Source organism: Serratia sp. MF1(2023) (assembly GCF_030954545.1).
GTDB lineage: Bacteria > Pseudomonadota > Gammaproteobacteria > Enterobacterales > Enterobacteriaceae > Serratia > Serratia sarumanii.
Window position 1 is genome coordinate 1 of record NZ_JAVHUX010000021.1, and the last position, 91,872, is coordinate 91,872.

Below are 91,872 nucleotides of genomic sequence, written 5' to 3' on the forward strand. Positions count from 1 at the left end.
CGAGCACGCTCGGGTGTGGTGAAATTGATAATGCCAAGAGCCTGGGAAAGTTCCATTTTAAGGGTCCATGATGATGCCATGGACCCTTTTTACAGCAACTACCGGATCGGTCAATTGATCCTTAAACGATCGGCATTACCCAAACGGGTGGCTTTTGTGTTTTCGCGCCGATCAATCCAGCTTGGGATGCTGGTCGATCAGGATCTGCTTTTTCTTTTCCAATTCGGCGATCTGCGCGTTGATGTCCTCGACTTTCTGTTCGATGTTGTCGTAGGTCTCCTGCAGCAGCTCTTTCGCTTCTGAGCGATCCGAAGCGGCCGGCGTCGCGCCGCGCAGCGGCTTGTTGGCGGTTTCTTTCATGTACAGACCGGTGATAAGACCGATCACCGCCACCACCATCAGGTAGTAGGCCGGCATGTACAGGTTGCCGGTCGCTTCGACCAGCCAGGCGGCGGCGGTCGGCGTCGCACCGGCGATCAGCACCGAAATGTTGAACGAAATTGCCAGCGCGCTGTAACGGATGTGCGTCGGGAACATCGCCGGCAGAATCGAGGCCATCACCCCGGTGAAGGAGTTGAGCAGCACCGCCAGCACCAGCAGACCGACGAAGATCAGGCCAATCACGTTGCTGTTGATCAGAATGAAGCACGGGATCGCCAGCGCCAACAGGCCGATGCTGCCGCCGATAATGAACGGCTTACGGCCGATGCGGTCGCTGGTCAGGCCGATCACCGGCTGTACGAACAGCATGCCGATCATGATGGCGATGATGATCAGAACGCCGTGATCTTCCGAGTAGTGCAGGTTATGCGACAGGTAGCTCGGCATGTAGGTCAGCAGCATGTAATAGGTCACGTTGGTGGAGATGACGATACCGACGCACACCAGCAAACTTTTCCAGTGTTTGGCCGCGATCTCTTTGAACGAGGTTTTCGGCGGATTTTCGATGGCGTTGCGGTCATCTTTTTCCATCTTGTCCACGTGCTGCTGGAACGCCGGGGTTTCTTCCAGCGCATGGCGCAGATAGAGACCGATCAGGCCCAGCGGTGCGGCGATGAAGAACGGGATACGCCAGCCCCAGTCGAGGAAGTTGGCTTCGCCGACGATGCTGGAGATCAGCACCACCACGCCTGCACCCATCACAAAGCCGGCGATGGAGCCGAAGTCTAACCAGCTACCCATAAAACCGCGTTTGCGATCCGGCGAGTATTCGGCGACGAAGATCGCCGCACCGGAATATTCACCGCCGACGGAGAAGCCCTGCGCCAGTTTGGCCAGCAGCAGCAGGATCGGCGCCCAGATGCCGATCGACGCATAGGACGGGATCAGGCCGATACAGAAGGTGCTGACCGCCATAATGATAATGGTGATCGAGAGCACTTTCTGGCGACCGAACTTGTCGCCCATGGCGCCGAAGAACAGGCCGCCGAGCGGACGCACCAGGAAGGGCACGGAGAAGGTCGCCAGCGCGGCGATCATTTGCACGCCGGGAGAGGCGCCTGGGAAGAAGACCTGGCCAAGCGCATAGGCGACAAAGCCGTATACGCCGAAGTCGAACCACTCCATCGCGTTGCCCAGGGCCGCCGCGGTGATCGCCTTCTTGAGTTTGCTGTCATCGATGATGGTGATGTCGTTAATGTGCATCGGTTTATGTCGTTTTTTTCTTAACTTCATATAATCATCCCTTAATGAATTATTCGTTGTTCGTGAAAGCGTAATCTCCGTTCACTGTTGTTTTCGAGTTATCAAATCGGCTAATCGAATCGCGGTTCAAGACGATTCATTATCCACATTTAAGTTGGGATGTGGATCACAAAATATCGTCGTTTATGCCAAGGTTATGTCATTTAGGTGACTAATTATTTTGCATCTATATCTTGCGCCGATCAAATCCAGCAGTTTAACTTAAGTGTTTGCACCGATTTGGTGCGAGAATGGTCTAATAATTGTGCGATTTGACGGTTTTTCGTCTGATTAGGAATGTTTGAAGTATAGAGAGTACGGGAGATAAAACAGGAAAAATTGATGTGTTCACCGCTAAAAAATCACCTGGCCGGAGGATGGCCAGGCTGTTTGGTTTAGGGTACCGACGAACCGCCGAATTCCAGATAGATTTTCGCCAGGTTCTGGTACTGCGCGAAGCGGTTCTCGTCCACCGCCAGTTCCGCCTGACGGCGCTGCTCCTGAGCATTTAGCCAGTCGGTAATGGTGACGGCACCCTGCCGGTAACGCACCTCGTTCAGCCGCTCCGATTTGCGCGCCAATGCCAGCGAGGCCTGCAGCTGCGTCTCTTGCGCCCGCAGCTGTGCGCGCAGCGACAGGGCGTTGTTCACATCGCCCATCGCCTTGTACAGCGCCTGCCTGAATTCCAGCACCTGCTGTTCGTAGTCGTTACGGGCGATCTTGATATCCACCCCCATTTGCCGCCATTGCAGGAACGGCAGCGTCAGGCTGGCACCGAGGCTGCCCGTCGGGTTGCGCAGGAACTCCAGCAGCGCGCTGCTGCTGGCGCCCAGCGAACCGGTCAGGCTGAACGCGGGATAGTACTGCAGACGTTTCTCGTCGACGTTGGCCAGGGCGGCGCGCAACCGCAGCTCTTTGGCGCTGAGATCCGGGCGCCGGCTCAAGACGCTGGCGGGAATGCCGGTGCTGATCTGCGGCATCGCCGTCGTCGGCAGGCGTGCGGGCGCGATGGTGGCCTGGCCTGAAGGCGCGCCCAGCAGCACCGCCTGTTCGTTCAACGCCTGTTGACGCTCGTGTTGCAGCGTCAGCAGCCGGCTTTCCTGCGTCAGCACGTTCTGTTCCGCGTTCACCACGTCCAGCGCCGAGATGCTGCCGGCCCGGTAGCGGGCGTTGGCCAGCCGCAGCGTCTGTTTGGCGTAGGCGATGCTCGCCTGGCTGACGCCGATCTGCTGATTGAGGAAGCCGATGCGCCAGTAATTCGTGGCGGCGTTGGCCAGCAGCGTCAGGCGCGCCGTCTGCAGATCCTGCGCGGAAGCCTGGCTGGCCCACTCGGCGGCATCGCGCTGGCGCGCCAATTTGCCCCAAAGGTCGACTTCATAGCTCGTAGAGAGCGTCGCGCCGCTGGTTTTATTCCAGGCGGAGGACTCCGACAGCGGGCGATTGATGCCGCTGTTCAACGAGGCGTTGACGTCGGGGGCGGTGCTGATGCCGACGCGTTCCGCCTCGAGCCGCGCACGGTAGACGCGCAGCACGGCGACGGCCAGATCGTTGTTGCTGGCCATCACCTGTTGCAGCCAGCGATCGAGCTCGGGATCGTGGAAATCGCGCCAGTCGAACGGCGTCGGCGCGGCATTGTCGGCGGCGTGCTGCCAGCTCGTCGGATAGTTGACCTGCGGCGCCCGGTAGTCGCTTTTCAGGGCATTGCCGCAGCCGGCGGTGAGCAGGGCGGCGAGGCTTAACGCCAGGGGAGATAAAATTTTCATGGGTTACTCGCTGGCCAATGAAACGACCGGATCCATCCTTGCCGCTTTGCGGGCGGGGAGATAACCGAAGATCATGCCGATTAAGGTTGAACAGAAAAACGCCGTCGCGGCGGCTTGCCAGGAATAGATGGCGGTGAACATGCCGCCCGCCAGCGAGGTGAACAGCGACCCGGCGGCGAACGACAGTGCGATGCCCAATGCGCCGCCGATCAAACAGACCAGCACCGCCTCGATCATGAACTGTTGCATGATGTCGCCGCGCCTTGCGCCGACCGCCATGCGCACGCCGATCTCATGGGTGCGCTCGGTCACCGACACCAGCATGATGTTCATCACGCCCAGGCTGCCGATCACCAGCGAGATCGAGGCCACCATCAGGATCAGCAAACTGAGCGTCATCGAGGTGCGCTCGATCGATTTACGGAACTGATCGCGGTTGAACGTCATGAAATCTTTTACGCCATGGCGCTGAGTCAGCAACTGCGTGATGGCGCTGACGGCGGCTTCGCTGGCGACGTCATCCTTCAAGCGCACGGTGATGCCGCTGAGCGTGGTTTTGCCGACCATACGGTACATCACCGTGCTGTAGGGCATCCAGACGCTGATGCGGTTGGGCGCGTAGCTGTGTTCGCTTTTGGCGACGCCGACCACCCGCGCCGGCACCGAGCCGAGAAACACGATCTGGCCGAGCGGCTCGACGCCGAAATCGCCGAACAGCGCCTGGCGCGCATTGTCGTCGATGATCACTTCCTGCAGCGCGTTGCGATCGTCGCGGAAGGTGGCGCCTTGCACCAGCGTGATGCCGTTGACGCGGAAATAGTCGCGGCCGACGCCGGTGATTGACGCGGTGGCGGATTTGCTGCGAAAACGGATGCTGTCGGACGCGCTGACTTCCGGGCTGACGCTGTCGACGAAGCTTTGCTGCGCCAGTGCGTCGGCATCGGCCGGCACCAGGGTGCGGATGCTGTCGATGGCGTCGTCGAAGAAGTCACGCCCCGGATAGATGCTCACCACGTTGGTGCCGAGCCCCTTGATATTCTCCAGCGTGCGCTGTTTGGCGCCTTCGCCCAGCGCCACCACCGTGACCACGGCGGCGATGCCGAAGATAATGCCGGTCATGGTCAACGCGGTGCGCAGGCGGTGGGCGTTCATCGCCTTCAGCGCCATGTGCAGCGACTCGCGGGTGCGGTCGATAAGACTTTGCCAGCCGCTTTGCCGGCTGCGGTTCGGCGGCGGTAGCGCGACGGCGGGTGCCGATTGGCGGCCGCTGTCAGCGATGATTTTGCCGTCTTGCAGTTCGATGACGCGCTGCGCATGTTGCGCCACTTTCATATCGTGGGTGACGATCACCACGGTGTGGCCGCGTTGGTTCAGCTCGCTGAGGATCGCCAGCACTTCCTGGCCGGATTGGGTGTCCAGCGCGCCGGTCGGTTCGTCCGCCAGGATAATTTCGCCGCCGTTGATCAGCGAGCGCGCGATGCTGACGCGCTGCTGCTGGCCGCCGGAAAGCTGGCCGGGCTTGTGGTCTTCGCGCCCCTCCAGGCCCAACCGCGCCAGCAGTTGCGCCGCTCGCTGCCGCCGCTGATCGCGCCGGGCATTGGCGTAGATGGCCGGAATTTCAACGTTGCCCAGCGCGCTGAGATCGGGCATCAGGTGGTAACGCTGGAAAATAAAGCCGATATGCTCGCGGCGCAAGCGGGCCAGTTCGTCCGGCGACAGGTGGGCGGCGTTCTGGCCGCTGATGTAGTAGTCGCCGCGATCCGGCACGTCGAGGCAGCCCATGATGTTCATCAGCGTCGATTTGCCGGAACCGGAGGCGCCGATGATCGCCACCAGTTCGCCGGCGGCGATGGTCAAATCGATGTCTTTCAACACCGTCAGCGCCTGGCCGCCGTTGGTGTAGGTTCGGCTGATGCCTTTTAGCTCGATGATCGCGTTCACAGGAAGATGCCATCCTCAGCCGGCTTGGCGGCGGGCTGCGACAGCACCACGGTTTCACCGGCTTTCAGGCCGCTGAGGATCTGAATGTCGACGTTGTTGGTGATGCCGGTGGTCACTTTGCGCGTTTCCAGCCGCTGGTCTTGGGTCAGCACCTGCACCTGCTGCTCTTTGCCATCGATTTTATGCACTGCCTGGATCGGCACCAGCAGGGTGTGCTTCGCTTCGCCGAGCAGCAAGGACACCTGCGCGGTCATGGCGATGCGCAGGCGGTTTTCCGGGTTGGGCACGTCCAGCAGCGCGTTGTAATAGACCGACGCGTTCGAGGTGCCGGAACCGGAGGCGGAGCTGGTGCCGGCGAGCGAGTCGTCTTTCATTACCGATTCCGGTGCCAGTTCGATGGTGCGCAGCGTGGCGTCGTAGCGTTTATCCGGATCGGAGAAAATGGTGAAGTACGCCTTTTGCCCCGGTGAAATGCGGGTGATGTCGGCTTCGGAGATCTGCGCCTTGATGGTCATCATATCCAGCCGCGCCAGCTTGACGATGGTCGGCGCGCTTTGGCTGGAGTTGACCGTTTGCCCCTGCTGCGTAACCACGGCGATGACGATGCCGTCCATCGGCGCGACCACGCGGGTATAGCCCAGATCGATTTTTTTCTTGTCGACTTCAATCTGCGCCTGCACCAGGCGGGCATTGAGCGAAAGCTGCTCGGCGCGGGTGGTGGCGAGCGTGGCTTCGGCGGTTTCGAAGTCCTCCCGCGAGCTGGCTTCGTCGTTCAGCATGCGGCGCTGGCGTTTGAAACGCGATTCGGCCTGTTTCAGCTGCGCCTGTTTGGCCTGCAGTTCGGCCTTGATGACGTTCAGCGCCGCCTCGGCGTTGCGCAGATCGTTGCGCTGTTGCAGATCGTCGATGTCGGCGATCGGTTGCCCTTTGGTGACGCGATCGCCCAGTTTGACCTTCAGCGATTTCACTTCACCGGAGACCCGCGCCCCGACGTTAACGCGTTCGACGGCATCCAGTCGCCCGGTGGCCAGCACGGCGTTCTCGATATCGCCCAGGCGGGCCGTTGCGGTAACGTAATCCTGCTGCGGCGGGCGTTGCCAATAGAGAGCCAGCGCGATGGCGACGCAGATGAAAATGATGACGGCGATCAGCGTCAGACGACGGGGTGTGAGTTTCAGTGAAGTCATGCCCAGGTTTTCCATAACGATAAAAGCGGCGGTTCCAGTCTGCCATCATGGCAGCGCCAGCTTGAACTGGCGCTAAACGTGAGGCGCTTTCCCGCTGGAAAGGGGATAGTAAAGGCTTTCCCGCTAAAGATCACGGCGAGTTATTATCCTTCGGGGTGCAACCGGCTGTGTGGCGCGTTATACTGGCTAAAAAACCAGTATTCATTCATCAGCAGGATAACGCCGCCGCCATGATGCCAAACCGCCTCGAGCCGGAACTCGACATTTACCAATACCCGGAGCACCTGCGCGCCTGTCTGGCGCCGTTGCCCAAGGGGCCGGGCGTCTATCTGTTCCACGGCGAGAGCGAAAGCCTGCCGCTTTACATCGGTAAAAGCGTCAACGTACGCAGCCGCGTAATGGCGCATTTTCGCGCGCAGGACGAGGCGAAAATGCTGCGCCAAACCCGGCGCATCAGCTTTATCGAGACCGCCGGCGAGTTGGGCGCATTGCTGCTGGAGGCGCAGTTGATCAAGCAGCAACAACCGTTGTTCAACAAACGCCTGCGGCGCTCGAAACAGCTGTGTGCGCTGCGTCTGCAGGCGGACACGGTGACGATTGCCCACGCCAAAGAGATCGATTTCGCCGTCACGCCCCACCTCTACGGGCTGTTTGCCAATCGCCATGCCGCGCTGGAAAAATTGCGCGCCATCGCCGACGAGCATCGTTTATGTTATGGCAAGCTGGGGATCGACAAGCTGCCCGCGGGGCGAGCCTGCTTCCGCTACAGCCTGCGCAAGTGCGCCGGCGCCTGCTGCGGCGTGGAGTCGGCGCAGGAACATGCGCGGCGGCTCAGCGCGGCGCTTGAACAGCTGCGCATCGCCTGTTGGCCATTCGCCGGGCGCGTGGCGTTGGAAGAACAGGGCGAGACGCTGCGTCAGTACCATGTGATTCACAATTGGTTTTATCTGGGCTCGGTCAGCAGCCTGGCGCAGGCGCAGCGGCTGCAGAGTGCGGCCAGCCATTTTGACAGCGATGGCTATAAGATTTTGTGCAAGCCGCTCATGGCCGGCGATTATCGGATTATTGAGCTGCCGTAATGCCATAACGCTGTCGATAGCCTAAGACTTATCTGTAAATTCAGCGCATTATGCTAAAAAAGCTTGAGTCCATAATGTTGTTATGGATAATGGCGCCCCGAAGCGAAGGAACGCGCTATTAACTCAGTTGGCAGAGTGATTGGTTTTATAATGGCTTGTTTTGGCTTGAAAATTGATAGACGCGGGTTCGAGTCCTGCATAGCGCGCCAGCTTTCTTCCCTTCATCTCACCGCGCTTACCGTAAAGCGCACCCGGGTTGATTTGCACTATCGGCTCCTCGTTGGGATTTTCGGGTGTGCTTTACCGTAACCGCTGGCTTTCCTTCCTCTTTCTCTTTCGATCCTTTGCTAAACTGTAATCAGGCAGGCTTGCTGCCCGGCAACAGGAGGTCGATATGTCTCACTCCGAGCAACTGCAGGAACTCTTGCACCGCGTCGCCGCCCTCGAGGCGAGAGAGAAAGCGCTGAGCGCCGCGTCCAACGCTTATCAGGCGATTATCACCACCATGTTGGGCAATATGGAAAAGACCGAACGCGATCGGATCATCGCGATGATCGATCAGGCTCATGAAATCGCCTACGCCCGCGCCATTCAACGCAGCAACGAACCGCAAAAGCAGAAAATCAAACAGGCCGACGATGTGGCCCAGCGCATGTTCATGTTTGCGCAAGGCAAGGCCGCCCAGCCGCGCTGAAGCCGAACTATAACAGTTGCAGTCATTAAGTTGGCTAACTGATCTACCTGGCGAAACTGTACTTGTGTTACTTTTAGCGGTGAGATTTGATGGCAATGCTGTTTCCAGCATAAGGTTGTAACGATGGACGCGATTAAAAGCATCTTGGTTAAAGAGATTGAACAGATCAATCGGCGCGAAGGGCGTGACGGCAAGCCGCGCTTCAACAGCGAATTCGCTCGCACTCACCGCTATCTGTGCCTTGCCATGTTCGCCGGTTATTTCGCGGTGATCGCCGTGATGTACCAGGTGCCGTACATGGGGATATATGCTTTCCTGGGCTTCACCGCTTTTGTGCTGTTCATGTTCGCCATGCTGCTGATCGAGATCCGGCCGGTATACCGCTTCGAGGACATCGGGGTGCTCGATCTGCGGGTTTGCTACAACGGCGAGTGGTACTTTACCCGCGCGCTGTCGCCCTATGCGGTGCAGCAACTGCTGGAGGAGCCGTCCATCGGCGCCGCGCTGAAACAGAAGATGCGCGTGATCATCGGCAACAAGGGCGAAATCGACTTCTACGACGTGTACGACATGGCGTACGGAAAAAAGCCGCAGGATGAGCAGCCGCAGCTGGCGGCGGCAAACTGAAAGGTTTCCGGCCGGCGGCTTGTCGATTATACTCAGCGTTTGAACGCGAGCAGAATGAGGACCAAGCGATGAGTGATGATATTTTCGATTTTGATATCGATGCCGAACTGGCGAAAGCCGAAGAAAAAGCGGCGCAGAAGGTAAAAGAGGTCCCTGAGTTCCTCGAAGACGAAGCGGACTGCGAAGGTTGCAAGATCTGATCGCCTGCCCCATAAAAAAACCGCCGCGGCGGTTTTTTTTATGTCTGAGCGTCGTGGGGTGTCAATCCAGCACGAATCCCCAGATTAGCAACGTCGCCACCAGAATCAGGCAAAGCGCGGACACCGTCACCAGTATTTTCCCCAGAATGTCTTTTTCTTGTTCCTGCTGCGTCACGTTGAAATTATCCAATTAAAAGTCTATGGACCAAACCGGCGATGCTGAGATCGAGCGCCGCTATGCCCAGCGCCATAAGCATCATTACCGAAAGAAATCGAGTCTTGCCGTTCACGTCCTTAATCCCTGTGGACGCCGCTGTTAAGTTTTTATATCAAAGGGATATAATTCAGCGACGCCCTATTTCATGCATCATGATAGTGATTAAGAACGTTCTTAAGGCCAGAAGTTCCCTCGTCTGATAACGCAGCCGGTGCGGCAGCGTCAGTCGGTTACGATCCGCACGCCTATCTTGCTGACTTGATTGCCGTCCATTTCGGCGATGGTCCAGGTCAGGCCGTCCCATTCCACCTGGTCGCCGATCACCGGTTCGCCGCCGATCAGCTGAATGACGAACTGGCCCAGCGTCTGCTGCTCGTCCACGTCGTCTTGCAGATTGAGGCCATAAAGCTGCGAGATGTCGCTTAAACGGGCATCGGACTGCAGGATAAAGTCGCCGAAGAAGCGCTCGTCGAGCGTCACGGCCGGCGCCTGGCTAAACAGTTTGCCGAGGATGGGCAGGTCGTGCTCATGGCCGATAACGCACAGAATATCGTTCTCCCGCAGGCGGGTACTGCCGCTTGGATGCAGCAGTTCTTTGCCGCGGAACAGGGCGGCGATGCGGGTATTGGGTGGCATCTTCAGCTCTCGCAGCGCCGCGCCGACGCACCAGTTTTCCGCCGAAAGCTGATACACGAACTGTTCCCACTGGTTTTCCGGATGCACGTCCAGCCCAACGCGAGAGATCGGCGTCAGCGCCGGCGGCACGATCACCTTGGCTTTTTTGGCGGCAAACGACAGCGTGGTGCCTTGCAGCAGCAGGGAGACCAGCACCACGAAGAACGCCACGTTGAAAAACAGCTGGGCGTTGGGCAGCCCGGCCATCATCGGGAACACCGCCAGGATCACCGGCACCGCGCCGCGCAGGCCGACCCAGGAAATAAAGCCGCGCTCGCGCAGGGTAAAGCTGCGAAACGGCAGCAGGCCGATAAACACCGACAGCGGACGGGCGAACAGGATCATCCACAGCGACAGCAGCAGGGCAGGGATGGCGATCGGCAGCAGCTCGTGCGGGTTGAGCAGCAGGCCAAGCACCAGGAACATGCCGATCTGGCTGAGCCAGGCCAGGCCGTCGAAGGTTTGTACGATGCCGTGCCGGTTGCGGATCGGCCGGTTGCCCAGCAGCAGGCCGCACAGATATACCGCCAGAATGCCGCTGCCGTCCAGCGCGGTGGTCAGCGCAAAAATAAGAATGCCGCCGCTCACCGCCAGCAGCGGATAGAGGCCGTCCGCCAGTTTGATGTGGTTGATCAGCGTCAGCAGCAGCCAGCCGCCGCCCAGACCGAAGACGATGCCCATACCGAACTGCTGCATCAGATGCAGCGGGAAGGCCCAGCTCAGCGCGGTTTCCCCGGCGGCGATCATCGCAATCAGCGTGATGGTGAGAAACACCGCCATCGGATCGTTGCTGCCGGATTCGATCTCCAGCGTGGCGCTGACGCGTTCGTTCAAACCTTTGCCCCCCAAGAGGGAGAATACCGCGGCGGCGTCGGTGGAACCGATAATGGCGCCGATCAGCAGCCCCTGCAGCAGATCGAGATTGAACAGCCAGGCGGCGGCCATGCCGGTCAGACCGGCGGTGATCACCACGCCGATGGTGGCGAGAGACAGCGCCGGCCACAGGGCGACGCGGAAAGAGCTGACCCGGGTACGCATGCCGCCGTCGAGCAGGATCACCGCCAACGCGAGGTTGCTGACCAGATAAGCGACGGGGTAATTGCTGAAGACGATGCCGCCGGGGCCATCGACGCCGGCCAACATGCCGATCGCCAGGAAGATCACCAGGATCGGAATGCCGAGCCGGGAAGAAAATGAGCTGAGCAGAATGCTTGCCCCCACCAGCACGGCACCGATGACGAACAAACTGTTAATGGTGCTGGCATCCAAAATATCGCTCTCCTGAGGCTGGGGGATAGGCGGCACTGCGAGTGTGTCGATGATAACGTGTTTAGTGGGTAAAACGCCAAGGCTGATTGCGAAAACAACCAATCAATTATTGCCATTTGGTGTGATTAAACGAAGAAAGTGAGGAGAAGAGGGAGATTCCTGCCTTTTATCCAACATTATCAGGCTGCTGTATTTCTGCTTCGGCAACAATGTTCGATCGTGGCTGAGGGAAAAACCATTAAGCCCGCGCAGGCAGGCTTAATGGTTTGCAGGCGCGGTAGGATTAATGATCGAGCGATTCCAGCGCCCGTTTGATCAGCTCGGAGGCCAGCTTGCTTTCCGCTTCGGAAATGCCGTCGAGATTGAAGTTGGAGAGCTCAGCGACCAGAATGCTGCGTTCTTTGCCGCTGATCGAAGCGTCCAGCGCGGACAGCAACCTGCCGAGGATCTTCAGCAGGGTGGCGTTTTCCGCTATGGCTTCCTGAGCCGGGGTGTTCTTGTCGGTCATTCAAAATCCTCTCTGTCGTGACGGAAGGGAGATGCAGCTAACGCCATCGAATGAATTAAACGATCGCGCAGCCCTTCGGGGGTGTTGAGCCCAATCACTACCGTAAGGCAGGGATCCGGATTTCTACTTATGCATTGCAGTTATAACGGCTAGGTTATCTATGCAGCCGTATCACTTTGCCCTAACGGGCGACGTCAGGCTGAGCAATGTGTGCTCTGCATGCAAACGACCAGTATAGGCTTTTTGCGCGGCGGTAATATGACAGAAAGCCCCTGCAAATGTTCTGGGTTACAGGGGCCAAGGTTATTGCGGCTTGCCGGAGAACAGGAAGCGCAGCAGCGGAACGCGTTTGTGCAGTTCATATAACGCGAAGGCCAGCGAGAACACAAACAGCAGGCCCAGCAAGAATCCCAACAGGTTGTTGCCGATATAAGGCGTCACGAAAGCGCCATATATCAGGGTCAACGGATGGTGCACCAGATATATAAACAGCGAGGCGTTGACCAGATAGGTGATGCGCGGCGAGTGATAATTCAGCAGGTTATGCCCGAAAGAGAACGCCACGTTGGTCATCAGGATCCCCATTAGGGTTTTGATCACCACTTCCAGCTCGAACATATAGCTGCTGTGCGCCAGCAGCTTTTGGTTCAGCATATATGCGATAAACAGCAGCAGCGAACCGAGCAGCGCCAGCGGTGAGCGGCGCAGAAAAATCTCTTTAAGCCACACATACTTAAACGCATAAGCGCCGAGGATGAAGAACGGCAGGTAGAACATCGTCTCCATCACCACGAAATTGAACAGGCCGTTGGATAATAGCTGCGGTGCAAAAATTAAAATAATGCGGTGCGCGGCCGAATAGCATATCGCATAAATAAAGAAATACAGTGAGATGTTTCCTAATCCACGCATTCTGTTTATTAACGCAGGAATATGTTCACGGGGTTGACGCTTGATGTTGCGGAACAGATAAAAGCAGGCGAAGGTTAACAATGACAGGGTCAATAAGAACCAAAGATGAGACACCAATTCCCAAACTGTTACATTTATTTTCTGATAGAGAGAAAACTCATCCCAGCCGTTTAATTTATCGGTGAAATATTTCAGCATGAAAAACTGCGGCACCGTGATTAGCGGGATGGAACTCAACAGCGGGATCGCCACCCGCTCCAGCCTGACCTTCAGCCACTGGTGGCGCTCGTAGCGCTCGTAAAGCATGTAGGAGAAGTAGCCGGAGATCACGAAGAACACCTGCATGCGGAAGGCGTGGATGAAGTCGTTCAGCACCGTGAGCGAGAAAGAGGGCGACGGGCTGTTCACCGCCCAGGCGTGGCTGGAATAGATCAGGGAGAGGTGAAACGGGATGCCGAGCAACATCAAATAGGCTCTGATGGAGTCGAGAAAAAACTCGCGCTGTTTGCTGCCTTTAGTCATAGATTACCGCTGGTGATTTAATCGAGTGTTCATTAACACGCTTAATAAGTCGTCAAACGTTAAATTGTTATCCGGAACCCTACTATAGCCCCCCGCATTTTTCCATAGCGTCTTGTTGCGCGGCTTGCTACGCTGGTGTTCCATCAGCTGCTTAAACAATGAGCCGTAAACATGAACCATCCATTTATCATGTTGTCGGAAAGCTGAGTAATCCATTAATATGGATTTAAATGATTTGAGCACACGAATAGGGGGGGATGTGCTAGTTAATATATTATCCGGACAACCACGCGCCGCGAGCGTTCGTTGGTTAGGTGCTACCGTATTGTTCACGCTGTTCAGTTCGCCGGCATGGGCCTTTTCTATTGATGATGTGGCCAAGCAGGCGCAGGATCTGGCGGCGAAAGGTTTCGAAGCCCCGAAGAGCAACCTTCCTTCTCAGTTCCGCGAGATGAAGTTCGCAGACTATCAGCAGATTCAGTTCAATCACGATAAAGCCTATTGGAGCAAGCTGAAAACCCCTTTCAAGCTTGAGTTTTATCATCAGGGGATGTATTTCGACACGCCGGTGAAAATCAACGAAGTCACCTCCACCAGCGTAAAACAGATCAAGTACAGCCCGGATTACTTCAACTTCGGTTCGGTCAAACACGACCCTGAATCGGTGAAAAATCTCGGTTTTGCCGGCTTTAAGGTGCTCTACCCGGTCAACAGCGCCGACAAAAACGATGAGATCATGAGCCTGCTTGGCGCGAGCTATTTCCGCGTGGTGGGTAAAGGGCAGGTTTACGGGCTTTCCGCTCGCGGCCTGGCCATCGATACCGCTTTGCCGTCCGGTGAAGAGTTCCCGCGTTTCCGCGAATTCTGGGTTGAGCGTCCGAAGCAGGGCGACAAGCACCTGGTGATCTATGCGCTGCTGGATTCCCCGCGCGCCACCGGCGCTTACCGTTTCACGGTGATCCCGGGCCGCGACACCACCGTGGACGTCGAGTCCAAAGTGTTCCTGCGCGACAAGGTGGGCAAACTGGGCCTGGCGCCGCTGACCAGCATGTTCCTGTTCGGGCCGAACCAGCCGTCGCCGACGTTGAACTATCGTCCGGCGTTGCACGACTCCAACGGCCTGTCTATCCATGCCGGCAACGGCGAGTGGATCTGGCGCCCGCTGAACAATCCTAAACACCTGTCCGTCAGCACCTATACCGTCGAGAATCCGAAAGGCTTCGGTCTGCTGCAGCGCGGCCGCAACTTCAAAGAATATGAAGATCTGGACGATCGTTACGATCTGCGCCCGAGCGCCTGGATCGAACCGAAGGGCGACTGGGGCAAAGGCAAGGTTGAGCTGGTGGAGATCCCGACGGCGGATGAAACCAACGACAACATCGTCGCGTTCTGGACGCCGGATACGCTGCCGGAAGCCAAAAAGCCGCTGACGCTGAGCTACCGCCTGAACTTCACCCGCGATGAAGACAAACTGCATTCGCAGGACATCGCCTATGTGGCCCGCACCATGCGTTCTACCGGTGACGTGAAGCAGTCCAACCTGATTCGCGAGCCAGACGGCAGCGTGGCTTTCCTGGTCGACTTCGTCGGCCCGGTGCTGAAAGGGCTGGACGCCAATACCCCGGTCGCCTCTCAGATCAGCATCGGCGACAACGGTGAAATGGTGGAAAACAACGTCCGCTATAACCCAGTGACCAAAGGCTGGCGCCTGACGGTGCGTCTGAAAGTGAAAGACGACAAGAAGCCGGTAGAAATGCGCGCGGCGCTGGTCAATGGCGATAAGACTCTGTCGGAAACCTGGAGCTATCAGCTACCTGCCAATGAATAAGCCTACTCAACCCGCCCAGGATTATCTTGCGGCGCTGCCTCTGACCGCCGAGCGGTCGGAGGCGCTCAACCCTCAAACGGCGGATGACGCTCAGGCACTGGAGGCGCTCCATCGGCAGATGGGCGCCGCCGACGCCAACGTCAATAGCCTGTCGGCGGATGACGTGGCGCTGGCCTCGGTCAAACCGCGTATCGAAAACGCCTGGCCGGATGCGGTCAGCGATGACGACTTCGATACCGACGCAGAAGGGCGCGCCATTCTGAAGGCGACGCCGCCGATCAAACGAACCACCATGTTCCCGGAAGCCTGGCGCACCAACCCGGTGGCGCGCTTCTGGGATTCTCTCCTGGGGCGTTCGCCGCACAACCGGCACGCCACCAAAGAGGAGGCCGAGGCCGAGAACCGCTGGCGTACCGTCGGCTCCATGCGCCGTTATGTGCTGCTGGTGCTGATGCTGGTGCAAACCGGCATCGCCACCTGGTACATGAAAACCATCTTGCCTTATCAGGGCTGGGCGCTGATCGATCCTATCGCCATGCTGGATCAGGATCTGATGCAGTCGGTGCTGCAGCTGCTGCCATATGTGCTGCAAACCGGCATTCTGATCCTGTTCGCCGTACTATTCTGCTGGGTCTCGGCCGGTTTCTGGACCGCGCTGATGGGCTTCCTGCAGCTGCTGATCGGCAAGGACAAATACAGCATTTCCTCCACCATCAAGGGCGATGAGCCGATCAATCCGGCGCACCGCACCGCGCTGATCATGCCGATCTGCAACGAAGACGTCGAACGCGTGTTCGCCGGCCTGCGTGCGACCTATGAGTCCGTCGCCGCGACCGGTCAGCTGGAACACTTCGATATCTACGTCTTGAGCGACAGCTACGATCCGGACATCTGCGTGGCCGAGCAAAAGGCGTGGATGGAGCTGTGCCGCGATGTCGACGGCCACGGCCGCATCTTCTATCGCCGTCGCCGCCGCCGCGTCAAACGCAAGAGCGGCAACATCGACGACTTCTGCCGTCGTTGGGGTGGTGAGTACAGCTACATGGTGATCCTGGACGCCGACAGCGTGATGAGCGGCGAATGCCTCACCGGGCTGGTGCGTCTGATGGAAGCCAACCCGAACGCCGGCATCATCCAGTCCGCGCCGAAGGCGTCCGGCATGGATACCCTGTATGCGCGCGTGCAGCAGTTCGCTACCCGCGTTTACGGGCCGCTGTTTACCGCTGGCCTGCATTTCTGGCAGCTGGGCGAGTCGCACTACTGGGGCCATAACGCCATCATCCGCGTGAAGCCGTTTATCGAGCACTGTGCGCTGGCGCCACTGCCGGGCGAGGGCTCCTTCGCCGGTTCAATCTTGTCGCACGACTTCGTTGAAGCGGCGCTGATGCGCCGCGCCGGTTGGGGCGTGTGGATCGCTTACGATCTGCCGGGCAGTTACGAAGAGCTGCCGCCAAACCTGCTGGACGAGCTGAAACGCGACCGTCGCTGGTGCCACGGCAACCTGATGAACTTCCGCCTGTTCCTGGTGAAGGGCATGCACCCGGTGCACCGCGCGGTGTTCCTCACCGGCGTGATGTCCTACCTGTCGGCGCCGCTGTGGTTTATGTTCCTGGCGCTCTCCACCGCGTTGCAGGTGGTGCACACCCTGATGGAACCGCAATACTTCCTGCAGCCGCGGCAGCTGTTCCCGGTCTGGCCGCAGTGGCGGCCCGAGCTGGCGATAGCGCTGTTCTCCACCACGCTGGTGCTGTTGTTCCTGCCGAAGCTGCTCAGCATCGTGCTGATCTGGGCCAAGGGCGCGAAAGAGTACGGCGGGGCGTTCCGTCTGTTCATTTCGATGCTGATGGAAATGCTGTTCTCGGTGCTGCTGGCACCGGTGCGCATGCTGTTCCATACCGTGTTCGTGGTGAGCGCCTTCCTCGGTTGGGAAGTGGTGTGGAATTCGCCGCAGCGTGACGACGACGATACGCCGTGGGGCGAAGCCTTCCGCCGCCATGGCTCGCAGATGTTGCTGGGCCTGGTGTGGGCCGGCGGCATGGCGTGGCTGGATCTGCGCTTCCTGTGGTGGTTGGCGCCGATCGTGTTCTCGCTGATCCTGTCGCCGTTCGTGTCGGTGCTGTCAAGCCGCGCGACGCTGGGCATGAAGAGCAAACGCGCCAAGCTGTTCCTGATCCCGGAAGAGTACAACCCGCCGCGTGAGCTGTTGGCGACGGAAGAATACCTGCATCTCAACCGCAATCGCGCGCTGACCAACGGCTTTATGCATGCGGTGGTCAACCCGTCCTTCAACGCGCTGGCGACGGCGTTGGCGACGGCGCGTCACCATCTGCGCGCGACGCTCGATCGCAACCGCGAGGAGCGGGTGAACGAAGCGCTGCAGCTGGGGCCGGAGAAGCTGGCGAAGGGCAAACGTCTGGAGCTGCTGAGCGATCCGGTCACGCTGGCTCGTTTGCACCAGCGCGTCTGGCTGTTGCCGGAAGGCGCCGCCTGGCGTGAGCACTATCAGCAGTTGCCGCACAACCCGCTGGCGCACCCAACGGGCCGGCGTTAATCGCTGAACGGCAACGCCCAGACGGGGAATGCGCATGGCGCATTCCCCGTTTTTTTTACCTTTTGCTTACGTGCGCCGGTGCCGGCGGAGAAAGGGAACTGTGGTAGACTGCGGCCGATGCGTTGTTCACTCGCGAAACAACCCCCTTGCTCAGAGTCAATGTCGTGAATCTCTCTTCCTACCTTCGGCTGGCCTGCGTGGCGGCCGGCGTGATGGCCCTGACCGGCTGCGGCAGCATTATCAGCCGCACCGTGCCCGGCGCGGGGCATGGCCACCAGTACTATCCCGGCGTGCAGTGGGATCTGCGCGATACGCCCTGGCGCTACGTCACGGTGATAGACGTGCCGCTGTCGATGGTGGTGGACACCTTTATGCTGCCGTTCGATGCGCAGCACGGCCCCTATGAATAAACCCGCTCAGCGGGTGGCGAACACCACCAGCTGATAGCCTTTCTGCCCGCAATAGAAAGGCGCCAGCGCCGTCATGCTCAGCCCTTGCACGTGAGCGGCCAACGAATGCGGATTGTCGTCGTCGATAAACAGCGCGCCCACGTCGTAGTCATGGCTGGTATGCGCTTTGACCGCGGCGTAAAGGCGCTTCAGCACGCCTTTGCCGCGCCAGGCGGCGGCGAGGCAGACCGGGCCGTAGAGAAACACCCGCAGTTCATTCAGCGCGCGTCCGGCGAAGGATTGCGTGGCGAGCGTCGCCAGCATCGCGTCCACCACCGGCGGGCGCGGTTGCACGTCGGCGGGCATCAGGCAAACAAAGCCCGCCAGTTGGTTTTCCTGTTCAGCCACTAGTATGCCGATGCCGCGGTTGATCGCCGCCAGCTGCGCCTCATTCATGCGCGATACGATAAATCCCTGCCGTTTTTGGCGCTCGTCGAGCGCTTCCGGCACGTTTTCCCCCTGCAGCTGCAAAATGGCGGGGTAGTCGGTGGGGCGAGCCCGGCGAATATTCATGCTGCCTCCTTGGCGATGAGTGTGTAGTGCGGGTTAACGTTCATCCCATTCATCGGCCGCGGCCTGGCCTTCTTCGGTATCCAGCGGCGGCTCGAGCTGGAAGTCGCCTTCTTCCCATTCGTACAGGGTGTTTTCATCTATCCACTCGGCGGTGATCTCCACCTCGTCGTAGTCACCGTCGAAGATCGCCTGCGCCGCCGCACCGCTGCGCAGCGGCAGGCATTCCACCGCTTCGCCTTCTTCCTCGAAGAACTCGGCCTGCCACATCGTGTCGCCATCCTGCATCACGTACTTTTGCAGATTGAACTGCTGCGGCACCGGCGGTTCGTCATCGCCGCCGCCTTCGGCGGTGTCGATAAACTCTTCGCGTGCGGCCTCGATGGCTTCTTCCAGGGTTGCATACAGGCTCATGTTCGCCTCCGTTGACAATGAGAGTAGAGCGCCCGGCGGCACTGCCGGTGCGGTGGGGGAAACGTCAAACCTAATTGTTGTCTCACTGGCGCAGGATGCAAATTTTTTTGTTGTCCGCATTGCGACGATGGTTGTCCGCAAAGCGGGAGAAGAGGCGGCGAGGGCGGGAAATAATGGCGTCATCGTTCATTCAGGCGTCAGGAGAAGCCCATGTTAATCGACCCTTCAAGCAAATATCGACCGTTCCCGCCGGTGGCTTTGCCGGACCGCCAATGGCCTGCGCGTACGCTGCGGCAGGCGCCGCGCTGGTGCTCCAGCGATCTGCGCGACGGCAACCAGGCGCTGGCGGAACCGATGGATAACGCGCGCAAGCGCGAGTTCTATCAATTGCTGTTGCAGTGTGGTTTTAAAGAAATTGAAGTGGCTTTTCCTTCGGCGTCGCAAACGGATTTCGATTTTGTGCGCACGCTGATTGACGAGCAGCTGATCCCGGACGACGTCACGATTCAGGTGCTGACGCAGTCGCGCGACGATCTGATCGACCGCACCTTCGAGGCGCTGCAGGGGGCGCCACGGGCTATCGTGCATCTGTACAACGCCACGGCGCCGATGTTTCGCGACATCGTGTTCCGCCAGAATAAGGCCGCCACCGTGGCGCTGGCGGTGAACGGCGCGCGGCGCATTCGCCGGCAGTGCGAGGCACAGCCCGATACCGCCTGGTGCTTCGAGTATTCGCCGGAAACCTTCTGTTTTACTGAATTGGCGTTCGCGCTGGAGATCTGCGAAGCGGTGGCGGCGGTGTGGCAACCGGGGCCGCAGCGGCCGATGATCATCAATCTGCCGGCGACGGTGGAAGTGAGCACGCCCAACGTGTATGCCGATCAGATTGAATGGTTCTGTCGCCACTTCAGCCGCCGCGCCGATGTAACGATCAGCGTGCATCCGCATAACGATCGCGGCACCGGCGTGGCCTGCGCGGAGCTGGCGCTGTTGGCCGGCGCCGATCGGGTCGAAGGCTGCCTGTTCGGCAACGGAGAGCGCACCGGCAATGTCGATCTGGTTACGCTGGCGTTGAATCTCTATACCCAGGGCGTGGCGCCGGGCCTGGACTTTAGCCGCCTGAAGCAGGTGGTGGAGGTGGTGGAGCTGTGCAATCAGCTGCCGGTGCACCCTCGCCATCCTTATGCCGGCGAGTTGGTGTTTACCGCCTTCTCCGGTTCGCATCAGGATGCGATTAAAAAAGGCTTCGCCGCCCAGCGCCAGCGCCAGGATGGCTGGTGGCAGGTGCCTTACCTGCCGCTCGACCCCGCCGATGTCGGCTGCAGCTATGAGGCGGTGATCCGGGTCAACAGCCAGTCCGGCAAAAGCGGGGCCGCCTGGCTGTTGGAACAAAATCACGGGCTGGCGTTGCCGCGCGGTTTGCAGATTGATTTCAGCCAGGTGGTGCAGCGCGCGACCGACGGCAGCGGCAAGGAAATGAGCGGCGCGCAGCTGTGGCGCTTATTCCGCGACACCTATGGGCTGGTGGAGCAACCGCGCTTGCAGCTGCTGAGCTACCAGACGGAAAGCCACGGCATAGAGGCCTACAGCTTCAATGCGCGGGTTGCCTGTGAGGGAGAGCCGCTGCGGCTGCAGGGCGCCGGCAATGGCCTGCTTTCCAGCGCGGTGGATGCGCTGCGCCAGCGCTTCGGCTTGCCGCTGGCGATCGAGGACTACCACGAGCATACGCTGGGGCACCAGAGCGACAGCCGGGCGGTGGCCTATATTCGCTGCTCGTTGCCGCAGGGTGAGGCGACCTACGGCGTTGGCATCGACGTCGACTCCGCCAGCGCCTCGCTGCAGGCGCTGCTCAACGTCGCCGGACGCTATCTGGCGTCAACGTCGGCGCGGCCGGGCTGAAATAGTCGCTGGGCGCGACCCCCAGCACCCGGCGAAACATGGCGCTGAACGCGCTGGGGCTGTCATAGCCGAGATCCAGCGCCACTTCCAACACCGAGCGGCCGGTCGCCAGCGCGTTCAGCGCCGCCAGCAAACGGGCGCGTCGCACCCAATCGCTAAAATGCAGCCCGGTTTCGCGCTGGAAGCGCCGCGACAGGGTGCGTCCGCTGACGCTGAGATGAGCGGCCGCCTGTTCCAGCGTCCAGGGCTGCGCCAGCGTAGCCTGGATATGGCGGCACAGGGCGAGCAGCGAGGCCTCACGCGGTTCAGGCAGGTGCAGCGGCAGGATCGGCAGCATCCGCAACTCATCCAGAATCAGTTCCATGACGCGCTCATCGCGTCCGCCGCTCGGGTAATCGGGCGCAATCTCCATCGCACAGATAATCAACTCGCGCAGCAGCGGAGAAACCTGCACCACCTGGCATTGGGCCGGCAGATCGGCGCGCGCCAGCGGATCGACGAACAGCGTCCTGGCCGCCACCTGGCCGGTAATGCGCAGACTGTGCACCACCTTAGCCGGCACCCAGACGCCGCGGCCGGGCGGCACCACCCAACTGCCGAGCCGGGTCGTGACCTGCACCACGCCGCTCAGGCTGTGAATCAGCTGCGCGCAGTGATGGTAGTGATCCGGCTCGCTGTCGCCGTGGCGATAATCCTTGGCCAACGGCCGGACAGGCTGGTCGGGCGGCAGAACGTCGTGAAACAACAGCATCGTAAGCAGGCTCCGCGCGGCAAAAGGGGGAAGACAGCATGCCATGCGGCGCTGTTTCACACCAGTCTGTGGCGCGGTACGGCGGAATGGTTTATAAAATAATATTATATAATTTTATAAATTGATGGAGGGGCAATGGATATTGACGCGATGCGCAAGGCGGCGGCGCAAGCTGGCGCGATGCTGCGCACCTTGGGCAACGAAGATCGGCTGCTGCTGCTGTGCCGGCTCAGCCAGGGCGAGATGGCGGTGAGCGAGCTGGCGCAGGCGCTGGATATCCGCCAGCCGACGCTGTCCCAGCAGCTTGGCGTGCTGCGCGAGGAGGGATTGGTCTCCACCCGACGTGCCGGCAAGCAGATTTACTATGCGGTGGCCGACGCCAAAGCGCTGGCGCTGCTCCATACCCTGTATCAACTCTATTGCCCACAGCCGGAGAACCGCGATGACCATTGACTGGCAACACTTCACGCCGTATTCCGCGCTGGCGGGCGGAGCCATTATCGGCGCAGCGGTGGCGCTGCTGCTGCTGTTCAACGGCCGGATCGCCGGCATCAGCGGCATTACCGGCGGTTTATTGAGCGCGGGTGGCCGCGAGCGGGGCTGGCGCGCCGCATTTCTTGGCGGGTTGCTGATTTCCCCCCGGCTGTATGCTGCCGCAGCGGCTTTGCCGTCTGCTGAGATCGCGGCCGGCAGCGGCGGGCTGGCGGTAGCAGGGCTGTTGGTGGGGGTGGGGACTCGATTGGGCAGCGGTTGCACCAGCGGGCACGGCGTGTGCGGCGTCGCGCGGCTGGCACCGCGTTCGCTGGCCGCCACGGCGGTGTTTATGCTGCTGGGTTTTATGACCGTGTGGCTGATGCGCCACCTGTTGGGAGGGTGAGATGTTTAAATCCCTGTTGGCGCTGCTGAGCGGCGTGATTTTCGGTCTGGGGCTGATCGTCGCCGGCATGGCCAATCCGGCCAAAGTGTTGGCGTTTCTAGACGTTACCGGCCAGTGGGATCCTTCGCTGGCGCTGGTGATGGTTGGGGCGATCGCGGTGGCGGCGCCGGCCTTCTTGTGGGCGCGGCGACGCGAGCGGAGCCTGTTGGGCGAACCGCTGCAGATCCCGGCCGCCGGGCGTGTGGATCGCCGTTTGCTGGCGGGCAGCGCGCTGTTCGGCGTCGGTTGGGGCATCGCGGGCATTTGCCCTGGCCCCGCCTGGGTGTTGGCGGGGGCGGAGATACAGCGGGTATGGCCGTTCCTGCTGGCGATGCTGGCGGGCATGGCGCTGTATGAGATTATCATGAGGCGGAGGCGTACATGTCGATAGCCAAGGCGGTGTTGCGCATCGCGCGCCCGACCGATCGGTTGCAAGAGATTGCCGCGCTGTATTGTCGCGGGCTGGGGTTCGAAAAGCTAGGCGAGTTTGTCGATCATCAGGGCTTTGACGGCATAATGATCGGCCATCCGCAGCATGCCTACCATCTGGAGTTCACGCAGCATCGCGGGGTGCGGGTCGGGCAGGCGCCGACGCAGGATCATCTGCTGGTGTTTTATCTGCCGGATGAGAACGCATGGCGAGCCGCGTGCGAGCGGATGCGGGCGGCGGGATTCCTGGCTGTCACCGCCTATAACCCCTATTGGGATAGGGCGGGGCAAACCTTTGAAGATCCTGACGGCTACCGGGTGGTCCTGCAACATCAGGCCTGGCAAGGATAAAAAAAACCGGCGCCTTGAGCGCCGGTTTGCGAGATAAAAAAGGGGTATCCGTCAGGCGCTGGTCGCCGGTTTCTGCGCGCTCTTGGTCTGGGTATTTTCCAGCATGCGGCGAATCGGCACGATCAGCACGATAAGCACGGCGGCGCAGATCAGCAGCGCGACTGAGCAGCGAGCGAACAGATCCGGCAGCATATCCAGTTGGTCGGCCTTGACGTGACCGCCGATCAGACCGGCCGCCAGGTTGCCCAGCGCGCTGGCGCAGAACCACAGCCCCATCATTTGCCCGCGCATTCTCTCCGGCGCCAGCAGCGTCATGGTGGCCAGGCCGATCGGGCTCAGGCACAGCTCACCCAGCGTCAGCATCAGGATACTGCCCACCAGCCACATCGGCGATACGCCGGCGCCGCCGTTGCTCAGCACATTCTGCGCGGCCAGCATCATCAGGCCGAAACCGCCGGCGGCGCACAGGATACCGATCACGAACTTGGTAATGCTGCTCGGCCGCACGTTATTGCGCGCCAGTGCAGGCCAGGCCCAGCTGAACACCGGCGCCAGCAGGATGATGAACAGGGCGTTGATCGACTGGAACCACACCGCCGGGATCTCGAAGCCGCCGACCATGCGATTGGTGTAATCGTTGGCGAACAGGTTGAACGAGGTCGGTTTCTGTTCAAACGCCGACCAGAAGAACGCGGCGGAGATCAGCAGGATAAAGCACACCAGCAGGCGAGCGCGCTCTTTGCGGCTCAGGCCGGCAAAGGCGAACAGATAGATGAAATACAGGGTGACCGACGCGGCGATCACGTACACCAGCACGCTGGCTACTTCGACCGGGTTGATGACGATGGTGCCCTGAGCGATCAGCACGATGACCGCAGCCAGGCCTACCGCCAATGCCAGCAGCCAGGCGCCGACGCCTTTTTTCTTCGCGACCGGACTGTTCCAGGTGGAATCCAGGCCCACTTCGCGGTCATAACGTTTCATCGCCGGGACGGCGAACACGCGGAAGATCACCAGCGCCACCAGCATCCCGATACCGCCGATGCCGAAGCCCCAGTGCCAGCCGTGTGACTTGATCAGCCAGCCGGAGATCAACGGGGCGATGAACGAACCGATGTTGATGCCCATGTAGAACAGCGAGAAACCGCCGTCGCGGCGCGCATCGCCTTTCTTGTACAGCGTGCCGACCATCACCGAGATACAGGTCTTGAACAGGCCGGAACCGAGCACGATGAACATCAGGCCGATGAAGAACAGGTTGGTGCCCATCACCGCGGACAGGGCGATCGACAGGTGGCCGAGGGCGATCAGAATCGAACCGTACCAAACGGCCTTGCGTTGGCCGAGCCAGTTGTCCGCCAGCCAGCCGCCCGGCAGCGCCGCCAGGTACATGCTGCCGGCGAAGATGCCGACGATCGCCGACGCGTTCTCGCGCGCCAGACCCAGACCGCCGTCGTATACGGTGGCGGCCATAAACAGGATCAGCAGCGGACGGATGCCGTAGAACGAAAAGCGCTCCCACATTTCGGTGAAGAACAGAGAACCCAGCGGATAGGGATGGCCGAAGAAGGTCCGGCTTTCTGACTTATTGACAGAGGATTGCATAACGATTTCCCAATAAAAAGGCGCTGCATGGCTGCAGCCCGTACTGTGGTTGTATGTGTATTTAATGAAGGCGATCCGCCCAATGCGGATTACCCGACAAAACCGCGGCTGCAACGCTGATAAACCGTGGAAAGCGTGCTGACCTTTTCTTCACTTGGCCGATGGTTCACATCTGGCATGATATTATTTAACCATTTGATAACTGGTCGTTGGTTTTGTCTAGTACCTGTATCCCATTTTTTAGACGAAAAGTCGACAAGCATCTCCTTTTCTGGTTTTTCTGTTGGTTGTGGCAGGAATATGATTGACAGCGGGTTTTATGCGCTGAAGGTTAATTAATTGTTGATAAACAAGATGTTGTAGTAAGAATATTCCGATTGGGGCGAAAATTCGCCGGCCCGCAGGAAGCATTATTAAAAGTAGGGGAAACGCGCCGTTGATCCGGCCAATCGCGGAAATTGGCGATAAATGCAGCTATTGTTCTTCCTGCAGCGTGTCTTCCCGCATATAGCCCGGCCGCCGCCGCAGACACCACCAGGAATAACCGGCGTTGAACAGCACCACCAAAGCGGTGACGGCGAAGACCGCGCGAAAACCGTAGCCGGCGGAGACCGCGGCGCCGAGCAGCGGGCCGCTGACGTTGCCGACGTCGCGGAACGACTGGTTGTAGCTGAAAATTCGGCCGGCGACCTGATTGGTGCAGTTATAAATCAACAGCGTCTGTACCGCCGGCAGCAGCGCGCCGTCGGCCGCCCCCAGCAGAAAGCGCAGTACGCCGAGCTGCCACGGCGTTTGCACGAACGCCATCGGGATCAGCAGCAGCACCGAGACGATCAGCATAAAGACCAGAATGCGTTCCGGGCCGATGCGATCGCCCAGCTTGCCCAGCCGTGGGGCGCTCATCAATGCCGCGACGCCGGGCACCGAGGCGATCAGCCCGCTGATAAACGCCAGATTATGGGTCGCGCCGGCCAGATCGCGCACATACAGCGTCAGGATCGGGGCAATTGAGCCGGTGGCGATCTGGATAATCATGGTGGTGACGAACAGGCTGAGCACCAGCTTCGGGTTCTTCAGCGAGGCGAACACCTGCCGTGCGTGCAACATGTCGCGCTTTTGCACCGGGGTAAATTGCTCTTTGACATACAGCAGCGTCAGCACGAAGCAGACGAACAGCACCGCGGCGGTGATATAAAACACCGGGCGCAGGCCGTACAGATCGGCCAGCAGGCCGCCGATCAACGGGCCGATCAGCGCGCCGCCGACGCCGCCGGTTGACAGGGTGCCGAGCGCCCAGCCGCTGCGGTTGCGCGGCACCTGGGTGGCGATCAGCGCGTTGGCGTTGGGAATGAACCCGCCGAGCAACCCCAGCACCGCACGCAGCGCGAGAAACTGCCAGACCGTTTGCGCCATGCCCATCAGCACCATGACGATCGCCATGCCCAGGGCGGAGCGCAGCAGCATCAGTTTACGGCCGCGTCGGTCGGCCAGGGCGCCCCAGAACGGCGCGGCGATAGCGGAAAACAGGAAGGTAATGCTGAACAGCAGACCGGACCACATGTTGAGCGCCTGATGGCCGGTTACGCCCAGGGTCTCGACGTACAGCGGCAGAAACGGCATCACCAGGCTGAAGGCGGCGCCGGTGAGAAAGCACCCTACCCAGGCGACGAAAAGGTTGCGTTTCCAGTTAACGGGTTCTGCTGCCGAAGCCATAAATGTCCATTGCCGAAAGGTGACGCGTTTTGCCGGCGGCAAAAAGATGAGGGGCAAAACGTGAAAGTTAGCCTGATAAGTATGCGCCGCCAGCGCGGCTACGGCAAACCAGAGGACGGGAATAGGGCGAAAAATGAAATAAAGTTTTAAAAATGACGCTTAAACCTTATTCCGCGCTTGGCGCGCGGAATTTTCAGCGTTTTATAGGCCGGCCAGCGCCTCGAAACCGGCGGCGGCGGTGGTGGCGCTAAAGTCAGTGACCTCGTAGTGAGCCACGGCGTTGAACGGATCTTCGGCCAGGATGGCGTCCAGCCGCGCGCGCTCAATGCCCTTGGCCAGGATCACGCCGCCGGTGCGGGGATTCTTGCGGCCGGAGGCGATGAAGGTGCCGTCCTGAAAATATTTCTTAAGCCAGGCGATGTGCCCGTCAAGGTGGCTGTCGACGTCGGCGATCGGGCGATGGTAGGTCAGGCTGACAATGTACATGGCGGCTCCGGGGTTGGTGGCAAAGGCTTTACCATCCCACCCTCGCCGTCGATTCTCAAGAGGCGCGCAATAAAAAACCCGCCGGCGGCGGGTCTGCTTTATCAGTAGAGCGAAGGCTCGCCTTCCGGGCGGGTCTTGAAGCGGCGATGCAGCCACATGTATTGATCCGGCGCCATCAGGATCTCTTTTTCCACCACTTTATTCATAAAGGCGGCGGCATCGAGTTCGTTATCCAGCGGGAAGTTTTCCACCGCCGGCTGCATGATCAGCTCATAGCCTTTGCCGTCCGGCAGGCGGCGCGGGGTGAACGGAATGATCGCCGGTTTGCCCATCCGCACCAGCACGTAACTGCCGGTGGTGGTGGCGGCTTTGTCTACCGCGAACAGCGGCACGAATACGCTGCTGCGCGGGCCGTAGTCGTGATCCGGCGCATACCAGATGATATCGCCCTGTTTCAGGGCGCGGATCATGCCTTTGATGTCTTTGCGATCCAGCATCGATTTGTTGGAACGCATGCGGCCCCAGGTTTGCAGCCAGTCCATCAGCTTGTTGTCGTGCGGGCGGTAAACGCCGATGCCCGGGTTGTGAATGCCGAAGATGCGCGCGCCCAGCTCCAGCGTCAAAAAGTGCAGGCCAATCAGCAACACGCCCTGCTGGTTGTCGCGCGCCTTTTGGATGTGCTCCAGGCCGCTGACCTTGAACCAGCGCTCGATGCGCCAGTTGGGCCAGAACCACGCCATGCCGGTTTCAAACAGCCCCATGCCGACCGATTCGAAATTCTTTACCACCAGCGCATCGCGTTCGGCCTGCGGCATGTCGGGAAAACAGAGCTCGAGGTTACGCTGGGCGATAGCGACGCGTCGCTTGAGAAAGCGCATGGAAAATCGCCCAATCGAGGTGCCGAGCCAGTAGATGACGGGATAAGGCAGCAACACCAGCAGATACAGCAAGCCGATGCCGACCCAGGTCAGCCAGTAGCGCGGGTGCAATAAGGAACGATTGAAAGTAGGAACTTGAGTCATGGGTTCTCTGTTTGAATACGGTTGTTTAAGTGTAATGACAGAGTCATAGCATGGTCTGGCAGCCGGGTGAGCTCGGCGGCAAGGTTCGTTTCTGCCGTTTGTTTGCGACTATTGTGGCATTTTTCTGGCGATCCGGGAAAACACAACGCATTAAAATCCCTTTTTGGGCGTTAAATATGCATCGAATGCCGAATTTTTCCACAATCTTTCCTGCCAAAGATAATGGCGATATTATTGCTGGTAATTATTCAGAGGGTAAATATGTTGGCACCATGGATCAGTGCGGGGCTGCTGGTTTTGGGCGCGGCGGTCGGCAGCGTCGGCGCGCATCTGCAGGTGAACGCGATATTGGCGCTCGCCGGCGTGATGATGGCGCTCGGTATACTGGCTTCCGCGTTTACCGAAGGCGGCGGACGCTGAACGGGGCGTTTGCGCCAGGGCTGCGCGGCGGCGGTTTTTCGGGTATGATGTGCGCCGCGCGCGGGCCGGCAGGCTGCGCGCGATGATCAGTCACCTCCCGAAAGACAGGAAAGTACACCATGCCAGTGTTACATAACCGAATTTCTAATGAGGAACTGAAGGCGCGCATGCTGGCGGAAACCGAGCCGCGCACCACAGTTTCTTTTTACAAATATTTCTCCATCGACGATCCCAAAGCGTTTCGCGACAGCCTGTACGTTCAGTTCGAAAAATTGAAGGTGTTCGGCCGCATCTACGTGGCGAAAGAGGGCATCAACGCGCAGATCAGCGTGCCGCAGCATAACTTCGACGCGTTCAAAGCCGCGCTGTTCGCCTCGCACCCGGCGCTGGATCAGGTTCGCCTGAATATCGCGCTCGAAGACGACGGCAAATCCTTCTGGGTGCTGCGCCTCAAGGTGCGCGAGCGCATCGTGGCCGACGGCATCGATGACGAGAGCTTTGACCCAAGCAACGTCGGCGAATATCTGCAGGCCGATCGCGTCAATCAGATGATCGACGATCCGAATACGGTGTTCGTCGACATGCGCAACCACTATGAGTACGAAGTCGGTCACTTCGAAAACGCCATCGAGGTGCCGTCGGATACCTTCCGCGATCAGCTGCCGATGGCGGTGGAGATGCTGCAGGACAGCAAAGACAAAAACATCGTCATGTACTGCACCGGCGGCATTCGCTGTGAAAAAGCCAGCGCCTATATGCTGCACAACGGCTTTAAAAACATCTACCACGTGGAAGGCGGGATCATCGAGTACGCCCGCAAAGCGAAAGAACAAGGGCTGCCGCTGAAGTTTATCGGCAAAAACTTCGTGTTCGATGAGCGCATGGGCGAGCGCATTTCCGACGATGTGATCGCCAACTGCCACCAGTGCGGGGCGCCGTGCGACACCCACACCAACTGCAAAAACGACGGCTGCCACCTGCTGTTCATTCAGTGCCCGAGCTGCGCCGCCAAGTTTGAAGGGTGCTGCAGCGAGATTTGCCGCGAAGAGCTGAAGCTGCCGCGCGAAGAGCAGCGCGCGCGCCGTGCCGGCCGTGAAAACGGCGTCAAGATCTTCAATAAGTCGAAAGGCCTGTTGCAGACTACGATGCACATTCCGGCACCGGAAGAAGAAGGCCCAGCCCGCTGAGCCTGAGGAAATGAGAAGCCCGGCCGCCAAGCCGGGCTTTTTTACTTATTTCTCGCGCACGCCTTCTACGGAGATGATCAGCTCAACGTCTTGCGACGCCGGGCCCAGATCGGTGGTGATGCCGAAATCTTTCAGCTTGATTTTGCCGTTGGCTTCAAAGCCGGCGCGGTAGCCGCCCCACGGATCGTTGCCCTGGCCAATCAGTTTGGCGTCCAGCGTAACCGGTTTGGTCACGCCGTTCAGCGTCAGGTTGCCGACCACAGCATAACCCTCGCCGCTTTTCTTCACTTCGGTGGATTCAAACTTGGCCTGCTTGTTCTTCTCCACGTTGAGGAACTCGGCGCTGCGCAGGTGCTTGTCGCGCTCGGCGTGGTTGGTGTCGACGCTGGCGGTATTGATGGTCACGTTGACTTTGTCCTTGGACGGATCTTTTTCGTCGAAGGTGAAGCCGCCGTCGAAGTCTTTAAAGCTGCCGTACAGCCAGCTGTAACCCAGGTGCTGGATGCGGAACTCGATAAAGGCGTGCTGGCCCTGTTTGTCGATCTTGTAGTCCGCCGCCAGTGCGGAACCGGCGCTCAGCAGCAGGGCGCCTGCGGTCAGGCCCAATACGGTCTTTTTCAACATAGCAATCTCCATAAATCCAAAGGTTAATCGGCGCTGCTACCCAGCATCCGTTTCAAAGTGACATCACGATCGATAAAGTGATGTTTAAGCGCGGCCAGCCCGTGCAGTACCGAGAGCACTACCACGGCCCAGGCCAGGTAAAGGTGTATGGCGCCGGCGGTGTCGGCTTGCTCCGCCATGCCGGTCACGGTGGCGGGTACGTCGAACCAGCCGAATACGCTGATCGGTTGGCCGTCGGCGGTCGAGATCAGATAGCCGCTGATCAGAATGCCGAACAGCACGGCATACAGCGCCAGATGCGCGAGAATGGCGCTGACGCGAGTGAGGCGGCCATAGCTGGCCAGAGGCTTGGGCGGCGGCGAGACAAAGCGCCAGATCACGCGGATCACCATCACGATGAACAGCAGCGTGCCGATGCTTTTGTGGATCTCCGGCGCCTGGTGGTACCAGACGTCGTAATAGCCCAGTGTGACCATCCACAGGCCGAGGGTGAACATGCCGTACACCGTCAGCGCCACCAGCCAGTGGATCAACACTGACACATGGCCGAAACGATCGGCGGTATTTTTCCAGAGCATCCTGTTTCCTTCGATTACCGATTGGCTGGCTGCAATAATTAAACTTTAGGAAACATAAAATCAATAATAAATTTAACTATGTTACTTCTTAGAAATATTAGTCAGTGAATTTGTTTGAGATGTTCGGAGTTCATCAGATAAATCGTTGAAGATGATATGATTTCTTTCACGTGGCGATTATGCTAGTTGTTGAAAATTAGGCTTATTATCTATTAATGTCAGCTTTTGTCATTTTACGTAAACCGTTCATGGATTGCTGGGCGGGATTATTGGTTGGCAAAAGTTATGCCTATTTCTTGCGGCGAAGAGCAGGGCGGAAAGATTAAATTATTCGAACGGTTACGCTAAATCCTCTGCGGCGTGACGGCCGACTTTGCTACCATTAGCGCCAAGAGTCGGCTCTTTGTGGCCGGTTAACCCAGTGAAATAACAAGGAAACGTCATGGGCCGAACCCGAGTAACCGACAGCAGCCTGCGTTTGGCCGTCCTGTTGGCGATGTTGGTGATCATTTTGGCCGGGGTGAAAGCCGCCGCCGACATCGTGGTGCCGTTTCTACTGGCGGTATTCCTCGCCATGGTGCTGAACCCGCTGGTGACGATGCTGGAACGCCGCCGGGTGCCGCGCATCCTTGGGGTGACGCTGCTGGTGACGGCGGTGATCGTGGTCGTGATGCTGTTTATCGGCATGCTGGGCGCTTCGCTGAACGAGTTCGCCCGCTCGCTGCCGCAGTACCGCGGCATGATGATCGAGAAACTGCGCGAGCTGCAGCATTACGCCGATCGCTTCAATATCAGCCTCTCCAGCGAGGCGATGCTGCAGTATGTCGATCCCAGCGCGGCGATGAATCTGGTTACCCGCATGCTGGGGCACCTGTCTGGCGCCATGACCAACGTCTTCCTGCTGCTGATGACCGTGGTGTTTATGCTGTTTGAAGTGCAACTGCTGCCTTATAAGCTGCAGCAGGCGTTGGATAAGCCGAACGAAGGCCTCGCCGCGATGCGGCGGGCGCTGGACGGCGTGACGCGCTATCTGGTGATTAAAACCATCATCAGCCTGGCCACCGGCGTGATCGTCTGGATCTTCCTGGCGGCGGTCGGCGTGCGCTTCGCCTTTATCTGGGGGCTGCTGGCGTTTCTGCTCAACTATATCCCCAATATCGGCTCGGTATTGGCCGCCATTCCACCGTTGATTCAGGCGCTGCTGTTCAACGGATTGGGCGATGCGCTGGTGGTGGCGGGCGGCTTTATCGCTGTCAACATGGTGATCGGCAATATCCTCGAACCGCGGGTGATGGGGCGCGGGCTGGGGCTGTCGACGTTGGTGGTGTTCCTGTCGCTGATCTTTTGGGGTTGGCTGCTCGGCCCGGTGGGCATGTTGCTGTCGGTGCCGCTGACGATCGTGGCGCGCATCGCGCTGGAGACCACCGAGGGCGGCTATCGGCTGGCGGTTATCCTGGGGGACGGCCGCCCGCCGCGCCAGCCTCCGGCGGCGCCGGAGTGAGGTAATTTCTTGTAGCCACGTTGAGCCGTGCGTTGTTAATGAGTTTTGAATAAGCCACCCAACGGTGGCTTAACGCTTCTATCTGTCTGTTGTATCTAAGCTTGGAGGCAGGTCAGTGATTCTCTACCGACAGAGGACACAGTACGAAAGTTTCTAACTATCACCAAGCAGCTATCGGCGGCAATGACCGATGCCTATTCTAGAGGCATTAAACTGTTCAAAACTTCAAAAGCCGGTCACTATTACCCCACTACGGTACAAAAGTATCAACTAGACAAACTATACAATGATGGAGCTTAAGCCCAAGAGCTTATTTAAGTACTTCAAAAAATGATTGATGCGAAGTGATTTACTTTATGTTGCGACCACCTACTTCGCAAGATGGGTGTTTACTTCGCAATATGGTGTTTTTGCTTCGCATGATGGTGCAAAATATAGTATATATATCAATGAATTACGCGCGGCATGTAGTATTGCTTCGCATCTTGCGATCTTATATTAATATTATTCTTCATTCGAATTTTTATAATAAAGAATCGCCAAGTAAACTTGTCGTAGTCAAAGCTCGTACCTCGCTTTAACTAAGAAAAATTAATAGGGATTAAACTTGCGTTTTTTCTCCTTTCAGTCGAAAATAACGCGGGGTTTTGAGTCTTGCCTCGCCGACATAAAAGTACTAACTACCTCAAAATAACTGCCTTGTTAGTAACTGATGCACTTCGTTTGTCTAGGGATCGGGCTGTTAAAGCCCTTAAATAAAACTACTCAAAGTAACTACTGAAAAGCCAGTTAGTAGAAAAGAAAAGACAAGTCGTCGCCCCGTCCGTAAGTAGGGAAGTCCAATGGCCTCCGGGCAGTACAATTGCGATTCATTGAACTGTGAATTCAGTACTTAATCGAGATATGATAGAGTACTGCAAAAGATGCTTGCATAGGTAACTGAACAATGAGGAAAATACTACTAGTACTGGCTATGCTATCCCCAGCAGCACAGGCAATCAACATTCCCAACTTCACGTGCGAAGATATTCGCCGGTCGGTTTTTAAAACTGACGCAGACTTTTACACTAGGATATCAAAGGAAGCACCACCCGTCCCATATGGCTCTTACCGTTATATGACAGACATAAATCATGTTCCGTATTTCGAAATAATAATTATCAATGAATTAAATAATGATGGTTGGTACTACGGAAGCTTATATAATAGTCCTGATGGTCAGGTTAGTACTGATTTAAGATGTAAGAAAGACTAACCATATGTGATTTTGTCCCTTGCATAATATCTAATGCAAGGGACAAAAATAATTATTTAAATGTGAATATATTCTCAATGTTATCATCAAATAGCAAATAAGTCGCATGAAGAGTTTTTTTTAATTCATCCAACTTTACGCTTTGGTCTTTGTTAAGATGTTTTAATCCATCTAATAAAATTGATCCTGCAATAACATTCGGATCTTTTTTGTAGTAAGTTAAGTGGACAACAGCGGTATTGCTATAATCACTTATTTTCGTTTTAAGTGTTTCCCTGTATTCTTCTTTCATTGTATAACCAAAGCGTTTAGTGCTATTAAGCAAAGTGAGAAAATCCATTGATTTTTTACGTAGATCTCTCAATCTATTATCTAAATTATTCAATTCCACACTGGAAATATTAATTTTTTGATTGGTATTTTCGTTTGCATTATAAAGATGTTCCACCTTGCATGTTGTTTCTTTTAATAAATCAAAATTGAACACTTCAATATCAACTTTCACATCATTAAATCTAGCCAAAAGGTTTTGAGCGTGATCAATTGCTTGTGCTTTAAAGAAATTAATAGCCTTAGCCCCGGCATAAAGAGCAGCCCCAGCCATACAGATGTTTGCACCCGCACTTATCCAATCTGTTAATGAACCTAGTTCCATTTTCTTATCCGTGCTGTAGTAGAGAATACTGATCAGTAGCAGTACTACAAGAGTGAGCAGTACTATAACTACTCCAGTAATAATTCTGTTTGCCCATTTTGTACTTTTTTGCTCTAGATAACGATTACTTTTACCGATAATATTAGCAGACTTTACAGTCCTAATATTGAAAGCTATATCTATATTTGTATTATTGGATCTCTTTAGAGACATCCATAAGTAAGCGGCAGTTATAACAATTAAAAAGGCTACTCCTATCCAAATTATGGCTTTGGGTATATCAAGCATGCTATATATAATAATTATAATCCAAACAAAAGTTATAGCTGATGCGATAACTTCATTCGATAGCGATATTGAGTATCTTATATCACCTTTGACTAGGTTTAGCTTATAAATATTTCCTGAGAAATAAGATTCAAGTATATCAATGTGTCTCTCCCAATTTTCCTGCCACTGCTTCCCACTAATACACGTGATCAGGAAATGTAGACTGATAAAATAACCGAGTATGCTAGTGCAAAACAAAAAGGATCTTAGTTCTGTACCGAATTTTCCGTCCTTTAAAAATGCGGTAGAGATAACACCACAAACTGCGACTAGTACAGATATAAAAGTCCAAAAATATGTAGATCGTTTCCAGTACAATTCAATTTCAAATTTACGAATGTCATGGGCTTTATTGTAAGCCTCTTCTATTTTTCTGTAGTCTTGCTTAGTGAATTTCTCTCCATCCGAGAGACTCTTCCCTAGTAAATGTTCAAAGTATTCTTTGCTCTCAATAGGGAAGGTATATTCAGTTGCTTTTTCATTATTTTCCATATGTTATTACCTCACGTACTTCCACACACTAGCGGGAATCTTATCGTACAGTTTGCCCATTGTGATTTCTGCTAGTCGATGGTCAGAAGCTGCATAGAAAGTTTCTAACGCATCATTAGAAAGCTCATACTTGTTCTTATCGATTACTTTTTCGAGTGTTTCAATACTAATACAACGGCGAAGTTGCATTATCCAATCTTGTTTGGTCATACAGGCTCTGTGCTGTGGGAAGGAAGATACAAGTACTTATTCTACACCAAGGCTGCGATGTTGGCGATATAGACCAGCAAGCGCACACATTTTGTGTGTTTTTTAATCATTTTATCTTATTCCATGAACAGAACAAGCCCAATGGTGGTGAATCCAGTACTGTCATTATTAAAATACAATTACTTCTTAATAGCAATGAATTCAGCGATGGATTTATTTTCTGCATAAACAGACTTGATATATTCAGATAATTTCCTATGACATGTAATAGAATCTCGTTGTATTTTTTTAATTTCTGCTAATGTTATATCTATTGCAGGGGCATCCGCATAAATCAATGAATCACTTTCACACGCTGCCATTTCAAATTCAGTCTGTAGGTTATTGTAAAAATCAGCTGCAGATTTAATCTCATCTATAAGATTTGATGCATATGGCGTAATTTCATAGTTGTATCGTGGAATGGATTTTAGCCTGTTTTGAATGGAGTATGATAGGTTAAAAAAATCAATCAGTACGTTTTCTAATTTACTTAAATCCTCCTTTCTATTAGGTGGCGATCCTGTTTTAAATTTTATGGCATTGATTAAGATACGGCTACTGTTCATTATTTGACTTTTGTACTGAAAACTTAATGAGGAAAGTTTTCTTAAATCTTCGTATACAGCTTCTTCGATTACCTTGGAGACGACATCGTAATGCTTTTGAGCCATCCATTCAGGTGCTTTCTTATAAGCCATATAGGCTACTAATAAAGTACCGGCGGTACTTAAAGAGCTTATCCAATCTGTTAATGAACCTAGTTCCATTTTCTTATCCATGCTGTAATAGAGAGTACTGATCAATAGTAGTACTACAAGAGTGAGCAGTACTATAACTAGTCCTGTGATTATTCTATTTGTCGATTTCATTTCACGAACTGCCATACGGTAGCTGGAGAGTGTTGTTTAGTAACTAAGCTAATCATTGTTGTCGCAACCTAATCTGTGTTTTTTGTGAAAAAATCATGAACTTTTTTTGTTGAATGTTGAAATTCATTAAGGCACCTTATTATTATTCCAAAATGAATCTTTACGTTTTTAACTGAGTCAAATATATCGGTAACAATAGAATTACATACAATGTCGTAATCGTTGATTTCATTATCAGGCCATCGCAACATTTGTATTCTTGTTGAGGATGAAACGTATACGGAATAAAACTCCTCTATTTTTGAGAAGAATTCATCAATAAGTATTTTTTGCTTGTTTTTTAGTGCCCATCCCTGACGCTCTAATGTATCAATATCTTTTTTAAACTCTCTAATTTCTCTAAAAGTATACCAAGCATCTTTATCTTTAAGCTCTAAGGTTTTTACTAATTCATCATGTCTTTCTCTTGAGTTAAATAAAGCCTTATAGCCAATGTAATTAAATGGATCAGTTATTCCTTCTAATGATATTGAAATTTTTGGACATGTTTCACAAATTATTTTATTAGCTAACAATAATGAAATTTCGTCAGCCTTTTGGTTTACCCAACCCTTAGCATTTAACGCAGCATAAACGGCAGCACTGGCCATAGCTATATTAGCAGCGGCACTAACAATGTCTGAAGTATTCCCAAAGTCCAAAACTGGTTTCTCCCCGAAAGTTGGTAGTGTAATTGCTGCTGAGATAGCTGTGATGGTGATCATGATAACGTCTATTCGTCTCACGCCAAATTGTCCCCACCATTATGTGTTTGATAGTATAATACTATTATCTGGTGGTACTAACAATAAAGGGCGTCAACCTGAAGTAATAAGTTAGTACCACCGGACAATCCAACCTCCTCTAAGCCTTATCACGCGATTTAAATCACACTGGCAATACACTTCAACGGATTGGGTGATGCGCTGGTGGTGGCGGGAGGTTTTATCGCAATCAACATGGTGATCGGCAATATCCTCGAGCTGCGGGTGATGGGGCGCGGACTGGGGTTGTCGACGCTGGTGGTGTTCCTGTCGCTGATTTTTTGGGGCTGGCTGCTCGGCCCGGTCGGCATGCTGCTGTCAGTGCCGCTGACGATCGTAGCGCGCATCGCGCTGGAAACCACCGAGGGCGGCTATCGGCTGGCGGTTATCCTGGGCGACGGCCGCCCGCCGCGTCAGCCTCCGGCGCCGCCGGAGTGAGGTAATTTCTTGTAGCCACGTTGAGCCGTGCGTTGTTAATGAGTTTTGAATAAGCCACCCAACGGTGGCTTAACGCTTCTACTGCTAATGCATATTGTGAACATTGGCTATTCAGTAAAAAACTACAACCACTTAGACCACTTTATATAGGCGACACAAACGACAATGGCCCAGATGAGGGTGAGGTAAAAACCAGAGTTTGGGAACATTGAAACGAAAATAACCCCGCCGATAATAATGAGTACGATAGGGATTAGGTAAGCGAACGAGTTACCCAGCCATTCAATCAACCACTTCATTTTGTGAGGATCTTGTTCATCAGGAAAATGATTTCCTCTTCATTATTAGAGCCTGAATTAGTTAGGTAGATGATTTTTTTCATTTCTGGCTCGATCATAAAGTACAGCAACTCTAGGTTTTCTTTGTAGAGAGCTGAGTAATAGTTAGGATCTGAAAATTGAAGTTTTCTTGCGGAAAGGGCGGCTGTTTGCATTTTCCCATAGAAACTTAAAACGCTTACGGCAACTAAGCTACTTTTATTGATGATGTTAATATGTGATTCTTTGAAGTCGTGGGATTCAGTAATTAGTTTTGCGAGCGTATACGCAACTGACAATTTAGAAAACTTTTCTGATGCATGGTTAGCAAGTTTTTCAGTGATAGTTTGCATAATTTTATGCTGACCTGGGCCACTGATCCTACTAAGCTTAATATTAAAATAGATTTCCACCATATCCAGTACTACGTCTTTTCGCTGGTACACCTGCCGAATTGATAACAGCATGCGGGTATCTTCTTGCCTCAACTGCTTACATACGTCTTTGTAGTCATCAAACAGACAGGAACCATACCAACTTGCTCGCTCGGCACCAGACCTAACACTCTGTACAGTACTGGTAGTGTCTTTCTTGAGTTGTACAATGGATCTCTCAATACTTAGGGCTATGGCTCGGTCTGCTTGCATCTTTAACTTGAGATAGGACATGCGTTATCATTTCCTTTGATGTAGAATCCATTAGGCGATTATATATTGAACAGTAAATAATGCAAGGATGACCAATGAAGAGAGCAATTGCATATATCGTATTGACTCTGATCTACTTTGTAGTACTGGCTGAAGTGGTTTTCAGGCGTCTATCAGAGGATACGTACTTAACGGTGGCGAAAATCTCAAACCCACTAGGTTTAATGAGTTCATCGTTTGACTCTCTAATTGTTATGCTCATTTTACTATCTATCGTTATTTCTTGGGTAACGATGCGTCTTATCTCAAAGCGTAGAGATTGATAGCATAATAATGTTCGCTGCCCTAATAAAAGGGCATCTCACCACTAATAAGTTTGCATTAATGGAAAAGGCGCCTTTTCCTCCATTGCATTTTATTTATTGGGAACTCCGTTGAATAATGGTTAATCCACCGCAACCATCTCCGATGCCGTCGGCTTAAGAAAGATTTTGCCGTTCACACCGGGCTGCGCGGCGTGTTGCAGCGCCGCTGCGTACTGATACAGAGGGTAAATCGCGGCGGGCGGGCGCAGCGCCAGCTGGCCGCGGCGCAGCAGCTGGAATAGCTGATAAAACGCCGTTTGCCACTGCGCCGGCGCCGCCTGCGCATTCCATTTACGCAGGTGGAACAGCGAAGCGCGCAGCTTTAACTCGTCCACTACGCGCCGCCAGTCCACCTGGCACCCGCCTAAAAGGCCCAGCGCCACGAAATCGCCGCCGGAGCGAACCGCTCGCGCCAGCTGCAATCCGTCTTCTCCGCCGATGCAGTCGATGGCGGCGCAGGCGCCAAAATGGGTCATTTGCGCCAGCTGCGGCGCTTCGATAACGCGCCAGGCGCCGGCGGCCAGCAGCGCCTGGCGATGGGCGGCGTTGCGCGCCACCACCGCCAGACGAATACCACGCAGCGCCGTCAGCTGCGCCAACAGCAGGCTAACGGCGGAGCCGCCGCCGTTGAGCAGCAGCACGTCGCCGGCGTTGAGCGGCAGCCATTGCGTTAGCAACACCCAGCAGGTGAGCGGGTTGATGTAAATCTGCGCCGCGTCGTTGTCGTCGATGTCGTCCGGCACCCACACCACCCGATCCTCAGGCAGCGTGACGAAGGTTTGCCAGCTGCCGTCACCCGCTACCGCCAGCGCGCGTCGGCCGGTCGAGCGCCCGCTCTGCGGATCGACGATGACGCCTGCGCCTTCATAGCCCGGCACCTGCGGCAGGGCGATACGGTGCGCGTATTGGCCGTGAATCGGGATCAGGTCGGAAGGATTGATCGGGGCATAGCGCATCTGCAGCAGCAGCCGGCCGGGGCGCAGCGGCGGCCTGTTCACCTGCTGCAGCGTCAGCACCTGGGCGGGATCGCCGAAGCGGTTGAAGCTCAATCGGGGAAATGACGACGGCATGGGTTACAGCACGAAGAAAAAGTAGACATCCAGCGCCAGCAGCACCAGCCACAGGCAAAGATACAGCACCAGGTGCTCACGCACGTTGTTGACGATAGCCGCCAGTATTCGGTTTAACATTTCAGCCGCCAGAAGAAAGAGACTTTTGATTATAGTCCTTTTCTCGGCGTCTTTTATAGCGCGCCGCGCATGAGTGCTGGAAGAATGGCGATAAAAAAGCCTGCGTTATCGCAGGCTTGATGTCATACCGCCAGCAGCGCCAACGGCGTCGAGTTCGTTGGCGTGTTCGGCGGGTAGAAATAACGCAGCACGTTATACAGCGAGTAGAACTCCAGCCGGTTGCGCGCGTTGATCTTCTCCGTGATGTGGCGCTTGTGCACGTATACCGTATGCGAGCTAATTTGCAGTTTTTTCGCGATGCGGTAGTTGGGCATTTCCGCCATCCAATACTTCATTACCGTCAGTTCCTGCGGGCTGAACAGGGAACGCTCTTCGCCGTCATCGGCCAGCGCCAGCGGATTTTCGCGCAGCGTGCGCAAGGTGAGCGGCAGAATGCTTTTATTGAACAGAAACGCGTTATCGGCGATGCGCATTGGCGTTTCGCTGTAGGGGTAAGGCGTATCGAGATAGATAAAAAGCAGGGCAGACTGGCTGGCTTCCATAAACGCCAGCAGCTGTGCGTCCGCTTCGTTATAGCGGCACTGATTGCTGAGGTTCACCAGAATGTGGCTCGGCTGAAAGCTGGCCAACAGCGGCGTAGCGTACTCAATGCTGTGGCAGCACTTGATCGTCGTAATCCCACTATCAGCAAAGTAGCTGGCTATACCGACCCGGGTGAAGCAGCATTCGTCCACGACAAGTAGTTTCATGGTGACGTCCTTGTTGAAAGCCGATGGAGCATATCTTCTGTAAAATAGGACTTACACTGCAAGTGTTCAATTCGGAAATTCAACTGCTGAATGCAAGAAATTTCCGTTATAAGAATTTTTACTTGGTATTTAAAAGAGTTAGCAGGTTAAGAAATTGTAACCGTCAGATTTCGCTGTCCAGGGCTCGACGGGAACCAGGACAGCGACAGCCTTCGCTTAGCTAAATCGTTTCAGACCAAAGCTGGAGACGTCGACCGGCGGCGCTTTGTCCTGCGCGAACAGCGCGGCAATCTCGCCCAGTGCGCTGGCGAACTTGAAGCCGTGGCCGCTCAATCCGCTGATGACCATCAGGCGATCGCACTCCGGCAGGGTATCGATAATAAAGTCTTCGTCGGGGCTCATGTCATAGCTGCAGGCTTCGCCGTGTAAACATACGCCTACACCCGGCAAAAACTGCCGCAGGAAGGTGAAGACTTCGGTGCCGTCGCTGGTGTGGCTGCCGAAAGGTTTACGCTGCTCGGGGGCATCCATCGGCTGGCCACCGGCGTGTTTGCCCACTTTCAGGCCGTCGTTATCCGCCGGGAAGCCGTAATAGTGCGTGCCGTCTTGCGCTTCAACGGTAAAGGCCGGGAAGCGATTGTTCACGCTGTAGCGGCCATCCGCCTGATGCCAGGAGAATACCTTGCGCAATGGCGCAACCGGCAGCTGCGGCACCAGCGCTTTCACCCAGGTGCCGGCGGTGACCACCGCTTTTCGCGCCGTGAAACGCCCTTCGCCGGTGACGACTTCAACGCCGCCATCGATAGGCTCCACCGCGCTGACCGGGCAGTTGAACAACTGGCTGCAGCCGGCCTCTTTCGCCAGCTTGATCAGGCTGGCCACCGCCAGTTCGGAACGCAGGAAGCCGGCGTCCGGCTCGAAAACGCCGACGTAACCTTCCGGCGTGCGGAATTCCGGCCAGCGTTGAGCAATCTGTTCGGCGCTGAGGGTCTGTGCGTTCAGGCGGAATTTTTGCGCGCTCTGCTGAGCATTGCGAATGAATTCGGAGTGCTGCGGCCCCAGGTTGAGTACGCCGCACGACTGGAACAGTTCCTCGCCGGAATGTTGAATCAGCGCATTCCACAACGCCTGCGCGCGCAGCACCAGCGGCACGTACTTTTCACCTTCGCCGTAAGCGTGACGGATGATGCGGGTATCGCCGTGATGGCTGCCGTTGCGGTGCGGGGGAATGGCGCTGTCGATCATCAGCACTTTCAAGCCGGCGCGGGTTGCGTAATACCCTGCCGCTGCGCCGACTGAACCGCAGCCCACCACAATCAAATCATATTCCACGTGCCGACCCTCTCTGATAGCGATTTCTTATCGCCCATGATAAAAGGTTGGCGGGCGCAATGCACTGATTGAACGGCGAAGGGCAAAGAAAAAGGCGCCGGGAATGGGGCGCGGCGCCTTAGGGGTTAGGGGACGATGAATCAATGTTTTCTGCGATCAAGATCCTGATAATCCGTAGCTTCAATCTTGGCGATGCCGGCCTCTAAGATATTGATTAATTGACGGGCGACATCTGTGGTCAGCCAAAGCGTTCTGTCTACTTGGGCTTCTTCGGGCGTTTGGTCTAGTGAAGACAGGTAATGAAGGCGTATCATCATGGCGTCGTAAACGTCGACAGTACTGATATCCCAACCGACAAGCGGGTGCGTCTGAATTACTTCATCATTTCTGTCCATAAAGACCCCTTATTGAGTAGTAACTACCGTGAGTGACTAACGAGGATCAATGCGGCTCATCATCATGAGAGCAATTACAGTATACGCATCCGCTTTCATCGGTGGAGGGGGTTGTCACCAAAATTTGCAAAATAAATATTTATTTGAGCAATTATTCTACAAATTTGTATGTGTTGCAGTGGGTGAGTACAGCGCGGCGCGTTATTCCGCGTCGGCAGGTGGCGATGCACCATACAGACATTTTTCCAGCTCTTCGGCCAAATGGGCGAAATGCTTTTGCGTTTCGGCGTCGCGATTCTGGCTGTGCGATTCCAGCTTCAGGCTGTGGATCAGCCGCTGGTTGGCTTTGTCATCCAGGCTGAAGGCCAGATAAGAGAAAGCCACTTCCAGTACGTTCAAGCGCCTTTTCTGATCGGCAATCAACGCCAGCAGTTCGCCAAACGTCATTGCGTCTTCGGATTTCACCTTGTCCGGGGCCATGCTTACTCCTTTGCGTTAAATACAGCGCTGAGGCGGATTTTGTTCCAGAGTAAGGGTAAGCGATGAATGGGCTGGGCGCCAGAAACAAAAAAGCCGGAGAGCGACCCCCGGCAAAAACAGCATTGCAGTGTTATTCTGCGCTGAACCACTCGTCCGCGCTTTCCCAGGTTTCCTGAAGGATTTCCTCGATCAGATCCCGGTCGGTTTTGGCGCCCCCCAGCACGGAGAGCCCGTTGGCGCCGGCATAACGTACGTGCACGACGGCGTCTGGAAACTGGCGATTGACCCGTTTGCCCAGTTCACCGGTCAGCGCCTCAATGGCGCCCGACGGCAGCGGCCGGGTTTTATCTATAGTGACTTCAACACGCATAATTGCCCCCGAAGCGATTTACTGTTTATTTATACAGTTAACCGAGTACGGGGGCAAGAGGGCGAAGAAAAAATATCAGTCTTTCAGCGACCAGTTCAGGGTTTCACCGGCCAGGAAGGGGATCACGGATTCATTGCCCAGGGCGATCTCTTCCGGCTGGGTGGTCGACACGCGCTGCAGCTCGATGAAGTCTTCGTTGAGCGGCAGGCCATAGAAACGCGGGCCGTTGAGCGAGCAGAAGGCCTCAAAGTGCGCCAGCGCGCCGAGCTGTTCGAACACCGCGGCGTAAGCCGGGATGGCATTCGGCGCGTTGAAACAGCCGGCGCAGCCGCAGCTGGACTCTTTGCGATGCTTGAGGTGCGGCGCGGAGTCGGTACCGAGGAAGAAACGATCCGAGCCGCTGGCGACCGCCTGACGCAGCGCTTCCTGATGGACATTGCGCTTGAGGATCGGCAGGCAGAACAGGTGTGGGCGAATGCCGCCGACCAGCATGTGGTTGCGGTTGAACATCAGGTGCTGCGGCGTGATGGTGGCGCCGAGGAAACGATTGCCTGCCTGCACATATTGCGCCGCTTCTTTGGTGGTGATGTGCTCGAAGACGATCTTCAGCTCCGGGAACTGCTGGCGGATCGGTTCCATCACCTGCTCGATAAAGCGCGCCTCGCGGTCGAAGATATCGACGGCAGGGTCGGTCACTTCGCCGTGGATCAGCAAAGGCATGCCGATTTTTTGCATCTGTTCGAACAGCGGGTAAATGCCGGTCACGTCGCTGACGCCGTGGCTGGAGTTGGTGGTGGCGTTGGCCGGATACAGCTTGGCGGCAGTAAACACCCCTTGCTCAAAGCCGTTGACCAGTTCACTGGCCGCCAGGGAGTTGGTCAGATAGCAGGTCATCAGCGGAGTGAAGTTGTGGCCCTGCGGGACCGCCGCCAAAATGCGATCGCGGTAGGCGCGCGCGGCGGCCACGGTCGTTACGGGCGGAACCAGGTTCGGCATCACGATCGCCCGGCCAAATACCTGGCTGGTATAGGGCACCACCGTTTTCAGCATCTCGTCGTCACGCAGGTGGATATGCCAGTCGTCTGGGCGGCGGATTTTCAGAACTTGAGGTTGTGCGGTCATCTAGCTAGGCTCCGGCGGTCAAATACGTCTAATGAAAAGCGAATAATGGGTTTATTCACGCCGGGGTGTAAGGATAAGCGGAAAGCGCCTGAGATGCATCTGTTTGTTGGCGACAAGTTGAAATCAATAGCGCGGCGGGCGCATAGTAACAGGGATTTCAACGATGCCGACGCCAATACCGTCGACCTTCATCAAGTGGAAAGGGAGAAAGCAATGGAAGTACGCGTTATCGCCACCCTGCAAGCGAAAGCGGGATTTGAAGACGCCGTCAGCGAAGCGGTGCACGACATTCTCGAGCCGAGCCGCCAGGAGTTGGGCAACCTGCAATATGATTTGCATCGCGATCTGGAAAAGCCGGGCGTTTTCGTGTTCTTTGAGCGTTGGGCCAGCAGCGAAGCGCTGGATAAGCATAATGAGACGGCGCATTTTCAGCAGTTCGTCAGCCGGCTTGACGGCAAGTTGGATGTTTTAGACATCAAAAAACTGAAAAAGATAGCCTGAGCCTTTTTGCAGGCAAGAAAAAACCCGCCGATGGCGGGTTTTTTTTAGAGCTGCAGATTAACTTATTCGTTAACCGGCTGCGGCTTGGTGGCCGGCGCGGTGGCCTGGCTCACCGCCGAATGGCCGCCTGCCGAGCCTTTGCCTTCAAAGTTGAAGGAAGGGCGCTGCCAGTCGCTGTGCTTGCGTTCTTCCGGCACGTAGGCCGGCGCAGGCGCTTTGGTCATCGGCGCAGTGGCGATGTGTTTGTACAGTACGTCCTGCACGGCTTTCACCGGTGCCGGCTGCTGAGCAACCACAGGCGCAGGTTCTGCGGCGATTGGCGCCGGGGCTTTTTCGACCGGAGCGGCTTCCACGGCGGCTGGCGCAGGCGCTGCTTCTGCCACTGGCGTTTCTTCCGCTTGCGCAGCTTCTGCCGGCGCAGCGTCGACCACAGGCTCGTCTTCCACCGGCTTGGCTTCAACCACAGGTTCTGCCGCAACGGTTTCAGCTACCGGCTCGGCTTCCACTGCCGGGGCAGTCTCTTCCGCTTTCGGTTCTTCAACTGCGGCAGGTGCCGGCGCGGCTTCCACCGGCGCCGGGGTTTCCTCGGCCGGGGTGGCAACGACAGGCGCTACGGCTGCAGCTTCTTCCGTTACGGTAACGGCCGCAGTTTCAACGGCGGCTTCTGGTGCCGGCTCGTTGACGCTGGCCGCAGCCTGAGTTTCTTCCACGGCAACGCTGTGCTGTTCAACCGCTGCGGCGACAACCGGTGCCGCTGCCTGTTCTACTTCTACGGCTTCGGCCTGCACTTCGGCTTCTTCAACCTGAGCAACCGGGTAGCTTACCCAGACTTTGCCCGATGCCATTTCCGGCGAAGCGAACGCGCCCGCCAGCGGCATTGGGGACTGCAGCGGGTAACGCTCATCGCGGTAACGACGGCGACGCTGTCCGCTGACGCGCAGGTGACGCGGTGAACGACGGGAACGGCGCGGCATGCCTTCGCCGTTGCCACGGTTTTCGCCCTGGGCATCGTCTTCCGGCTGAGCGGCAACGGTTTCCGGCAGCAGCTTGACGCTGTCGTCGGCGGTCGGCTGCGCGACTTCGGCTTTCGCTACCGGCGCTTTCGGCGCCAACAACTCTTCCGCTGCACGCTGCAGTTCTTCTTCCGCAGACAGGATACGCACTTTCTGCGACAGAGGGCGGCGCTGGCGGCGCTGCATGTTCTGCTGCTGGCGTTCTTCCTGCTCTTCGTCGGTGCTCTCGACAGCTTCAACGCTTTCCAGCGCTTTCACTTCCTGCTGCGCCTGACGTTTTTCTTCCTGACGACGACGCTGGCGTTCAGCACGCTGCTCACGGCGTTGCTGCTGATCTTCGCGCGGCGCTTTAGCGCTGTCTTCCGAGGCGGTTTCCTCCGCTACCGGCGCGTTCTGCTGCTGGTTGCGGCGGTTACGGCGCTGTTCATCGCGGGATTCACGCGATTCACGGCCTTCGCGGTTCTCACGCGGCTCACGGTTGTCGCGCTCGCGATTGTCACGGCCTTCACCGCGCTCTTTACGCTCGCCGCGTTCCGGACGGTCGCCACGCTCACCGCGCTCTTTACGGCCGGTGCCTTGGCGACGCTGACCGCGACGATCCTGACGACGGTTTTCACCGTTGCTTTCCGCCTTCGGCGTTTCGGCCGGTTTGGTTTCTTCGACGGCAGGTTGTTCCTCACCGGCGAACAGGCTCTTCAGACCACCGAACAGGCGGCCCAGGAAGCCCGGCTTGGCGGCGGCCGGCGTTGCGGCTTTAGCTTTGGCGGCGGTGGCAGGTTTGGCCACGGCGACAGGTTCTTCAGCCGGCGGTGGCGCATCGGCGGACAGGGAGAAGGAAGCCAGGGCCGGTTGCTCCGGACGCTTGCGTTCCATCGGCGCGTCTTCCAGCGGGCGCTCCATGTCTTCTTCGTGCAGCTTCGGCAGCAGGTAGCTGAGGGTAGAGGTTTCCTCGCCCTTGCGCACGCGCAGCACCGAGTAGTGCGGGGTTTGCATTTCATCGTTAGGCACGATGACGGCTTTCACGCCACCCTGACGTTTTTCGATCGCGCTGACGGATTCGCGCTTTTCGTTCAGCAGGTACGAAGCAACCTGAACCGGCACGATAGCGTGAACTTCTTTGGTGTTTTCCTTCAGCGCTTCTTCTTCGATCAGGCGCAGGATGGACAGCGCCAGCGATTCGTTGTCGCGAATGGTGCCGGTGCCGTTACAGCGTGGGCACACGTGGTGGCTGGATTCGCCCAGCGACGGGCTGAGGCGCTGACGGGACATTTCCAGCAGGCCGAAACGGGAAATGCGGCCGATCTGGATGCGCGCGCGGTCTTGGCGCACGGCATCGCGCAGGCGGTTTTCCACTTCGCGCTGGTGGCGAACCGGCGTCATGTCGATGAAGTCGATGACGATCAGGCCGCCAAGGTCACGCAGGCGCAGCTGGCGAGCGATCTCGTCCGCCGCTTCCAGGTTGGTGTTGAACGCCGTCTCTTCGATGTCGCCGCCGCGGGTGGCGCGGGCGGAGTTGATGTCGATGGCGGTCAGCGCTTCGGTGCTGTCGATGACGATCGAGCCGCCGGACGGCAGGCGCACTTCACGCTGGAAGGCGGATTCGATCTGCGATTCGATCTGGTAGTGGCTGAACAGAGGGATTTCACCGCTGTACAGTTTGATTTTGCTGCTGAAATCCGGGCGGCCCAGCGCAGCGATGTGCTCTTTGGCCAGATCGAGAATTTTCGGGTTGTCGATCAGGATTTCGCCGATGTCCGGGCGCAGGTAATCGCGGAAGGCGCGCACGATAACGTTGCTTTCCTGGTGGATCAGGAACGGCGCGGGGCGGCCTTCGGCGGCTTTTTTAATCGCTTCCCAGTGCTTCAGGCGGAAGGAGAGATCCCACTGCAGCGCGTCGGCGGATTTGCCTACGCCCGCGGTGCGAACGATCAGGCCCATGCCGTCCGGCAGTTGCAGCGAGGAGAGCGCTTCTTTCAACTCGGTGCGATCGTCACCCTCGATGCGGCGGGAAATACCGCCGGCGCGCGGGTTGTTCGGCATCAGCACCAGATAACTGCCCGCGAGACTGATGAAGGTGGTCAAGGCGGCGCCTTTGTTGCCACGTTCTTCTTTGTCTACCTGAACGATGACTTCCTGGCCTTCGCGCAGCACATCTTTGATGTTCGGGCGGCCATGGGAAGAGTAATTGCTAGGGAAGTATTCGCGGGCGATTTCTTTAAGAGGGAGGAAACCATGTCGTTCTGCGCCGTAGTCCACGAACGCTGCTTCAAGACTTGGTTCAATGCGGGTGATTTTGCCTTTGTAAATATTCGCTTTTTTCTGCTCATGACCCGGACTTTCGATATCCAAATCATACAGCCGCTGTCCATCTACGAGGGCAACACGCAACTCTTCCTGCTGAGTTGCGTTAATCAACATTCTTTTCATCTTAACTTACTCGTTATTTTTACATTATCGACAAAGCTGCGGGCAAAATAACCTCATGGCCGGAGTTAAACCGAAAGCCCCGTGTCTTCTCGCAAAGCCGTCAACCTCACGGTTGTCGCCTGCATAGGGGCGCATTATCTCGGTAAGCCTGCTTTTCTTTGTGAAAGACAGCACTTTTACTAGGGGAATAGCCTCTGATTTACGTCGACAGATCTGATTCCATTTGCCGGCCAAGCTGCAACCCGCAGCCCGCTAATTGTTTGATTTCGCATTACGTCTTACGCCATTGCTGCGTTTTTGCGCGATCAGACAAATTTTATAATTCCACCGTTTTCCCTGTTTAACGAGAATCAACGCGGAAAGTGACTGCATTATTCCACTGCTGATGCCGTTATAGCAAGGTGACTTTTCCTTAACTGCGGAAGAAATCGCAAACGTTCAAACCGGCTTGCTGCCTTATTGTCCGCTGGGGTTTCGCCCGCCGTCAGAGAGACAGTTAAGCACAGAAAAAGATGTGGCGCTATTCACGCGCTCTATTTAGAATCCCGCACCATGAAAACGAACAATCCAGCAGTACAATTCATCACGATTTCCGACGACGAAGCCGGTCAGAGAATCGACAACTTTCTGCTCGCTCGCCTGAAAGGCGTGCCGAAAAGCATGATTTACCGCATCGTGCGCAAAGGCGAGGTGCGGGTCAATAAAGGGCGCATCAAGGTCGAATACAAATTGGCGGCCGGCGACGTGGTGCGCGTGCCGCCGGTGCGGGTGGCCGAGCGCGAAGAGACGCCGGTGTCGGCCAAGCTGGATAAGGTAGCTGCGCTGGCCGATTGCATTCTGTATGAAGACGACCACCTGCTGATCCTCAACAAGCCTTCCGGCACCGCGGTGCACGGCGGCAGCGGCCTGAGCTTCGGCGTGATCGAAGGGCTGCGCGCGCTGCGCCCGGAAGCCCGCTTCCTCGAGCTGGTGCACCGTCTGGATCGCGACACCTCCGGCGTGCTGCTGGTGGCCAAGAAGCGCTCCGCGCTGCGCTCGCTGCATGAACAGCTGCGGCTGAAGGGCATGCAGAAGGATTATCTGGCGCTGGTGCGCGGCCAGTGGCAATCCCACTGCAAGGCCGTACAGGCGCCGCTGCTGAAAAACATTCTGCAAAGCGGCGAGCGCATCGTGCGCGTCAGCAGCGAAGGCAAGCCTTCGGAAACCCGCTTCAAGGTGGAAGAGCGTTACGAATTCGCCACGCTGGTGAAGGCCAGCCCGATCACCGGGCGCACTCACCAGATCCGCGTGCACACGCTGCATGCCGGGCACCCGATCGCCTTTGACGATCGCTATGGCGACCGCGAGTTCGATCGCCAACTGGCGGGTACCGGCCTGAAGCGGCTGTTCCTGCACGCCGCGGCGCTGCGCTTCGAGCATCCGGCCACCGGCGAAACGATGCGCATCGAAGCGCCGATGGACCAAGAGCTGCGCCACTGCCTGCAGGTGCTGCGCCGGCAGGTGGCCAAGTAATCCGCGTCAGACCAGCGGGTTGATGCCTTCAGCCCGCAACATGTCCAACAGCGCGATCAACGGCAGGCCGATCAGGGCGTTCGGGTCCCGGCCTTCCAACCTGTCGAACAGCGCGATCCCCAATCCCTCGCTCTTGAAACTGCCCGCGCAGTTCAGCGGTTGCTCCAGACGTACATAGGCGGCGATCTCCGCTTCGCTCAACGCGCGAAAATGCACGTGGAACGGCTCGCACAGGGCCTGCAGCTGCTTGCTGCGGCCGTTGTACAGCGCCAGGCCGGTATAGAAGGTCACGGCCTGGGCGCTGGCCTGGCGCAGCTGCGCCCGGGCGTTTTCCTCGGTATGGGGCTTGCCGGTGATGTTGCCATCGATCACGCAGACCTGATCGGAGCCGATGATCAGATGCTCGGGATAGGCGAGGGCCAGCGCCTGAGCCTTCGCCGCCGCCAGGCGCAGCACCAGCGCTTCGGCGCTTTCGCCCGGCAGTGGGGTTTCATCCACCTCGGGTGCGGCGCAGTCGAAGGGCAGCCGTAACTTCTCCAGCAGCATTTTTCGATAGGGTGAGGTGGAGGCTAAAAGCAATCTCTGCATAATTTTTTTCGCAAACCGTAGCGTAAATGGGTATGGCATTTTAAACTGTCGGCCGCTGTGGAAGCGAATATTGGTGAAAGGAGCCGTTTTACGGCCTTTTTCTTTGACTCTATGTCGTTACAAAGTTAATATGCGCGCCCTATGCAAAAGGTAAAATTACCCTTGACCATTGATGCGGTACGTACCGCTCAGAAACGCCTGGACTATGCTGGTGTCTATGCGCCTGAGCAGGTTACTCGTGTTGCCGACTCCGTGGTCAGTGTGGACAGTGATGTCGAGGTGTCGTTGTCGTTCAATATCGACAATCAACGCCTCGCGGTGATAACAGGGCATGCGGACGTCACGGTAACGTTGATGTGCCAACGCTGTGGAGTCCCGTTCGAACATCAGGTTCACACAACATATTGTTTTAGCCCGGTCGTCAATGATGAGCAGGCTGAGGCATTACCGGAAGCGTACGAACCGATCGAAGTTGACGAGTTTGGCGAAGTCGATCTGTTGGCGATGATTGAAGACGAAATTATTCTTTCACTGCCTGTCGTTCCGGTACATGAATCTGAACACTGTGAAGTGTCCGAAGCGGACATGGTATTTGGCCAACTGCCTCCCGAGGCGGAGAAACCGAATCCGTTTGCCGTATTAGCCAGTTTAAAGCGTAAGTAATTGAGGAGTAAGGTCCATGGCCGTACAACAGAATAAACCAACCCGTTCCAAGCGTGGCATGCGTCGTTCTCACGATGCTCTGACCACGACTACTCTGTCTGTAGACAAAGTATCCGGTGAAACTCACCGTCGTCACCACATCACTGCCGACGGTTTCTACCGCGGTCGCAAGGTTATCGGCTAAGTAGCGATACCTTGACTCGTCTAACCCTGGCGTTAGATGCAATGGGCGGGGACTTCGGTCCCTGCGTCACAGTGCCTGCTTCGTTGCAGGCACTGGCCTCTAATTTACAGCTTCATCTCCTGCTGGTCGGCAATCCCGACGTCATCTCCCCTTTGCTTGCCCACGCCGATCCGGTTCTTCTGGAGCGTCTGCAAGTCGTGCCCGCCGAGTCCGTGATCGCCGGCGACGCCAAACCTTCACAAGCGATACGCGCCAGCCGCGGCACGTCGATGCGCATTGCGCTCGAGCAGCTCAGCAGCGGTAAAGCGCAGGGCTGCGTCAGCGCCGGCAATACCGGTGCGCTGATGGGATTGGCGAAGCTGTTGGTCAAGCCGCTGGAAGGCATCGAGCGCCCGGCGCTGATGACGGCGATCCCGAATCAGCAACGCAGTAAAACCGTGGTGCTGGATTTGGGCGCCAACGTCGAGTGCGACAGCACCATGCTGGTGCAGTTTGCCGTGATGGGCGCGGTGATGGCGGAAGAGGTGATCGGCATTGCGCAACCGCGGGTGGCGCTGCTGAATATTGGCGAAGAAGAGACCAAAGGCCTGGATAATATCCGCGAAGCGGCCGCTGTGCTAAAAAATACTCCGGCAATCAACTATATTGGTTACCTGGAAGGAAACGAGCTGCTCACCGGTAAGACCGACGTGTTGGTGTGCGATGGCTTCGTGGGCAACGTCACCCTGAAAACCATGGAAGGGGTGGTCAGGGTGTTCTTATCGCTGCTGAAATCGTCCGGCGACGGCAACAAGCGAGCGTGGTGGCTGAAATTGTTGGGCCGTTGGTTGCAAAAACGGGTGGTTAAGCGGTTCGGCCACCTGAACCCCGACCAGTATAATGGCGCATGTCTGTTAGGATTGCGCAGCACCGTAGTCAAGAGCCACGGCGCTGCGAACCCTCACGCGTTTGCAGTCGCAATCGAACAGGCTGTGCAGGCGGTGCAGCGGCAAGTCCCGGAAAGGATTGCTGCGCGCCTTGAGGCTGTATTACCTAAGAGTGACTGATCGTACATGTATACAAAGATTCTCGGTACGGGGAGTTATTTGCCCGTACAAGTGCGCACCAATGCTGATTTGGAAAAAATGGTGGATACCTCTGACGAGTGGATCGTCACGCGTACCGGTATCCGCGAACGTCGCATCGCCGCTGCGGATGAAACCGTCGCGACGATGAGCTTCCAGGCCGCTGAGAAAGCGCTGGAAATGGCAGGTGTGGCTAAAGAAGACATTGGGCTGATCGTCGTGGCGACCACCACGACCACTCACGCGTTCCCGAGCGCGGCGTGCCTGGTGCAGCAAATGCTGGGCATCAAAGACTGCGCGGCGTTCGATCTGGCTGCGGCCTGCGCCGGCTTTACTTATGCGCTCAGCGTGGCCGATCAGTACGTGAAGAACGGCGCGGTCAAACATGCGCTGGTTATCGGCGCGGACGTCTTGTCGCGCACGCTGGATCCTGAAGATCGCGGCACCATCATTCTGTTTGGCGATGGCGCAGGGGCGGTGGTGCTGGGGGCTTCTGAAGCGCCGGGCATTCTGTCTACCCATCTGCATGCCGACGGCAGCTACGGCAACCTGCTGACGCTGCCGTACAAGGATCGCCAGAATCAAGACAAGCCGGCCTATGTCACCATGGCGGGCAACGAAGTCTTTAAGGTTGCGGTTACCGAGCTGGCGCGCATCGTCGACGAGACGCTGCAGGCCAACAACATGGACCGCAGCGAGCTGGATTGGCTGGTGCCGCACCAGGCCAACCTGCGCATCATCAGCGCAACGGCGAAAAAACTGGGCATGGGGATGGACAAAGTGGTGGTGACGCTCGATCGTCACGGCAACACCTCTGCCGCCTCGGTGCCTTCCGCACTGGACGAAGCGGTGCGCGACGGGCGAATTCAGCGTGGCCAACTGGTGCTGCTGGAGGCCTTCGGCGGCGGCTTTACCTGGGGCTCGGCGCTGGTTCGTTTCTGATTTGGACAGGAAGAAAAAATGACGCAATTTGCTTTTGTTTTCCCGGGCCAGGGGTCGCAGACCGTTGGCATGCTGGCCGAGTTGGCCGCACAGTTTCCGATCGTCGAAGAAACCTTCGGCGAAGCCTCTTCCGCACTGGGGTACGACCTGTGGCAGCTGGTGCAGCAAGGCCCGGCGGAAGAGCTGAACAAAACCTGGCAGACCCAACCGGCTCTGCTGGCCGCCTCGGTGGCGATTTTCCGCGTTTGGCAGCAGCAGGGCGGTAAAGCGCCTGCGCTGATGGCGGGCCACAGCCTGGGCGAATACTCGGCGCTGGTCTGCGCCGGCGTGCTGGACTTCAAGGCGGCGATCCGTCTGGTCGAGCTGCGCGGCAAGCTGATGCAGGAAGCGGTGCCGGAAGGCACCGGCGCGATGTACGCCATCATCGGTCTGGACAACGACGCGATCGCCAAGGCGTGTGAAGAGTCTGCGCAGGGGCAGGTGGTTTCTCCGGTCAACTTCAACTCGCCGGGCCAGGTGGTCATCGCCGGCAACAAAGAAGCGGTTGAGCGCGCAGGCGCCGCCTGCAAAGCCGCAGGCGCCAAGCGCGCGCTGCCGCTGCCGGTGAGCGTGCCTTCGCACTGTGCGCTGATGAAACCGGCCGCCGACAAGCTGGCCGTGGCGCTGCAGGACATCACCTTCAACGCGCCGCAGGTGCCGGTGGTGAACAACGTCGACGTGCGCACCGAAAACGATCCGGAAGCGATCCGTAGCGCGCTGGTGCGTCAGCTGTACAGCCCGGTGCGTTGGACCGAGAGTGTAGAATTTATCGCAGCACAGGGAGTGACGTCGCTGCTGGAAGTGGGGCCGGGCAAAGTGCTGACCGGTCTGACTAAACGTATTGTTGACACCCTGACGGCTGCGGCGGTGAACGACACCGCCAGCCTGTCGGCGGCGCTTGAACAATAAAGAGGAAAATGATGAGCTTCGAAGGTAAAATCGTTCTGGTCACCGGCGCGAGCCGCGGTATTGGCCGAGCTATTGCAGAAACGTTTGTGGCACGCGGCGCCAAAGTGATCGGCACCGCGACCAGCGAGAGCGGCGCTGAAGCGATCAGCAGCTACCTGGGCGCAAACGGCAAAGGGTTTATGTTGAACGTTGTTGATGCGCAATCTATCGACAGCGTGCTGGCATCGATTCGCGCCGAATTTGGCGAAATCGACATTTTAGTGAATAATGCCGGCATCACGCGTGATAACCTGCTGATGCGTATGAAGGATGATGAGTGGGAGGATATCCTCGACACCAACCTGACTTCCGTATTCCGCCTGTCAAAAGCGGTAATGCGCGCTATGATGAAAAAGCGGTTTGGCCGTATCATCACCATCGGTTCCGTTGTCGGCACCATGGGGAACGCAGGGCAGGCGAACTACGCGGCGGCTAAAGCCGGTCTGATTGGTTTTAGCAAATCTTTGGCACGTGAAGTTGCTTCGCGTGGCATTACGGTCAACGTCGTGGCACCTGGCTTTATTGAGACGGACATGACACGGGCGTTGACAGATGATCAACGCGCAGGCATTTTGTCATCAGTTCCAGCCAACCGGCTGGGCGATGCTAAAGAAATCGCCAGCGCTGTTGCATTTTTGGCCTCTGATGAGGCCGGCTATATCACCGGTGAAACGTTACATGTCAATGGCGGCATGTACATGATTTAAAAAATGTGAAAACCATTTGCGTTATTTGAGGCAAAAACCGCAAAATAGCGTAAAATCGTGGTTTGACCAGCCGGGATTTAGTTGCATCTTTTTCAGCATTTTATACACTACGAAAACCATCGCGAAAGCGAGTTTTGATAGGAAATTTAAGAGTATGAGCACTATCGAAGAACGCGTTAAGAAAATCATTGTTGAGCAACTGGGTGTTAAACAGGAAGAAGTTTTGAACAACGCTTCTTTCGTTGAAGATCTGGGCGCTGATTCTCTTGACACCGTTGAGCTGGTAATGGCACTGGAAGAAGAATTCGACACCGAGATTCCAGACGAAGAAGCTGAGAAGATCACTACTGTTCAGGCAGCTATTGATTTCATCAACGCTAGCCAGCAGTAAGAGAACATATCTAGGCGGTCGCTCGACCGCCTAAGTTTTTTCTATCCCTAGTGTCATATTTTTCCCTCCCTGGAGGACAAACGTGTCTAAGCGTCGAGTAGTTGTGACCGGACTGGGCATGTTGTCTCCTGTCGGCAATACGGTAGAGTCCACGTGGAACGCTCTTCTTGCCGGTCAGAGTGGCATCAGCCTGATCGACCATTTCGATACCACTGCCTATGCGACCAAGTTTGCTGGCCTGGTAAAGAATTTTAATTCCGAGGATTTCATCTCGCGCAAAGATGCGCGCAAGATGGACGCCTTTATCCAGTACGGTATCGCTGCCGGCATGCAAGCCATGCAGGATGCAGGCCTGGACATCACCGAGGCTAACGCCAGCCGCATTGGAGCCGCGATCGGTTCCGGCATCGGCGGCCTGGGTTTGATCGAAGAAAACCACAGTTCACTGGTTAACGGTGGCCCACGGAAAATCAGTCCGTTCTTCGTGCCATCCACCATCGTGAATATGATTGCCGGTCACCTGACAATCATGTACGGCATGCGTGGCCCAAGCATTTCCATCGCCACCGCCTGTACTTCAGGTGTGCACAACATCGGCCATGCGGCGCGTATCATTGCCTACAATGATGCGGACGTGATGCTGGCCGGTGGGGCAGAGAAAGCCAGCACCCCATTGGGCGTCGGCGGCTTTGGCGCAGCGCGCGCCCTGTCCACTCGTAATGACAACCCGCAGGCGGCGAGCCGTCCGTGGGATAAAGACCGCGACGGTTTTGTGCTGGGCGACGGCGCCGGCATGATGGTGCTGGAAGAGTACGAGCACGCGAAAAAGCGCGGCGCGAAAATCTACGCCGAAGTGGTGGGCTTTGGGATGAGCAGCGATGCTTATCACATGACGTCGCCACCGGAAAACGGCGCAGGCGCTGCGCTGGCGATGGAAAATGCCCTGCTTGACGCCGGTGTGACCCCGTCACAAATCGGCTACATCAACGCGCACGGCACCTCTACGCCGGCGGGCGACCAGGCGGAAGCGCAGGCGGTGAAATCCGTCTTCGGCGCCGATGCAGAGCGCGTGCTGGTGAGCTCGACCAAATCGATGACTGGCCACCTGTTGGGTGCGGCAGGCGCGATCGAGTCTATCTTCACCGTGCTGGCGCTGCGCGATCAGGCGGTACCGCCAACCATCAACCTGGATAACCCGGATGAAGGTTGCGATCTGGACTTCGTGCCTCACGAAGCGCGCCAGGTCAGCGATATGGAGTTCAGCCTGTGTAACTCCTTCGGCTTCGGCGGCACCAATGGCTCGCTGATCTTCCGCCGAGTGTAACTCGCGCTGTGGATAGCTGATGAAAAGCCCGGTTTTTTAACCGGGCTTTTTTACGCCTATCGTCTGGACACCAACAGGGCTGCGTATCGCCTCGTCGCCTGCTATCCTGCGAGCGTAATGAAATCACCCGGCAACAGGAGGGAGCATGTACTGGATTAACGGACAACGCCACGATGCGCTGGCGCCGAGCGATCGCGGCCTGCAGTTCGGCGATGGCTGCTTTACTACCGCCCGGGTTATCGATGGTAAAATCGAGCTGCTGCCCTGGCATCTGGAGCGGCTGCAGCAAGCGGCGCAGCGGCTGATGCTGCCCGCCACCGATTGGCTGGCTTTCGAGCGGGAGATGGCGCTGGCGGCCGAATCAATTCCGCTCGGCGTGGTCAAAGCGATACTGACGCGCGGCAGCGGCGGGCGGGGTTACAGCCCGACGGGGTGCGAAAACCCGACGCGCATCGTGGCCCGCAGCAGCTACCCTGCGCACTATTTGCAGTGGCGCGAGCAGGGCATCACGCTTGCGCTCAGCCCGGTGGCGCTGGCGCGCAATCCGTTGCTGGCGGGGTTGAAGCATTTGAACCGCCTGGAGCAGGTGCTGATCCGCGCGCATCTTGACCAGACGGCCGCCGACGAGGCGCTGGTGCTTGACACTGCCGGTATGCTGGTGGAATGCTGTGCGGCTAATTTGTTCTGGCGTAAGGGAAAAGCGGTATTTACCCCGGATCTGAGCCAGGCAGGCGTCGCGGGCCTGATGCGGCGGCGGGTGATCGCGCTGCTGGCGGGCTCGGAATACCGTCTGCAGTGCGTCAGTGAACCGCTGGAGACGCTGGCCGATGCCGACGAAGTCCTGGTGAGCAATGCGCTGATGCCGCTGCTGCCGGTAAACGCTGCGCAATCATGGCGTTATGCTTCGCGCCAGCTGTATGATTTTTTGCGTCCACACTGTTAACCATGGCTGATTGATGAAGAAAAGAAAGCTGAAGGTCCTGTCTATTATTGTTGTTCTGGTATTGGCGCTGCTGTTTTGGGGCCACCAGAAGATCGAACGCTTTGCCGATACGCCACTGGCTATCCAACAAGAAACCATCTTCAAACTGCCGGCCGGCACCGGTCGGGTGGCGCTGGAAGGGCTATTGGTGCGCGATAAGCTGGTGCGCAACGGCCGCTGGTTCCAGTGGCTGCTGAAGCTGGAGCCGGAGCTGGCGGAGTTTAAAGCCGGCACCTACCGGTTCACGCCGGGCATGACGGTGCGCCAGATGCTGAAACTGTTGGCCAGCGGCAAAGAGGCGCAGTTCACCGCACGCTTTATCGAAGGCTCACGCCTGCGTGACTGGCAGCAGGTGCTGCAGCAGTCCAAATACCTGAAACACACCCTGGCGGGCAAGAGCGAAGCGGAGATTGCCGCCGCGCTCGGCATTCCTGCGGGAGAAACGCCGGAAGGGCATTTGTACCCGGATACCTATCAGTATACCGCCGGCATGAGCGACATCGCGCTGCTCAAACGCGCACACGTGCGCATGAACAAAGCGCTGCAGGCCGCCTGGGCCGGCCGCGACACCAGCCTGCCGTATAAAACGCCGGAAGAGCTGCTGACCATGGCCTCGATCGTCGAGAAAGAGACCGCGGTGCCGGAAGAGCGCAGCAAGGTGGCGTCGGTGTTCGTCAACCGCTTGCGCATCGGCATGCGCCTGCAGACCGATCCGACGGTGATCTACGGCATGGGCGAAAGCTATAATGGCAACATCACGCGCAAGGATCTGGAGACGCCGACGCCGTACAACACCTATGTGATCGCCGGCCTGCCGCCAACGCCGATCGCCATGCCGGGTGAGGCCTCGCTGCAGGCGGCCGCCAATCCGGCCAAAACGCCTTATCTCTATTTTGTCGCCGACGGCAAGGGTGGGCATACCTTCACCACCAATCTGGCGAGCCATAACCAGGCGGTGCGCGTGTACCGTCAGGCGTTAAAGGAAAAGAATGAAAAGTAAATTCGTTGTTATCGAAGGGCTGGAAGGCGCGGGTAAAACCACCGCGCGCGATACGGTGGTCAAGGTGCTGCGCGAACACGGCGTCAGCGACATCGTCTTCACCCGCGAGCCGGGCGGCACGCCGCTGGCGGAGAAGCTGCGCGATCTGTTCAAGCGCGGCATCGACGGCGAATTGCCGACCATCAAGGCCGAAGTATTGATGCTGTACGCCGCGCGTGTGCAGCTGGTGGAAACCGTGATCAAACCGGCCCTGGCGCGCGGCGCCTGGGTGGTGGGCGATCGCCACGATCTCTCTTCACAGGCTTACCAGGGCGGCGGCCGCGGCGTGGATCCGCAGCTGATGAGCTCGCTGCGCGACACCGTGCTGGGGGATTTTCGCCCGGACTTGACGGTGTATCTCGATCTGCCGCCGCTGGTCGGCCTGCAACGCGCACAGGCGCGCGGTCAGCTGGATCGCATCGAACAGGAGGCGCTGCCGTTCTTCGAACGCACCCGCGCTCGCTATCTCGAGCTGGCGGCGCAGGATGAAACCATCGTCACCGTCGACGCCGCCCAGCCGCTGGAGCAGGTGACCGCGGCGATCCGCGACTGCGTCGGCCACTGGCTGCGGCAGCAGGAAGGCGCATAATGAACTGGTACCCGTGGCTGAACGGCCCTTATCGCCAGCTGATTGGGCAGTACGCCGACGGCCGCGGCCATCATGCGCTGCTGCTGCACGCGGCGGCGGGCAACGGTGACGATGCGCTGGCCTACGGCCTGAGCCGCTGGTTGATCTGCCAGCAGCGCAACGGTGAAAAAAGCTGCGGCGAGTGCCACAGCTGCCGGCTGATGCTGGCGGGAAACCACCCGGATTATCACGTGCTGGCGCCGGAAAAGGGTAAGAGCAGCCTGGGCATCGAGCCGATCCGCCAGGTGATTGAAACGCTGTACGCCCACGCGCAGCAGGGCGGCGCTAAAGTGATTTGGCTGCCGCAGGCGGAACAGCTGACCGAGGCGGCGGCCAACGCGCTGCTTAAAACGCTGGAAGAGCCGCCGGAGAAAACCTATTTTCTGCTGGGCTGCCGTGAGCCGTCGCGGCTGATGGCGACGTTGCGCAGCCGCTGCCTGTATTGGCATTTGGCCAGCCCGGATGAGCAACTCAGCCTGCAGTGGCTGGGCCGACAGGCGGCCGGCTCTCAGACGGACCGCCTCACGGCGCTGCGCCTGCACGACGGCGCGCCGCTGGCCGCCGAACAGCTGTTGCAGCCGCAGCAGTGGCAACAGCGCAGCGCCCTGTGCGCCACGTTGAGCGCCGCGCTGCCGCAGCGCGATATGCTGTCGCTGCTGCCGGTGCTGAACCATGAAGACGTCGCCGAGCGCCTGCACTGGCTGTGCGCGCTGCTGGTGGACGCGATGAAGTGGCAGCAGGGCGCGCATCACTATGTATTGAATCAGGATCAGCAGCCGCTGGTGCATCAGTTGGCCAGCCTGCTGAGCAGCGCCTCGCTGCAGCAGATCGTGCAGCAGTGGCTGAACTGCCGCCATCAGCTGCTCAGCGTGGTGGGCGTCAACCGCGAGCTGCTGCTGACCGAACAGTTACTTCGCTGGGAACAGATGCTCGGCGCCGCCGGCTATTCCCACCCTCATTCGCTGTAAAGTAAAAGAGTTAAAAATTATGTTGTTAGTCGATTCTCATTGCCACCTTGACAGTCTGGATTATCAAACGCTGCACCAGAATGTGGACGATGCGCTGGCCAAAGCCAAGGCGCGCGACGTCGGCTATGTGCTGGCGGTTGCCACCACGCTGCCGGGTTACCGTTCCATGACCGAGCTGATCGGCGAGCGCAACGACGTGGCCTTCTCCTGCGGGGTGCATCCGCTCAATCTGGAAGAGGGGTATGATTACGCCGAACTGCGTCGCCTGGCGGCGGCGGAGCAGGTGGTGGCGCTGGGGGAGACCGGGCTCGATTACTTCTACCAGAAAGACAACCTTGAGCTGCAGCAGGACTCTTTCCGCGAACATATCCGCATCGGCCGGGATCTGAACAAGCCGGTGATCGTCCACACTCGCGATGCGCGCGCGGACACGCTGGCGATCCTGCGTGAAGAGAACGCACAGGACTGCGGCGGCGTACTCCACTGCTTCACTGAAGATCTGGCCACGGCCGAAGCTCTGCTGAATCTGGGCTTCTACATCTCCTTCTCGGGCATCGTCACCTTCCGCAACGCCGAACAGCTGCGCGAGGTGGCGCGCTATGTGCCGCTGGATCGCATTCTGGTGGAAACCGACTCGCCTTATCTGGCACCGGTGCCGCATCGCGGCAAAGAAAACCAACCCGCCTATGTGCGCGATGTGGCTGAATACATGGCGGTATTGAAGGGCGTCAGCCTGGAACAACTGGCCGAAGCCACCACCGCCAACTTTTCACGTTTATTTCACCTCGAACTGTGATCTTTGACCTAGGCTATAGCTGTAGGTCATTGTCTGCGTAATTTTTTTTAAGCTCGTAATTAATCACTGAAACGGGTAAGGTTCCCTCCCGTTTCAAGGTGATTGATGCGTGTTTTTTGGTCTGTTTCGCCAAAAAACAGCCGGTTTATGCAAAGTTACCGCGGCTCGATCATCGAAACGTGATTGTCATCAAACATTGCGCAGGCTATTTATTTTACTCTGCGTAATAAATTCAAGGGGTGCTCAGACACCCTGAATTGCAGGGGTTTTTCTCCCCCCCTTGCAGCGCGAATCATCGCGAAAAGAAGTAGCAAAGCATTATTACTCAGGAGCACACTCAACTATGTTCAAGAACGCATTTGCAAACCTGCAAAAAGTAGGTAAATCGCTCATGCTGCCGGTGTCCGTGTTGCCTATCGCAGGTATCCTGCTGGGCGTCGGCTCCGCCAACTTTAGCTGGCTACCTGCGGTAGTCTCCCACGTGATGGCGGAAGCGGGCGGTTCGGTCTTCGCCAACATGCCGCTGATTTTCGCCATCGGCGTCGCTTTGGGCTTCACCAACAACGACGGCGTTTCCGCGCTGGCGGCGGTGGTGGCCTACGGCATCATGGTGAAAACCATGGCGGTGGTTGCGCCGCTGGTGCTGCACCTGCCGGCTGAAGAGATTGCGGCCAAACACCTGGCGGATACCGGTGTGCTCGGGGGGATTATCTCCGGCGCCATCGCGGCCTATATGTTCAACCGCTTCTTCCGCATTCAACTGCCGGAATACCTGGGCTTCTTTGCCGGTAAGCGTTTCGTGCCGATCATTTCCGGTCTGGCGGCGATCGTTCTGGGCGTAGTGCTGTCCTTCATCTGGCCGCCGATCGGTACGGCTATCCAGACCTTCTCGCAGTGGGCGGCTTATCAGAACCCGGTCGTGGCCTTCGGCATTTACGGCGTGGTTGAGCGTGCTCTGGTGCCATTCGGTCTGCACCACATCTGGAACGTACCGTTCCAAATGCAAATCGGTGAATTCACCAACGCGGCGGGCCAGGTATTCCACGGTGATATCCCTCGCTACATGGCGGGCGACCCTACCGCGGGCAAACTGTCCGGCGGCTTCCTGTTCAAAATGTACGGTCTGCCTGCTGCGGCCATCGCCATCTGGCACTCGGCCAAGCCGGAAAACCGCGCGAAAGTCGGCGGCATCATGATCTCCGCCGCGTTGACCTCGTTCCTGACCGGTATCACCGAGCCGATCGAGTTCTCCTTCATGTTCGTCGCGCCGATCCTGTACGTGATCCACGCTATCCTGGCCGGCCTGGCGTTCCCAATCTGCATCCTGTTGGGCATGCGTGACGGCACCAGCTTCTCGCACGGCCTGATCGACTTTATCGTACTGAGCGGCAACAGCAGCAAAATCTGGCTGTTCCCGATCGTCGGTATCGTCTACGGTCTGGTGTACTACACCATCTTCCGCGTGCTGATCGCCAAGCTGGATCTGAAAACCCCGGGCCGTGAAGACACCGCTGCCGAGCAGACTGCGCAGGGCGGTTCCGAAATGTCCGCGGCGCTGGTTCAGGCCTTCGGCGGTAAAGAAAACATCACTAACCTGGATGCTTGCATCACCCGTCTGCGCGTCAGCGTGGCCGACGTGTCCAAAGTTGACCAGGCGGGCCTGAAGAAACTGGGCGCAGCCGGCGTAGTCGTCGCGGGCTCCGGCGTGCAGGCCATCTTCGGCACCAAGTCCGACAACCTGAAAACCGATATGGACGAATACATCCGTAATCACTGATTCAGGCAGGGGAGTTACCAAGGGAGGCGAAAGCCTCCCTTTTTTATTGCCTGCCGTCAGGCACCAAGCCGCTGTTCGAGTTCGGCGAGAGAAGGGAGGAACCAGACCTGTTCGCCGCGGTTGGCCTCACGCACGAAATCTTGCAGCGCGTTGCTTTGCGCCAGCCAGGGGGAGATATCGCCCAGCAGCGCAACGCGCAGGCGGTAGTTGATGAATTTCTGCAATACGGCGCCGGCCACGCCGCTTCTGAGCTGGAAAAAGGCGGCGTCGAGGCGGTTGACGGGGAGGGCAATCATCCCGGCATCGTGTTCAAAGGCGGGCGCGATAAACAGGCTGACGTCATTTTCGTCTTTCAATGGCGGCCCGGCTTCGGCGAACACCACCAGGCGCAGATCGTGGATTTGCTGCACGGCGTAGCTCATCGGCGCTCCGGGAGTCAGGGCTTGGCGTGCTTTTGCAGGTAATGCTCGAACACCGCCAGCGTTTCGTCCGAGATATGGTGCTCAATCCCTTCGCTGTCCAGCTCGGCGGTTTCGCTCGGCACCCCGACGCACATCAGCAGATCGACCACGATGCGGTGACGGCGGCGCACCTTCTGCGCCAGCAGCTCGCCTTCCTCGGTTAAAAACACCCCGCGATAAGGGCGCGATTCCACCAGTCCGGCGCTTTTCAGCCGCGCGATATTTTTGATCGCCGTCGGGTGAGACACGCCGAAGCGGCGCGCGATATCGGTGGTTCTGGCTTCGCGGGTGCTTTGCAGCAAATCGGCGATCAGCTCAACGTAATCTTCGATCAGCGCATTGGACTGCGCTTCGCGGGCGCGGCTAAAACGCAGGGCGTGCTCGGCCTCGTCCGGCATGTCGGTCTGGGCGTGGCGATCGGCGTTATCTGGCGCGCGGGTAACCATAGCGTGGGGCGTCCTGTAAGCATAAAAATGGCGTCTCCCGGCAATGCGGGGAGGGTTGCCCTAAGTTAGTCCAAATAGCACACATTATCAATTCGATGCCATGCATTGTGGTAGTTAGAAATATCTCTACACAAAGCCAATGAATTTCGCCTGTTGCATAAAGTGTAGCCGATGCTACATTGTCGGCATGGTAGGTGGAAAAATAACCAGTGAAAGATTGAGGGTAATTCATGCGTGACGCGGCAACCACTCCATCGTTAACCGAACGGACCAACATTGCGATTGGCGCCGCCCTTGCCGGACGCAAGCGCGGCGCCTTTACGCCGTTGCTGTTCGCCGGCCCGGCGGTGATTGCCTCTATTGCCTATATGGATCCCGGCAACTTCGCCACCAATATTCAGGCCGGGGCGAAATACGGCTACAGCCTGCTGTGGGTGGTGGTGATGGCCAACCTGATCGCCATGCTGTTCCAGGCGCTGTCGGCCAAGCTCGGCATCGTCACCAATCGCAATCTGGCGGAGATGTGCCGCGACCAGTTTTCACGGCCGGTAGTGATCGGCATGTGGCTGCTCAGCGAAGTGGCGGCGATGGCCACCGATCTGGCGGAGTTTCTCGGCGGGGCGATCGCGCTGGCGCTGCTGTTCCATATGCCGCTGCTGGCGGGGATGGGGGTGACGGCGGTGATCACCTATGCGCTGTTAATGGTGGAAAAGAAAGGTTTCCGCCCGGTCGAGCTGATGATCGGCGGCCTGGTGGGCATCATCGCGCTGTGCTATCTGGTGGAGATGTTCATCGTACCGGTGGACTGGCAAGCGGCCGGCCTCGGCATGGTGACGCCACAGTTGCCGGACGCGCAGGCGCTGACCATCGCCGTCGGCATTATCGGCGCAACCGTGATGCCGCACGCCATTTTCCTGCACTCGGGGCTGACCCAGCACCGTAGCCCGGCCAGCGACAACGGCGAGCGGCGCAAGCTGCTGCGTTTTTCCAATATTGAAGTGGTGATCGCGCTGGCGCTTGCCGGGCTGGTGAATATTGCGATGGTCATCATGGCCTCGAGCGCCTTCCACGCCGGTAACAGCGACGTGGCCGAAATTGGCACCGCCTACCATACGTTGACGCCGCTGTTCGGCGCGGCGGCCGCCGGCATCTTCCTCACTTCGCTGATCGCCTCCGGCATTTCCAGCTCGGTGGTGGGCACCATGGCCGGGCAAATGATCATGCAGGGCTTCGTTGGCTTCCGCATCCCGGTGTGGGTGCGCCGCCTGGTCACCATGGTGCCGGCGTTTATCGTGGTGGCGATGGGCGTCAACGCCACCGACGCGCTGGTCTATAGCCAGGTGGTACTGAGCCTGGCGCTGCCGGCGCCGATGATTGCGCTGGTGATGTTCACCCGCCGCCGCGACATCATGGGCGAGTTCGCCAACGGCCGCTGGACCAGTCTGGCGGCGGTGGTCGGCACGGTGGTGATCGTGCTGCTCAACGTGGTGCTGCTGTTGCAGACCTTCGGCGTCGATATTCCCGGTTTGGGGTGATCTTGCGAGCCGCGCGGGGCGCGGCCGCGTCGCTAAATTATAAATTTCCCACACCACCGTCCATCTGCAGCTCGGCGCCGACCATAAAGGCCGACTCGTCTGCCGCCAGAAACACCGCCGCTTTGGCCAGCTCCAGTGCGCTGCCCATGCGGCCGATCGGTACCAGCGCGCGGATATCGTCGCGCAATGCCTGCTCATCCGCTTCCGCCAACCCCAGCTTACCCAACGCCGGGGTTTCGGTCGGGCCGGGGCTGAGGCCGTTAAGGCGAATGCCGCGCGCGTGCAGCTCGCCGGACAGCGTTCTGGCCAGCGACAGCAAGCCGGCTTTGCTGGCGGCGTAGGCGCTGCTCTGCGGCAGGCCGATATGGGCGCTGACCGAACCGCACAGGATCACCGAAGAAGGGTTGGCCAGCAGCGGCAGCAGCGCCTGGATCAGAAAAAACGGCCCCTTCAGGTTGATGTCCATCAGCCGCTGATAGCTCTGCTCATCCCACTCCTGCAGCGGGCGATGCGTAACATCGCCGGCGTTGATGTACAGCACGTCCAGCCGCGGCCACCGTTGCCCCAGCCGCTGCGCCAGTTCGCGCTGCTGCGGAATATCGCCGGCGTCGCTCAGCAGCAACAGCGCCTTGCCACCCAATGCCTGGCCCGCCGCGTCCAGGGCGCTTTGGCTGCGCCCGGTGATCGCCACCGTTGCGCCCTCGGCGATGAACTGGCGGGCGGTTTCCAACCCGATGCCGCTGGTGCCGCCGGTAATCAATGCGTATTTGCCTTGCAGTCGTGCCATAACCGATTCCTCTTTAGCGTCAGTTGCGGCATTATTTGCGCTATAGTTCCTTTTGCATAGTAGGCACCTTTTGGATACTAAAGGACGAGGTGGGATGAAATGACGGCGCAAGCGCCATTCGCGGCGGAAAATAATTTGGCGGCGTTGCCGCCGGCGGGCGAACCCTGCCCGATGGTGGACTTCGTCAATCTGGTGTCGGGCAAGTGGGCGATACCCATCCTGTACCGACTGATAATGATCGACGGCCCGGTGCGATTCAGCGAGCTGCAGCGGGCGGTGGCGCCCATTGCGCAAAAAGAGCTGACGCGTCAGCTGCGGCTGTTCGAGCAGCGTGGCCTGGTGACGCGGCAGGTGTTTCCCGAAGTGCCGCCGCGGGTGGAGTATCAGGTCACCGCGCTCGGTAAATCGCTGCGGCCGACGCTGGATTCGCTGGCCGAGTGGATGCGCCGACACGCGCCGCAGCTGATCGGCGGCTAGTCGCCGATGCCCGGCGGGTTGATGGCGGAGCGCTCGACCTTTTCATCGCCTTCGCCCCAGCGCTCCAGCACTTGCGCGTATTCGCCGCTGACGATGACGCCGTTGATGGCGGCGTTGATGGCGTTCACCAACCCGTTGCCTTTTTTGGTGGTGACCGCGACGTAGGCCACGTTGGGGCCGATGCCGACCATTTTGGTCTTGCCGGTCAGCGCCGCCTTGTAGGCGCCGGTGGAGTGGGGGCCGAAGAACGCATCGGCGCGCCCGGACTGAATGCTCAGGTTGGTGGCGGCGTCGTCGGTGACGTAGATCGGCTGCACCGGCGGCAACCCGGCGGCGCGGTTTTGCTTATCCCATCCCAACAGTATGTTTTCCTGATTGGTGCCGGATCCGACGATGACCCGCAGCCCGGCGACGTCCTGCGGCCGGTTGATCGAGGTGATGTGGCTGGTGGATTTGACGTAAAAGCCCAGCGTGTCCACCCGATAAGTGGCGAAGTCGAATTTGGTCTTGCGCAGTTTGGTGACGGCGATGTTGAAGATCGCCGCGTCGTATTTGCCGGTGCTGATGCCCAGCGGCCAATCTTCCCACGAGGTAGGCACCAGATTCAGCTCCAGCCCAAGGCTGTCGGCCACCAGGCGGGCGATGTCCGGATCGCTGCCGATCAGCGTTTTATTGTCCTCGGCGAACAGCGCCAGCGGCGGGGAGTTCTCGAACGCCACCGCCACCGTCAGCCTGCCGGGCACCGCGAAGTGAAAGTTTGCCGGAATCAGTGCGATAGCGGCCGGGTTTTTCTCCGCGCGTATCGGCTCTCGGTTAGCCAGCAGATCGATACCGCCCGCCGTGGCCGCCTGCACGGCGGCGCTCAGCAACAGCGCGCACAGCGCCGAAATCCTCAGTGGCATAGCACCCTCTATCCTTTGTTAATCATGGGGTTACTATTGGCGGCGGCGCGGGGCAAGTAAAGCAACAATAGTGAATAACCAAAGTGAAAAGATGCACAAGCGCGGCGCCGGGCTGCGCGAATCTGCAGCACTCGACGTGGAAAGTGCGCAATCAGGTTGAAAGCAGTAGAATTTGTCACTCATACTGCGTACAGCTAATTGTGTAAAACAAGGAACGCCAGATGGCCGAAGAAACGATTTTCAGTAAAATTATCCGCCGCGAAATCCCTGCTGATGTGGTTTATCAGGACGACCTGGTCACCGCTTTCCGTGACATCTCTCCCCAGGCACCCACCCATGTGCTGATCGTTCCCAACGTGCTGATCCCAACCGTCAACGACGTGACCGTGGAGCATGAAGCCGCGTTGGGCCGCATGATCACCGCCGCGGCGAAGATCGCCGAACAGGAAGGCATCGCCGAGGACGGCTACCGCCTGATCGTCAACTGCAACCGCCACGCCGGTCAGGAGGTCTATCATATTCACATGCACCTGGTCGGTGGCCGCTCGCTGGGGCCGCTGCTGTCACGTTAAGCGAGGAAATCATGCGCGGTAAAAAAACTCTCCGTGGTTTGATGGCGTTGGCGCTGCCCGCCGCGTTGCTGATGGGATGCAGTTCATCGCCCGGCATCGCGGTCAACCAAGGGCAGACGGTGGTGATGGATCCTTCGGTGCTGACCGCCGGCATTTTGGCCGATACGCCCTCGATTTCGAACGCCTCCGGGCGGGTGATGGCGACCTCGGTGCTCAACAACAGCCAAATGACGCCGGTCACCGTACATTACCGCTTCTATTGGTACGACGCGCAGGGGCTGGATATTCGCCCCTTCGAGAAACCGCGCGAGATCGTGGTGGCGCCCGACTCGGACGCCAAAATTTACTCGATTAACGGCAATCTGGACGCTAAAAGCGCGCGTCTGTATCTGTACCTGTAAGCGCTTGCCAGGTTTGGAGAAAAAGCATGAAAAAGTACGTCTTAGTGGCGCTGGCCGCATTAACCCTCAGCGGCTGTCTGTCGCGCCCGCCTGAGCCGGAACAACCGTTGCCGCCGGTCACCGTCGAACCGGAACAGCCGACGCCGCCGGTCGAGCAGCCGCAGCCGCCAACCACCGAGCCGGTGCCGCAGCCGCCGAAAATCCAGCAGCTTGACTGGCTGGGCAGCGTTCAGCCGCTGGTGGGGCAGATGCTGAAGGCCGATGGCGTCACGGCCGGCAGCGTGCTGCTGCTGGACAGCGTCAAGAACAACACCAACGGTTCGCTGCAGATGGGCAAAGCTACCGCGGCGCTGTACAAGGCGCTGGCGTCGAATTCCACCTTCAGCGTGGTGCCGGAAGCGAAGCTGACCAGCGCCAGACAAACGCTGGGCCTGTCGGCGGATGACAGCTTCGGTTCGCGCAGCAAGGCGATTGGCCTGGCGCGCATCGTCGGCGCGCAGTACGTGCTGTACAGCGACGTCAGCGGCGACGTGAAGTCGCCGGCGTTGGATATGCAGCTGATGCTGGTGCAAACCGGCGAGATCGTCTGGTCGGGCAATGGCGCCGTTAAACGCTGAGGCCGCGCTGCGACGATTGATGGAAACCAGACTGCCGGCGGTGAATACCGCCGGTTGTCATTTCAGCCCGGTGCAGGGGCTGACCGGCGAGAGCTGGCGCATCGACGGCGCGGGCATCACGCTGTTGGCGCGCCAGCACAGTGCGGAAAAACGCGCGCTGGGCGTGAGCCGACGGCGGGAAGCGCGGGTCTTGCTCCGCTGCGCGCCGGGGCTGGGGCCGCGGGTTTTCGCACAGAATAATCAGTGGCTTATCCTCGAATGGCTCGAAGGTGACGTCGTCACAGATGCCGAGTTTGCGGCGCTGAATGAGCGCGGCGAGCTGGCGGCGATGGCGGCGGAACTGCATCGGCGGCCGCTCAGCGGTTACCGGCTGGATCTGCGGCGGCAATTCCTCCGCTACTGGCCGCAGCTGGATACGCGGCGTGTAACCCCCGCCTGGCTGCGCCTGCAGCGCCATTTTTTGCTAAGTGTGCCGCCACGGCCGCTGCGCCTGGCGCCGCTGCACATGGACATCCACCCGGGCAATTTGCTCGCCACCGGTGAGGGGCTGCGATTGATCGACTGGGAGTATGCCGCCGACGGCGACGTGGCGCTGGATATCGCCGCGCTGTTTCGCGGCAATGGTTGGTCGGCCGGGCAGCAGCAGCGCTTTTTGCAGCACTACGCGCGCCAGGGCTATCACGACGCCGCCCGGCTGCAGGCCCAGGTGCGGGGCTGGCTGCCGTGGGTGGATTATCTGATGCTGCTGTGGTTTGAAGCGCGCTGGCAACAGAGCGGCGACGCCGAATTTTTACGCTGGGGCGCTGCAGTGCGCCGGCGACTTTGTTTATCATCATCCGAATTCTGAACGAACAATAATGAAGTGAGGTGCCCGTGGGCCCAGTAATGCTAGATGTCGCCGGCTACGAGCTGGATGCAGAAGAACGCGAGATTTTGAAACACCCGCTGGTTGGCGGATTGATCCTGTTTACCCGCAACTTCCACGATGCGGAGCAGCTGCGTGAGCTGGTGCGCCAGATCCGCGCCGCCTCGCACGATCGGCTGGTGGTGGCGGTAGACCAGGAGGGCGGGCGCGTGCAGCGCTTCCGCGAGGGCTTCACCCGCCTGCCGGCGGCGCAGTCGTTCGCCGCGTTGCACGATGCGCAGGAAGGCGGCCGGCTGGCGCAGGAGGCCGGCTGGCTGATGGCGGCGGAGATGATCGCGCAGGATATCGACATCAGCTTCGCACCGGTGCTGGACATCGGCCACGGCAGCGCGGCGATCGGCGAGCGTTCGTTCCACAGCGATCCGCAGCAGGCGCTGGCGATGGCCGAACGCTTTATCCTCGGCATGCACAGCGCCGGCATGAAAACCACCGGCAAACACTTCCCTGGGCACGGCGCCGTCAGCGCCGATTCGCACAAGGAAACCCCGCGCGATCCGCGGCCGCTGGCGCAGATCCGCGAGCACGACATGGCGATCTTCCGCGAGCTGATCAACCGCCAACTGCTGGACGCCGTCATGCCGGCCCACGTCATCTATACTGAAGCGGACCCGCGCCCGGCCAGCGGCTCGCCTTACTGGCTGCAGCAGATCCTGCGTCGGGAGCTGGGCTTCGACGGCGTGATTTTCTCCGACGATCTGTCGATGGAAGGCGCCGCCATCATGGGCAGCTATGCCGAGCGCGGCCAGGCGGCGCTGGATGCCGGTTGCGACATGATCCTGGTGTGCAACCACCGCGAAGGTGCGGTCAGCGTGTTGGATAACCTGTCCCCGGTCAAAGCAGAGAAGGTGAAGCGGTTATATCATCGCGGTCAGTTCACCCGTCAGGAACTGCGCGACTCCGAGCGCTGGCAGCAGGCGCACAAGGCGCTTAGCGCGCTAAGCGAACGCTGGGAGGAGCACAAGCAGCGTTCGCAGGGGTGAATCCAGGCGCCGCATCGCGGCGCAGAGCGGAAATGATGAGGGCCGCGCCCGCGGCCCTTGGCTTGTTGCGAGGATCCACATGATTATCTATTTGCACGGCTTCGATTCCACCAGTCCCGGCAATCATGAAAAGGTGTTACAGCTGCAGTTTATCGATCCGGACGTGCGCTTCATCAGCTACAGCACGCTGCATCCGCGTCACGACATGCAGCATCTGTTGAAAGAGGTGGACAAGGCGGTGCAACAGGGCGGCGACGCGAACCCGTTGATCTGCGGGGTCGGCCTCGGCGGTTTCTGGGCGGAGCGCATCGGCTTCCTGTGCGGCATTCGCCAGGCGATGTTCAATCCTAATCTGTACCCGGAAGAGCACATGCACGGCAAAATAGATCGGCCGGAAGAGTATCGCGATATCGCCACCAAGTGCGTGGAGGATTTCCGCGAGAAGAACCGCGATCGCTGTCTGGTGGTGCTGTCGCGGCACGACGAGGTGCTGGATAACCGGCGCAGCGCCGAATTGCTGCATCACTACTACGAGATCGTGTGGGATGAACAGCAGACGCACAAGTTCAAAAACATCTCCCCCCATCTGCAGCGGCTCAAGGCGTTCAAGGCGCTGGGTTAACAGTTTCATAACGCTGCCGTGAGCCGCGCTTCCCGTTTTTCACCGGCGGAAAGTGCGGCTTTTTTGTGCGCCCAGGCAAGATTTTGCGTGGCAATCGGCAAAATTTAAAACTGTGACTCAGCGCTAACTATTTGAATCACAATCGCCAAAAAATCCTCGCGTCCAGCCTTTAACCAAAAAAATTTGATGTACGTCAATTTTGGTATGACCAAATAACCTCACATGTTATTCTGGCCTCAGAGAGCCGATTTATTTTAAGCGAACCCTATGTATTCTAAGGATATTATTTATTTACCCTGGAATAACAAATGGTTCACATTTAGGGGGTTATTTTGACAACGCCAAAGAAGAAAATCGTTATTGTTGGCGGCGGCGCCGGTGGCTTGGAGCTGGCGACCAGCCTGGGCCATAAACTTGGCCGCAAGAACAAAGCGGAGATCACGCTGGTGGATCGCAACCACAGCCATTTGTGGAAACCGCTGTTGCACGAAGTGGCGACCGGTTCCCTCGATGACGGCGTGGATGCGCTCAGCTACCTGGCGCACGCGCGCAACCACCATTTCAGTTTCCAACTGGGGTCGTTGACCAACATCAACCGCGAGACGCAAACGCTGCAGCTGGCGCAGATCTGCGACGAGCAGGGCGGTGAGCTGGTGCCGGCGCGCGAATTGCCGTACGACATTCTGGTGATGGCGCTGGGCAGCACCTCGAACGATTTCGGTACGCCGGGCGTGAAAGAGCACTGCATCTTCCTGGATAACCCGCATCAGGCGCGTCGCTTCCACAACGAAATGCTCAACCTGTTCCTGAAGTTCTCGGCGCAGCCGGGGCAAAAAGAGCGGGTCAACATCGCCATCGTCGGCGGCGGCGCCACCGGCGTTGAGCTGTCCGCCGAACTGCACAACGCGGTGAAGCAGCTGCACAGCTACGGTTTCGAAGGCCTGGACAACAGCGCGCTCAACGTGACGCTGGTAGAAGCCGGCGAGCGCATTCTGCCGGCGCTGCCGCCGCGCATTTCCGCTGCGGCGCACCAGGAGCTGATCAAACTGGGCGTGCGCGTGCTGACCAACACCATGGTGACCAGCGCCGATGCCAAAGGCCTGAACACCAAGGGCGGCGAGTTCATCGACGCCGATCTGATGGTGTGGGCAGCCGGCATCAAGGCGCCGGACTTCATGAAGGATATCGGTGGCCTGGAAACCAACCGCATCAACCAGCTGGTGGTGGAGCCAACGCTGCAGACCACGCGCGATCCGAACATCTTCGCCATCGGCGACTGCGCCTCCTGCCCGAAAGAGGGCGGCGGTTTCGTGCCGCCGCGCGCCCAGTCGGCGCACCAGATGGCCTCGCGCTGCGCCACCAATATTCTGGCGCTGATGAACGGCCAGACGCTGAAGCCATACGTGTATAAAGACCACGGCTCGCTGGTGTCGCTGTCGCGCTTCAGCACCGTCGGCAGCCTGATGGGCAACCTGATGCGCGGCTCGATGATGGTGGAAGGGCGCATCGCGCGCTTCGTCTACATCTCGCTGTACCGCATGCACCAGGTGGCGTTGCACGGTTACATCAAAACCGGCCTGATGATGCTGGTGGGCGGCATCAACCGGGTGATCCGCCCACGTCTGAAAATGCACTGATCCCGCCTTTGTCGACCAACCCGCGCCGGTTCGCCCGCGCGGGTTTTTTTATGGCGGCGCGAGGCGATCGGCGGCGGTTGCTTGATTCTTCAGCATAAGCTGTCGTCGGTATGGGTAAAATTCTTAAGATTCCTCCTAAACAGCGGAAAAACGGCCGTTTTCCCGCATTTTTGGTCCCCTTGTCTTATTGCGGGGCTTCAGATCATTGTGCAGACTTTACCTCGTTTACAGACGGCGCGTCGCGCACGCCGTAAACCGGGATACCGCAAGCCGCCCACGCGCTAAATAATAAGCGCGGTGCCATGCCGGTAACAGACCCCGGAAAAAATGCGTGGTAACACTTTCAGGAGGTTTCCTGTGAACAAGTCAATGTTAGCCGGTGTTGGAATTGGTATCGCTGCCGCTCTGGGGATTGCCGCGGTAGCCAGCCTGGACGTCTTTTCTGCCGGTCCGCAATATGCGCAGGTGCTCGCCGCAACGCCGATTAAAGAAACCATCAAAACGCCGCGTCAGGAATGCCGCAACGTCACCGTTACGCACCGTGCGCCGGTGCAGGATGAAAACCGCATCGCCGGTTCTGTGCTGGGCGCAGTGGCGGGCGGCGTGATCGGCCACCAGTTCGGCGGCGGCCGCGGGCGCGACGTGGCGACCGTGGTTGGCGCGCTGGGCGGCGGCTATGCCGGTAACCAGGTGCAAGGGGCGATGCAGAATAACGACGTCACCACCAGCGTGCAGCAGCGTTGCAAAACGGTCTATGACAAGTCTCAGAAAATGCTGGGCTATGACGTGACCTACAAGATCGGCAATCAGCAGGGCAAGATCCGCATGGATCACGATCCGGGCACGCAAATCCCGTTGGATAAAAACGGCCAGCTGGTGCTGAACAGAGCCTGATCGCCACATTCGAATTAAGCCCGCGGGCAGTGTTAGTTCTGATCGTTTAACCCGGTTAAGCGAGTGGCGTTAACATTGACGCGGGTTTCTGTTTTCTGCCCGCCCAACAATTTGCGATCGTTCTAATGTCTGCGTGCGATATCACTGGGCAAAACTTCAAAAAAGCCCCCGCGTTTGTTATATTATTGTGCAATTAAGCGGTGTTATCGGCGCCAATCGCCACACCGGCCAAACCTGAGTATTTCGTCTCGCAGAGATAACGACATGTTAGATTTTCGCTTTCCGACAGCGTTGCAAATGGTCCTTAGCGTCGCCGTAGCTGAGAAGCAGGGCATGCGTTCGACGAGCGCCACCCTTGCCGCCGCTCTGGAAGCCAACCCCAGCTTTATCCGCAAACTGATGGTGCCGCTGACCAAAGACGGCATCATCGTTTCCACCCTGGGCCGCAACGGCTCTATCCACCTCGGCCGCCCGGCGGAAGAGATCACCCTGCGGGACATCTATCTGGCGGTGATCGACGACAAGCGCATCTGGGCTTCCCGCCCTGAAGTGCCGGCCCGTTGCCTGGTGAGCGCCAACGCCTGCTGGTATTTCAAATCGGTGGTGAACGAAGCCGAACAGGCTTCGCTTGCGGTGTTGGCGCGCCATACCGTGGCCGATTCGCTGGCCGAACTGGAGCGGGGCGACAAGCGCGCCTGCGCGGAGTACGCCGCCGCGCAAGAGGCTGAAACCGCAGACAAATAATCGCGGTTCGCATGCATAAAAAAAGGTCGGGCAATGCCCGACCTTTTTACATTTTAACGCCGCGTTCAGACGGTCTGCGGCTGCGCTTTGCGCGCCACCAGGCGCCGCAGCGTGACGTAGAACACCGGCGTCAGGAACAGCCCGAACAGGGTGACTCCCAACATGCCGGAGAACACCGTGATGCCGGTGACGCCGCGCACCTCGGCGCCGGCGCCGTGGCCGAGGATCAGCGGGATGGTGCCGGCGATGAAGGCGATGGAGGTCATCACGATCGGCCGCAACCGCAGGCGACAGGCCTCCAGCGCCGCCTCGACGATGCCTTTGCCCTGCATTTCCAGCTCGCGGGCGAACTCGACGATCAGAATGGCGTTCTTGCAGGCCAGCCCCATCAGAACGACCAGCCCGACCTGCACGAACACGTTGTTGTCGCCGCCGGTCAGCCACACGCCGAACAGCGCCGACAGCATGGTCATCGGCACGATCAAGATCACCGCCAGCGGCAGCGTCCAGCTTTCGTACAGCGCCGCCAGCGCGAGGAACGCCAGCAGCACCGCCACCGGGAACACCACCAGCGCGGCGTTGCCCTGGGTCGATTGCTGATAGCTCAGATCGGTCCACTGGATGTTCATGCCGTTCGGCAGCAGCTTGCCGGCCATCTGCGTCAGCGCGCCCATCGCCTGGGTAGAAGAGAGCACGCGCGGATCGGCGTCGCCGATCAGATCCGCCGCCGGGAAGCCGTTATAGCGGATCACCGGATCCGGGCCGTAGGTAGTGCCGATGTTGACCATGCTGCCGATCGGCACCATTTCACCCTTGTCGTTGCGGGTGCGCAGGTTGGCGATGTCCTCTACGCTGTCGCGGAACTGGCCGTCGGCCTGCGCCATCACCTTCCAGGTGCGGCCATAGCGGTTGAAGTCGTTGATATAAGACGAACCGAGGTAGGTCTGCAGCGTGCTGAACAGCGCATTGAGCGGCACCCCCTGCGCCTTGGCCTTGTCGCGATCGATTTTGGCGTCCAGCTGTGGCACGTTGGCCTGATATGAGGAGATCGGGAACCCCATGCCCGGCGTTTGCATAATGGCGCCGGACATGGTGTTGATCGCCGTTTGCAGCGCGCCGTAGCCCAGCCCGGCACGATCCTGCACGTACAGCGAATAGCCGGAGCCCTGGCCGATGCCGAGGATCGGCGGCGGCATGATTGAGAAGGCGAAGCCTTCCTGGATCTGTGAAATGCGCGCGTTGATCTCGGCGTTGATCTGCGCCGCGGTGCGGGTACGGGTGCTCAACGACTCCAGCGCGAAGAACACCGTGCCGGTATTCGGCGTATTGGTGAACTGCAGCGCGTTCAGGCCGGGGAAAGCCACCGCATCGGTGACGCCGTCCACGCTCAGGCCGATGGCGCTCATCTTGCGGATCACCGCATCGGTGCGTTCCAGCGAGGCGCCTTCCGGCATTTTCACGCCGCCGATCAGGTACAGCTTGTCCTGCGTCGGGATAAAGCCGCCGGGCACGGTCTTGAACATCACCCCGGCGGCGGCCAGCAGCAGCAGGTAGACGACGAACACCGCGCCGCGCCGGCCCAGCACGCGGGAGACGCCGCGCTGGTAGCGTTGCGAACTGCTGGCGAAGAAGCGGTTGAACGGCCGGAACAGCCAGCCGAACAGCCGGTCGATCAGGCGCGACGGCAGATCTTTCGGCGCGCCGTGCGGTTTGAGCAAGCGTGCCGCCAGCGCCGGCGACAGGGTCAGCGAGTTGATGGCGGAGATCACCGTCGAGATGGCGATGGTGACGGCGAACTGCTTGTAGAACTGCCCGGTAACGCCGGAAAGGAACGCCATCGGCACGAACACCGCGCACAGCACCACGGCGATGGCGATGATCGGGCCGGAAACCTCGCGCATCGCCTGGTGCGCCGCCGCCAGCGGCGACAGCCCCTCTTCGATATTACGCTCGACGTTTTCCACCACCACGATGGCGTCATCCACCACGATGCCGATCGCCAGCACCAGCCCGAACAGGCTGAGGGTATTGAGCGAGAAGCCCAGCAGATACAGCGCGGCGAAGGTGCCGACCACGGAGATCGGGACCGCCAACAGCGGAATGATCGAGGCGCGCCAGGTCTGCAGGAACAGTATGACCACCAGCACCACCAGGATCACCGCTTCCAGCAGCGTATCCACCACCGCGCGGATCGAATCGCGCACGAACACCGTCGGATCGTAAGGCGATTTCCAGCTCATGCCATCCGGGAAGCGGGTCGCCAGCTCGGCCATCTTGCCGCGCACCGCGTCCGACAGCTCGATGGCGTTGGCGCCCGGCGACTGGAAGATACCGATACCGACCGCATCCTTGTTATTGAGCTGGGCGCGCAGCGCGTAGCTGCCGGAGCCCATTTCGATGCGCGCCACGTCGCGCAGCCGCACGATCTCGCCGTTGTCGCCGCTCTTGAGGATGATGTTGCCGAACTCTTCTTCGGTTTGCAGGCGACCCTGGGCATTGATCGACAGCAGATAGTCGCTGCGCGTCGGCATCGGCTCCGCGCCGAGCTGGCCGGCGGAGACCTGCACGTTTTGCTCCTGCATGGCGCTCACCACGTCGGAGGCGGTCAGCCCACGCGCGGCGACCTTGTTCGGATCGAGCCAGATGCGCATCGCATACTCACCGGCGCCGAAGATCTGCACCTGGCCGACGCCCGGCAGGCGGGCCAGCTCATCCTTGACCTTCAGGGTGGCGTAGTTGCGCAGGTACAGCGAATCGTACTTGCCGGAAGGCGAGACCAGATGCACTACCAGCGTCAGCGCCGGGGACTGTTTCTGGGTGGTGATGCCCTGGCGGCGCACGTCTTCCGGCAGGCGCGCTTCGGCCTGCGCCACGCGGTTTTGCACCTGCACCTGGGCCTGATCGGGATCGGTGCCGGGGCGGAAGGTGACGGTGGTCACCAGCACGCCGTCGGAACCGGCGACCGATTTCATGTACATCATGTTTTCGACGCCGTTGATCGCTTCTTCCAGCGGCGTGGCCACCGTTTCAGCGATCTCTTTCGGGTTGGCGCCCGGGTATTCTGCGCGCACCTGCACGCTGGGCGGCACCACGTCCGGGTACTCGCTGATCGGCAGCAGCGGGATGGCTATCACCCCGGCGACAAAAATCAGTATCGACAGCACCGCGGCAAAGATCGGTCGGTCGATGAAAAAGCGGGAAAAGTCCATGGGTCAGAAGTCTCTGCTGGGAGCTTAGTTAAGTGCGGAAGCGATAGGGTTCATGGCGACGGTTTTCGCGTCGACCGGCATGCCCGGCATAAACACTTTCTGCATGCCGTCGACGATCACCCGATCGCCGTTTGCCAACCCTTTCTGCACGATGCGCAATCCTTCGGCCATGCGGCCCACGTCGATGTCGCGGCGCTGCGCTTTGCCGTCTTTATCGACGATGTAAACGAACTTGCGGTTCTGGTCGGTCATCACCGCTTTATCGTCGATCAGCATGGCGTTGAACTCGGCGCTGCCGGGCATCTGTACCCGGGCGAACAGCCCCGGCGTGAAGCGGCGATCGCGGTTGTCGAGCAGGGCGCGCATGCGGATGGTGCCGGTTCCGGCGTTCAGCTGGTTATCGGTGAAATCCACCAGCCCCTGATGCGGGGTGCCGTCTTCGCCCACCAGGCCGACCTTCACCGGCAGGCGCGCGTCGTGCCGGCCCTGCTGCTGATAGCGCAGGAAGGTGGCTTCATCCACGTCGAAATAGACGTAGACCTTGTCGAGCGACACCAGCGTCGTCAGCACGCTGGCGCTGTCGCCGGCGGTGACCAGGTTGCCGGCGGTGATCATTGCGCGGCTGGCGCGCCCGTCAATCGGCGCGGTAACACGGGTAAAGTCGAGGTTCAGCTGCGCCATGTCGAGCTGAGCTTGCGCTGCCAGCACGTTGCTTTGCGCCTGCGCGGCGGATGACCGGCGCTGTTCCCAGACTTCCTGAGAGATGGCCTGAGTGCCGATCAGTTTCTCGGTGCGCGAGGATTCGCTGCGCGCCAGGGCGGCCTGGTTGCGAGCCCGCACCAGCTCGGCCTGCGCCTGTTCGCGTGCGGCGCGGTAGGTGCGATCGTCGATGGTGAACAGCACCTGGCCTTTTTTCACCTCGTCGCCTTCGGTGTAGTTGACCCGTTCGATGTAACCGGAGACCCGTGGGCGCAGCTGCACGCTCTGCACCGCTTCGACCCGGCCGTTGAAGGCATCCCACTGGCTGATCGGTTTGACCACCACGCTGGCGGCGCTGACCACCGGCGGCGGTGGCGGGGCGTTGTGCGCGACGCTGTTGTCGCACCCGGCGAGCAGGGCGGCCAAGCGCCACCCCGGAAAGCCGCTGGCCCAGAGCGACGGCGCGCGCGCGGCCGCCGGCGTTGAACGATGAGTTTGGTTGATTTGCCATTATTTTTATTCCGATGAGTAAGTGCGGTCAGGCCCCATACCCGGCCCTGTTCTCCGGGATTCGCCCCGCGCCGGCGTGTGGTGAGGGGGCGGCTGTGCCGTGCAGCGGCGCAGCGTTAGGTTTTGAAACACATTGGTGTCACATTAATGTATCAATATCGGTTACATTAATTGGGTGGAGTATAGTGGCGGCTTTCCGGTAAATGCAATAATAAAAATTGCATTTAAAGCGAAACTGTTGCAACGTATGTGCATCGGGCAGAGGGGAACCCTGCCAAATGATGGGAGCATCAGCATGAACACTACGGGCTTTATTACCGATTTGAAGGCGTGGATCGACAACAATCTGGAAGAGAAACTGGATATCAACACCGTGGCGGATCGCGCGGGCTATTCCAAATGGCACCTGCAGCGCATGTTCAAACGCCAGACCGGCTACGCGCTGGGGGAGTATATCCGCATGCAAAAACTGAAAGTGTCGGCGGAGCGCCTGGCCAACAGCGGCGAGCCTATCGTCAGCGTGGCGATTTCGCTCGGCTTCGACTCACAGCAGTCGTTCAACCGCAGCTTCAAACGCCAGTTCGGCCAAACGCCGGGCGACTGGCGCCGCGCGTTGGCGCAGCCGGCGTCTATGGGGCGCACGCACCACTGAGCGGTTGGGCAGTGGGGATAAAAAAGCCTGAATTTGCGTTCGGGCTTTTTTGTCTATGTGGAAGGAGGGATTGATTCGCTGCGCTCACCCTGCGGGCCGTCGTTGGCGGTCCAAAACGCAGGCGTTTTGTCGAACCCAGTCGAGGGTTCTCACCCTCCCGGTCGGTGCGCTATGCATACAAAAAAGCCTGAACGTGAGTTCAGGCTTCTTCGTAGAATATGGCGGTGAGGGAGGGATTGATTCGCTGCGCTCACCCTGCGGGCCGCCGTTGGCGGTCCAAAACGCAGGCGTTTTGTCGAACCCTGTCGAGGGTTCTCACCCTCCCGGTTGGTGCGCCATGCATACAAAAAAGCCTGAACGTGAGTTCAGGCTTCTTCGTAGAATATGGCGGTGAGGGAGGGATTCGAACCCTCGATACACTTTCGCGTATACACACTTTCCAGGCGTGCTCCTTCAGCCACTCGGACACCTCACCATATTTTTTGTTGCGAAATCATCGCTGCAACGGGGCGCTACTATAGGGAGTGGGGCCGATCCGGTCAAGAATAATTTCTGTGTTTTTGTTCGTCCGCTCAAGCCGTGCGCACTTTGCTGAAAACTGCGGCGAACGCAGGGCAGATGTCATGAATAGGCGAGAAAATCAGCGGTAAGGTTCGTGGATAACCGGCGGAAATGAGAATCGCGGTCACAGAGCGGGGGGAGATGCGCAGTGCACCCCTCTCGGCGGTGCATCATGCAAAAAAAAAGCCTGGACGCGAATCCAGGCTTTCTCTTTGAATTTGGCGGTGAGAGAGGGCTTGATTCGCTGCGCTCACCCTGCGGGCCGCCGTTGGCGGTCCAAAACGCAGGCGTTTTGTCGAACCCTGTCGAGGCTTCTCGCCCCTCTCGGCGGTGCGCCATGCAAATAAAAAAGCCTGGACGTGAATCCAGGCTTTCTCTTTAAATTTGGCGGTGAGAGAGGGGTTCGAACCCTCGATACACTTTCGCGTATACACACTTTCCAGGCGTGCTCCTTCAGCCACTCAGACACCTCACCGTTTTGTTGTCGAAAACGCTTTGCGCTGTCGACGGGCGCTAATGTAGGAGAATCTGATCTCAGCGTCAACCCTCTTATTTCATTCTCATGACTATTTAGCCAAACTTGCAGCAATTTGCTGATTTACCGAACGATATTCCCACTCGCGGCCGCCAGCGGGCAGGGCAGGCAGCGGTAAGAATCCATGAAAGACGATCGCTTGAACTTTTTCTGCACAGATAGCTCAATATATCGCCACTGAGGTTGGGTTGTTTGCTGTTATATGCATTAATACTGGATTATTAGTCAGATGTGTCGCTAAATGGAATCATGTCGGCGCGGCGTTTTTGGCAAGGAATATCACGACGCCGCGCAGATTGCCGGGTGACAGGCCGGCGATATCGCAGACAGGGACAGACTCATTACATAATAATGCAGTAGAGGTTCGTTGTGACTCCTTCAGATGCCATACCGGCGCCGCAAGCGCGCCATGCCATTCCCCCCGGTGCGGGGGCGCTGTTCTTCATCCAGATCTTCGCCACGCTAGGCTTCGCCGTGCTCTACTCCACGCTGGTGCTGTACGCCACCAAGCGATTGGGCTTCAACGAAAGCAGCGCCAACGCCATGATGGGCGTGTTCGGCGCCTTCAACTATGGCCTGCACATGTTCGGCGGTTACCTCGGCGGCCGATTCCTCAGTAACCGCAATCTGTTCGTGCTCGGCATGGTGCTGCAGGTGATCGGCTGCGCGCTGATTGCCGTCGCGGGCGTGTGGGGGCTGTACTGGGGGCTGGCGATGTTCCTGACCGGCAGCGGCCTCAACGTTACCTGCATCAATATGATGCTCACCCAGCGTTTCAAGCCGGACGATGATCGGCGCGAATCGGCGTTCCTGTGGAACTACGCCGGCATGAACCTCGGGTTCTTCGTCGGCTTTACCGTCGCCGGTTATTTCCAACTGACGGAAAACTATCGCGCGCTGTTCCTGTTCGCCACGCTGGGCAACGCGGCGGCGATCGTCGTCGCCGTCTGCCGCTGGCGCATTCTGGCGGATCTCAATACGCCGCTGCGCGACGCCAGCCGCAGCCAATACCGTTGGCGCATGCTGGTCGGGCTGGCGGTACTGGTGGCGCTGGTGCCGATCATCCGTGTGATGCTGACCCACGCCGAGTTCAGCGGCCACTTCGTGATCGTGCTCGGCGCGCTGATCTTCCTGATGCTGTGCGTGGTGACGCTGCGCCACCATCCGCGCGATGAGCGCCGCAGAATGGCGGCCTATCTGATCCTGGCGCTGGGCTCGCTGGTGTTCTGGGCGCTGTACCAGCTGGCGCCGATGGGGCTGATGCTGTTCTCCGAGCACAACATCAACCTGAACGTTTACGGCATTCAGGTGGCGCCGCAGTGGATCCAGAACATCAACACGCTGGTGATCGTGGTGGGCGGCCCGCTGCTGGCCTGGTGGTTCAACCGCTTGCGCGCTCGAGGTTGCAACATCGACATTCCGCTGCAGTTCTCCGGATCGCTGTTCTGTATCGGGCTCGGCATGCTGGTGCTGCCGCTGGGCATCAGCATGGCGGGCGGCGATGGGCTGGTGGCGTTTAAATGGATCGTCATCAGCTATGTGCTGCAAAGCGTCGGTGAATTGATGATCTCGCCGATCGGTTACGCCATGATCGGCAAGTTGGCGCCGCCGCGCTATCAGGGCGTGATGATGGGCTGCTGGATGATGGTGACCGGCGTCGCCTCGGTGCTGGCGGGCTACGTCTCCGGCCTGATGCCGGAAAACAGCGGCAGCACGCCGCCGCAGACCAACCCCGGCTACAGCGAAATCTTCAGCGCGCTGGGCTGGGGGGCGACGGGCGTCGGCGTGGCGATGCTGATTCTCATTCCGCTGTTGCGGCGCCTTATCCGGCGCGACGGCCCGTCTGCCGCCTGATTGGCTAACATGCACAACAGCCCCACTGGTCGGGGCTGTTTTTATTTTGGGCTTTAACGCTTGCATCCGGCGGCGAATCGCGGAAGGCTGGAGGTAAACCAATAAAAACAAACGGGAGCCCGCAGTATGAACATCATTTATTACCACCCCTTGTTTAACGCCCAGGAATGGCTGGCCGGCATCAAGCAACGCCTGCCGCAGGCCGAGATCCGCGAATGGCAGCGCGGCGACGAGCGGCCGGCCGATTACGCGCTGGTGTGGCGCCCGCCGCACGAGATGCTGGCCAACCGCCGCGATCTGAAAGCGGTGTTCGCCCTCGGCGCCGGCGTTGACGCGATCCTCGATCAGGAGCGCAAACACCCCGGCACGCTGCCTGCCGGCGTGCCGCTGCTGCGGCTGGAGGATACCGGCATGGCGCAGCAGATGCAGGAATACGCGCTGAGCTATGTGCTGCGCTATTTCCGCCGTTTCGACGAGTATCAGGCGCTGCAGCAGCGGCAGGAGTGGCAGCCGCTCGATCCGCACTCGCTGGATGATTTCACCATCGGCATCCTCGGCGCCGGCGTGCTGGGGCAGAGCGTGGCGCGCAAGCTGACCGAGTTTGGCTTCAGCGTGCGCTGCTGGAGCCGCAGCGCCAAACAGATCGATGGCGTGCAAAGCTTCGCCGGGGAGGCGCAGCGCGCCGCCTTCCTCGATGGCGTCAAATTGGTGATCAACCTGCTGCCCAATACGCCGGAGACCGTCGGCATTCTCAACCGCGAGCTGTTCGCGCAGCTGAGTTCGGGCGCCTATCTCATCAACATCGCGCGCGGCGCGCACCTGGTGGAAGCCGATCTGCTGGCGGCGCTGGAGCAGGGGCAACTGGCCGCCGCCACGCTGGACGTGTTCGCCCGCGAGCCGCTGCCGCAGGATCACCCGTTCTGGCGTCATCCGCGTGTCACCATTACCCCGCATATTGCTGCCATCACGTTGCCGCAGCAGGCGATGGATCAGATCGCCGCCAACATCCGCGCGCTGGAGGCGGGGCATGCCCCGGCCGGCGTGGTCGACAGGCAACGGGGGTACTGATCCTTCTGCCGCCGTTCGGTAGCTGATAAGCTGTTATCGTCATCGCGCCTGCCCGTGCCTTTGCGGGCGGCCCTCTGGAAGGAGAAACAATGTACCCCGTTGATTTGCATATGCACACCGTCGCCAGCACCCACGCTTACAGCACGCTGCACGATTACATCGCCGAAGCCCAGCAGAAGGGCATCAAGCTGTTCGCCATCACCGATCACGGCCCGGACATGGCCGATGCGCCGCACTACTGGCACTTTATGAACATGCACGTGTGGCCGCGCCTGGTGAACGGCGTGGGCATCTTGCGCGGCATCGAAGCCAACATCAAAAACCTGCAGGGCGACATCGACTGCACCGGCCCGATGTTGACCGCCACCGACGTGATCATCGCCGGTTTCCATGAGCCGGTGTTTGCGCCGCAGGATAAAGCGTCCAATACTGAAGCGATGATCGCCGCGATGGCGCAGGGGGACGTGCATATCATCAGCCACCCCGGCAACCCGCGCTACCCGATCGACATTCCCGCCGTCGCGGCGGCGGCGGCCAAATACGAGGTGGCGCTGGAGCTGAATAACTCGTCGTTCACCCACTCCCGCAAGGGCAGCGAGGCCAACTGCCGGGCGATCGCCGCCGCGGTGCGCGATGCCGGCGGCTGGCTGGCGCTGGGCTCGGATTCGCACGTCGCCTTTTCGTTGGGTAACTTTGAGCACTGCGAGCGCATTATCAGCGAGGTGGGCTTCCCGCAGGCGCGTATTCTCAACGTCAGCCCGCGCCGGTTGCTGGACTTTCTCGAGCGGCGCGGCAAGCCGGCGATTGCGGAATTGGCCGATTTGTGACATCGTCCCGGCAAAATTTTCCGTATTGTATAAGGCATTATCATGAATGAGTTTTCCATTGTCTGCCGCGTGCTGGGTACGCTGTTCTACCGCCAGCCGCAGGATCCGCTGCTGGTGCCGCTGTTCGCGCTGATCAAAGAGGGCAAGCTGCAGCAGCACTGGCCGCTGGAGCAGGATGACCTGTTGAAGCGCCTGCAGCAGGGCTGCGACGTCAACCAGCTGGCGACCGACTTCAACGCGATGTTCGTCGGCAGCGAATGCAGCGTGTCGCCGTTCCGCTCCGACTACGTCGAAGGCGCCAGCGAAGCGGATGTGCGCACCTTCCTGCAGCAGCGCGGCATGCCGCTGGCGGAGGCGCCGGCCGATCATTTCGGCCAGCTGCTGCTGGCGGCGTCCTGGCTGGAAGATCAGTCGCAGGAAGATGAAGCGCAGGCGCAGATCGCCCTGTTCGACGAGTTCCTGCTGCCGTGGTGCGGCCGCTTCCTCGGCAAAGTGGAAGCCCACGCCACCACCGGTTTTTACCGCACGCTGGCGCTGATGACCCGCGACGCCATCCAAGCGATGCGCGACGAGCTGGCGGAGTACGAGCAGGACGACGAAGCGGGCGACGAAGAAGCGTAACGCCGCAGCTTACCCAGGCGGGCCGCCCGGCCCGCTAAACACAGGTTTGCATCCCCCAGACGTAAATTGACAAAAGATCCCTTAATCTGGCGGTTTACCGTCGGCTCGGCCGCGCCTGCGCGCCGCGCTTTTTCACGCAAGGGGCAGATGATGAAAAGTAACTGGATGCAGCAGATTCAAACGTTGATCGGGCAGAAGGCCGGCGCGATGGGCGGGGCGGAAGGCATCGGCAAGCTGCTGGCGCCCACGGCGCTGGGCGGCCTGGTCGGCGTGCTGTTGGCCAACAAGTCCTCGCGCAAGCTGGTGGGCAAGTTCGGCAAGAATGCGCTGATCATCGGCGGCAGCGCGGCGGTGGGCGCGGTGCTGTGGAACAAGTATAAGCAGCGGGTGAAAGAGACCCATCAGGACGAACCGCAGTTCGGCCTGCAAACCACGCCGGTGGATCTGCGCGCCAAACGCCTGGTGCAGGCGCTGGTGTTCGCCGCCAAGAGCGACGGCCATATCGATGCCGACGAGCAGCGCGCCATCGATCACAGCCTGGCGCAGCTGCAGGTGGGGGAAGAGGCGCAGGGCTGGGTGCAAGAAGCGATCGAGCAGCCGCTCAACCCGGAATTGATCGCCCGCAGCGTGCAAAACGAAGACGAGGCGCTGGAGGTTTACTATTTGAGCTGCCTGGTGATCGACGTCGATCACTTTATGGAGCGCGGCTACCTCGACGCGCTGGCGCAGGCGCTGAAGATCCCGGCGGACGTCAAGCAGGGCATCGAGAGCGACGTCAACGAGAAAAAGCGCGAGCTGGCGTAGCGCCGCTTGGCAAGCCGGGGGGAATCGTGTCACTCTTGCCGCAATCTATGTAAGCGGATGATTTAGCAATGATGACCCCACCGAAAGCGGAAAAACGCCCTTATCCCATCACCATCCACGGCGACACGCGCGTGGATGACTACTACTGGCTGCGCGACGACGAGCGCGCAGACCGCCAGGTGCTGGACTACCTGCAGGCGGAGAACGCCTACACCGATGCGATGCTGAAGCCGCAGCAGGCGCTGCGCGAAACCCTGTACGAAGAGATGGTGGCGCGCATTCCGCAGCAGGAACATTCGGTGCCTTACGTGCGCCACGGCTATCGCTATCAGACGCGCTATGAGCCGGGCAATGAATACGCGATTTCCGTGCGCCAGCCGCAGGCCGAGAGCGAGCGCTGGGAGGTGCTTATCGACGGCAACCAGCGCGCCGAGAATCACGAGTTTTACACCCTGGGCGGGCTGGACGTCAGCCCCGACAACCAGCGGCTGGGGGTGGCGGAGGATTTCCTGTCGCGCCGCCAGTATGACATTCGCTTCAAGAACCTTGCCGACGGCAGTTGGGCGGACGAAGTGCTGGAGAACACCTCCGGCAGCTTCGAGTGGGCCAACGACTCCTCGACGGTGTACTACGTGCGCAAGCACGCCAAGACGCTGTTGCCGTATCAGGTTTATCGCCACGTGGTGGGCAGCGATCCGCAGCAGGACGAGCTGATTTACGAAGAGCTGGACGATACCTTCTACGTCGGGCTGGAGAAGACCACCTCTGAGCGCTTTATCCTGATCCACCTGAGCAGCACCACCACCTCGGAGATCCTGCTGCTGGACGCCGACCGTGCGGACGCCAAGCCGCAGCTGTTCGTGCCGCGCCGCAAGGATCACGAATACGCCATCGATCACTATCACCAGCATTTCTACATCCGCTCCAACAAGGACGGCAAGAACTTCGGCCTGTACCAAAGCGAACAGGCGGACGAAGCGCAGTGGCAGACGCTGATCGCCCCGCGCGCCGACGTGATGCTGGAGGGCTTTAGCCTGTTCCGCGACTGGCTGGTGGTGGAGGAGCGCAGCGCCGGCCTGACGCTGCTGCGCCAGATCCACTGGCAGACTGGCGAAGAGAAGCGCATCGCCTTCGACGATCCGACTTACACCACCTGGCTGGCGTACAACCCGGATCCGGAAACCGCGCTGCTGCGCTACGGCTATTCGTCGATGACCACCCCGACCACGCTGTACGAGCTGAATATGGACAGCGGCGAGCGGACGATGCTCAAACAGCAGGAAGTGAAGAACTTCACGCCGGAAAACTACCGCAGCGAGCGAGTCTGGGTGAAGGCACGCGACGGCGTCGAGGTGCCGGTATCGCTGGTGTATCGCCAGGACAGCTTCCAGCGCGGCGCCAACCCGCTGATGGTGTACGGCTACGGTTCCTACGGCAGCAGCATGGATCCGGCGTTCAGCGCCAGCCGCCTGAGCCTGCTCGATCGCGGTTTCGTGTTCGCGCTGGCGCACATTCGCGGCGGCGGCGAGCTGGGGCAGCTGTGGTATGAAGACGGCAAGCTGTTCAACAAGCAGAACACCTTCAACGATTTTATCGACGTAACCGAAACGCTGGTTGCCCAGGGGTACGGCGACGGCAAGCGGGTGTTCGCCATGGGCGGCAGCGCCGGCGGCCTGCTGATGGGGGCGGTGATCAACCAGGCGCCACAGTTGTTCCACGGCGTGGTGGCACAGGTGCCGTTCGTCGACGTGGTGACCACCATGCTGGACGAGTCGATCCCGCTGACCACCGGCGAATACGACGAGTGGGGCAACCCGAACGAGCAGGCCTATTACGACTACATCAAGCAGTACAGCCCGTACGATCAGGTGAAGGCGCAGGAATATCCGCATCTGCTGGTGACCACCGGCCTGCACGATTCGCAGGTGCAGTATTGGGAGCCGGCCAAGTGGGTGGCCAAGCTGCGCGAGCTGAAAACCGACGATCGGCAGCTGCTGCTGTATACCGACATGGATGCCGGCCATGGCGGCAAGTCCGGGCGCTTCAAGGCCTATGAGGATATTGCGCTGGAGTACGCCTTCATTCTGGCGCTGGCGGAGTAACGGCATTCGGCGGGCGGCCTGCGCCGCCCGCCATGTTAGCCAAGCAGATAGTATTTCAGCGTGTGTTTCATGTCCGGGCTCAGATCGTCGATGGATTTCAGCATCCAGCGCAGATAGCCGGGATCTTCCTGGGCGATGCGATCGATCTCCTGCCCGCGATACTTGCCGAATTTGAACTTCTTCAGCAGCACCGGTTGTTCGGTGATCTGCACCATTTGCTCCGGCGTCCAGCCCGAATCCTTGATGATGCGTTGCAGCAGCGCGGCGGTGACGTAGCAGTCGTACAGCGCGCGGTGCGGGTACAGCGTGGCGTCTGCCGGCAGCTGCACGTCCAGGTTCAGTGCGTAGCGCAAATACTGGTTGCCGTACTTGATGTCCGGATACAGCGTGCGCGCTAGTTTGAGCGTGCAGATCCAGGCGCCGTTCATCTCCGGCAGCACGCCGCGATCGAAAGCGGCGTTGTGCGCCACATAGTAGGGGCTGCCCTGATAGCGGCCGATCGCCACCGCAATGCGCGGTTTGCCTTCCACCATCTGTTCGGTGATGTGATGAATCGCCATCGCGTCGAGGCTGATGGGGCGATCCGGGCTGACCAGATCGCTCATCGGAATGTATTGTTTTATTATTCAATTGGTTATAACTTCAGGGGGTGCTAATGGGGTGCTGGGAATGGCACCCCGAAAGGATTACTTGCAGCGCTCAAGCTCTCTTTGTGCTTCTGCTCGCTGGATATCAATGTAATTTGCCAGATCTTGAACATGAACCAGGCGCGGCGATTTTTGCGTGTCACCCACGCGGAAGGTGGGGATCGGTAATCTTCCCTCAGATGCTTTTTGCTCAGCTGTAGCAGGGCGCATACCCATGAAACGCTCAGCAACAACAGATAATTTAATAGTTGCGCTCTCAAATTCAGCAAGCAATAAAAACATTGTATTCATTTTCTAACTCCAGACAGTAAATTATCAAACATCATTCTTGATCTAATCGCTACTATTGATTCTCTTGGTTCATCTTTTAATAGCGTTCTTTGCCTTGATGCAATTGTTGTTTTACATCGCTTTGATGTTGCAACTGATTTAAAATCAGAGTGAACAGAAATAATTTTTATCTCGTATTGCCTGGTTCTACCAACGTTCTTTTGGATAATATCAATATCAACATTGATAGAACGCTTTGCACTATTTCTTAAATTTAAAATCCTCCGCATATCGATATTGGCTTTGGGGAAATTACTTTTAATCAAATCAAGATGTTCATTATGTGTATAATGACCGCCGTTTTCTTTCAAAAACATCAACAAATCATAATTTGTTGGGTTAGATAGTTGTTTTTCAGTCATAGTTGCCACTCTCATATGATTCATCATCATCTTCAAAAGCATCAATGCATAAACATACGATTAAAAGAATAATTAAAATAATCGCGCCCCATGAATAACGATCTAAATTTTCAATAAATTCAAGAATTCCCATTTCCTTCTTCCTTAATGCTTAATGCATCGCGTAAACTAAGATAAAGAGATTCCGCTTCATTTCTATAAAGTGATAATTCTCGCCCTGGGACACTACCAAGATTAATAATATAAAATTCACCAGAATCTGTATTTAAAGGCTTACAAGTGAAAAATTCACGTTGTGGATCAGAATCAGAACTTTTAATAATTGGTGCTGGTGGATTAATACCACGCCAGGCTAAAAGCTCTCGCGCCATTGTGGCAGCATCACCACATTGAACATGATCGGTTTCTTCAATATTTTGCAATTCTTCATTCTTTAACATTATGCATTTTTCTTCTTTTTAGCGTTGCGTAATTTGGTTATTCTTGATTTTACTGCCCGTGTTTCTGCTGGGCTTTCTGCCACCGTCAATGCAAATTTTAATGCTTGCAATTGAGTAGTAAATAAATAATCTCCCGGCCCTTTATCTTCAGGGAATTGAGATCGGCAACATGCCGGGATATTCTTAAACCATAAACCATTTTTATCTTGCGTCAGTGAACCGCGCATTGTTAGATTTACATATCGTGTTTCATTAGGAAATGCTTTAGGGACACCATATTGTGATTGACTATTTCGTTTTCGTCGTATGTTTCTAACTTCCCATTCATCTATAGTTATTTCTACGCGGCCTTTATCATCTGTATACGGCCAGCAACTATAAAAAATTTTTCCTGGTTTTATTTTCATATTAAAAATCCCTATAGCAATGAAGTCTCCATTTTTTTAGGAACTAATAACGCTGAATCTTTAACTGCCTGTGGTATCTTATCATCTGAAACAGTTTCAAATTGAATATGAGTTGCACTAGTCCAGCCATGAAGTTGCCCAACTGCTAAAGTATTCACTGAAACTAACCAACGATGCATATCATAATGACATTGCCTAGCATCTGCCAAATTAACCGCTGTAACCACATACCAAAAACGGAACTCTTCACCACTTGCCGATTTAGCAGGTCTGCGATCAGCAATCCAAGCGGGATCGCCATCAAACCAGCCAAATCTAAAATATTTTTCCCGTACAATCTGCCCTACATAAGCAGGGGCATTAATGGGAGTCTGATTATAACAATCAATAGCCTCTTTTTCTGTTTGATATTCTTCTTTACATGTATGGCAAAGATATGTTGCAGGAATCGCGGCAATAGATGTAATAACCGGGCGCTTTATTAATTCAATCATTATTTTTTTCATCCTTTTTAAAATAAATTGATAGTTCGGAATCTTCCATTTCACCAGCGATCAACGGATGCAAATCTAAAATGTTTTTACTTGGATTTGGTTTTGCTGGAGACAAAAACCAATCACTAACCGAACCACAACCCATGCGGCGCCGATATTTCCAGGCCACTGGATCAGCTGATAACTTAGCCTCTAATTCTGTATTTCTTTTACGGAGATAAATTAATTCTTCATTTTCCGTCATATGATGTCCTTTGTAACATGTCACAATGAAAATTATCGCCACATATTCTAGTTTATTTTTTATTCAATTTTTTAACTAATTCATTAATGCAATCACGAGCATGTTGTTTATATGTTTCAGCCGCATCACCGCTATAACTCCCATCAACTGCTTCTTCAAATGCATCCAGGGTGTCAAAGAAACAGCCCGCCGCGATTTTGAATGTGTTATCCATCCAGACCGCAAAGATTGTACGCGAGCTATATCCGCAATTTTCGCGATATGAAACATTGCTAATCCGTTGAGGATCGAGATAGAAAGAGCCGCCAACACTGAGGTTATCCGGCAGGCTGGTGATGCCTGTGCTGCGCAAATCCAGGTAGCCGCCAACACTGAGGTTATCCGGCAGGCTGGTGATGCCTGTGCCCTCCAAATCCAGGGAGCCGCCAACACTGAGGTTAT

93 protein-coding genes, 3 tRNA genes, 1 other RNA gene and 4 pseudogenes are annotated in these 91,872 nt (G+C 57.9%); 51 read left to right on the top strand and 50 right to left on the bottom strand.

From position 1 onward, the window contains the following. Positions 1–171: 171 nt before the first annotated feature. The 4 genes from proP to REA38_RS12630 form a co-directional block, all read right to left on the bottom strand. Complete coding sequence (proP, locus tag REA38_RS12615) at positions 172–1,674, bottom strand: glycine betaine/L-proline transporter ProP (RefSeq protein WP_033638006.1); 1,503 nt, start codon at positions 1,672–1,674, stop codon at positions 172–174. Positions 1,675–2,078: 404 nt separating this feature from the next. Continuing rightward, entirely contained in the window at positions 2,079–3,446 is a 1,368-nt protein-coding gene (locus REA38_RS12620) for a TolC family protein (RefSeq protein WP_308885981.1), read from the bottom strand. Between the two features lie 3 nt (positions 3,447–3,449). After that, positions 3,450–5,387 (bottom strand): MacB family efflux pump subunit, encoded by a 1,938-nt coding sequence (locus REA38_RS12625; RefSeq protein WP_033646466.1) that lies wholly within the window; start codon positions 5,385–5,387, stop codon positions 3,450–3,452. Continuing rightward, the gene (locus tag REA38_RS12630) at positions 5,384–6,565 is read right to left on the bottom strand and encodes an efflux RND transporter periplasmic adaptor subunit (RefSeq protein WP_060418754.1); all 1,182 of its coding nucleotides are present in this window, start codon (positions 6,563–6,565) and stop codon (positions 5,384–5,386) included. Before REA38_RS12630 ends, REA38_RS12625 begins: the two co-directional genes overlap by 4 nt. 239 nt (positions 6,566–6,804) lie before the next feature. Between REA38_RS12630 and cho the strand changes: the two genes are divergently transcribed. The 5 genes from cho (at position 6,805) to REA38_RS12655 (ending at position 9,174) form a co-directional block, all read left to right on the top strand. Beyond that, a complete protein-coding gene (gene cho / locus REA38_RS12635) occupies positions 6,805–7,653 on the top strand; it encodes an excinuclease Cho (RefSeq protein ID WP_033647447.1) in 849 nt (282 codons plus the stop codon). 112 nt (positions 7,654–7,765) lie between these two features. Further along, a tRNA-OTHER gene (locus REA38_RS12640) sits at positions 7,766–7,862 on the top strand. Between the two features lie 185 nt (positions 7,863–8,047). Next, positions 8,048–8,347, top strand: a complete 300-nt coding sequence (locus REA38_RS12645; protein ID WP_049195113.1) for a sigma-S stabilization anti-adapter protein IraP — start codon at positions 8,048–8,050, stop codon at positions 8,345–8,347. 123 nt (positions 8,348–8,470) lie between these two features. Beyond that, positions 8,471–8,974: a YlaC family protein gene (locus REA38_RS12650; protein ID WP_033638009.1), complete on the top strand. Its 504-nt coding sequence runs from the start codon at positions 8,471–8,473 to the stop codon at positions 8,972–8,974. 68 nt (positions 8,975–9,042) lie between these two features. Next, positions 9,043–9,174: a hypothetical protein gene (locus tag REA38_RS12655; RefSeq protein ID WP_015377413.1), complete on the top strand. Its 132-nt coding sequence runs from the start codon at positions 9,043–9,045 to the stop codon at positions 9,172–9,174. A 61-nt stretch (positions 9,175–9,235) separates the two neighbouring features. On the opposite strand, the gene REA38_RS12660 is transcribed toward REA38_RS12655, so the two are convergent. The 4 genes from REA38_RS12660 to mdoC form a co-directional block, all read right to left on the bottom strand. Then, a complete protein-coding gene (locus REA38_RS12660; RefSeq protein WP_033638010.1) occupies positions 9,236–9,364 on the bottom strand; it encodes a hypothetical protein in 129 nt (42 codons plus the stop codon). Between the two features lie 249 nt (positions 9,365–9,613). Next, on the bottom strand, positions 9,614–11,335 hold the full coding sequence (locus REA38_RS12665) for a potassium/proton antiporter (protein WP_033638011.1): 1,722 nt from the start codon (positions 11,333–11,335) through the stop codon (positions 9,614–9,616). 283 nt (positions 11,336–11,618) lie between these two features. Further along, on the bottom strand, positions 11,619–11,843 hold the full coding sequence (locus REA38_RS12670) for a hypothetical protein (RefSeq protein ID WP_033638012.1): 225 nt from the start codon (positions 11,841–11,843) through the stop codon (positions 11,619–11,621). A 303-nt stretch (positions 11,844–12,146) separates the two neighbouring features. Continuing rightward, the gene (gene mdoC / locus REA38_RS12675) at positions 12,147–13,277 is read right to left on the bottom strand and encodes a glucans biosynthesis protein MdoC (RefSeq protein ID WP_308885982.1); all 1,131 of its coding nucleotides are present in this window, start codon (positions 13,275–13,277) and stop codon (positions 12,147–12,149) included. Between the two features lie 259 nt (positions 13,278–13,536). Here mdoC and mdoG point away from each other — a divergent pair, with 259 nt between their 5' ends. The 3 genes from mdoG (at position 13,537) to REA38_RS12690 (ending at position 18,066) form a co-directional block, all read left to right on the top strand. Further along, positions 13,537–15,105, top strand: a complete 1,569-nt coding sequence (gene mdoG / locus REA38_RS12680) for a glucans biosynthesis protein MdoG (RefSeq protein WP_170310366.1) — start codon at positions 13,537–13,539, stop codon at positions 15,103–15,105. After that, the gene (gene mdoH, locus REA38_RS12685) at positions 15,098–17,656 is read left to right on the top strand and encodes a glucans biosynthesis glucosyltransferase MdoH (RefSeq protein ID WP_033638017.1); all 2,559 of its coding nucleotides are present in this window, start codon (positions 15,098–15,100) and stop codon (positions 17,654–17,656) included. The genes mdoG and mdoH overlap by 8 nt, the downstream gene beginning before the upstream one ends. Positions 17,657–17,820: 164 nt before the next feature. Continuing rightward, the gene (locus tag REA38_RS12690; protein ID WP_033638018.1) at positions 17,821–18,066 is read left to right on the top strand and encodes a YceK/YidQ family lipoprotein; all 246 of its coding nucleotides are present in this window, start codon (positions 17,821–17,823) and stop codon (positions 18,064–18,066) included. A 6-nt stretch (positions 18,067–18,072) separates the two neighbouring features. Here the strand turns inward: REA38_RS12690 and REA38_RS12695 are convergent, their stop codons facing one another. Beyond that, positions 18,073–18,618: an N-acetyltransferase gene (locus REA38_RS12695; RefSeq protein ID WP_308885984.1), complete on the bottom strand. Its 546-nt coding sequence runs from the start codon at positions 18,616–18,618 to the stop codon at positions 18,073–18,075. A gap of 33 nt (positions 18,619–18,651) precedes the next feature. Continuing rightward, on the bottom strand, positions 18,652–19,029 hold the full coding sequence (locus REA38_RS12700; protein WP_033638020.1) for a MysB family protein: 378 nt from the start codon (positions 19,027–19,029) through the stop codon (positions 18,652–18,654). 210 nt (positions 19,030–19,239) lie between these two features. Between REA38_RS12700 and leuA the strand changes: the two genes are divergently transcribed. After that, positions 19,240–20,928 carry a 2-isopropylmalate synthase gene (gene leuA, locus REA38_RS12705; RefSeq protein ID WP_308885985.1) on the top strand — a complete coding sequence of 563 codons (1,689 nt, stop codon included), beginning with the start codon at positions 19,240–19,242 and terminating at the stop codon, positions 20,926–20,928. Here leuA and REA38_RS12710 read toward each other — a convergent pair. Beyond that, positions 20,879–21,679: a helix-turn-helix transcriptional regulator gene (locus REA38_RS12710; protein ID WP_049195118.1), complete on the bottom strand. Its 801-nt coding sequence runs from the start codon at positions 21,677–21,679 to the stop codon at positions 20,879–20,881. The two genes, leuA and REA38_RS12710, sit on opposite strands and share 50 nt — an antisense overlap. 135 nt (positions 21,680–21,814) lie before the next feature. On the opposite strand from REA38_RS12710, the gene REA38_RS12715 reads away from it, so the two are divergent. From REA38_RS12715 to REA38_RS12730, 4 genes are read left to right on the top strand one after another with little or no spacing between them, the layout of a single operon-like run. After that, positions 21,815–22,132: a helix-turn-helix transcriptional regulator gene (locus REA38_RS12715; RefSeq protein ID WP_033638023.1), complete on the top strand. Its 318-nt coding sequence runs from the start codon at positions 21,815–21,817 to the stop codon at positions 22,130–22,132. Further along, positions 22,122–22,556 carry a YeeE/YedE family protein gene (locus REA38_RS12720; protein ID WP_308885986.1) on the top strand — a complete coding sequence of 145 codons (435 nt, stop codon included), beginning with the start codon at positions 22,122–22,124 and terminating at the stop codon, positions 22,554–22,556. The genes REA38_RS12715 and REA38_RS12720 overlap by 11 nt, the downstream gene beginning before the upstream one ends. A gap of 1 nt (position 22,557) precedes the next feature. Continuing rightward, positions 22,558–22,986: a YeeE/YedE family protein gene (locus REA38_RS12725; RefSeq protein WP_039566628.1), complete on the top strand. Its 429-nt coding sequence runs from the start codon at positions 22,558–22,560 to the stop codon at positions 22,984–22,986. Further along, on the top strand, positions 22,977–23,375 hold the full coding sequence (locus tag REA38_RS12730; protein WP_033655072.1) for a VOC family protein: 399 nt from the start codon (positions 22,977–22,979) through the stop codon (positions 23,373–23,375). Before REA38_RS12725 ends, REA38_RS12730 begins: the two co-directional genes overlap by 10 nt. Positions 23,376–23,426: 51 nt before the next feature. Here REA38_RS12730 and REA38_RS12735 read toward each other — a convergent pair whose 3' ends face one another. The 4 genes from REA38_RS12735 to REA38_RS12750 all read right to left on the bottom strand — a co-directional run bounded on the left by REA38_RS12735 (position 23,427) and on the right by REA38_RS12750 (position 28,201). After that, positions 23,427–24,980, bottom strand: coding sequence for a peptide MFS transporter (locus REA38_RS12735; protein WP_033638027.1), 1,554 nt, complete (start codon positions 24,978–24,980; stop codon positions 23,427–23,429). A 474-nt stretch (positions 24,981–25,454) separates the two neighbouring features. Further along, complete coding sequence (gene mdtG, locus REA38_RS12740) at positions 25,455–26,693, bottom strand: multidrug efflux MFS transporter MdtG (protein ID WP_033638028.1); 1,239 nt, start codon at positions 26,691–26,693, stop codon at positions 25,455–25,457. 201 nt (positions 26,694–26,894) lie between these two features. Beyond that, positions 26,895–27,179 carry a YciI family protein gene (locus tag REA38_RS12745; RefSeq protein ID WP_308885988.1) on the bottom strand — a complete coding sequence of 95 codons (285 nt, stop codon included), beginning with the start codon at positions 27,177–27,179 and terminating at the stop codon, positions 26,895–26,897. A gap of 101 nt (positions 27,180–27,280) precedes the next feature. Next, positions 27,281–28,201 (bottom strand): Kdo(2)-lipid IV(A) acyltransferase, encoded by a 921-nt coding sequence (locus REA38_RS12750; protein WP_033638030.1) that lies wholly within the window; start codon positions 28,199–28,201, stop codon positions 27,281–27,283. Between the two features lie 261 nt (positions 28,202–28,462). Between REA38_RS12750 and REA38_RS12755 the strand changes: the two genes are divergently transcribed. After that, positions 28,463–28,621 (top strand): hypothetical protein, encoded by a 159-nt coding sequence (locus tag REA38_RS12755; protein WP_033655068.1) that lies wholly within the window; start codon positions 28,463–28,465, stop codon positions 28,619–28,621. Between the two features lie 119 nt (positions 28,622–28,740). Further along, complete coding sequence (locus REA38_RS12760; protein WP_033646457.1) at positions 28,741–29,808, top strand: rhodanese-related sulfurtransferase; 1,068 nt, start codon at positions 28,741–28,743, stop codon at positions 29,806–29,808. Between the two features lie 45 nt (positions 29,809–29,853). Here the strand turns inward: REA38_RS12760 and REA38_RS12765 are convergent, their stop codons facing one another. After that, positions 29,854–30,432: a YceI family protein gene (locus REA38_RS12765; protein ID WP_164104790.1), complete on the bottom strand. Its 579-nt coding sequence runs from the start codon at positions 30,430–30,432 to the stop codon at positions 29,854–29,856. Positions 30,433–30,455: 23 nt separating this feature from the next. Continuing rightward, positions 30,456–31,010, bottom strand: a complete 555-nt coding sequence (locus REA38_RS12770) for a cytochrome b (RefSeq protein ID WP_308885989.1) — start codon at positions 31,008–31,010, stop codon at positions 30,456–30,458. Positions 31,011–31,452: 442 nt separating this feature from the next. On the opposite strand from REA38_RS12770, the gene REA38_RS12775 reads away from it, so the two are divergent. Continuing rightward, a complete protein-coding gene (locus tag REA38_RS12775) occupies positions 31,453–32,511 on the top strand; it encodes an AI-2E family transporter (RefSeq protein ID WP_033646455.1) in 1,059 nt (352 codons plus the stop codon). 1,307 nt (positions 32,512–33,818) lie between these two features. Here REA38_RS12775 and REA38_RS12780 read toward each other — a convergent pair. From REA38_RS12780 to REA38_RS12795, 4 genes are all read right to left on the bottom strand, one after another. Then, positions 33,819–35,243 (bottom strand): hypothetical protein, encoded by a 1,425-nt coding sequence (locus REA38_RS12780; RefSeq protein ID WP_308885990.1) that lies wholly within the window; start codon positions 35,241–35,243, stop codon positions 33,819–33,821. Between the two features lie 6 nt (positions 35,244–35,249). Further along, positions 35,250–35,453, bottom strand: a complete 204-nt coding sequence (hha, locus tag REA38_RS12785) for a hemolysin expression modulator Hha (RefSeq protein WP_308885991.1) — start codon at positions 35,451–35,453, stop codon at positions 35,250–35,252. Positions 35,454–35,632: 179 nt separating this feature from the next. After that, positions 35,633–36,262, bottom strand: coding sequence for a hypothetical protein (locus tag REA38_RS12790; protein ID WP_308885992.1), 630 nt, complete (start codon positions 36,260–36,262; stop codon positions 35,633–35,635). A 170-nt stretch (positions 36,263–36,432) separates the two neighbouring features. Further along, positions 36,433–37,128, bottom strand: a complete 696-nt coding sequence (locus tag REA38_RS12795) for a hypothetical protein (protein ID WP_308885993.1) — start codon at positions 37,126–37,128, stop codon at positions 36,433–36,435. A 171-nt stretch (positions 37,129–37,299) separates the two neighbouring features. Between REA38_RS12795 and REA38_RS12800 the strand changes: the two are divergent. Continuing rightward, positions 37,300–37,605, top strand: a pseudogene (locus tag REA38_RS12800) (AI-2E family transporter); the annotation flags it as partial. Positions 37,606–37,900: 295 nt separating this feature from the next. Here REA38_RS12800 and REA38_RS12805 read toward each other — a convergent pair. The 9 genes from REA38_RS12805 to pyrC all read right to left on the bottom strand — a co-directional run bounded on the left by REA38_RS12805 (position 37,901) and on the right by pyrC (position 44,572). Then, entirely contained in the window at positions 37,901–38,590 is a 690-nt protein-coding gene (locus REA38_RS12805; protein WP_308885995.1) for a hypothetical protein, read from the bottom strand. Between the two features lie 424 nt (positions 38,591–39,014). Further along, positions 39,015–40,004: a zinc-dependent alcohol dehydrogenase family protein gene (locus REA38_RS12810; RefSeq protein ID WP_308885996.1), complete on the bottom strand. Its 990-nt coding sequence runs from the start codon at positions 40,002–40,004 to the stop codon at positions 39,015–39,017. Between the two features lie 3 nt (positions 40,005–40,007). After that, positions 40,008–40,124, bottom strand: coding sequence for a DUF2770 family protein (locus REA38_RS12815; protein WP_033638034.1), 117 nt, complete (start codon positions 40,122–40,124; stop codon positions 40,008–40,010). Between the two features lie 122 nt (positions 40,125–40,246). Continuing rightward, on the bottom strand, positions 40,247–40,873 hold the full coding sequence (locus tag REA38_RS12820) for a LuxR C-terminal-related transcriptional regulator (RefSeq protein ID WP_033646453.1): 627 nt from the start codon (positions 40,871–40,873) through the stop codon (positions 40,247–40,249). A 216-nt stretch (positions 40,874–41,089) separates the two neighbouring features. Continuing rightward, positions 41,090–42,205: an N-methyl-L-tryptophan oxidase gene (gene solA, locus REA38_RS12825; protein ID WP_308885997.1), complete on the bottom strand. Its 1,116-nt coding sequence runs from the start codon at positions 42,203–42,205 to the stop codon at positions 41,090–41,092. Between the two features lie 140 nt (positions 42,206–42,345). Continuing rightward, on the bottom strand, positions 42,346–42,600 hold the full coding sequence (gene bssS, locus REA38_RS12830; RefSeq protein WP_004927812.1) for a biofilm formation regulator BssS: 255 nt from the start codon (positions 42,598–42,600) through the stop codon (positions 42,346–42,348). Positions 42,601–42,801: 201 nt separating this feature from the next. Further along, positions 42,802–43,080, bottom strand: coding sequence for a hypothetical protein (locus tag REA38_RS12835; protein WP_033646451.1), 279 nt, complete (start codon positions 43,078–43,080; stop codon positions 42,802–42,804). Positions 43,081–43,210: 130 nt separating this feature from the next. Continuing rightward, complete coding sequence (gene dinI / locus REA38_RS12840) at positions 43,211–43,450, bottom strand: DNA damage-inducible protein I (protein ID WP_033638037.1); 240 nt, start codon at positions 43,448–43,450, stop codon at positions 43,211–43,213. A 75-nt stretch (positions 43,451–43,525) separates the two neighbouring features. Then, positions 43,526–44,572, bottom strand: coding sequence for a dihydroorotase (gene pyrC / locus REA38_RS12845; RefSeq protein WP_033655064.1), 1,047 nt, complete (start codon positions 44,570–44,572; stop codon positions 43,526–43,528). A 213-nt stretch (positions 44,573–44,785) separates the two neighbouring features. On the opposite strand from pyrC, the gene REA38_RS12850 reads away from it, so the two are divergent. Then, positions 44,786–45,073, top strand: coding sequence for a putative quinol monooxygenase (locus REA38_RS12850; protein WP_033647446.1), 288 nt, complete (start codon positions 44,786–44,788; stop codon positions 45,071–45,073). A gap of 62 nt (positions 45,074–45,135) precedes the next feature. On the opposite strand, the gene rne is transcribed toward REA38_RS12850, so the two are convergent. Beyond that, complete coding sequence (gene rne, locus REA38_RS12855; RefSeq protein WP_308885999.1) at positions 45,136–48,513, bottom strand: ribonuclease E; 3,378 nt, start codon at positions 48,511–48,513, stop codon at positions 45,136–45,138. 552 nt (positions 48,514–49,065) lie between these two features. On the opposite strand from rne, the gene rluC reads away from it, so the two are divergent. Further along, on the top strand, positions 49,066–50,025 hold the full coding sequence (gene rluC, locus REA38_RS12860) for a 23S rRNA pseudouridine(955/2504/2580) synthase RluC (RefSeq protein ID WP_033646448.1): 960 nt from the start codon (positions 49,066–49,068) through the stop codon (positions 50,023–50,025). Positions 50,026–50,031: 6 nt separating this feature from the next. Here rluC and REA38_RS12865 read toward each other — a convergent pair whose 3' ends face one another. Then, positions 50,032–50,613, bottom strand: coding sequence for a nucleoside triphosphate pyrophosphatase (locus REA38_RS12865; protein WP_048321419.1), 582 nt, complete (start codon positions 50,611–50,613; stop codon positions 50,032–50,034). 141 nt (positions 50,614–50,754) lie between these two features. Here REA38_RS12865 and yceD point away from each other — a divergent pair, with 141 nt between their 5' ends. From yceD to ptsG, 14 genes are all read left to right on the top strand, one after another. Then, entirely contained in the window at positions 50,755–51,276 is a 522-nt protein-coding gene (yceD, locus tag REA38_RS12870) for a 23S rRNA accumulation protein YceD (RefSeq protein WP_004927780.1), read from the top strand. 16 nt (positions 51,277–51,292) lie between these two features. Then, on the top strand, positions 51,293–51,460 hold the full coding sequence (rpmF, locus tag REA38_RS12875) for a 50S ribosomal protein L32 (protein WP_004927778.1): 168 nt from the start codon (positions 51,293–51,295) through the stop codon (positions 51,458–51,460). A gap of 11 nt (positions 51,461–51,471) precedes the next feature. Further along, positions 51,472–52,506: a phosphate acyltransferase PlsX gene (gene plsX / locus REA38_RS12880; protein WP_071883797.1), complete on the top strand. Its 1,035-nt coding sequence runs from the start codon at positions 51,472–51,474 to the stop codon at positions 52,504–52,506. Between the two features lie 6 nt (positions 52,507–52,512). Next, a complete protein-coding gene (locus tag REA38_RS12885; RefSeq protein ID WP_025302411.1) occupies positions 52,513–53,466 on the top strand; it encodes a beta-ketoacyl-ACP synthase III in 954 nt (317 codons plus the stop codon). A gap of 18 nt (positions 53,467–53,484) precedes the next feature. Next, positions 53,485–54,414 (top strand): ACP S-malonyltransferase, encoded by a 930-nt coding sequence (fabD, locus tag REA38_RS12890; RefSeq protein WP_015377451.1) that lies wholly within the window; start codon positions 53,485–53,487, stop codon positions 54,412–54,414. A gap of 11 nt (positions 54,415–54,425) precedes the next feature. Then, positions 54,426–55,160 carry a 3-oxoacyl-ACP reductase FabG gene (fabG, locus tag REA38_RS12895; protein WP_016928193.1) on the top strand — a complete coding sequence of 245 codons (735 nt, stop codon included), beginning with the start codon at positions 54,426–54,428 and terminating at the stop codon, positions 55,158–55,160. 154 nt (positions 55,161–55,314) lie between these two features. Then, positions 55,315–55,551, top strand: coding sequence for an acyl carrier protein (gene acpP, locus REA38_RS12900; RefSeq protein ID WP_004719003.1), 237 nt, complete (start codon positions 55,315–55,317; stop codon positions 55,549–55,551). An 82-nt stretch (positions 55,552–55,633) separates the two neighbouring features. After that, complete coding sequence (fabF, locus tag REA38_RS12905; protein ID WP_033638042.1) at positions 55,634–56,875, top strand: beta-ketoacyl-ACP synthase II; 1,242 nt, start codon at positions 55,634–55,636, stop codon at positions 56,873–56,875. Positions 56,876–57,020: 145 nt separating this feature from the next. Beyond that, a complete protein-coding gene (gene pabC, locus REA38_RS12910) occupies positions 57,021–57,818 on the top strand; it encodes an aminodeoxychorismate lyase (protein ID WP_049197997.1) in 798 nt (265 codons plus the stop codon). A gap of 13 nt (positions 57,819–57,831) precedes the next feature. Continuing rightward, positions 57,832–58,857, top strand: a complete 1,026-nt coding sequence (gene mltG, locus REA38_RS12915; protein WP_049232147.1) for an endolytic transglycosylase MltG — start codon at positions 57,832–57,834, stop codon at positions 58,855–58,857. Then, positions 58,847–59,485 carry a dTMP kinase gene (gene tmk / locus REA38_RS12920; RefSeq protein WP_308886000.1) on the top strand — a complete coding sequence of 213 codons (639 nt, stop codon included), beginning with the start codon at positions 58,847–58,849 and terminating at the stop codon, positions 59,483–59,485. Before mltG ends, tmk begins: the two co-directional genes overlap by 11 nt. Further along, positions 59,485–60,492, top strand: coding sequence for a DNA polymerase III subunit delta' (gene holB, locus REA38_RS12925; protein WP_077038951.1), 1,008 nt, complete (start codon positions 59,485–59,487; stop codon positions 60,490–60,492). The genes tmk and holB overlap by 1 nt, the downstream gene beginning before the upstream one ends. Before the next feature lie 19 nt (positions 60,493–60,511). Continuing rightward, entirely contained in the window at positions 60,512–61,288 is a 777-nt protein-coding gene (locus tag REA38_RS12930; protein WP_308886002.1) for a metal-dependent hydrolase, read from the top strand. A gap of 343 nt (positions 61,289–61,631) precedes the next feature. Next, positions 61,632–63,065, top strand: coding sequence for a PTS glucose transporter subunit IIBC (ptsG, locus tag REA38_RS12935; RefSeq protein WP_016928184.1), 1,434 nt, complete (start codon positions 61,632–61,634; stop codon positions 63,063–63,065). 56 nt (positions 63,066–63,121) lie between these two features. Here the strand turns inward: ptsG and REA38_RS12940 are convergent, their stop codons facing one another. Next, positions 63,122–63,487, bottom strand: coding sequence for a DUF4180 domain-containing protein (locus REA38_RS12940; protein ID WP_060420596.1), 366 nt, complete (start codon positions 63,485–63,487; stop codon positions 63,122–63,124). A 14-nt stretch (positions 63,488–63,501) separates the two neighbouring features. Continuing rightward, on the bottom strand, positions 63,502–63,972 hold the full coding sequence (gene mntR, locus REA38_RS12945) for a manganese-binding transcriptional regulator MntR (RefSeq protein ID WP_033638048.1): 471 nt from the start codon (positions 63,970–63,972) through the stop codon (positions 63,502–63,504). A gap of 230 nt (positions 63,973–64,202) precedes the next feature. On the opposite strand from mntR, the gene REA38_RS12950 reads away from it, so the two are divergent. After that, entirely contained in the window at positions 64,203–65,507 is a 1,305-nt protein-coding gene (locus REA38_RS12950) for an Nramp family divalent metal transporter (protein WP_308319009.1), read from the top strand. A gap of 37 nt (positions 65,508–65,544) precedes the next feature. On the opposite strand, the gene REA38_RS12955 is transcribed toward REA38_RS12950, so the two are convergent. Next, positions 65,545–66,294, bottom strand: a complete 750-nt coding sequence (locus REA38_RS12955; protein ID WP_033655057.1) for an SDR family oxidoreductase — start codon at positions 66,292–66,294, stop codon at positions 65,545–65,547. Between the two features lie 99 nt (positions 66,295–66,393). Here REA38_RS12955 and REA38_RS12960 point away from each other — a divergent pair, with 99 nt between their 5' ends. Next, positions 66,394–66,771: a helix-turn-helix domain-containing protein gene (locus REA38_RS12960; RefSeq protein ID WP_072265263.1), complete on the top strand. Its 378-nt coding sequence runs from the start codon at positions 66,394–66,396 to the stop codon at positions 66,769–66,771. On the opposite strand, the gene REA38_RS12965 is transcribed toward REA38_RS12960, so the two are convergent. Next, positions 66,768–67,673, bottom strand: coding sequence for a transporter substrate-binding domain-containing protein (locus tag REA38_RS12965; protein ID WP_308886003.1), 906 nt, complete (start codon positions 67,671–67,673; stop codon positions 66,768–66,770). The genes REA38_RS12960 and REA38_RS12965 overlap by 4 nt on opposite strands. A gap of 221 nt (positions 67,674–67,894) precedes the next feature. Here REA38_RS12965 and hinT point away from each other — a divergent pair, with 221 nt between their 5' ends. From hinT to REA38_RS13010, 9 genes are all read left to right on the top strand, one after another. Then, positions 67,895–68,245: a purine nucleoside phosphoramidase gene (hinT, locus tag REA38_RS12970; protein ID WP_049194616.1), complete on the top strand. Its 351-nt coding sequence runs from the start codon at positions 67,895–67,897 to the stop codon at positions 68,243–68,245. Between the two features lie 11 nt (positions 68,246–68,256). After that, complete coding sequence (locus tag REA38_RS12975; protein ID WP_033646437.1) at positions 68,257–68,646, top strand: YcfL family protein; 390 nt, start codon at positions 68,257–68,259, stop codon at positions 68,644–68,646. Positions 68,647–68,672: 26 nt separating this feature from the next. Continuing rightward, complete coding sequence (gene lpoB, locus REA38_RS12980; RefSeq protein ID WP_033646436.1) at positions 68,673–69,263, top strand: penicillin-binding protein activator LpoB; 591 nt, start codon at positions 68,673–68,675, stop codon at positions 69,261–69,263. Continuing rightward, the gene (locus REA38_RS12985) at positions 69,244–70,110 is read left to right on the top strand and encodes a phosphotransferase (protein WP_308886004.1); all 867 of its coding nucleotides are present in this window, start codon (positions 69,244–69,246) and stop codon (positions 70,108–70,110) included. The genes lpoB and REA38_RS12985 overlap by 20 nt, the downstream gene beginning before the upstream one ends. Positions 70,111–70,148: 38 nt before the next feature. After that, positions 70,149–71,168, top strand: coding sequence for a beta-N-acetylhexosaminidase (nagZ, locus tag REA38_RS12990; RefSeq protein ID WP_049301657.1), 1,020 nt, complete (start codon positions 70,149–70,151; stop codon positions 71,166–71,168). 79 nt (positions 71,169–71,247) lie between these two features. Next, positions 71,248–71,790 carry an alpha/beta hydrolase YcfP gene (gene ycfP, locus REA38_RS12995; protein ID WP_039566586.1) on the top strand — a complete coding sequence of 181 codons (543 nt, stop codon included), beginning with the start codon at positions 71,248–71,250 and terminating at the stop codon, positions 71,788–71,790. A gap of 332 nt (positions 71,791–72,122) precedes the next feature. Then, positions 72,123–73,427 (top strand): NAD(P)/FAD-dependent oxidoreductase, encoded by a 1,305-nt coding sequence (locus REA38_RS13000; protein WP_004928794.1) that lies wholly within the window; start codon positions 72,123–72,125, stop codon positions 73,425–73,427. A gap of 357 nt (positions 73,428–73,784) precedes the next feature. Next, the gene (locus REA38_RS13005) at positions 73,785–74,321 is read left to right on the top strand and encodes a glycine zipper 2TM domain-containing protein (RefSeq protein ID WP_004928798.1); all 537 of its coding nucleotides are present in this window, start codon (positions 73,785–73,787) and stop codon (positions 74,319–74,321) included. A gap of 264 nt (positions 74,322–74,585) precedes the next feature. After that, complete coding sequence (locus REA38_RS13010) at positions 74,586–75,065, top strand: Rrf2 family transcriptional regulator (protein ID WP_025302433.1); 480 nt, start codon at positions 74,586–74,588, stop codon at positions 75,063–75,065. 65 nt (positions 75,066–75,130) lie between these two features. Here REA38_RS13010 and sdeB read toward each other — a convergent pair whose 3' ends face one another. Both sdeB and sdeA read right to left on the bottom strand, forming a co-directional pair. Then, positions 75,131–78,274, bottom strand: a complete 3,144-nt coding sequence (gene sdeB / locus REA38_RS13015; RefSeq protein WP_039566581.1) for a multidrug efflux RND transporter permease subunit SdeB — start codon at positions 78,272–78,274, stop codon at positions 75,131–75,133. Between the two features lie 24 nt (positions 78,275–78,298). Further along, positions 78,299–79,484 (bottom strand): annotated as a pseudogene (gene sdeA, locus REA38_RS13020) (multidrug efflux RND transporter periplasmic adaptor subunit SdeA). 294 nt (positions 79,485–79,778) lie between these two features. On the opposite strand from sdeA, the gene REA38_RS13025 reads away from it, so the two are divergent. Then, positions 79,779–80,135: a helix-turn-helix domain-containing protein gene (locus REA38_RS13025; protein WP_004928813.1), complete on the top strand. Its 357-nt coding sequence runs from the start codon at positions 79,779–79,781 to the stop codon at positions 80,133–80,135. A 219-nt stretch (positions 80,136–80,354) separates the two neighbouring features. Here the strand turns inward: REA38_RS13025 and REA38_RS13030 are convergent. From REA38_RS13030 to REA38_RS13040, 3 genes are all read right to left on the bottom strand, one after another. Beyond that, positions 80,355–80,474, bottom strand: a non-coding RNA gene (locus tag REA38_RS13030) — RtT sRNA. 46 nt (positions 80,475–80,520) lie between these two features. Then, positions 80,521–80,610: transfer RNA gene (locus REA38_RS13035), tRNA-Ser, on the bottom strand. 471 nt (positions 80,611–81,081) lie between these two features. Continuing rightward, positions 81,082–81,171, bottom strand: a tRNA-Ser gene (locus REA38_RS13040). Positions 81,172–81,618: 447 nt separating this feature from the next. On the opposite strand from REA38_RS13040, the gene REA38_RS13045 reads away from it, so the two are divergent. The 6 genes from REA38_RS13045 to REA38_RS13070 all read left to right on the top strand — a co-directional run bounded on the left by REA38_RS13045 (position 81,619) and on the right by REA38_RS13070 (position 88,507). Then, positions 81,619–83,085 (top strand): peptide MFS transporter, encoded by a 1,467-nt coding sequence (locus REA38_RS13045; RefSeq protein WP_308886012.1) that lies wholly within the window; start codon positions 81,619–81,621, stop codon positions 83,083–83,085. 126 nt (positions 83,086–83,211) lie between these two features. Beyond that, positions 83,212–84,153, top strand: coding sequence for a glyoxylate/hydroxypyruvate reductase GhrA (gene ghrA / locus REA38_RS13050; protein WP_060429243.1), 942 nt, complete (start codon positions 83,212–83,214; stop codon positions 84,151–84,153). 89 nt (positions 84,154–84,242) lie between these two features. Continuing rightward, complete coding sequence (locus REA38_RS13055) at positions 84,243–84,980, top strand: phosphatase (protein ID WP_060425626.1); 738 nt, start codon at positions 84,243–84,245, stop codon at positions 84,978–84,980. 42 nt (positions 84,981–85,022) lie between these two features. After that, positions 85,023–85,601 carry a molecular chaperone gene (locus REA38_RS13060; protein ID WP_033646428.1) on the top strand — a complete coding sequence of 193 codons (579 nt, stop codon included), beginning with the start codon at positions 85,023–85,025 and terminating at the stop codon, positions 85,599–85,601. 150 nt (positions 85,602–85,751) lie between these two features. After that, positions 85,752–86,405, top strand: a complete 654-nt coding sequence (locus REA38_RS13065; protein WP_033638740.1) for a tellurite resistance TerB family protein — start codon at positions 85,752–85,754, stop codon at positions 86,403–86,405. Positions 86,406–86,473: 68 nt separating this feature from the next. Then, a complete protein-coding gene (locus REA38_RS13070) occupies positions 86,474–88,507 on the top strand; it encodes a S9 family peptidase (protein ID WP_033653828.1) in 2,034 nt (677 codons plus the stop codon). Positions 88,508–88,542: 35 nt separating this feature from the next. Here REA38_RS13070 and exoX read toward each other — a convergent pair. The 9 genes and pseudogenes from exoX to REA38_RS13115 all read right to left on the bottom strand — a co-directional run. After that, positions 88,543–89,115 (bottom strand): annotated as a pseudogene (gene exoX, locus REA38_RS13075) (exodeoxyribonuclease X); the annotation flags it as partial. 78 nt (positions 89,116–89,193) lie between these two features. After that, positions 89,194–89,445, bottom strand: coding sequence for a pyocin activator PrtN family protein (locus REA38_RS13080; RefSeq protein WP_308886005.1), 252 nt, complete (start codon positions 89,443–89,445; stop codon positions 89,194–89,196). Then, positions 89,442–89,846 carry a hypothetical protein gene (locus REA38_RS13085; RefSeq protein WP_308886006.1) on the bottom strand — a complete coding sequence of 135 codons (405 nt, stop codon included), beginning with the start codon at positions 89,844–89,846 and terminating at the stop codon, positions 89,442–89,444. The genes REA38_RS13080 and REA38_RS13085 overlap by 4 nt, the downstream gene beginning before the upstream one ends. Next, positions 89,839–89,979 carry a hypothetical protein gene (locus REA38_RS13090; RefSeq protein WP_308886007.1) on the bottom strand — a complete coding sequence of 47 codons (141 nt, stop codon included), beginning with the start codon at positions 89,977–89,979 and terminating at the stop codon, positions 89,839–89,841. The genes REA38_RS13085 and REA38_RS13090 overlap by 8 nt, the downstream gene beginning before the upstream one ends. Then, complete coding sequence (locus tag REA38_RS13095) at positions 89,966–90,286, bottom strand: hypothetical protein (RefSeq protein WP_308886008.1); 321 nt, start codon at positions 90,284–90,286, stop codon at positions 89,966–89,968. Before REA38_RS13095 ends, REA38_RS13090 begins: the two co-directional genes overlap by 14 nt. Continuing rightward, on the bottom strand, positions 90,286–90,693 hold the full coding sequence (locus tag REA38_RS13100) for a hypothetical protein (protein WP_308886009.1): 408 nt from the start codon (positions 90,691–90,693) through the stop codon (positions 90,286–90,288). Before REA38_RS13100 ends, REA38_RS13095 begins: the two co-directional genes overlap by 1 nt. Before the next feature lie 11 nt (positions 90,694–90,704). After that, a complete protein-coding gene (locus tag REA38_RS13105; protein ID WP_308886010.1) occupies positions 90,705–91,187 on the bottom strand; it encodes a hypothetical protein in 483 nt (160 codons plus the stop codon). Continuing rightward, positions 91,180–91,431 carry a hypothetical protein gene (locus REA38_RS13110; RefSeq protein ID WP_308886011.1) on the bottom strand — a complete coding sequence of 84 codons (252 nt, stop codon included), beginning with the start codon at positions 91,429–91,431 and terminating at the stop codon, positions 91,180–91,182. The genes REA38_RS13105 and REA38_RS13110 overlap by 8 nt, the downstream gene beginning before the upstream one ends. A gap of 52 nt (positions 91,432–91,483) precedes the next feature. After that, positions 91,484–91,872: pseudogene (locus REA38_RS13115) on the bottom strand (hypothetical protein); the annotation flags it as partial.

Bases quoted from the DNA above. Each gene is read 5' to 3' on its own strand.
- dinI (WP_033638037.1), bottom strand. From the start codon at position 43,450: ATGCGTGTTGAAGTCACTATAGATAAAACCCGGCCGCTGCCGTCGGGC.
- REA38_RS12645 (WP_049195113.1), top strand. From the start codon at position 8,048: ATGTCTCACTCCGAGCAACTGCAGGAACTCTTGCACCGCGTCGCCGCC.
- rpmF (WP_004927778.1), top strand. From the start codon at position 51,293: ATGGCCGTACAACAGAATAAACCAACCCGTTCCAAGCGTGGCATGCGT.
- REA38_RS12965 (WP_308886003.1), bottom strand. From the start codon at position 67,673: ATGCCACTGAGGATTTCGGCGCTGTGCGCGCTGTTGCTGAGCGCCGCC.
- REA38_RS12795 (WP_308885993.1), bottom strand. From the start codon at position 37,128: ATGATCACCATCACAGCTATCTCAGCAGCAATTACACTACCAACTTTC.
- mntR (WP_033638048.1), bottom strand. From the start codon at position 63,972: ATGGTTACCCGCGCGCCAGATAACGCCGATCGCCACGCCCAGACCGAC.
- REA38_RS12730 (WP_033655072.1), top strand. From the start codon at position 22,977: ATGTCGATAGCCAAGGCGGTGTTGCGCATCGCGCGCCCGACCGATCGG.
- REA38_RS12725 (WP_039566628.1), top strand. From the start codon at position 22,558: ATGTTTAAATCCCTGTTGGCGCTGCTGAGCGGCGTGATTTTCGGTCTG.
- fabG (WP_016928193.1), top strand. From the start codon at position 54,426: ATGAGCTTCGAAGGTAAAATCGTTCTGGTCACCGGCGCGAGCCGCGGT.
- REA38_RS12770 (WP_308885989.1), bottom strand. From the start codon at position 31,010: ATGCTCTGGAAAAATACCGCCGATCGTTTCGGCCATGTGTCAGTGTTG.
- REA38_RS12865 (WP_048321419.1), bottom strand. From the start codon at position 50,613: ATGCAGAGATTGCTTTTAGCCTCCACCTCACCCTATCGAAAAATGCTG.
- REA38_RS13095 (WP_308886008.1), bottom strand. From the start codon at position 90,286: ATGTTAAAGAATGAAGAATTGCAAAATATTGAAGAAACCGATCATGTT.
- REA38_RS12700 (WP_033638020.1), bottom strand. From the start codon at position 19,029: ATGAGCCTGTATGCAACCCTGGAAGAAGCCATCGAGGCCGCACGCGAA.
- REA38_RS12695 (WP_308885984.1), bottom strand. From the start codon at position 18,618: ATGAATATTCGCCGGGCTCGCCCCACCGACTACCCCGCCATTTTGCAG.
- pyrC (WP_033655064.1), bottom strand. From the start codon at position 44,572: ATGACCGCACAACCTCAAGTTCTGAAAATCCGCCGCCCAGACGACTGG.
- nagZ (WP_049301657.1), top strand. From the start codon at position 70,149: ATGCTAGATGTCGCCGGCTACGAGCTGGATGCAGAAGAACGCGAGATT.
- cho (WP_033647447.1), top strand. From the start codon at position 6,805: ATGATGCCAAACCGCCTCGAGCCGGAACTCGACATTTACCAATACCCG.
- REA38_RS13055 (WP_060425626.1), top strand. From the start codon at position 84,243: ATGTACCCCGTTGATTTGCATATGCACACCGTCGCCAGCACCCACGCT.
- REA38_RS12885 (WP_025302411.1), top strand. From the start codon at position 52,513: ATGTATACAAAGATTCTCGGTACGGGGAGTTATTTGCCCGTACAAGTG.
- REA38_RS12755 (WP_033655068.1), top strand. From the start codon at position 28,463: ATGTTGGCACCATGGATCAGTGCGGGGCTGCTGGTTTTGGGCGCGGCG.
- acpP (WP_004719003.1), top strand. From the start codon at position 55,315: ATGAGCACTATCGAAGAACGCGTTAAGAAAATCATTGTTGAGCAACTG.
- REA38_RS12735 (WP_033638027.1), bottom strand. From the start codon at position 24,980: ATGCAATCCTCTGTCAATAAGTCAGAAAGCCGGACCTTCTTCGGCCAT.
- REA38_RS12745 (WP_308885988.1), bottom strand. From the start codon at position 27,179: ATGTACATTGTCAGCCTGACCTACCATCGCCCGATCGCCGACGTCGAC.
- REA38_RS12775 (WP_033646455.1), top strand. From the start codon at position 31,453: ATGGGCCGAACCCGAGTAACCGACAGCAGCCTGCGTTTGGCCGTCCTG.
- REA38_RS13085 (WP_308886006.1), bottom strand. From the start codon at position 89,846: ATGACTGAAAAACAACTATCTAACCCAACAAATTATGATTTGTTGATG.
- REA38_RS13065 (WP_033638740.1), top strand. From the start codon at position 85,752: ATGAAAAGTAACTGGATGCAGCAGATTCAAACGTTGATCGGGCAGAAG.
- bssS (WP_004927812.1), bottom strand. From the start codon at position 42,600: ATGGACAGAAATGATGAAGTAATTCAGACGCACCCGCTTGTCGGTTGG.
- pabC (WP_049197997.1), top strand. From the start codon at position 57,021: ATGTACTGGATTAACGGACAACGCCACGATGCGCTGGCGCCGAGCGAT.
- hinT (WP_049194616.1), top strand. From the start codon at position 67,895: ATGGCCGAAGAAACGATTTTCAGTAAAATTATCCGCCGCGAAATCCCT.
- REA38_RS12850 (WP_033647446.1), top strand. From the start codon at position 44,786: ATGGAAGTACGCGTTATCGCCACCCTGCAAGCGAAAGCGGGATTTGAA.
- REA38_RS13100 (WP_308886009.1), bottom strand. From the start codon at position 90,693: ATGAAAATAAAACCAGGAAAAATTTTTTATAGTTGCTGGCCGTATACA.
- REA38_RS12650 (WP_033638009.1), top strand. From the start codon at position 8,471: ATGGACGCGATTAAAAGCATCTTGGTTAAAGAGATTGAACAGATCAAT.
- REA38_RS12960 (WP_072265263.1), top strand. From the start codon at position 66,394: ATGACGGCGCAAGCGCCATTCGCGGCGGAAAATAATTTGGCGGCGTTG.
- REA38_RS12750 (WP_033638030.1), bottom strand. From the start codon at position 28,201: ATGACTCAAGTTCCTACTTTCAATCGTTCCTTATTGCACCCGCGCTAC.
- REA38_RS12760 (WP_033646457.1), top strand. From the start codon at position 28,741: ATGCCAGTGTTACATAACCGAATTTCTAATGAGGAACTGAAGGCGCGC.
- REA38_RS12835 (WP_033646451.1), bottom strand. From the start codon at position 43,080: ATGGCCCCGGACAAGGTGAAATCCGAAGACGCAATGACGTTTGGCGAA.
- ptsG (WP_016928184.1), top strand. From the start codon at position 61,632: ATGTTCAAGAACGCATTTGCAAACCTGCAAAAAGTAGGTAAATCGCTC.
- fabD (WP_015377451.1), top strand. From the start codon at position 53,485: ATGACGCAATTTGCTTTTGTTTTCCCGGGCCAGGGGTCGCAGACCGTT.
- REA38_RS13105 (WP_308886010.1), bottom strand. From the start codon at position 91,187: ATGATTGAATTAATAAAGCGCCCGGTTATTACATCTATTGCCGCGATT.
- mdoC (WP_308885982.1), bottom strand. From the start codon at position 13,277: ATGACTAAAGGCAGCAAACAGCGCGAGTTTTTTCTCGACTCCATCAGA.
- REA38_RS13080 (WP_308886005.1), bottom strand. From the start codon at position 89,445: ATGAATACAATGTTTTTATTGCTTGCTGAATTTGAGAGCGCAACTATT.
- REA38_RS12930 (WP_308886002.1), top strand. From the start codon at position 60,512: ATGTTGTTAGTCGATTCTCATTGCCACCTTGACAGTCTGGATTATCAA.
- REA38_RS13110 (WP_308886011.1), bottom strand. From the start codon at position 91,431: ATGACGGAAAATGAAGAATTAATTTATCTCCGTAAAAGAAATACAGAA.
- REA38_RS13060 (WP_033646428.1), top strand. From the start codon at position 85,023: ATGAATGAGTTTTCCATTGTCTGCCGCGTGCTGGGTACGCTGTTCTAC.
- rluC (WP_033646448.1), top strand. From the start codon at position 49,066: ATGAAAACGAACAATCCAGCAGTACAATTCATCACGATTTCCGACGAC.
- REA38_RS12780 (WP_308885990.1), bottom strand. From the start codon at position 35,243: ATGGAAAATAATGAAAAAGCAACTGAATATACCTTCCCTATTGAGAGC.
- holB (WP_077038951.1), top strand. From the start codon at position 59,485: ATGAACTGGTACCCGTGGCTGAACGGCCCTTATCGCCAGCTGATTGGG.
- REA38_RS12765 (WP_164104790.1), bottom strand. From the start codon at position 30,432: ATGTTGAAAAAGACCGTATTGGGCCTGACCGCAGGCGCCCTGCTGCTG.
- mdoH (WP_033638017.1), top strand. From the start codon at position 15,098: ATGAATAAGCCTACTCAACCCGCCCAGGATTATCTTGCGGCGCTGCCT.
- mdtG (WP_033638028.1), bottom strand. From the start codon at position 26,693: ATGGCTTCGGCAGCAGAACCCGTTAACTGGAAACGCAACCTTTTCGTC.
- REA38_RS12815 (WP_033638034.1), bottom strand. From the start codon at position 40,124: ATGTTAAACCGAATACTGGCGGCTATCGTCAACAACGTGCGTGAGCAC.
- ghrA (WP_060429243.1), top strand. From the start codon at position 83,212: ATGAACATCATTTATTACCACCCCTTGTTTAACGCCCAGGAATGGCTG.
- REA38_RS13070 (WP_033653828.1), top strand. From the start codon at position 86,474: ATGATGACCCCACCGAAAGCGGAAAAACGCCCTTATCCCATCACCATC.
- mltG (WP_049232147.1), top strand. From the start codon at position 57,832: ATGAAGAAAAGAAAGCTGAAGGTCCTGTCTATTATTGTTGTTCTGGTA.
- leuA (WP_308885985.1), top strand. From the start codon at position 19,240: ATGTTAATCGACCCTTCAAGCAAATATCGACCGTTCCCGCCGGTGGCT.
- REA38_RS12985 (WP_308886004.1), top strand. From the start codon at position 69,244: ATGGCGCCGTTAAACGCTGAGGCCGCGCTGCGACGATTGATGGAAACC.
- REA38_RS13090 (WP_308886007.1), bottom strand. From the start codon at position 89,979: ATGGGAATTCTTGAATTTATTGAAAATTTAGATCGTTATTCATGGGGC.
- lpoB (WP_033646436.1), top strand. From the start codon at position 68,673: ATGAAAAAGTACGTCTTAGTGGCGCTGGCCGCATTAACCCTCAGCGGC.
- REA38_RS12975 (WP_033646437.1), top strand. From the start codon at position 68,257: ATGCGCGGTAAAAAAACTCTCCGTGGTTTGATGGCGTTGGCGCTGCCC.
- REA38_RS12805 (WP_308885995.1), bottom strand. From the start codon at position 38,590: ATGTCCTATCTCAAGTTAAAGATGCAAGCAGACCGAGCCATAGCCCTA.
- rne (WP_308885999.1), bottom strand. From the start codon at position 48,513: ATGAAAAGAATGTTGATTAACGCAACTCAGCAGGAAGAGTTGCGTGTT.
- REA38_RS12790 (WP_308885992.1), bottom strand. From the start codon at position 36,262: ATGGAACTAGGTTCATTAACAGATTGGATAAGCTCTTTAAGTACCGCC.
- REA38_RS12655 (WP_015377413.1), top strand. From the start codon at position 9,043: ATGAGTGATGATATTTTCGATTTTGATATCGATGCCGAACTGGCGAAA.
- ycfP (WP_039566586.1), top strand. From the start codon at position 71,248: ATGATTATCTATTTGCACGGCTTCGATTCCACCAGTCCCGGCAATCAT.
- REA38_RS12940 (WP_060420596.1), bottom strand. From the start codon at position 63,487: ATGAGCTACGCCGTGCAGCAAATCCACGATCTGCGCCTGGTGGTGTTC.
- REA38_RS12820 (WP_033646453.1), bottom strand. From the start codon at position 40,873: ATGAAACTACTTGTCGTGGACGAATGCTGCTTCACCCGGGTCGGTATA.
- REA38_RS13010 (WP_025302433.1), top strand. From the start codon at position 74,586: ATGTTAGATTTTCGCTTTCCGACAGCGTTGCAAATGGTCCTTAGCGTC.
- hha (WP_308885991.1), bottom strand. From the start codon at position 35,453: ATGACCAAACAAGATTGGATAATGCAACTTCGCCGTTGTATTAGTATT.
- REA38_RS12720 (WP_308885986.1), top strand. From the start codon at position 22,122: ATGACCATTGACTGGCAACACTTCACGCCGTATTCCGCGCTGGCGGGC.
- REA38_RS12710 (WP_049195118.1), bottom strand. From the start codon at position 21,679: ATGCTGTTGTTTCACGACGTTCTGCCGCCCGACCAGCCTGTCCGGCCG.
- yceD (WP_004927780.1), top strand. From the start codon at position 50,755: ATGCAAAAGGTAAAATTACCCTTGACCATTGATGCGGTACGTACCGCT.
- REA38_RS13025 (WP_004928813.1), top strand. From the start codon at position 79,779: ATGAACACTACGGGCTTTATTACCGATTTGAAGGCGTGGATCGACAAC.
- sdeB (WP_039566581.1), bottom strand. From the start codon at position 78,274: ATGGACTTTTCCCGCTTTTTCATCGACCGACCGATCTTTGCCGCGGTG.
- REA38_RS12950 (WP_308319009.1), top strand. From the start codon at position 64,203: ATGCGTGACGCGGCAACCACTCCATCGTTAACCGAACGGACCAACATT.
- REA38_RS12715 (WP_033638023.1), top strand. From the start codon at position 21,815: ATGGATATTGACGCGATGCGCAAGGCGGCGGCGCAAGCTGGCGCGATG.
- REA38_RS12955 (WP_033655057.1), bottom strand. From the start codon at position 66,294: ATGGCACGACTGCAAGGCAAATACGCATTGATTACCGGCGGCACCAGC.
- REA38_RS12620 (WP_308885981.1), bottom strand. From the start codon at position 3,446: ATGAAAATTTTATCTCCCCTGGCGTTAAGCCTCGCCGCCCTGCTCACC.
- REA38_RS12810 (WP_308885996.1), bottom strand. From the start codon at position 40,004: ATGCCGTCGTCATTTCCCCGATTGAGCTTCAACCGCTTCGGCGATCCC.
- REA38_RS12670 (WP_033638012.1), bottom strand. From the start codon at position 11,843: ATGACCGACAAGAACACCCCGGCTCAGGAAGCCATAGCGGAAAACGCC.
- proP (WP_033638006.1), bottom strand. From the start codon at position 1,674: ATGAAGTTAAGAAAAAAACGACATAAACCGATGCACATTAACGACATC.
- tmk (WP_308886000.1), top strand. From the start codon at position 58,847: ATGAAAAGTAAATTCGTTGTTATCGAAGGGCTGGAAGGCGCGGGTAAA.